Here is a 114,344-nt window from a genome sequence, read left to right on the forward strand (position 1 = left end):
GCACTCGACCCACTGATCCGCCAGGGTTTGCAGGACGAACTTCTGGAGCTGCAACGCAAGCTGAGCAAAACCATCGTATTCGTGAGCCACGACCTTGATGAAGCCCTGAAGCTTGGTAGCCGCATTGCGATCATGAAAGACGGCCGGATCATCCAGTACAGCAAGCCGGAAGAAATCGTACTCAACCCGGCGGACGACTATGTGCGGACTTTCGTCGCCCATACCAACCCGCTGAACGTGCTGTGCGGTCGCAGCCTGATGCGCACCCTGGACAACTGCAAACGCATCAACGGTTCGGTGTGCCTCGATCCGGGTGGCGATTCGTGGCTGGACCTGGCGGAAGGCAACACCATCAAAGGTGCTCGTCAGAACGGCTCTGCGCTGGACTTGCAGAACTGGGTACCGGGCCAGGCCGTTGAAGGCCTGGGTCGCAAACCGACATTGGTGGATTCGAACATCGGCATGCGCGACGCGTTGCAGATTCGTTATCAGACCGGAAACAAGCTAGTGCTGCACGACAACAACCATGTGGTGGGGATTCTCGGCGACAGCGAGCTGTATCACGCGCTGCTCGGCAAGAACCTGGGGTAAAGGCAACAGACACAAAAACGCCGCGAGAGGATCGCGGCGTTTTTGTTTGAAGGTCAAAAGATCGCAGCCTTCGGCAGCTCCACAGGGGAATGCGATCAAAGTAGGAGCTGCCGAAGGCTGCGATCTTTTTAAAGGAACAACGCGGTGCTTCAGGCAGAAACACCGCGCTACTGGTTACTTAGCTATACACCCGGCCAAGGAGCTGCCGATGGCTTTCAAACTGATCGAGCACATCCCGCGTGATCTGATCCTGAGTGAAGCCCATCAGGTCGTAATCCTGGCTGCCGTTGTGCAGGTACACCTCGGCACGGTAATAGCGCTGACGCGCTTCATCGGACTGCGCAGACTCGGTTGGCGTGGCCAGATAACCGTCCAGGCTGACTTCGTAGACAAACGGGTTGCCCTCTTCCATCTCGACCCGCACGCCCATGCAACGCTTGGACTTGCCCAGCAGCGTCTGCACTTCCAGGCCTTGAGCACGCATTTGCGTCGTCGCGTCCTGCAATGCCGGGCTCACATGCTTGTCCATGAAACGCTGGACCACCGACTGGCTCGGTTGCAGGTCCAGTTGCGTCAAACGCTCACTGAAACCACGACGACCGCGCGCCGCCAACTCCGCTTGCTCCTGTTCGATCTGCACGTCCTGGCGCATGGCCTTGTGCAAGCCGAACATGAAGAACACCAGCACCACCGAGAACGGCAGGCCGGCCAGCACCACCATGGTCTGCATGGCTTCGAAGTTACCGGCGAACAGCAGGCCGATGGTCACCAGGGTAATCACCGCCGACCAGAAAATCCGCAGCCAGTGCGGAGCGTCTTCGTCGACGTTGCCGCCCTTGCAGGAAAGGTTGGCCATCATCACCGCGCCGGAATCCGCAGGAGTCAGGAACAGCACGAAACCAACGAAAATCGATACGCCGATCACAACCTTCGACGCCGGGTAATGCTCAAGCAACTGGTAGATCGCCATGGACGGCTGTTCCAGCGCCGTTTTCCCAAGCTCCACCGCTCCGTGGTTCATCACCAGGTCCAGGGCCGAGTTACCGAAGATCGACAGCCACGCCAGGGTGAAACCCAGCGGAATCAGCAGCACGCCGGCCACCAGCTCACGCACCGTACGGCCACGGGAAATACGCGCGATGAACATGCCTACGAATGGCGCCCAGGAAATCCACCAGGCCCAGTAGAACAGCGTCCACAGGCCCAACCAGCGGTCAGACTTCTCACCGTCGCCTTCGTACACATACAGATCGAAAGTCTTCAGCACCACGCCGTTCAGGTAGTCACCGACGTTCTGTACGAAGCCGTTGAGCAGGTGCAGGGTCGGACCAAACAGCAGCACGAAAATCAGCAGGCCGCTGAACAGCACGATGTTCAGGTTGGACAGACGACGAATGCCGTTTTCCACACCCGACACAGCAGCGATGGTTGCCACGGTGCTCATCACGATGATCACGATCAGCAGGTTGGTGTTGCTGTGCTCCATGCCGAACAGGTTTTCCAGGCCCGACGACACTTGCAGCGAACCAATCCCCAGGTTGGTCACCAGACCCAACAGGGTCACGAACATGCCGAAGCCGTCTACCGCATGACCGGCCGCGCCTTTGACCCAGCGCTCACCCACCAGCGGATACAGCGCCGAGCGCAACGCCAGCGGCTGGTTGTGACGGTAGGCAAAGTAAGCAACGGCCAGACCGACCAATGCGTAGATCGCCCAGCCGTGCAGGCCCCAGTGCAGGAACGTCAGCTGCACCGCCTGACGTGCCGCGAGGTTGCTGCCTGCCACGCCTTCCGGCGGATTGAAGTAGTGATCCAGCGGTTCGGAAGCACCGAAGTACAGCAACGAAATGCCGATACCCGACGAGAACAGCATCCCCGCCCAGGCGCCGTAGCTGAAGTCCGGGGTGTCGTCCTTGCTGCCCAGTTTCAGTTTGCCGTAGGACGAAAACGCCAGGCCGACCACGAAAATCAGATAGGCGGCAATCACCACCATGTAGTACCAGCCAAAGCTGCGGGACAACCAGGCCTGAGCCGTACCCAGCATTCTGCCGGCCTCTTGCGGGGCGATGATCAGAATGGCGGTCAACAACAGAATCAACGCGGTAGAGGTGTAGAACACACAACCGTTGACCGTCACCTTCTCGGGTGGGGTCTTTATTAGCGAGGCAGAACTCATGGCACAGATGCTCCGGGCAGTGCGAGAGAAGAACGCAAGACAAACGTGTTACCCGACCAATCGGTTAGTGGGCAGCCGACCAGCGGGTGATATAAAGACACCCCGAAAAAAGCCCGAAAGCCTGAAGCGCCGTGGCGCGTAGGTTTCGAGCATTTTCGGAAGTCGATTTTTTCGCCGCAACCTGTAGGAAAAATCTGTTGATAGCGACGATTTGTCGCAGATCTTATTCTTTGTTGATTGAACGTTCAATCAAAACAAAATAGACTGGCCCACAAGCCGATAGACGTTCTACGTCTGCCGGAAGGCCTAAGGAGATGTGCAAGATGCCCAAGGTCGGTATGCAACCCATCCGCCGCCAGCAATTGATCGAAGCCACTTTGCAGGCCGTCGATCAGGTCGGAATGGGGGACGCCAGCATTGCGCTGATCGCCCGTTTGGCCGGTGTCTCGAACGGCATCATCAGTCACTACTTTCAGGACAAGAACGGCCTGATTGCCGCCACCATGGGGTACTTGATGACGGTGCTGAGCGAGAACGTCACCGCGCGCCGACTGGCGCTGACAGATGACAGCCCGCGGGCGCATCTGCAGGTGATCATCGAAGGCAACTTCGACGCCAGCCAGGTCAACGGCCCGGCAATGAAAACCTGGCTGGCCTTCTGGGCCACCAGCATGCACCAGCCGTCTTTGCACAGGTTGCAGCGGATCAACGATCACCGTCTGTATTCCAACCTGTGCTGCCAGTTCCGCCGTGTGCTGCCGCTCGATGATGCGCGCAGCGCCGCCCGGGGCCTGGCAGCGTTGATTGACGGCTTGTGGTTGCGCGGCGCGCTGTCGGGAGACGCTTTCGACACCGGGCAGGCGGAACAGATCGCTTACGAATACATGGATTTCCAACTGGCCAAGCGGGTGAGTTAGAGCACACACAGAATGCTCAACCACCGGACCGTGCCAACCACTTATGCTCTTGCGAGGACTTTATGGCCCGTTTCGAATTGCAAAAACTCTACATCGATGGTGCTTACAGCGACGCCAGCAGCGACGCCACTTTCGAAGCCATCAACCCGGCTAACGGTGAAGTCCTCGCAAAAGTACAACGCGCGACCAAGGAAGACGTTGAGCGCGCCGTCGTCAGCGCCGAAAAGGGCCAGAAAATCTGGGCCGCCATGACCGCCATGGAGCGTTCGCGCATCCTGCGTCGCGCCGTGGACATCCTGCGTGAGCGCAACGACGAACTGGCCGCCCTGGAAACCCTGGACACCGGTAAATCGTTCTCCGAAACCAAGTACGTCGACATCGTTACCGGCGCTGACGTGCTGGAATACTACGCAGGCCTGGTGCCGGCCATCGAAGGCGAGCAGATTCCGCTGCGCACTACGTCGTTCGTCTACACCCGTCGCGAGCCGCTGGGCGTCGTGGCCGGTATCGGCGCGTGGAACTACCCGATCCAGATCGCCCTGTGGAAATCCGCACCTGCCCTGGCGGCCGGTAACGCGATGATCTTCAAGCCAAGTGAAGTCACCTCGCTGACCACCCTGAAACTGGCCGAGATCTACACCGAAGCCGGCCTGCCAAACGGCGTGTTCAACGTCCTGACCGGCAGCGGCCGCGAAGTCGGCACCTGGCTGACCGAGCACCCGCGCATCGAGAAGATCTCGTTCACCGGCGGCACCGACACCGGCAAGAAAGTCATGGCCAGCGCTTCGGCTTCGTCGCTCAAAGACGTGACCATGGAACTGGGCGGCAAATCTCCGCTGATCATCTGCGACGACGCCGACCTCGATCGCGCTGCCGACACCGCGATGATGGCCAACTTCTACAGCTCCGGCCAGGTCTGCACCAACGGCACTCGCGTGTTCGTACCGGCTCAACTGAAAGCCGCTTTCGAAGCCAAGATCGCTGAGCGCGTTGCGCGTATCCGCATCGGTAACCCGGAAGACGAAAACACCAACTTCGGTCCGCTGGTCAGCTTCGCGCACATGGAAAGCGTGTTGGGCTACATCGCCAAGGGCAAGGAAGAAGGTGCACGCGTTCTGTGCGGCGGCGAGCGTCTGACCGACGGCGAATTCGGCAAAGGTGCCTTCGTCGCGCCGACCGTGTTCACCGATTGCACCGACGACATGACCATCGTCCGTGAGGAAATCTTTGGCCCGGTGATGGCGATCCTGTCGTACGAAACCGAAGAAGAAGTGATCCGCCGCGCCAACGACACCGACTTCGGTCTGGCCGCCGGTATCGTCACCAAGGATCTGAACCGCGCCCACCGCGTGATTCATCAGCTGGAAGCCGGTATCTGCTGGATCAACGCCTGGGGCGAGTCCGACGCCAAGATGCCGGTCGGCGGCTACAAGCAGTCGGGTGTCGGCCGTGAGAACGGCATCAGCTCGCTGAACAACTTCACCCGCATCAAATCGGTACAGGTCGAACTGGGCGATTACGTCTCGGTGTTCTAAGACCCCAGCCATGCGCTGCCTGTGATGCCGTCATCGCGGGCAAGCCTTGCTCCTACAGGTTTTGTGTCGTGCACAAAACCTGCGGCAAACCTCGATCCTGTAGGAGCAAGGCTTGCCCGCGATCGAGTGCGCAGCACTCGCCAAGGCCTGACCTGAACCAACTTCAAAGAGGGTGCATTCAATGTCCCAAGTATTCGATTACATCATCATCGGTGCCGGCTCGGCCGGTAACACCCTGGCGACCCGTCTGACTGAAGACGCAGGCGTCACCGTCCTGCTGCTCGAAGCGGGCGGCCCCGACTACCGTTTCGACTTCCGCACGCAAATGCCTGCGGCGCTGGCGTTTCCGCTGCAAGGCCGTCGCTACAACTGGGCCTACGAAACCGATGCCGAGCCACACATGGACGGTCGTCGCATGGAGTGCGGTCGCGGCAAGGGCCTGGGTGGTTCCTCGCTGATCAACGGCATGTGCTACATCCGCGGCAACGCCATGGACTACGACGGCTGGGCGAAACTGCCAGGCCTGGAAGACTGGTCGTACCTCGATTGCCTGCCGTACTTCCGCAAAGCGGAAACCCGCGACATCGGCCCGAACGACTACCACGGTGGCGAAGGCCCGGTCAGCGTGACCACGCCGAAAGCCGGCAACAATCCGCTGTTCCACGCCATGGTTGAAGCCGGCGTGCAGGCCGGTTACCCGCGCACCGAAGACCTCAACGGTTACCAGCAGGAAGGCTTCGGCCCGATGGACCGCACCGTGACGCCGAAAGGTCGTCGTGCCTCCACCGCCCGTGGTTACCTGGACGTCGCCAAGAAGCGTTCGACCCTGACCATCGTCACCCACGCCCTGACCGACAAGATCCTGTTCGACGGCAAGCGCGCGGTCGGCGTGCGTTACCTGGTTGGCGACGCTGAAGAGCGCGTTGAAGTCAAAGCGCGCAAGGAAGTGCTGCTATGCTCCGGCGCCATCGCTTCGCCGCAGATCCTGCAACGCTCCGGCGTCGGCCCGGCCGAATTGCTGAACAAGCTCGACATTCCGGTGGTCCACGACCTGCCGGGCGTCGGTGAAAACCTGCAGGATCACCTTGAGCTGTACCTGCAATACGCTTGCACCCAACCGGTCTCGCTGTACCCGTCGCTGCTCTGGTACAACCAGCCGGCCATCGGCGCCGAGTGGCTGTTCAACGGCACCGGTATCGGCGCCAGCAACCAGTTCGAAGCCGGCGGTTTCATCCGTACGCGTCCGGAATTCGAATGGCCGAACATTCAGTACCACTTCCTGCCGGTAGCGATTAACTACAACGGCAGCAACGGTGTTAAAGAGCACGGCTTCCAGGCACACATGGGCTCCATGCGTTCGCCAAGCCGCGGTCGCATCCAGGCCAAGTCGAAAGACCCGCGCCAGCACCCGAGCATCCTGTTCAACTACATGGCCACCGAGCAGGACTGGCAGGAATTCCGCGACGGCATCCGCCTGACCCGTGAAATCATGCAGCAACCTGCACTGGACGCCTTCCGTGGTCGCGAGATCAGCCCGGGCATCGACGTGCAATCTGATGAGCAACTGGACAAGTTCATCCGCGAACACGCCGAAACCGCGTTCCATCCGTCCTGCTCGTGCAAGATGGGCACCGACGAGATGGCCGTGGTCGATGGCGAAGGTCGCGTACACGGTATGCAAGGCCTGCGCGTAGTCGATGCCTCGATCATGCCGATCATCACCACCGGCAACCTGAATGCACCGACGATCATGATGGCCGAGAAAATCGCCGACAAGATCCGTGGCCGCCAGCCGTTACCGCGCAGCAAGGCCGACTACTACGTAGCAGGCGATGCACCGGTGAAGAGCAAACCGATGCGGGAAGTGGGTCAGACGGCGTAAGGCACTACACCGCGTCGCGGCCAATCGCGAGCAAGCTCGGCTCCTACAAGTGCGAGGTTGAATCACATTTTGGTGATCAACCCAATACCGTAGGAGCCGAGCTTGCTCGCGATGAGGCCAGAACAAACAACGCACAACCCCCTGCAACGCCCCCTCCACAGATCCAAACTTGATCCTCCTCCCGCGCAGGCCTACTCTAGCGCCACGCAATCGTTTCACCCCCCTCGCAACACCGCGTCACCGTCACTCCATACCAAGGAGGTTCCCGAATGTTCGATTTCCACCCCCAGCTCAAGCAGCGCTTTGCTGCGTTGCGTACGGGCGCTGAATTCTTTTCTCTGCGTTATGTGCGCGAGTCCGGCCAGTACCTGTCGGTACGCAAGAACGTCGCCGAACCGCCAAGCCTGAGCCGGGACGAAGGGGCAATGCTGACCGTGCGGGTCAACGGCGTCGAAGCCTATGCCGCGACCAATGATCTGTCGCAACAAGGCCTGCAAACGGCGCTGGACCGAGCCGAGCAACAAGCCCGTCGACTCAAGCCGCATGCTCTGCTGGACCTGCGCGAACAAGCCGTCTCCAGTGACCGCGCCGATTATCTTTCGCCGAACCTCGACCAACCGTTCCCGTCCCTGAGCGATTGCTACCAATTGCTCAGTACGGAATCCGCCGCCGTTCCAAAGGACGAGCGCCTGGTGAACTGGCAGGTGAGCATCGGCATCACCCACGTCGAGCAGATTTACCTCAACAGCGCCGGCGCAGAGCTGCGCCAAGCCCAGCGCTTCGTCTACCCCGGCCTCGATGTCACCGCCTACGACGGCAACGACAGCCAGACCCGCACCCTCGGCCGGGAAAACTTCGGCCAACAGGGTGGCTTTGATGTCATCAGCCGCTGCGGATTGATCGGCGCCGGAGTAAAAATCGCCGATCAGGCACTGCAATTGCTGCTCGCGCCGAATACACCGCAAGGTCCGCGCGACCTGCTGCTGATGCCCGACCAGATGATGCTGCAGATCCACGAATCCATCGGCCACCCGCTGGAGCTGGACCGCATCCTTGGCGACGAACGTAATTATGCCGGCACCAGTTTCGTCAAAGCCGAAGACTTCGGCCGCCTGCAATACGGTTCGAAACTGCTCAACGTGACCTTCGATCCGGACATCCCCGAACAGCTCGCCAGTTACGGCCATGACGACGACGGCACAGCCGCCAGCAAACAATTCCTGATTCGCGAAGGCCTGTTGTTGCGGCCATTGGGCGGAGCGTTGTCGCAATTTCGCGCCGGCATGGACGGTGTCGCCAATAGCCGCGCCTGTGGCTGGAATCGTCCGCCGATCGACCGCATGGCCAACCTGAACATCGAGCCGGGCGATCAACCGCTGGAACAACTGATTGGCAATATCGAACACGGCATCCTGATGAGCACCAACCGTTCGTGGTCCATCGACGATGCGCGCAACAAGTTCCAGTTCGGTTGCGAATGGGGCCAGCTGATCGAAAACGGCGAACTCAAGGGTGTGGTGAAAAACCCGAACTACCGGGCCATTTCCGCGCAGTTCTGGAAGAGCCTCAGCGCCGTCGGCGATGCCAATACCTTCAAGGTTCTCGGCACGCCGAACTGCGGCAAAGGCGAGCCAAATCAGGTCATTCGTGTCGGCCACGCGTCGCCAGCGTGTGTGTTCAGCAACGTTGATGTATTTGGGGGAGACGCCTGATGAGCACTTCAAAATCTCAGGCCGAGTCGTTCAAGGCCTTGGTCGCCGGATTGCGTGCAGCGCTGCACGAACCGGAACAGTTCACCCTTAGTTACGCCGCCGAGTCGTCGGCCTTCGTGCGTTTCAATCACGCCAAGGTACGGCAGGCCGGGCAGGTGCAGCAGGCAAGCATCGGCCTGAAACTGATCAACGATGGTCGCCACGCCGATCTGCAGATCACCCTGGCGGGTGACCCTGAAGTCGACCTTCAGCGTCTGGCCGAGGGTCTGCAACAGCTGCGCGAAACCTTGCCGTTGCTGCCAAAGGACCCGTACCTGCTGCTCAACTACAACGGCTGGCAAAGCAAGAACGTGCAGGACCATCCGCTGCCGGACACTGAGCAAGCAGTCGCCGAAATCACCCGCGCTGCTGAAGGGCTCGACATGGTCGGCTTCTACGCCGCCGGCCCAATCAGTCGTGGATTCGCCAGTTCTGCCGGGGCATTTGGCTGGCATCAGGCCAACAGCTTCAATTTCGACTTCAGCCTGTTCCACGAAAACGGTCAGGCGGTTAAAGCCAGCTATGCCGGGCACGACTGGAGCAGCGAAGGCTTTGCCAAGCGCTTCCAACAGGCGCGTGAGCAGCTTGAATTTCTGGGGCGGCCGCTACGCACTCTGGCACCGGGACAATACCGCGCCTACCTCGCGCCGGCCGCTCTGGAAGAAATCATGGGCATGCTTTGCTGGGGCGGGTTTTCCGCGCAGTCGATTGCCAGCAAAAGCAGTCCGCTGCAGAAACTCTACGCGGGCGATCAACACTTCAGTCCGCTGGTCTCGCTGGATGAAAAAGTCAGTGGTTCGCTGAGCCCGGCATTCTCTGACGAAGGCTATCCACGCAGCGATCTGAAGTTGATTGTCGAGGGGCAGGCCGGCGCGCAACTGGTCGGGTCACGCAGCGCCGCCGAATACGGCTTGACCGCCAACGGCGCCAGCGGCGGCGAATCGCCGAGTGCCTTGAACTTGCAGGCCGGTGATTTGCCCGAAGCAGAAATCCTCAAGCAACTGGGCACCGGTTTGTACATCAGCAACCTGTGGTACCTGAATTTCTCGGATCAACCGGCAGCACGCCTGACCGGCATGACCCGCTTCGCGACGTTCTGGGTCGAGAACGGCGAGATTCAGGCACCGGTCAGCACCATGCGTTTCGATGACAGTGCGTTCAGCCTGCTGGGTTCGCAGTTGGAAGCATTGACCGAGGAGCGCGAGATGTTGCTGTCGGCGAGTACCTACAGCCAGCGGGCGACGGCTTCTGCGTTGTTGCCTGGTGCATTGGTCAGCCGGCTCACTTTGACTCTGTAAACACAGTACCTGTGGGAGCGGGCTTGCCCGCGAAAGCGGCGGGTCAGTCAACATTGATGTTGAATGTTATGACCCCTTCGCGGGCAAGCCCGCTCCCACAGGGTTCGGTTACCCGACCACACCAAGAGGTCCCATGCCCAACCGCCCGCCTCTCGACCCTGTCACCGCCCGCTGGGTGCCGTGGGTCGTCGCCATCGCGTTTTTCATGCAGTCCCTCGACGGGACGATCCTCAACACCGCCCTGCCCGCCATGGCCAGCGACCTGGCCGAAGACCCACTGCGCATGCAAGGCGTGATCATCGCCTACATGCTCACCGTCGCCTTGCTGATCCCCGCCTCGGGCTGGATCGCGGACCGCTTCGGCACCAGGAAAATCTTCTTCAGCGCGATTCTGCTATTCAGCTTCGGCTCGTTGCTCTGCGCATTGTCGACCACCCTCACTCAGCTGATCGGCGCCAGGATAATCCAGGGCCTGGGGGGTGCGCTGATGTTGCCGGTCGGGCGATTGGTGGTGCTGCGTGCCTACCCCCGCTCGGAACTGGTGCGGATCATGGGCTTCATTACCATTCCCGGCCTGCTCGGCCCGCTGATCGGCCCGACCATGGGCGGCTGGATGGTGCAATACCTGACCTGGCACTGGATCTTCCTGATCAATCTGCCGGTCGGCGTGATTGGCTGTTACGCCGTGTGGAAATTCATCCCCGACCTGCGCGGTTCCGAGCGCACGCGCTTCGATAGCCTGGGTTTCGTGCTGTTTGGCGCGGCGATGATCCTGATCACCGTCGCCATGGAAGGCCTCGGCGAACTGCACTTGCCGCACCTGCGGGTGATGCTGCTGTTATTCGGAGGGATGGCGTGTCTGGCGGCGTACTGGTTGCGCGCCGGGCACATCGACAATCCGCTGTTCGCGCCGTCACTGTTCAAGACCCGGACTTTTGCCGTGGGCATTCTCGGCAACCTGTTCGCCCGCCTCGGCAGCGGCGCCCTGCCGTTTTTGGTGCCATTGCTGCTGCAAGTGGCGCTGGGGTATTCGCCGTCGCAAGCGGGGATGAGCATGCTGCCGCTTGCTGCGGCGGCGATGATCGCCAAGTGGGTGGCGCGGCCGCTGATCGAACGTTTGGGCTACCGCATCGTGTTGACCGGCAATACCCTGGCGCTGGGGATCATGCTGGCGAGCATGGGCCTGGTCAGTGAGCAGACGCCGTACTGGCTGCTGTTGTGCCTGCTGGCGATCCTCGGCGCGATCAACTCCTTGCAGTTCACCGCGATGAACACCGTGACCCTGATCGACCTCGACGATGCCAGCGCCAGCAGCGGCAACAGCCTGCTGTCGGTGGTCGCGCAATTGTCGTTGAGCCTTGGCGTTGCGTGCGCCGGTGCACTGCTGGGCGGGTTCACGGCGGAGATTGGAAATGACGGTGTAGACACGGTTCTGGGTGCCTTCCAGCTGACCTTCGTGACGGTAGGCATCATGGCCATGCTGGCCGCGACGATCTTCTCGCAACTCTCCCCCAAAGACGGACGACGAGTGGTCAGCCGCGAGCACGATATCGAACACTGACCCGTAGCAGCTGCCGAGGCACGAGGCTGCGTTGGGCGGCGAAGCAGCCCCCGATGGCGGTCCTGCGGACACGCAACGCAGCCTCGTACCTCGGCAGCTGCTACAACTCGTCCAGAATTTGCAGGTTGTGGCAGCGGGACTGGTACACTGCGCGACATTTTGTTTTGCAGGCCAGTCCCGTGACCACCATCGCCACCGAATTTAATACTTTGCCGCTGTCCGCCGCCATGCTGGCTAACCTCGACTCCCTCGGTTATGCCCAGATGACGCCGATCCAGGCGCAAAGCTTGCCGGTGATCCTCAAGGGGATGGACCTGATCGCCCAGGCCAAGACCGGCAGCGGCAAGACCGCCGCGTTCGGTATCGGCCTGTTGAACCCGATCAATCCGCGCTACTTCGGTTGCCAGGCCCTGATCCTCTGCCCGACCCGTGAGCTGGCCGATCAGGTCGCCAAGGAAATCCGTCGTCTGGCCCGCGCCGAAGACAACATCAAGGTCCTGACCCTGTGCGGCGGCGTGTCCCTCGGCCCGCAGATCGCTTCGCTGGAACACGGTGCGCACATCATCGTCGGCACGCCGGGGCGCATTCAGCAGCACTTGCGCAAGGGCTCGCTGGTCCTTCACGGCCTGAACACGCTGATCCTCGACGAAGCCGACCGCATGCTCGACATGGGTTTCTACGATTCCATCGAAGAAATCATCATGCAGTCCCCGGAGCGTCGCCAGACATTGCTGTTCTCGGCCACGTACCCGGTGGGCATCAAGCAACTGGCTTCGAAGTTCATGCGCAACCCGCAGCAAGTGAAGGCAGAAGCGTTCCACGACGACACGCAGATCGAGCAGCGCTTCTACGAGATTTCCCCGGAAGAGCGCATGAGCGCCGTGACCAAGGTCCTCGGCCACTTCCGCCCGGCGTCCTGCGTGGCGTTCTGCTACACCAAGCAACAGGTTCAGGAAACCGTCGATCACCTGACCGCCAAAGGCATCTCCGCCGTTGGCCTGCACGGCGATCTGGAACAGCGTGACCGCGATCAGGTGTTGGCGATGTTCGCCAACCGCAGCACCTCGGTACTGGTCGCCACCGACGTCGCCGCCCGTGGTCTGGACATCGATTCGCTGGACATGGTGATCAACGTCGAGCTGGCCCGTGACTCGGAAATCCACATCCACCGCGTCGGCCGTACCGGTCGTGCCGGCGAGAAAGGCCTGGCGATCAGCCTGGTTGCGCCGTCCGAAGCGCAGCGCGCACAAGCCATCGAACAATTGCAGAAGTCGCCATTGACCTGGGATCAGGTGGACAACCTCGTCTCACAGGGTGGCGGTCCGCTGCTGCCGCAGATGAGCACCCTGTGCATCGGCGCCGGCCGTAAAGACAAGGTTCGTCCGGGCGACATCCTTGGCGCTCTGACCGGTGACGCCGGCATTCCGGGCGCGCAGGTCGGCAAGATCGCGATTTTCGACTTCCAGGCTTACGTGGCTGTGGATCGCGGGGTTGCCAAGCAGGCCCTGCAGCGCTTGAACGACGGCAAGATCAAGGGCCGTTCGTTGCGCGTGCGTATTCTGTAAAACCGCCACACATCTCCCTGTAGGAGCTGCCGAAGGCTGCGATCTTTTGACTTTGCTTTTAAGAATCAAAATCAAAAGATCGCAGCCTTCGGCAGCTCCTACGGGTTTTCTATTCTGAGGACACCGTTTTGCGCTCTACCGAAGTCGTGATCATTGGCGCTGGCGCCGCAGGGTTGATGTGTGCGCTGACCGCCGCCGGGCGCGGGCGCAAGGTGCTGTTGCTCGACCATGCCAACAAGGCCGGCAAGAAAATCCTGATGTCGGGCGGTGGCCGCTGCAATTTCACCAACATGTACACCGAGCCAAGCAATTTCCTCTCGCAGAATGCGCACTTCTGCAAATCGGCCTTGGCCCGCTACACCCAGTGGGATTTCATCGGCATGGTCGCCAAGCACGGCGTGCCCTACCACGAGAAAAAACTCGGCCAGTTGTTCTGCGATAACAAATCCAGCGACATCCTCGAAATGCTGTTGAACGAGTGCGATCAGGTCGGCGTCAGCCTGCACCTGGACACGTCGATCCAGACCATCGAGAAGCTTGAGAAAGGTTATTTGCTCGACACGACGCTCGGGCAGGTGACGTGCGAATCGCTGGTGATTGCCACCGGCGGCCTGTCGATCCCGACCCTCGGCGCCACCGGTTTCGGCTATCAGGTGGCCAAGCAATTCGGCCACGACCTGCTGCCGACCCGCGCTGGTCTGGTGCCGTTCACCATCACCGATCAGCTCAAGGAATTGTGCACTGAGCTGTCCGGCACTTCGGTGGATTGCCTGGTGAGCTGCAACGACCAAAGTTTCCGCGAGAACATCCTGTTTACTCACCGCGGCCTCAGCGGCCCGGCGATTTTGCAGATTTCTTCGTTCTGGGAATCCGGTGACACCGTCGAAATCAACCTGATGCCGGATCATGACGTACCGAGCTGGCTGCAACAGCAACAGGCCGAGCGTCCCAACAGCGAACTGAAAACCCTGCTTGGGGAAATCTTCACCAAGAAGTTGGCCAATCTGCTGGCGGACAACTGGTTTGTCTCCAAGCCGATGAAGCAGTACACCCACGCCGAAATTGCAGACATCGCCGAAAAACTGGCGAGCTGGAAAGTCGTGCCGGCGGGCACTGAAGGCTACCGGACTGCGGAAGTGACACTGGGCGGCGTGGACACCAACGAGGTGTCATCCAAGACCATGGAATCGCTGAAAAGCCCGGGGCTGTACTTCATCGGTGAAGTGCTGGACGTGACCGGGCATCTGGGTGGCTTCAACTTCCAGTGGGCATGGGCTTCGGGTTACGCGGCCGCACAATACGTCTGATCACACCACTCCTGTAGGAGCTGCCGAGTGAAACGAGGCTGCGATCTTTTGATCTTGAAAAGCAAAGTCAAAAGATCGCAGCCTGCGGCAGCTCCTACAAGGATCGTGTTTCAGTCAGGGAAGGAACAAATTTTGCTGCCCAATGTGATCGGCGCCATTGCGTCGGCGTCATTAGTGGCTCAATTTAGCGTCATCGCCTCGGAAGGCCTTCGCATTTCATGTCATCGACTTCGTTCCGTCAGTCTCTGCGTCGCCTTTGGGCGCTGGATAAGTTCAGTTACAGCGTGCGGGTGTTCATCGCCCTGACCGGCACCATGGCGCTGTGTTGGTATCAGGATGAGATGGGGCTGCTGATCCCGTTGTTCCTCGGGATTATCGCCAGTGCCCTGGCCGAGACCGACGACAGTTGGCAGGGCCGCCTCAATGCGCTTGCAGTGACGCTGGTGTGTTTCGCCGTCGCTGCCCTGTCCGTCGAACTGCTGTTCCCCTATCCCATTCTTTTCATCATTGCCTTCGCCCTCGCCGCGTTCTGCCTGACCATGCTCGGCGCCCTTGGCGAACGTTATGGCGCGATTGCCTCGGCGACGCTGATCCTGTCGGTCTACACCATGATCGGCGTGGACCAGCGCGGCGGTGCGGTCACCGATTTCTGGCACGAACCGGTGCTGCTAGTAGCCGGCGCGGCCTGGTACGGCTTGCTCTCGGTGTTGTGGCAGGCGCTGTTTTCCAATCAACCGGTGCAGCAAAGCCTGGCGCGGTTGTTTCGGGAACTTGGGTTTTACCTGAAATTGAAATCGTCGCTGTTCGAGCCGATCCGGCAGATGGACGTGGAAGCACGGCGCCTGGAACTGGCGCAACAGAACGGTCGCGTGGTCGCGGCACTGAACGCCGCCAAGGAAATCATCCTGCACCGGGTCGGCAACGGTCGGCCGGGTTCTAAAGTCAGCCGTTACCTGAAACTGTACTTCCTCGCTCAGGACATCCACGAGCGCGCCAGCTCTTCGCACTACCCTTACAACGCACTGGCCGATGCGTTCTTCCACAGCGACGTGCTGTTCCGCTGTCAGCGCCTGCTGCGCCAGCAAGGCAAGGCCTGCCGGGCGCTAGCCGAGTCGATCCAGATGCGTCAGCCGTTTATCTATGACGCCAGCTTCGCCGAAGCCCTGGGCGACCTGCACGCTTCCCTCGAACACCTGCGCATCCAGAGCAATCCGGCCTGGCGCGGTTTGCTGCGTTCGTTGCGGGCGCTGGCGGCCAACCTTGGCACCCTCGACCGTTTGCTTAGCGACGCCAGCAACCCCGACGCCCTCGCCGACGCCACCGACAGCAGTCTGCTCGACCGTTCGCCGCGCAACCTCAAGGACGTCTGGATACGCTTGCGTACGCAGCTGACGCCAACATCGCTGCTGTTCCGTCATGCCCTGCGTTTGCCCCTGGCCTTGAGCATCGGTTACGCGATGGTTCACTTGATCCACCCGTCCCAAGGTTACTGGATCATCCTCACCACGCTGTTTGTCTGCCAACCGAACTACGGCGCCACCCGGCGCAAGCTCGGTCAGCGGATCATCGGCACCGCCATCGGCCTCACCCTGGCGTGGGCGCTGTTCGACCTGTTCCCCAATCCGCTGATTCAGTCGTGTTTCGCCATCGCCGCCGGCATTGTGTTCTTTACCAACCGCACCACCCGCTACACGCTGGCGACGGCGGCAATCACCTTGATGATTTTGTTCTGCTTCAACCAGGTCGGTGACGGCTACGGGCTGTTCCTGCCGCGGTTGTTCGATACCTTGCTCGGCAGCCTGATTGCCGGGCTGGCGGTATTCCTGTTCCTGCCGGACTGGCAGGGTCGGCGCCTGAACAAAGTGCTGGCCAACACCCTGACCTGCAACAGCATTTACCTGCGCCAGATCATGCAGCAATACGCCGCCGGCAAAAGCGACGACCTGGCCTATCGCCTGGCCCGCCGCAACGCACACAACGCCGACGCGGCGCTGTCGACCACTTTGGCCAACATGCTGATGGAGCCGGGGCATTTCCGTAAGGAAGCGGATGTAGGTTTCCGTTTTCTGGTGCTGTCGCACACCTTGCTCAGTTACTTGTCAGGCCTCGGCGCGCATCGGGAAACCCAGTTGCCGCAGGATGTGCGCGAACACTTGATCGAAGGCGCCGGTGTGAAACTGGCCAGCAGCATCGACGAAATCGCCCAGGGGCTGGCGAGCAAATCCGCGATTGCCATTCAGAGTGATGAAGAGGAAACGCTGGCCAATATGCTGGAGCAGATGCCTGACGAAATCGATGAAGGCCAACGATTGGTGCAGACGCAACTGGCCTTGATCTGCCGGCAGTTGGGACCGCTGCGCACACTGGCGACGCATTTGATCAAGGATACGAGTGAGGATTGAGGACTGCGGTGTTATGGCGGACGCCATCGCTGGCAAGCCAGCTCCCACAGGGAATTGTGTTAGATCCAAATCCTATGTAAATCACCGAACACTGTGGGAGCTGGCTTGCCAACGATGAGGCCTGCCGCTCCACCTACATCCCATGCTGTTTGAGCAGCCGCGCATAACTCCCATCCGCCTTCATCGCCGCAATCTCGCGGTCGAAACCGGCGACGATCTGCTCATGCTGAGGGTTCTTCAGGCTGACCAGAATGTGCAGGCTGTTCTCGCTCAATGGCTTGGGCAGGAACTCCACGGCATTGCGTACCTTGGCAGGCTCGCGGGCCAGGTAATAACGCGCGACGTATTCGTCTTCCAGCGTCAGCTTGACCCTGTCGGCGGCCACCATTCGCACCGCCATCGCAAAACTGTGCACCGGGATTTTCTGCAGTGATTCGTCCTCGTCAAAGGCCGGTGAATACGCGTAACCGCGCACCACGGCAATCGGGTACGTATGCAATTGCTGCAGATTGTTGAATTCGATCGGTGCGTCTTTGCGCTTGAGAAAGCGCACGCGGTTGACCAGGTATTCACCGGAAAACTGCCCGAGCTTGGTGCGTTCATCGGTGTACCAGGCATTCACCAATACGTCGTAGCGACCCTCGCCCACTCCCAGCAAGGCCCGCGCCCAAGGCACCTGTTCAAAATCACTGGCAAAGCCGGCCCGCGCCAGCGCGGTGCTGACAATATCCGTGGCCAACCCGCCATTGACCAGCGTGGCGTCGGTAAAAGGCGGCCAGGCATCAGCCACCAGACGCAGCTTTTCTGCTGCAGCGTGTTGAGTCAGCAACAGCAATCCAATCAAAGCAAAGGCTTGAAGCAATCGCGGCATGCTAGAAAATCCTTAGCGGGCGGGCTGCCCGACGTGTTTTTCAGCCAAAACTCCAAGACCCCGTACCGGCACACCCAGGCACTAAACGTTAGCTCATTGAAGCCACTGCACATCGCTTGATTCCAGATTACACAAAGAAGGCAGCGGCGCGCGAAATGAATGATGGCATTTTGGTCTTTATCACAGATTTCTCCGCCATAAAGACATCCAGCGTCAGGACGCTTAGTATCGGAGGGACGTTTTCAGGGAATCAAAACATGACAATCGAATGGGTCTGCAAACACCACAGCGATCTGGGCAAAGAACAGCTGTACGCCATTTTGCAGTTGCGTGACGAGGTATTCGTCGTCGAGCAGAAGTGCATTTATCAGGATATCGATGGCCAGGACCTGGAAGGCGATACCTGCCATTTGATGGGTTGGGACGGGGATCGACTGGTAGCGTACCTGCGCTTGCTCGACCCCGAGCTACAAGGGGGCGATGTGGTCATCGGCCGGGTTGTGACCGCGCCGCTGGGCCGGGGCAAAGGGTTGGGCCACGTAATGATGGAGAAGGCGCTGGTACAGGCCGAAAAGCGCTGGCCTGAGACGCCGATCTATCTCTCGGCCCAGGCGCATTTGCAGGGGTACTACGGGCGATACGGATTTGTGGTGGCGGGCGAGGAGTTTGTCGAGGATGGCATTCCGCATATCGGGATGCGTCGTTCCTGAGGCCCCCATCGCGGGCCCGCTCCCACAGGTTTTATGGCTTACTCAAAATCTGTATTCACTGGAGATCCTTGTGGGAGCGAGCTTGCTCGCGATGACGTCAGCAGCCGCGCCACCAATCTCAGGGATACTCCAGCACAGCTTTGACCTGCCGCAGATTACGCTCGATCCACCCTCGATCAATCGCCCCCCACTCGCGAATCCGATAGCGTCCGGCATGGTTACGTGCGCCTTCTTCCTGCTCGAACTCGCAGATGATATCCAGATCCGCAAGCGCAGCGATGGTGTCCTGGGCGGTGCGGCGCGGCATGCCGGTGACTTCGGTCAGCGCCGGGACGCTGCTGGCCAGACCGCTGTCGATCAGATACGCCACGTACAGGCGGCGGTAGAAGCTGCTCTTGGTCTTGCTTACGTCCGTCACGTTCGCTCCTTTCTGGAAGATCAAATCGCAGTCTGCAAATCCCGCCACGTCAGGTACACCCGCACATCGAACTCCACCTGGTGATAGCCCGGCTGCATGTGTTCGCACAGCTTGTAGAACGCCTTGTTGTGATCCGACTCTTTGAAATGCGCCAGTTCATGCACCACGATCATTTTCAGAAACTCCGACGGCGCCTCCTTGAACAGCGACGCAACGCGGATTTCTTTCTTGGCCTTGAGTTTTCCGCCCTGCACCCGAGAGATCGTGGTGTGCAGGCCGAGGGCGCGGTGGGTCAGGTCGAGGCGGTTATCGAACAGCACTTTGTCGATGGTCGGAGCGTTACGCAAATACGCCTGCTTGAGGTCCAACGCGTAGGTGTACAGCGCCTTGTCGCTCTGCACGCTGTGCTGTTCGGGGTAACGCTTGCTCAAGTATTCGCCCAGCCGACCGTCGGCGATCAACTGGCGCACCTGATCCTGCAACGAAGCGGGATAAGCCTGGAGGTATTTCAACGCGGTCATCGCAGCAGCAACACAAATGACGAAAAGGTCGCCAGTGTAGCGAATTCAACGGGTCAGCGCGCTCCAGTCGAAGGGCTGCACAAAGTGCCCGGTGTCTTCGGCCATCATCGGCCGCGCCACCAGAAAACCCTGCACATACTCGCAACCATTGGCTTGCAACCACTCGTATTGCGCCACGGTTTCCACCCCTTCGGCGATCACCAGCATGTCGTACTGTTTGCACAGCTCGATCACATTGCGCACCAGCGCTGCGTCCCGTGACGACTCGGGCAGCCGCGCAATCAAATGGCGGTCGAGCTTGAGCGTGTCCAGTTCCAGGTCGCGTAAATGAGCCAGCGAGCATGGCCCAGTACCGAAATCATCCAGCGCCACCCTGACGCCCAAACCGCGCAGCAGACGCAGCTGTTTGCGGGTTTCTTCCGGGTTGTGCATCAAGGCGTCTTCCGTCACCTCGACTTCCAAGTGACGGGGCTGCAAGCCATTACGCTCCAGCACCTGACGCAACTCGGTAACCAGATTCGGCATGGCGAACTGACTGCCGCTCAAACTGACGCCCAGCACCAGGTCCTCGGCAAACAGCGCTTCCCAGGCTTTGCGTTGCCCGGCGCCGCGCTGGTAAATCCAGCTGCCCAGGCGACTGATCAACCGCGCTTCTTCCAGCAACGGTAAAAACAGCCCAGGCGGAACGTCGCCGACGCTCGGATGCTGCCAACGCAGCAAGGCTTCAAACCCGCGAATCTGCCCGCCGACAATGGCTACCTGCGGCTGATAAACGAGGTTGAAGTCACGGTTCTCGATAGCGTCGCGTACGCTTTCTTCGAGCATCAGCCGCGAGCGGGCCCGGCCGTTCATTTCGTGATCGTAGAAGCGATATTGCTGGCGACCGGCACGTTTGGCTTCGTACATCGCGATGTCTGAAGCCCGCAGCAAACCGTCCAGATTGGCCCCGCAATCGGGGAACGTGGCAATGCCGATGCTCGCGCCCAAGGCGATGTCCAGACCGTCGATTTGCTGACAGATCGACACGCGCTCAATCAGTTTCTCGGCAATCTTCGCCGCTTGTTCGGGGAACTCCAGGTCCAGCAATGCGGTGAACTCGTCACCACCCATGCGCGCCAGAATGTCGAAGGGCCGCAGACAAGCCTTCAACTGCTCGGACACCCAGCGCAGCACCCGATCGCCGGCATCGTGACCGAGAGAATCATTGACCCGTTTGAAGCCATCGAGGTCCAGGTACATCAGGACCCAGGTGCTGTCGGTGCGTTCGCCGCGCAGCAGCAGGTTTTCCACGGTCTGGTAAAAACCTCGGCGGTTGAGCAGTCCGGTCAGCGGATCAGTGACGGCCTGGAATTCGAGTTGCTTGTGCAGGTGGCGCACCACCGACATGTCCAGCACCGTCACCACCATGGCGTGCTGCTCGGCGGGTAACGGCGCACACGACAGCGCCACCGGCACCTGCTGGCCGGGCGCGGTACGCAGCAACGCATCGTGCAAACGAAACGTCTCGCCGCGCCTGTACCCGGCCAGCAGGTCGGATTCGGCCCACACCGGGATATGCGGCTTTTGCAGAAAATCCAGAAACTCTTTGCCTTGCAGCTCTTGCACCGTGGCATTGAGCAAGCGCGACATCGCCGGATTGGCGAAGCGGATCAGACCGTCCTCGCTTACCACCAGAATGCCTTCGGCGGCGTTCTCCAGCACCGAGGCATTGAAGGCGCGAGCGACCTCCAGGTCATGGCTCAGGCGCTGCAAGGCCCGACGATTGCGCTGGTGCTCCAGCAGCGCCTGGACCTTGGGCTTGAGAATCTGTGGATCGAACGGTTTGAACAGGTAATCCACCGCACCACTGGCATAGCCTTTGATCACGGCGTCCTGGGACTGTTCGTTGGCGGTCAGGAAAATGATCGGCGTAAGGCGCGTCCGCTGGCTGCCGCGCATCAGGCGCGCCACTTCGAAACCGTCCATGCCCGGCATCTGCACGTCCAGCAGCACCAGGTCGACATCGTGTTCAAGCAACAGACTGAGGGCCTCGAAACCCGAGGCAGCCGTAATGACCTGCCAGTCCTGGCGCTGCAACAACGCGCGCATGCTGATCAGATTCTCAGGGTAATCATCGACTATTAATAACGTTGAGTTGCCGTCAGTTGGCCGGGGCTGCGCGCATTCCATGCTGCTTCTCTATGTTCGGGGCAGGCCGGCTTCTCGTGAAAACCGGACAAATACTAACCACCACTCTAGACCTGGATCCAGAAAAGCAGAAGCTGTCAGTACGCCACCATCTAACTAAAGGGTTAATTCGCCGACTAACGGTCGTCCCTGCAGCCCGCTAAAACCGGGAAAGATGGCCTTTTAACAGGATTTTGACGTCATCCATCTGTCAGCCCGACGTTAACAAAAAGGCTGCCTACGCTTATAAAGACCGCCCTCCGAGGCGCGTGCTAGAGCTTCTGGCACGTGCGTGCAGCACAATTCGTGGAAGCTATTTTATGATCGACCTCGCAACCTGGAACCTCAGTGTTCCCGTCGGCAGCCCGCCGTACACCGTTGAAACCTCAAAATTGGTGGACGGCTTCAAGGATCAATACTTCCACTCCGACACTGGCACGCTGTTTTTCTGGTCCCCGGTGACCGGTTCAAAGACCGAGAACGCAATCTACCCACGTACCGAACTGCGCGAAACCTACAGCAACGGCACATTGCGCAACTGGTACTACCCGGATGCCGACAACCTGCTGCATGCCACGCTGGCGGTGAATCAGGTGCCGAGCTCGGGCAAGATCGTCATCGGGCAGATCCATGCCTATAACAGCCAGAAGCCGATGGTGAAAGTCGAATACCAGTACAAGACCAAAACCGAGACCGGCAACATCGTCGCCAAGGTGCGCATGCGCCCCGATGATGACGAAGGCCGGGTCATCACCATCGCTACCGGCGTGAAACTTGACCGCGAGTTTTCCTACCTTATTCACCTCAGCCCTGGCGGTGCGCTGGGCATCAGCGCAGCGGGCTATCAGTGGGACACCAACATCAGTGCGACCTGGCGCGACAAACCGCTGTATTTCAAGGCTGGGGTGTATGTGCAAGACAACACGGGGTACACCAGTGAGGGCGGGAAAGTGACATTCAGCAAGCTGGATATTGATCACGATAAATAGCCGAAATACACCCACAAAAAACCCGCCTCTCGGCGGGTTTTTAATGCGACTTAAACGCGACGGGTCTTAGTTGACCTTGGCGTTCAACTCACCTTTCAGGTAACGCTGATACATCGCTTCCAGGGAGATCGGCTTGATCTTCGAAGCGTTGCCGGCAGTGCCGAAGGCTTCGTAACGGGCGATGCACACGTCGCGCATGGCAGTTACGGTGGCGCCGAAGAATTTACGCGGGTCGAACTCGCTGGGGTTGGTGGCCATCAGGCGACGCATTGCGCCGGTGGACGCCAGGCGCAGGTCGGTGTCGATGTTGACCTTACGCACGCCGTGCTTGATGCCTTCGACGATTTCTTCAACCGGTACGCCGTAGGTTTCTTTGATGTCGCCGCCGTACTGGTTGATGATCGCCAGCCACTCTTGCGGAACCGAAGACGAACCGTGCATTACCAGGTGAGTGTTCGGGATGCGCTTGTGGATCTCTTTGATGCGGTCGATCGCCAGCACGTCGCCGGTAGGTGGCTTGGTGAACTTGTAAGCGCCGTGGCTGGTGCCGATGGCGATGGCCAAGGCATCGACCTGAGTGCGTTTGACGAAGTCAGCGGCTTCTTCCGGGTCGGTCAGCATCTGGCTGTGATCCAGAACGCCTTCGGCGCCGATGCCGTCTTCTTCACCGGCCATACCGGTTTCCAGCGAACCCAGGCAACCCAGCTCGCCTTCTACCGAAACGCCGCAGGCGTGAGCCATGGCTACGGTTTGTTGGGTAACGCGGACGTTGTAGTCGTAGTCGGTCGGGGTCTTGCCGTCTTCGCCCAGGGAACCGTCCATCATCACCGAGCTGAAGCCCAGTTGGATGGAGCGCTGGCAGACGTCAGGGCTGGTGCCGTGGTCCTGGTGCATGCACACCGGGATGTGCGGGAATTCTTCGATGGCCGCCAGGATCAGGTGACGCAGGAACGGCGCGCCGGCGTATTTGCGAGCACCGGCCGAAGCCTGGACGATCACCGGGGAGTCAGTCTTGTCAGCGGCTTCCATGATGGCGCGCATCTGCTCAAGGTTGTTGACGTTGAAAGCTGGAACGCCGTAGCCGAACTCGGCTGCGTGGTCCAGCATCTGGCGCATGCTGATAAGTGCCATTGTGTATGTCTCTCCCGGTTGAGGGTCGTTAATCGTGCCAGCCTGCCGGAGCGGCGGCGGCTATTCAAGTTATTGCAGATCGGGGGTTAGGCCCGGGCTGCGAATTCGGTGTTGCAAAAGTCCTGAGAAACATCGATTTCCTGTAGGAGCCGAGCTTGCTCGCGATGGCGGTCTGACTGCTAGCACATACGTTGAATGTGCTGACGCTATCGCGAGCAAGCTCGGCTCCTACAGGGTTTCGCGTCGTCCCGTATTACTCAGCCTTACAGCCACGGCCAATCAAATCATTCGTGGCGACCCAGTAAACCAGGCCTTCCTCACCTTTCATGTGAAACGCCAGCATGTTGTCGCTGTACAGCGAACCCGAGGCGCCCGGCTCTTCCTTCAGGCGATAGACCTGATCGGCGCCGCCCAGGCGTACGTCGACTTGCTTGCGGCTGTCGTCGGTGTAGCGCCACAGCACCTTGGCCTGACTGTCGCAGGTCCAGGTGGTCCAGTTGTCAGCCGGAGCGGACGACTGGAACGGGTTCAAATTGGCGCACCCTGCCAGCAATGCCAGCGCCGTAATGGCGATAAAACCTTTCATCCGTGTTCCTCGACTGACGGCGCACGCCACCAGCCCTGAGTAAAGAGTCAGACCCGTCAAGGACAACCATGTTCCTTGGCGGGTGCCTGGGTCTCGTATTTGTCCAGGCCTTCAGGCCCGGAACGCTTGTTGAGCACCGGATTGGTTTCCGCCTGCCAGTCGGCCTGGTAGCAACCTTTTTCCGGCGCCGATGGCGCAGGTTCCGGGGTGGCTTTCGGGTTACTCCCGCAAGCCACCAGCGAACCGGCGACGATCAACAGCGCTAACGTCTTGACCATTTCAACACTCCCTCGCCTGGTCAAACGGGCAACCCTCAGGCCTTGGCCCGGCTTTCCAGGACTTCAACGGCAGGCAGCACTTTGCCTTCGACGAATTCGAGGAATGCGCCGCCGCCGGTAGAAATGTAGGAGATTTGGTCGGCAACGCCATATTTGTCGATGGCCGCCAGCGTATCGCCACCGCCCGCGATCGAGAACGCCGAGCTTTCAGCGATGGCCTGGGCCAGCACTTTGGTGCCGTTACCGAACTGGTCGAATTCAAACACGCCGACCGGACCGTTCCACAGGATGGTTTTCGACGATTTCAGCAGCTCGGCGAAGTTGGCCGCAGTCTGCGGGCCGATGTCGAGGATCATGTCGTCGGCAGCAACGTCAGCGATCAGCTTGACGGTGGCCGCAGCGCTTTCGGCGAATTCCTTGGCTACCACAACATCAACCGGCAACGGCACGCTGACTTTGGCGGCGATGGCACGGGCGGTGTCCAGCAGGTCCGGCTCGTACAGCGACTTGCCGACCGGGTGACCGGCAGCGGCCAGGAAAGTGTTGGCGATGCCGCCGCCGACGATCAGTTGATCGCAGATCTGGCTCAGGCTGTTCAGTACGTCGAGTTTGGTCGACACCTTGGAGCCGGCAACAATCGCCGCCATTGGCTGTGCCGGAGCGCCCAGGGCTTTGCCCAGTGCATCCAGTTCTGCGGCCAGCAACGGACCGGCAGCAGCGACTTTGGCGAACTTGGCCACGCCGTGGGTCGACCCCTCGGCACGGTGAGCGGTGCCGAAAGCGTCCATCACGAACACGTCGCACAGGGCGGCGTATTGCTGGGCCAGCTCGTCAGCGTTCTTTTTCTCGCCCTTGTTGAAGCGCACGTTTTCGAACAGCACGATGTCGCCCGCTTTCACGTCGACGCCGCCCAGGTAATCAGCCACCAGCGGCACTTCGCGGCCCAGGGCCTTGCTCAGGTAGTCAGCGACTGGCTTGAGGCTGTTCTCGGCCGAGAACTCACCTTCGGTCGGACGGCCAAGGTGCGAGCAAACCATTACGGCCGCGCCTTTTTCCAGGGCCAGCTTGATGGTCGGCAGCGAAGCCAGGATTCGCGCATCGCTGGTGACAACACCGTCCTTGACTGGGACGTTGAGGTCTTCGCGGATCAGTACGCGCTTACCTTGCAGATCGAGGTCGGACATCTTCAACACGGTCATGGGTCGCAGTTCCTGAGTTACTGTTTTGATGATGGAGAGGCTGTTTGCAGATAGTGTTCTGCAACGTCCAGCATTCGGTTGGCAAAACCCCATTCGTTGTCGAACCAGGCCAGGATGTTCACCAGCCGTGGGCCGGAAACGCGGGTCTGACTGGCATCGACGATCGCCGAATGTGGGTCATGGTTGAAATCACAGCTGGCGTGAGGCAACTCGGTGTAGGCCAGAAGGCCTTTGAGCGGGCCGCTGGTGGCAGCCTCGCGCAGGATCCGGTTGACCTCGGTGGCGTCGGTGTCGCTCACCGTTTGCATCGTAATGTCGAGGCAAGACACGTTCACCGTCGGCACACGTACGGCTTTGGCCTGAATTCGTCCGGCAAGTTCCGGCAACAGGCGCTCGATGCCGCGCGCCAGACCAGTGGACACCGGGATCACCGACTGGAACGCCGAACGGGTGCGGCGCAGGTCTTCGTGGTGATAGGCATCGATCACCGGCTGATCGTTCATCGCCGAGTGAATCGTGGTGATCGACACGTACTCCAGGCCAATGGCTTGGTCCAGCAGACGCAACAGCGGCACGCCGCAATTGGTGGTGCAGGAGGCGTTGGATACCAGCAGCTCGTCACCGGTCAGACAATCCTGGTTCACACCGTAGACGATGGTGGCGTCGACGTCCGCCTCGCTGGCCATCGGCTGGGAAAACAGCACACGCGGCGCGCCGGCATCGAGGAAACGCTGGCCGTCTTCGCGGGTGTGGTAAGCGCCGGAGCACTCCAGCACCAGATCGACGCCCAACGACGCCCAATCGACGCCTTCAGGGGTGGCACTGCGCAAGACCTTCACGCAGTCGCCATTAATATGCAGACAATCGCCGTCGACCTTCACTTCACCGGGAAAACGTCCGTGAGTGGAGTCGAAGCGTGTCAGGTATTCGATGCTGGCCATGTCGGCCAGATCGTTGATCGCGACAATTTCAAACCCAGCCGTCGAGCCTCGCTCGAACAACGCACGCAAGACGCAACGACCAATCCGGCCGTAGCCGTTGAGTGCAACTTTGTAGGGACGCGGTTGAGGCATGGGGTTCTCGATAGTAGTCGCTAACAACACAATCCCGTGTAGGAGCTGTCGAGTGAAACGAGGCTGCGATCTTTTGATCTTGGTTTTGAAGATCAAGATCAAAAGATCGCAGCCTGCGGCAGCTCCTACAGGGAGCGGCGGTGGTCGTGAGACCACCGCACAGTGCTTAGTCTTCCAGCAGCTCTTCAGCCTGACCCAGGATGTTTTCCAGGGTGAAGCCGAACTCTTCGAACAAGGCAGGCGCGGGCGCCGACTCGCCGTAGGTGGTCATGCCGATCACGCGGCCTTCCAGGCCCACGTACTTGTACCAGTAGTCCGCGTGAGCAGCTTCGATGGCGATACGCGCGCTGACCTGCAACGGCAGAACCGATTGCTTGTAGCCGGCGTCCTGGGCATCGAACACGCTGGTGCAAGGCATGGAAACCACACGCACCTTGCGACCCTGCTCGGTCAGTTTGTCGTAGGCCTGAACGGCCAGACCCACTTCCGAACCGGTAGCGATCAGGATCAGCTCCGGCTCGCCTGCGCAGTCTTTCAGCACATAACCACCACGGCTGATGTCGGCGATCTGGCCGTCATCACGGGTTTGATGCTGCAGGTTCTGACGCGAGAAGATCAGGGCCGAAGGACCGTCCTTGCGCTCCAGAGCGTTTTTCCAGGCTACCGCCGATTCAACGGCATCGGCCGGACGCCAGGTGTCAAGGTTCGGCGTGCAGCGCAGGCTGGCCAGCTGCTCGATTGGCTGGTGAGTCGGGCCGTCTTCGCCCAGACCGATGGAGTCGTGGGTGTAGACGTGGATCACACGCTGCTTCATCAGGGCCGACATGCGCACTGCGTTGCGGGCGTATTCCATGAACATCAGGAAGGTCGCGCCGTAAGGCACCAGGCCACCGTGCAGGGCAACGCCGTTCATGATCGCGGTCATGCCGAATTCGCGCACGCCGTAGTACATGTAGTTGCCGCTGGCGTCTTCGGCGGTAACGCCTTTGCAACCTTTCCACAGAGTCAGGTTGGAACCGGCCAGGTCAGCCGAGCCGCCGAGGAACTCAGGCAGCAGCGGGCCGAACGCGTTCAGGGCGTTCTGGCTGGCTTTACGGCTGGCGATGGTTTCGCCTTTGGCAGCCACTTCGGCGATGTAGGCTTCGGCCTTCTCGGAGAAGTCGGCTGGCAGCTCGCCGCTCAGGCGACGCACCAGTTCGTTGGCTTCGGTCGGGAACGCAGCGGAGTAAGCAGCGAAACGCTGATCCCACTCGGCTTCAACTGCGCGGCCGGCTTCCTTGGCATCCCACTCGGCATAGATGTCGGCCGGGATTTCGAACGGGCCGTGGTTCCACTTCAGCGCCGCGCGGGTCAGGGCGATTTCCGCGTCACCCAATGGGGCGCCGTGGCAATCTTCCTTGCCTTGCTTGTTCGGCGAACCGAAGCCGATGGTGGTCTTGCAGCAGATCAGGGTCGGCTGGGCGCTTTTGCGTGCAGTCTCGATCGCGGTCTTGATCTCTTCCGGGTCGTGACCGTCGACATTGCGGATCACTTGCCAGTTGTAGGCTTCGAAACGCTTTGGCGTGTCATCGGTGAACCAGCCTTCGACTTCGCCATCGATGGAGATGCCGTTGTCATCGTAGAAGGCGATCAGCTTGCCCAGGCCCAAGGTGCCGGCCAGCGAAGCGACTTCGTGGGAAATGCCTTCCATCATGCAGCCATCACCCAGGAACACATAGGTGTGGTGGTCGACGATGTTGTGGCCAGGACGGTTGAACTGCGCCGCCAGGACTTTTTCAGCCAGGGCAAAACCCACGGCGTTGGCCAGACCCTGGCCCAGTGGACCGGTGGTGGTCTCGACGCCCGGGGTGTAGCCGAGTTCCGGGTGGCCCGGGGTGCGGCTGTGCAGTTGACGGAACTGCTTGAGGTCTTCGATCGACAGGTCGTAGCCGGTCAGGTGCAGCAGCGAGTAGATCAACATCGAGCCGTGGCCGTTGGACAGCACGAAGCGGTCACGGTCGGCGAACGATGGATTGCTCGGGTTGTGCTTGAGGTAGTCGCGCCAAAGCACTTCGGCGATATCTGCCATACCCATAGGGGCACCGGGATGGCCGCTGTTGGCTTTTTGCACGGCATCCATGCTGAGGGCACGAATGGCGTTGGCACGCTCACGACGGCTAGGCATCGCTGATCTCCTGGGGTTCTGTAACAAGGGTGAATAATCGAAACGGAAAAAAGGCGAGCATTTTCCCTCACCCAGACGCCTCGGGGCAATGACAGATAGTCATCTGGAGGCGTTTTTCCAATGGATAACGACGGTTTGGGCTGGTGAAACCTTTCCGCCATTCGTTTGTTGACTGAAGCTAACGTTAAGAAGTGCCATCTATCGAGCAATATCAAAACTTTTTGATATTGCTCTTGCGATGCTATCGGTGCGTGACTAGACTGCCGGCCTTATGAATTTACGCGTGCCTTCCATTCGCCATGACGATTGCGATGAGCTGGCGGCCCTGTGCAAGGCCGGCGGCGATCCTCTGCGGTTGAATGTTTTGCGCGCACTGGCCAACGACTCGTTCGGCGTACTGGAACTGGCGCAGATCTTCGGCATTGGCCAGTCCGGCATGAGCCATCACCTCAAGGTATTGGCCCAGGCCGACCTGGTGGCGACCCGCCGTGAAGGCAATGCGATTTTCTACCGTCGCGCCCTGCCCCACACCGATCTGTTGGGTGGCAAGCTGCACGCGGCCCTGCTCGAAGAAGTGGACAACCTGACCTTGCCTGCGGATGTGCAGTCGCGGATCACTCAGGTCCATGCACAACGGGCGGCGGCCAGTCAGGACTTTTTCTCACGGGTCGCGGAGAAGTTTCGCGCCCAGCAAGACTTGATCGCCGGCCTGCCGCAGTACCGCGAGAGCGTGGTGGCCTTGCTCGACAAGCTGAGTTTCAGCGCAGACGCTACGGCCATTGAAGTCGGTCCCGGAGACGGTGCTTTTCTGCCGGAACTGGCGCGCCGCTTCACGCAGGTCACGGCGCTGGACAACAGCCAGGCGATGCTAGAACTGGCGCGCCAGGTGTGCGAACGGCAAATGCTGACCAACGTCAGCCTGCAACTGGCCGATGCCTTGAACGGCGTGAGCCTCAAGGCCGATTGCGTTGTACTGAACATGGTACTGCATCATTTCGCCGCGCCGGCCGATGCACTCAAGCACATGGCAAATTTGCTGCAACCAGGCGGTAGCCTGTTAGTGACAGAGTTATGTAGCCACAACCAGAGTTGGGCCAGGGAAGCCTGCGGTGATCTCTGGTTGGGGTTTGAACAGGACGATCTGGCCCGTTGGGCCACCGCTGCGGGACTCGTTCCCGGGGAAAGCCTCTATGTAGGCTTACGTAATGGTTTCCAGATTCAGGTCCGCCACTTTCAGCGGCCGACTGGCGACACTCACCATCGGTAATTTCAGGAAAACATCGAGATGAGCGAATACTCCCTTTTCACCTCCGAGTCCGTGTCTGAAGGGCATCCGGACAAAATCGCCGACCAGATTTCTGATGCGGTGCTGGACGCAATCATTGCTGAAGACAAGTTCGCCCGTGTGGCGTGCGAGACTCTGGTGAAAACGGGCGTGGCGATCATCGCCGGCGAAGTCACCACTTCCGCCTGGGTTGACCTGGAGCAGATCGTTCGTGACGTGATCACCGACATCGGCTACACCAGCTCCAACGTCGGCTTCGACGGTGCGACCTGCGGCGTGATGAACATCATCGGCAAGCAGTCCCCTGACATCAACCAGGGCGTCGACCGTGCCAAGCCTGAAGATCAGGGTGCCGGTGACCAGGGCCTGATGTTCGGCTACGCCAGCAACGAAACCGAGGTGCTGATGCCTGCACCGATCACCTTCTCGCACCAGCTGGTGCAGCGCCAGGCCGAAGCCCGTAAATCCGGCCTGCTGCCTTGGCTGCGCCCGGACGCCAAATCGCAAGTGACCTGCCGTTACGAAAACGGCAAGGTTGTCGGTATCGACGCGGTTGTCCTGTCGACCCAGCACAACCCGGAAGTGTCCTACAACGACCTGCGCGAAGGCGTGATGGAGCTGATCGTCAAGCACGTGCTGCCTGCCGAACTGCTGACCAAGGACACCCAGTTCCACATCAACCCGACCGGCCAGTTCATCATCGGCGGCCCGGTAGGTGACTGCGGTCTGACCGGTCGCAAAATCATCGTCGACAGCTACGGCGGCATGGCCCGTCACGGCGGCGGCGCGTTCTCCGGCAAGGATCCATCGAAGGTTGACCGTTCCGCTGCCTACGCCGGTCGTTACGTGGCGAAGAACATCGTCGCTGCCGGCCTGGCCGAGCGTTGCGAGATCCAGGTTTCCTACGCCATTGGCGTCGCTCAACCGACTTCGATCTCTTTGAACACCTTTGGCACCGGCAAGATCAGCGATGACAAGATCGTCAAACTGGTCCGCGAAGTGTTCGACCTGCGTCCGTACGCGATCACCAAAATGCTCGACCTGCTGCACCCGATGTACCAGGAAACCGCAGCGTACGGCCACTTCGGTCGCACCCCGGCGACCAAGACTGTCGGTGACGATACTTTCACCACGTTCACCTGGGAAAAAACCGACCGCGCCGACGCCCTGCGTTCCGCTGCCGGCCTGTAAGACTTCCCAGGCTGTACCAAAAGCCCCGCACGGTTCGCCGTGCGGGGCTTTTTGTTGTCTTGCGTGCAGCCGCTTCGCCACCAGTAATACCCGGCAAAACACCTTCTCTACTAACCACGAAATCCTGACTAGCCTTCAAGAGCCCTCAACGAGCAAGGAAGCTCACAATGCCCGTGCTGATCGCTTTTCTTCTGACATTCCTCTGTCTGGCAACCAACGCCGCCGAATGCCCCGACTGGCCACTCGAACGCGCCTCGAACGAAATCACCGCACTGCAAAATCAAATCGATCTCTGGGACGACAACTATCACCGCCAGGGCCGCTCACTGGTCGCCGACGAACTCTACGATCAGTCCCGCACGCGCCTGAGCGAATGGCGCCATTGCTTCAACCTGAGCATGTCCGCAGAGCCATTACGCACTGCACGCGGCACGCTCGCGCACCCCGTCGCCCATACCGGCCTGGACAAATTGCGCGATGGGCAAGCGGTCGAAAACTGGCTGCGTGACCGTACAGATATCTGGGTCCAACCCAAGGTCGACGGCGTTGCCGTGACCCTGATTTATCGTCAAGGCTCGTTCATTCAAGCCATCAGTCGCGGTGACGGTACGCACGGCCAGGACTGGACAGTTTCGGCCCGCCAGATCGCCGCCATTCCCCAGCGACTGTCACAGCCGCTGGACCTGCTGGTGCAAGGCGAACTCTACTGGCGCCTGACCGATCACATTCAGGCCCAGGCCGGCAGTCTGAATGCCCGCTCCACGGTTGCAGGTTTAATGGCCCGCAAGAATTTGAGCGCCGAGCAGGCGACCGGGATTGGCCTGTTTATCTGGGACTGGCCCGAAGGTCCGGCTAGTGTGTCGGAGCGCATCGAAAGGCTGGAGGAACTGGGTTTTCCGCCAACCACGCCGTACAGCCACTCCATCAATAAATTTGCCGATGCCGAGCAGTGGCGCGATCACTGGTATCGCTCGCCCCTGCCATTCGCCAGCGACGGTATCGTTCTGCGGCAAAATCAGCGCCCACCCGCCGAACGCTGGCAAGCCAAACCGCCATTCTGGAGCGTTGCCTGGAAGTACCCCTTTGCCCAGGCACTGGCCGAAGTGCGCAAGGTCCAGTTCAAGATCGGCAGGACCGGGCGGATCACCCCAGTGCTGGACCTGACGCCTGTGATGCTCGACGACCGACTAATCAAACGCGTCAGTGTGAGTTCCCTGCAACGCTGGCAAGCGCTCGACATCCGACCGGGCGACCAGGTCGCCATCAGCCTGGCCGGCCTGACCATTCCCAGACTGGACTCAGTGGTGGTGCGCAGCATAGAGCGCGCGGAATTGAGTGTGCCGCTGGCGACGGATTTTCATGCGCTGAGTTGTTGGCAGCCGACAACGGGATGTGAAGGTCAGTTTCTCGCCCGCCTGACCTGGCTCAGTGGCAAGCAGGGCCTGGCCTTGCCCCACGTCGGCCCCGGCACTTGGGAAAAACTTTTTGTAACAGGCCGTCTGAACAGCCTGCTGGATTGGTTGACCCTCGATGCTCAAGAGCTTGCTACCATTGATGGTTTCGGCGAGCGCAGTGCTGCGCGTCTTTTGAGCAGCTTCGAGAGTGCCCGGCAACGCCCCTTCGCCCGCTGGCTCAAAGCGCTGGGCATGCCGCCGACCGGCCAGGCACGCCTCGCGGATTCCTGGCAGACGCTCGCACAACGAAGTACTGAACACTGGCGGGCCGAACCTGGTATCGGCCCCGGACGCGCGACGCAACTGAGCGCATTTTTCCGCGACCCACAGGTCCTGGCCTTGAGTGAAACATTACGTGAGGCAGGGATTGGCGGCTTTTAGTCACCGGCAATGCCTTCCCACCCGGGAACCCAATAGTACTGATGGGCTCAAACAAGCCATCGCCGCTTCGACCCGATTGCCTTTTCACATGGAGCTTTTATGAAATTTCTTTCACCGCTGGCCCTGTTGACCCTTTGCAGCGTAATGGCCGCTCCATTGATGGCCGCCGAAGACGCCCCGGGCCTGACCGGCTGCGCCGCCAAGAAGCAAGGCATCATCAACCAGATCGAACTGGCCAAATCCCATGGCAATGCCGACCAGCAGGCAGGCCTGGAAAAAGCCTTGAGCGAAGTCACCTCCAATTGCACCGACGCTTCGCTGAAGAAAGAACGGGAAAACAAGGTGCTCGACGCCAAGCACGAAGTCAGCAAGCGTCAGGCTGATCTCGACAAGGCCATGAAAAAAGGCGACCCCGAGAAGATCAACAAGCGCAAAGACAAACTCGCCGAGTCCCGCAAGGAGTTGCAGGAAGCTGTCGACGAATTGGATAAATAAATCAAAAGATCGCAGCCTTCGGCAGCTCCTACAGGAGTTCGTATTTCATTGTAGGAGTTGTCGAAGGCTGCGATCTTTTCAGCGATCAATGATCCCGAAACTGTTTATGGCACGCACTGCAGGCGTCTTCGACCTTCTGCACCGCCGGCCCCAGGTTGCTGGCCTTGTAGGGTTGGACCTGGCTGGCGATCACCAACTCACCGGTGGCGGCTTCAAGGGTGCGGGCCATTTCCTGGAAACGTGCCTGTTTGTCCCAGACATCGCTTGTGGCGCTGGTGTGGTCTTCTTCACGCACCTGAGGAAAATGCTTCCATGGTTCATGGGACAGCGCGTCGAGTTTCACCGCGCCGTCAGCGAATTTCGGGCCGTCGAACGGAATACGCCCACGCAACATGCCGCCAAGGTCTTCGCCGGTCTTGAGCATTTGCTTGAAAATGGCCTTGCGCTGACCGAGCGGAGAATTGGGATCGACACCACCGCAAGCGGACAACGTCAAACAGGCCAGCAATACAACAGAAAGTCTTTTGAGAGTCATGGTGGCTTCAGGTCACGGGAAACGGCGGCCAGTATCCTCGTGTCATCGGCAAACACCAATAGCCCTATTATCAATACGGGTTGCCTGAGCGCATGGAGCACCCAGGCAACCGGCAAAGGAATTACTCCATGAACAGCTGTTTCAAGGCGTGGCGTCACAGCCTGGCCTGGACCCTGCCGATGGTAGCCCTGCTCGCAGGCTGTACCGGTGGCGACAAGCAACAACCGAAAACCCATGCCCTGGCCACTTACTCCAGTGCTACATGGGAAGCGCTGCCGGCAGTGTCGGACACCGACCTCGTCGCCGGTTTCGGCTCATGGCGCAGCGCCTGCACCCGACTCAAGGCCGACCCGGTCTGGGGCGGTACGTGCGCAGCCGCCGCCAATGTGCCGCAAACGGCCAGCGACATTCGAGGCTTTCTCAAGCAGAACCTCGACGTCTACGGCCTGCGCGCCGCCAACGACAACCCCAACGGCTTGATCACCGGCTACTACGAACCGGTCTATCCCGGCAGCCTGACCCAGACCAGCGTGGCCAACATCCCGGTGTACGGCGTTCCCGAAGACATGATCATCGTCGCGCTCGACAGCATTTATCCGGAACTCAAAGGCAAACGCCTGCGCGGTCGGCTAGAAGGTCGCGTGCTCAAGCCTTACGACGATGCCGCGACCATCGAGACCAACGGAGTCAAGGCGCCGGTAGTCGCTTGGCTGACCGATCCGATGAATCTGCAGTTCCTGCAAATCCAGGGGTCGGGTCGTATCCAGCTCGACAGTGGTCGCCAGCTGCGCATTGCCTATGCCGACCAGAATGGCCACCCGTATCGGCCAATCGGTCGCTGGCTGGTGGAGCAAGGCGAGCTGAAAAAAGAAGACGTAACCATGGGCGCGATCAGTAATTGGGCCAAGGCCAATCCGTCGCGCATTCCGGAGCTGCTCGGCAGCAACCCGAGCTATGTGTTCTTCACTCGCAACCCGGACAGCAACGAAGGGCCGCGCGGCTCACTCAATGTGCCGCTGACGGCGGGATACAGCGCAGCGGTAGATCGCAAGGTGATTCCGCTGGGCAGCCTGCTTTGGTTATCCACAACCAAACCGGATGGCACAGCATTGGTTCGGCCGGTCGCGGCGCAGGACACCGGTGGCGCGATTGCCGGTGAAGTGCGTGCTGACTTGTTCTGGGGCACCGGCGATGCGGCCGGGCAACTGGCCGGAGACATGAAGCAGCAGGGGCAAATCTGGATGCTCTGGCCCAAAGGTGCAGCGCTGCCGCAAGTGCCTCAAGTGGCCGATAAGCTTTAAAAACAAAAGATCGCAGGCTGCACGTTCGATGTAGGAGCTGGCGCAGCCTGCGATCTTTTGATCCTTCTTTTAAGCCGACACCACAAAGAAACTCACGATCAGCCCCATCCCCACAAACCACATCAACGACCGCAGCGTCGCCAGGTCCGTCAGATAGAAAATGATGTAGAGCAGACGACTGGTGATGAACAACACCGACAGCACATTGATCGTCACCAATTCGGCATTGCCCGCCAGATGCGCCACGATCACTGCAGCCGCAAACGCTGGCGTCACTTCAAAGCTGTTCAGCTGCGCCGCATTCGCCCGCTTGCCCAGACCTTCCAGGGAATCAAGAAACCCCCGAGGGTCATGATTGTGTCTCAAACCGTATCCGCCGCTGATCTTGGCCACGCCCGTGCACACATACGGCAGGAAGATCGCGATCAAAATGCACCACAGAGCAACCGTCATAAAGCAGTCCCTTCTTCACGTTTCAGAGCAGTCAGAATTTCATCACCAGCATGCCGATCAGCACCAGCCCGCAGGCCAGAAGCCGGGGTCGGCCGAAAGGTTCTTTCAGGTAGCGCATGCCGAACAGCACCACCAGAATCACGCTGATTTCACGCAGGGCCGCCGCTTCTGCAATCGAGCCCAGCTGCATGGCCCACAGCACCAGAGCGTAGCTGAACAACACGCAGAAACCGACCGCCAAACCCAACCGCCACTGTTCACGCCAGAACAACTTGAAGGCCGGCCGCTTGCGCACCCACGCCAGCAACGGGAACGGCCAGGCACTGAGCAGCGTGACCCAGACCAGATAATCCAGCGGATGCGACCAGCGCCGCAGCGCCTGACCGTCGATGAAGGTGTAGCAACCGATGCACAGGCCGATCAGCGCCACCACCGGCAACATCGACCACGGCAGGCGTGCCCCACCTCCGCCCTGCCAGAGCAGACACAACATGCCGAGCGGAATCAGCAGGATCCCGAAGATCTGCTGGTTCGTCAGCACCTCGCCGGCAAAAATCAGCGTCAGCGCCAATACCACCAGCGGCGACAACCCACGCATCAGCGGATAGACCAGCCCCAGATCGCCGACCCGATACGCCTGGATGAGCAGATAGCGGTAGAGCAACTCGAAGGCCGCCGAAGCCAGAATCCACGGCCATAGTTCCAGCGGCGGCAAGGACACGAATGGCAACATCATGGCGACAAACAGCAACGCCACGCTGTCCATGCAGGCCACGACCAGCAACCGTTCCGCACTGAATTTGATCAGGGTATTCCACGCCGCATGCAACAGCGCCGCCACCAACACCAACGCCGTCGCAAGCACGGCACACTCCTTATTGTTGCCCCAATTTCCACCTGTAGGAGCTGCCGAAGGCTGCGATCTTTTGATCGTGCTTTTTAAAAATCAAAAGATCGCAGCCTTCGGCAGCTCCTACATAAAGCGGATGGAGATTTGATTCGCCATATGTCAGCGGCTGTTTATACTGCAAACGACCACGCCGCACTCAGTTGCACACAGACTAATTCCAATAAAAATCTGCCCTTGCCCGCTCTCTGTCGAGAACGGTCTTCGGCATGCGTATGCCTGATCAGAGCGTCAAGACTACCGACAGAGACCTTGCGCATGCCACTCGCTTTGCTTGCCCTCGCTGTTGCCGCGTTCGGCATCGGCACCACTGAATTCGTCATCATGGGCCTGCTGCCCGATGTCGCCCGCGATCTCGCGGTGAGCATTCCCCATGCCGGATTGTTGATCACCGGTTACGCCTTGGGCGTGGTGTTCGGCGCGCCGATCCTCGCGGTCGGCACCGCCAACATGCCACGTAAAGCCACGTTGCTGGGCATGACGCTGATGTTCATCCTCGGCAACATGCTCTGCGCTTTGGCGCCGAACTACGCCACGTTGATGGCTGCGCGAGTGGTCACGGCGCTGTGTCATGGCGCGTTTTTCGGGATCGGCTCAGTGGTTGCAGCCGGGTTGGTCGCGCCGAACAAACGGGCCCAGGCGATTGCCATGATGTTTACCGGGCTGACCCTGGCCAACGTCCTCGGCGTGCCGTTGGGCACCGCGCTCGGACAGTACGCCGGCTGGCGTTCGACGTTCTGGGCCGTTTCGGTGATCGGCGTGATTGCCGCCATTGCGCAGTGGGTCTGGTTGCCGAAAGACATCGTCATGGACAAGGCCAACCTGGCCAGCGAGTTCAAAGTGCTGGGCAAAATCAATGTGCTGTTGGCCCTGGGCATGAGCGTATTGGCCTCGACCAGTCTGTTCAGCGTATTCACCTACATCGCGCCGATCCTGCAGGACATCACCGGCGTCAGCCCCCACGGCGTGACGATCATGCTGTTGTTGTTTGGCGTCGGTCTGACCGCGGGCAGCATGCTCGGCGGCCGTCTCGCCGACAGCCGATTGCTGCCTTCACTGGTCGGCATGGCGCTGGCCGTGGTGCTGGTATTGGCCGCATTCAGCCAGACCAGCCACTCGGTCATCCCGGCAGCGATTACGCTCGTGCTGTGGGGCATCTTCGCCTTCGCGTTGTGCCCGATCCTGCAACTGCTGATCATCGATCAGGCTCACGAAGCCCCGAACCTCGGTTCAACCCTGAACCAGAGCGCATTCAACCTCGGCAACGCGGCGGGCGCCTGGATCGGCGGGCTGGTTGTTGCCAGCGGCGCCGACCTGGCGGACTTGCCGTGGACGGGCGCACTGGTCAGCGGCTTGACGGTGCTCACTGCTCTTTATTTTATTTATCTCCAACGACGGCGTGCCGCTGCCGTCAATGCGCCGGGCTGATCAACCTTTCTCATCCAGCTCCGCATAGACGCGCGGGCAGTGCGATAAACCGCGCAATAGATCCAGTAGATGCCGCATCGCCATCGGGCGGCGTGGCGTCGATCTGTGCATCACTACCAGATCGCGCGAAAAACGCTGCCCACCACCGACCGGCAAGACACATAATCCTTCCAGCGACATTCCAGCCCACTGCGGTACGAGCGAAACCCCCATGCCCCGGGCGACCAGCATTACGATGGTTTCCAGCGCGTCGAGTTCGCACAGTATCTGCGGTTCGAACAACTGTTCATCAAGATAACGCTGAGCAATCTGTCCTCCCCATGAACGGGCGTCGTAGCGGATAAACGGATGCTCGCGTAACAGTATTTCAAGGGGCATTGCCCCAAGTTTGGCCGGAGCAACCAAAATCAGCGGCTCGGCTTTGAGCTGCACCACTGCCAATGTCTTTGGCGGCTGAAACGGCGGTTTTACAAGAATGGCCGCATCCAGGTCACCGGCCAGAAGCTTCTCGTAGAGGCTTCGTGAATCGCCTGGCGTAATCTTCAGCTTAATGCCTGGCGCCGATAACGACAGTCGTTCGATCACTCCCGGCAATACCCCCGTCAAGGCCGTCGAAATCGCGCCGATCTTCACCTCACCCGCCAGCCCATCGTGCGTCAGATAGTCCTGCAGCTCCCGAGCCTGCTCTATGATCGCCTGGATTTTCGGTAGTAAGAGCAAGCACTGATCTGAAGGGTTCGCGGTATGTGCCGTACGCAACAGCAAAGTGCAACCCAGTGTTCGTTCGAGTGCCTGGACGCGCTGACTGATTGCCGCAGCGGTGCGGTTTTCACGACGCGCGGCAGCGGCAATGGAGCCGGTTTCAATCACCGCAACCAGGCTTTTCAGGAAACGGACATCCATAAGTTTTCCTTTCGCTCAGAGCAAGGCAAAGCCGTTTTACCCTGCTACACACCCTGTTTAACCTGAGTATTCCTCCACTCGGGAACACACCATGAACAGACCCTTTCACGCTGCATACCATGTTTGCGACCTAGAGCAGGCGCGTACTTTTTATCGAGATGTTTTGGGCTGCACTGAAGGCCGCAGCACCGAGACCTGGGTCGATTTCGACTTTTTCGGCAATCAGCTCTCATTGCACCTGGGAATCCCCTTCCCTACCAACCGAACCGGTCAGGTCGGGGAGCACAAGGTATTAATGCCTCACATGGGTGTAGTGCTCCCGCTGGAAGAATGGCTGGTGTTGGCCGAGCGCCTTACGCGAATGGGCACACGCTTCGAAATTCCACCTGTGGTCCGCTTCTCCGGCGAAGCGGGCGAGCAGCGAACGATGTTCTTCCTTGACCCAAGCGGCAACCCGATTGAAGTCAAGGGTTTCAAAAACTTCAGCGGCCTTTTCGCCCATTGAATCCCCAACAAACACAACAACAAGGGGTATCCAGATGACTGCAACAAAATCAACAAGCCTTGTCACCCGCATCATGATCGGGCTTGTCGCCGGCGTGATCGTTGGCGTACTGCTCAATCAATTTCCCGAACAAAAAACGTGGTTCATCGCCAATCTTCTGCAACCGGCAGGAGACTTGTTCATCAAGTTGATGAAGATGATCGTTGTACCACTGGTGTTTGCCTGCATGACGGTCGGCATCGCCGGCGCTGGCAATACGAGGGCTCTGGGCCGGGTAGGAATAAAGACGTTTGTGTATTTCTTTACGATTACCAGCATTGCGATCGTATTTGGACTGATTGTCGGCAATGTGTTCCAGCCTGGCTCCGGAGCGGACTTCAGCAGCTCTTTACAAGCACCCGTGACCAGCCTGGCCTCCGGCCAAGGAACGCAAAACCTGGGGCAAGTCCTGGTGGCCATTGTGCCGGACAACATTGTGCTGGCCATGTCCCAAGGCAAGTTACTCTCAGTGTTGTTCTTCGCAATTCTGTTCGGCAGCGCATTGTCGATGCTGCCGGAGCAACAGAAACGCCCTCTGATCAGCGTCATGCAGAGCATTTCCGACACCATGTTCAAAGTCACTCACCTTGTCATGCACTACTCGCCGATCGGAATTTTCGGACTGATTGCGGTGACTGTCGCCAGCTTTGGTCTCGGCGCCCTGTTGCCGCTGGCCAAACTGATCGGCATCACCTATGTAGCCGTGCTGCTGTTTGCGGTATGCGTGCTGGGATCTGTGGCCAGGATGGCGGGGGTCGGTTTTTTCCATCTATTGCGCGAAATTCGTAGTGAATTGCTGCTGGCCTATAGCAGTGCAGCTTCCGCTACGGTGATGCCACAACTGATCGAGAAAATGGAGCGTTATGGCGCACCACGCCCTATTACCAGCATGGTCATTCCGCTGGGTTACTCATTCAATCTGGACGGTGCATCTCTTTTCGCAGCGCTGGGCACCCTGTTCATCGCACAAGCCTATGGAATTGACCTGAGTCTGGCTGATCAGGCGATGCTGGTCCTGATCATGGTCCTGACATCAAAGGGAGCCGCAGGAGTGCCTGGATTCATGTTCATCATCCTGACAGCAACCCTGACGGCGGCAGGCCTACCGGTGGAAGGCGTGGCGATCATCGCAGGCGTCTATCGATTGATGGACATGCCGGTCACGGCGCTTAACGTACTGGGCAATGCTCTCGCGCCTCTGGTGATCGCCCGTTGGGAGGGCCAGTTGAAGGCGCCTGATAGCGTACCCGCCGACGAACCGAACAGACCGTCAATCGAAGCCTGAGACTGGTATCCGCGAGTACACCCTCAACATTCATCACGCTTTACCGGAGGGTGGCCCGCTTTCACTGCGAATCTGCGCATGACTGATCAGCGCAAAGATGAAGCTGCCGCCGATGATGTTGCCCGCCAGCGTTGGGCCTGCGAACACCAGAAAAAAATCCTGCCAGGGCAATTCACCGGCGAATACCAGATAGGAGACCTCCAGCGAACCCACCACGATGTGGGTGAAATCCCCCAGCGCCATGAAGTAGGTGATGAGGATGATGATCCACATCTTGGCGCTCTCCATGGAAGGGATCATCCAGACCATGGTGGCGATCATCCAGCCGGAAATAATGCCCTTGGCGAACATCTGGCTGGCATGGTTTTCCATGACCTTGCGGCCGATGTCGAGGAAAGCCACGTCGGTCTTGCTGTCGAAAATCGGCAGTTCCAGCATGACGTAAGCCACCAGCAACGTGCCGCAGAGATTGCCGAACAGCACCACCGTCCACAGCCGCAGCAACCGGCCGAAATTGCCGATCGTGGGTTTGCTCATGATCGGCAGTACGGCGGTCAGGGTGTTTTCGGTAAAGAGTTGCTGACGGGAGAGGATCACTGCGAGAAAACCGGCGCAGTAGCCAAAACTCGCAATCACTTTGAAGCCTTCGCCATCGGGCAAGCGGGAATTGAGCAAACCCATCCCCATCAGCGACAGGCCCATGGTCAGGCCAGCCGCCAACGCTGACCACCACAGCGCGGCGACGCTGCGCTCAAGTTCCTTATCGCCTTGGGTACGGATGATTTCGTGCAGCACCGCCGCGCGCGGTGGCTGGTTTTTTTCGACCTCGTGCTGTTCTTTTGCCGAGAGATCGGGGGTCTTGCCGTCTTTTCGAGTGTCCATGGAACTCCTGAACCGCTGGCGTGCGATGTAGTTACGACCCGCGCGGTTCAGATTCCGTTCGTCATCCTCGAATTATTCGACGCTGCCGTCATCCTTGAACTGGTCCTTGACGTACTTGATCTCGGTCCGGCCATGGGGCGCAGGCAAGCCGTCCTCACCCAGGTTGACGAAGACCATCTTCTCCACCGTCAGGATGCTTTTGCGGGTGATCTTGTTGCGCACTTCGCAAGTCAGGGTGATCGAGGTGCGACCGAATTCGGTGGCGGTGATGCCCAGCTCGATGATGTCGCCCTGACGCGAAGCACTGACGAAGTTGATTTCAGAAATGTACTTGGTGACGACACGCTGGTTGCCTAACTGAACGATGGCGTAAATCGCCGCTTCTTCGTCGATCCAGCGCAGAAGACTGCCGCCGAACAGCGTGCCGTTGGGGTTGAGGTCTTCGGGTTTAACCCATTTGCGGGTGTGGAAATTCATATTCACTCCTGACCGTCTTGCCGATTGATGCCCGCAATCATGGCAGAGCCCGCGCCAGAGCTCTATCAAGCATCGACTATGACCTCGATTACCGTTCGGACATTGACCAACAGAAACCCTTTGGAAGATCAGCATAGCCCGCTATAATCGCCCCCGTTTCAAAACGGTAACTTCCACTTGCTACCGTTTTCCCGCCACCTGTCCGAGGGGCGCTGCAGCAGGTTCAACCTGTCAGGCTCGGATGGGGCGTTGCCTGGCCTCGGCCGGACACTAAACGCACAACGGCGCCCATTCGCATACATTACGAATGGAGGCTCTTCATGAGCGCTGTTATCACGCCTGCAGATTTTACCGATTACAAAGTCGCCGACATGTCCCTGGCTGCCTGGGGCCGTCGCGAAACCATCATCGCCGAATCCGAAATGCCAGCCCTGATGGGTCTGCGCAACAAGTATTCCGCTGAGCAACCGCTCAAGGGCGCGAAGATTCTCGGCTGCATCCACATGACCATCCAGACCGCCGTGCTGATCGAAACCCTGGTTGCCCTGGGTGCCGAAGTACGCTGGTCGTCCTGCAACATTTTCTCGACTCAGGACCAGGCTGCTGCTGCCATCGCCGCTGCCGGCATCCCGGTTTTCGCCTGGAAAGGTGAAACCGAACAAGAGTACGAGTGGTGCCTGGAGCAAACCATCCTGAAGGATGGCGCGCCTTGGGATGCCAACATGATCCTCGACGACGGCGGCGACCTGACCGAGCTGCTGCACAAGAAGTACCCACAGGTGCTGGATCGCGTCCACGGCGTGACCGAAGAAACCACCACCGGCGTACACCGCCTGCTGGACATGCTGGCCAAAGGCGAGCTGAAGATCCCGGCCATCAACGTCAACGACTCGGTGACCAAATCCAAGAACGACAACAAGTACGGCTGCCGTCACAGCCTGAACGACGCGATCAAGCGCGGCACCGACCACCTGCTGTCCGGCAAGCAAGCGCTGGTCATCGGTTACGGCGACGTGGGCAAGGGCTCCGCTCAGTCCCTGCGTCAGGAAGGCATGATCGTCAAAGTCTCCGAAGTCGACCCGATCTGCGCCATGCAAGCCTGCATGGACGGTTTCGAACTGGTTTCGCCGTTCATCGACGGTATCAATACCGGTACTGAAGCAAGCATCGACAAAGCGCTGCTGGGCAAGATCGACCTGATCGTGACCACCACCGGTAACGTCAACGTTTGCGACGCAAACATGCTCAAAGCCCTGAAGAAGCGTGCTGTTGTCTGCAACATCGGCCACTTCGACAACGAAATCGACACCGCTTTCATGCGCAAGAACTGGGCATGGGAAGAAGTGAAGCCGCAGGTTCACAAGATCCACCGTACCGGCGCTGGCGATTTCGATCCGCAGAATGATGACTACCTGATTCTGCTGGCCGAAGGCCGTCTGGTTAACCTGGGCAACGCTACTGGCCACCCAAGCCGCATCATGGACGGTTCGTTCGCCAACCAGGTTCTGGCGCAGATCTTCCTGTTCGGCCAGAAGTACGCCGACCTGTCGCCAGCCCAGAAAGCCGAGCGCCTGACCGTTGAAGTACTGCCGAAAAAACTCGACGAAGAAGTGGCCCTGGAAATGGTCCGTGGCTTCGGCGGCGTCGTGACTCAACTGACCAAGACCCAGGCCGACTACATCGGCGTGACGGTCGAAGGTCCGTTCAAGCCGCACGCTTACCGTTACTAACAGTCGCTGACTGAACGCTTCTTGTAGGAGCTGGCGTAGCCTGCGATCTTTTGATCTTCAAAGATCGCGGCCTGCGGCAGCTCCTACAAGGGGCACGCGCCCGGCTTACGTGTTTCCAAGGATATGACCATGTCCCAAGATCGTCGCTACAGTTTCGAGTTCTTCCCTACGAAGACCGATGCTGGGCATGAAAAGCTGCTCGTCACTGCTCGTCAGTTGGCTGCCTACAACCCCGATTTTTTCTCCTGCACCTATGGTGCTGGCGGTTCGACCCGTGATCGCACCCTCAACACCGTGTTGCAGCTCGAAAGCGAAGTCAAAATCCCTGCCGCACCGCATTTGTCTTGCGTGGGCGACAGCAAGGACGACTTGCGCGGCCTGCTGAGCCAGTACAAGGCCGCCGGCATCACCCGTATCGTCGCCCTGCGCGGTGACCTGCCGTCAGGCATGGGCATGGCCAGCGGTGAATTGCGCCACGCCAATGACCTGGTCGAATTCATTCGTGAAGAGACCGGCGATCATTTCCACATCGAAGTCGCCGCTTACCCGGAAATGCATCCGCAAGCGCGCAACTTCGAAGACGATATCGCCAACTTCGTGCGCAAGGCCAAGGCTGGCGCCGACAGTGCGATTACTCAGTACTTCTTCAACGCCGACAGCTATTTCTACTTCGTGGATCGCGTACGGGCGCTGGGCGTGAACATCCCGATCGTTCCGGGGATCATGCCGATCACCAACTACAGCAAACTGGCGCGCTTCTCCGATGCCTGCGGTGCGGAAATTCCGCGCTGGATCCGCAAGCAACTGGAAGCCTACGGCGATGACACTTCAAGCATTCAACGCTTTGGTGAGCAGGTCATCACCGAAATGTGTGAGCGTTTGTTGCAAGGTGGTGCACCCGGTTTGCATTTCTATACCCTGAACCAGGCAGAAGCCAGCCTGGCCGTGTGGAACAACCTGAAGCTACCGCGCTGATCGTCTCCACACAGGTACGCGGGCCCTCTTCGGAGGGCTTTTTACTTTTAAACGAACCCACGGAACGCTGTAGTTCAATGATGACCGCCCCTTCGACGTCACGCCCACAACTCGTCTACCTGGTTTTCGGCTCCGAGACTTACCATCAGGAAGCCGTGTTCAGTATCTCCAGTGCCCTGAGCTGGTTGCGTGAAACACCCGATGCGGCGCTCGACATCCAGGTCTTCAGCGACAACCCGCAGCCCTATGAACACCTGCCGGTGCGCGTGCGCGCGCTCGACGAAGAAACACGCCGACGCTGGAACGAACCCCACGGCTATCATTTCCGCGCCAAGCACGTCGCTTTGCGTACGGTGCTCGAAGAGGCCGAAACCGCGCTGCTGATCGACACCGACACGTTCTTCCACAGCTCGCCGCTCGAGCTGTTTGAACGCGTGCAACCCGGCACTCTGCTGTGCAACGACTACTACACCCACTACGGCAACAACAAAGAAAACGTGCTCTACAGCGCACTGTCGGCCACGCTCATGGAAAAAGGCCTGGCTGACGATCAAATGATGCTGCTCAACTCGGGCGTCATCGGTTTGCACCGCCAGGATATTCACGTGCTGGATCGCTCGATCGCGCTGATCGACGAGTTGTTCCCTTCCGCGCAAGGCGCCTACACCCTCGAAGAGTTCTGTCTGTCGGTGGCGGCCTATCGGACGCTGGAGGTCAAGAAGTGTCCGGACCTGATCCATCACTACTGGAGCCGCAAGCAATTGTTCAGGGCCAAGGTCAAGGCCTGGGTGGTCAAACATGCCGCGCAACCGACCAGCCAGGCAGCCCTGAACGACACCCGTCGCGTATCGGCCCGGCTTCCACGGCCACCACGATCCCAGCGGATGCTCTACAAGATCATCACCCTGGCACTGCCCGCACATCTGCGTCAGTTCATTCGTGAAATTCTCTATGGTTGCTATGAGCATCCCAACGAATTCGACAAAGCCTGCGGGCCGGTCTGGTGGGAAAAGGCCCTGCAAAACCAGCAGGAACGCCTTGGCACCCCGGTTTGCCGGCATTTGCTCGAAGATTGGTTCACCAATGGCCTGGTCAAGCTGATTCTTGGGCAGCGGCGCGAGGCAATCCACGATCACTTGCTCAATTCTCCAAGCAAATAGAGAAGTCGCACGCAATCTGCCCAACACAGCGGTTAAACATGCACGCCAGAGCTTCTCATTAGGCGATAGGCATACTAACCTCAGGCCATGCCCGCCATTGCCCAGTTGCTCACCGTTGTGCTTTTTACTTGCTTGAGCTTCACCGCTTGGGGCGAGAAGCTGCGCATTGTCACGGAACCGTGGGCGCCTTACGTCTATGAGGAGAACGGCAAAGCCCTGGGCCTGGACTACGAAACCACGGCGATCGTCTTCAAGCGCCTGGGCATCGAAGTGGAATGGCAGTTCCTGCCGTGGAAACGTTGCCTGTCGATGCTCGAAACCGGTCAGGCCGATGGCGCGCTGGACATTTTTCACAGCGATGAGCGCGATGCGACACTGCTCTACCCCAGCGAGCCGCTCTCGGAAGTCCAGTTCGTGATGTTCTACGCCAACGAGCGCCCGCACCCGTTTCGCACCCTCGACGAACTGCGCGGCCTGACCATCGGCACCTCGCCAGGCTACCTCTACAGCCAGGATTTCAGGGACTCGACACTGTTCACCCGCGAACCGGCACCGAGCCATGAAGCCAACTTCGGCAAACTGGTGCGCGGACGAATCGACCTGCTGATCACCGACCGCCGGGTCGGCCAGCATTTGCTCGACGAGCTGAAGATCCGCGACAAGATCACTGAAAACCCGACCATCATCAGCCAGCAAAGCCAGTTTCTGGCGGTACGCCGCAATGCCGGCATGGATTTGCTGGTGCAACGCTTCGGTGCGGAACTCAAGCGCTTCAAGCGCGAACCGGCCTACGCGGAGCTGAGCGCCCGCTACGGCGCAGATCCCAGCGCTACCGTGAGTCCCGCAAGCGCCACGGCTATACGTGCAAAAACCGTTGAGCAGCAGGAAAGCGGCGCGCAGTGATTGCTCTGTTATACTCCGGCCTTCCCGCCAGGCTCACGCCCGGACGCTCGGAATCGTTCAAGGCATCTCGACCCCGCTACAGCGCAGCTTTTCAGCCCGCGCGAGCGCTCCAGACGAGCCTTCGAGACCGAAGCAGGACCGGACGGGATTGCGTCCTCTTAAACGCTATTCGCGCCAGGCAAGACTCCCATTGGGCCAAGCCCTAACTAAAACAGGATTACTCATGTCCTTTGCTTCCCTCGGTCTCTCCGAGGCTTTAGTCCGCGCCATCGAGGCGGCGGGCTATACCGAGCCTACTCCGGTGCAACAGCGGGCCATTCCCGCCGTGTTGCAAGGTCGCGACCTGATGGTCGCGGCACAGACAGGTACTGGTAAAACCGGCGGTTTCGCCCTTCCGATTCTGGAGCGGTTGTTCCCTAACGGTCACCCGGACAAATCCCAGCGTCACGGCCCGCGCCAACCGCGCGTACTGGTCCTGACCCCCACTCGCGAACTCGCGGCGCAAGTGCACGAAAGCTTCAAGGTCTATGCCCGTGACCTGAAGTTCGTCAGTGCCTGCATCTTCGGCGGCGTCGGCATGAACCCGCAGGTTCAGGCCATGTCCCGTGGCGTAGACGTGCTGGTAGCCTGCCCTGGTCGCTTGCTCGATCTCGCCGGCCAAGGCAGCGTCGACCTGTCCCACGTGGAAATCCTCGTGTTGGACGAAGCCGACCGCATGCTCGACATGGGCTTCGTCCATGACGTGAAGAAGGTCCTGGCCCGTCTGCCGGCCAAACGGCAGAACCTGCTGTTCTCGGCGACGTTCTCCAAGGACATCACCGACCTCGCCGGCAAGCTGCTGCACAACCCGGAACGCATCGAAGTCACGCCGCCGAACACCACGGTCGAGCGTATCGAACAGCGCGTGTTCCGTCTGCATGCCAGCCACAAGCGTGCGCTGCTGGCGCACCTGATCACCGCTGGTGCGTGGGAACAGGTGCTGGTGTTCACCCGCACCAAGCACGGCGCCAACCGCCTGGCCGAGTACCTGGACAAACACGGCCTGAGCGCCGTCGCGATCCACGGCAACAAGAGTCAGAACGCCCGCACCAAAGCCCTGGCCGACTTCAAGGCCGGTAGCGTGCGCATCCTGGTTGCCACCGACATCGCTGCGCGCGGTCTCGATATCGACCAGTTGCCTCACGTGGTCAACTTCGAACTGCCGAACGTCGATGAAGACTACGTTCACCGTATCGGCCGTACGGGCCGTGCCGGTCGTTCGGGCGAGGCGATCTCGCTGGTGGCTCCGGACGAAGAAAAACTGCTGAAAAGCATCGAACGCATGACCAAGCAGAAAATCGCCGACGGCAACCTGATGGGCTTCGATGCCAGCACCATCGAAGCGGAAAAACCTGAAGTACGCGAGCGTCCGGACATGCGCAACCCGCGCAATCCACGTGGCCCGCGCGGCGACGGTCCGAATGGCGGTGGCGGCGGTAGCGGTCGCAAGGACAAAGGCAAGGACAAGGGCAAGGAAAAACCGGCATCGGGCGAACGCGGCGAGCGTCCAGCCCGTCAGCAGAAGCCTCGCGAAGGCACTCCGGCCCGTGAACAGCGTCAGCCAAGCCAGCCGCCACGCGCCGCTGCTGACCGTGCGCCGGACGAGTTCCTGGACGATGATGTCGATAACTTCGGTAACCGCGTCGACTACGTCCCGCAGCAGAAACCGGCCCAGGGCCGTGGCCGTCGTCCGGGTGCTTCGGCACAAGGCACGGCTGCAGGTTCGGGCGCGCCACGTGGCGGCAAGCCACAGGGTCGCCAGAGCGGTCCACGCAGCAGCGATGGCGCCACCACCGGTACGCCACCCGCCAAGCGCAGCGGCCCACGCAACGGTGCACCACGTGACGGCCAGGCCCGTCGCGAAGACTCGTCGCGCAACCGCCGCCCGGCCCGTGACGATCAGCCACGTTCGGAACCGGCCGTGCAGAACCCGCGCGGTCCTGCGCCGAAGATCATGCACAAGGAGTCGAAGGCTGACCGCTTCCCGACACCTGAGCAGCTTGATCAACTGCCAAGCCGTCCTCGCGGTGAAAAACCGGCATTGCTGACCCGCAATCGCTGATTTATCGCTGCAATAAAAAATGCCCCGATTCGTGAGAATCGGGGCATTTTTGTATGTGCTGCAAAGTGCTTTTGTAGGAGCTGCCGCAGGCTGCGATCTTTTAAAAGATCAAAAGATCGCAGCCTGCGGCAGCTCCTACAGTCTCAGCATTACTTCGCTTTAACACCTTCAAAGGTCACGTACATTTCAACTGCATCGGACGATGGGCCCAGGTCTTTCTGCTTGCCGAAATCGGAACGCTTGAGGCTGAAGTTACCCTCGAAGCCTGCACGGTAGCCGCCCCATGGATCCTTGCCTTCACCCAGGAAAGTGGCCTTGACCACGATTGGCTTGGTGACACCGAGGATAGTCAGGTCGCCAGCCACGTCAGCAGTGTCCTTGCCATCGGCGTTTTTGCCGGTAGGTTTGACGCTGGTGGAAACGAATGTGGCTTTGCTGGCGTTCAGGAAATCTTTGCTGGCGATGTGCTTGTCACGTTCGGCGTTGTTGGTGAACACACTGGCGGTGTTCACGTTGAACTCGATCTTGCTGGCTTCAGGCTTGGCAGCGTCGAAGCTGAACTTGCCGTCGATGTCCTTGAAAGTACCGGTGATGTAGCTGTAGCCCAGGTGGCTGATCTTGAAGTCAACGAAGGCGTGCTGGCCTTCTTTGTCGACCACGTAGTCAGCGGCCATTACGTTACCGGCGGACAACAGGGCGGAACCGATTGCCAGAGCGGCCAGAGTCTTTTTCAACATGCTTTGTTTTCCTTTGGAGTCGAGGTTGAACTTCAAGCTTTGCGACCCAGCATTCGCTTGAGGGTCACATCACGGTCGATAAAGTGGTGCTTCAATGCTGCCAACGCATGGAGGCCGGAAAAAATTACCAGCACCCATGCCAGGTAGAGGTGAATCACGCCAGCGGTATCTGCCTGGTCCGGTAGTCCGGACACCAGTGCAGGCACTTCAAACAAACCAAACACCGGGATACCGACACCTTCTGCGGTGGAAATCAGGTAACCGGCAATCATCACAGCGAACAGGCTGAGATACAGAAAGCCATGGCCGAACTTGGCGCCGAGGCGCGTCATGCGGCTGTAGCTGGACAAGGCCGGCGGCGGCGGACTGACAAAACGCCACAACACCCGCAGCAGCATCACACCCAGCAACACCAGGCCGATGCTCTTGTGCAGGTCCGGCGCGTCTTTACGCCAGGTGCTGTAGTAGTCGAGACCGACCATCCACAACCCCAACGCGAACAGACCGACAACCGCCAGCGCCACGCCCCAGTGCATGAAAATGCTGACCCAGCCGTAGCGGGAAGTAGAGTTTCGTAGCTGCATTGCCTAGATCCCTGTAAGTGCTGGCCCAAGACTATCGAGTTATCTATCGAATTAAAGCCGAAAATTTCGCTTTGAAATATCGAGAAAACCGATCAAGAGTCTGAAGCAAGCGAGTTAAGGAAAGATTAAAGTCGAAATTGTGAAAAAAAGTGAATACAAACCAGAGAACACCTGTATCAAAAGGTTTATTCGATGGCTATCTCCGATTTTTCTCCAGGCAAAAAAAGCGCGGCTTTTGAGCCGCGCATTTTTTGCCTGAACTTTACGGAGACATGGACTCAACGGTCTCGCCCTTCCTAGTTGTGGTACACGGGAGGGGGCTGTAAACAGTCAGGACTGTAAGGATCCATATCGCATTTAAATGCCAGTTCTTGGCGGTATCTCCGGCTGTACTCCTCGGTAAATAGCTCGGCATTTGCACAACCGGAAAGGGCTATCAATAGGATGATCAATGTCAGTTCTTTCATATGCTCTCCAGTTTCTGAAGAGCATAGAGTTCAAGATCAAACGCGACCCATCATTCCCTTCTGATTCGCTTGTGGGAAGTCTCTGATGTACCGCTGAGGCGTGTAGGACTGGCAGACAACGCCGAGATATCTCATTTTGATGACAAAAAAAGCGCGACCCTTGGGCCGCGCTTTTCTACATCTGACCGTTACTGAGCCTTGCTCTCAGTAGTCGCCGCCGGTTTGGCTGCTGGCTTCTTCGCCGGTTCAGCCTTCTTGACCGGAGCCTTGGCCGGGGCTTTTTTGGCCTCGGTTTTGGCTGCCGGTTTCGCCGGGGTCTTGGCTGGAGCTTTCTTCGCAGGCTCGGCTTTCACTGGCGTCGCAGGCTTCGGCGCTTCAACCGGCGCCGGAGCAGCGGCCGGGGCTGGCGTCGGAGCAGGTGCAGGGGCCGGTGCTACCGGCTCAGGCGTCTTGGCTGGCTCTGGCTTCTTCTCGTCATCCGAGCCGCCGAACAGGTTCGTGAAGAAGTTGCCCTTCTTCGCCGCCGCCGCGCCCGCGCCTGCCGCTGCAGCCGCCGCCACCGGGGCCACTTTTTCCGGCTCGAACGACTTGCCCGCCGCCAGATCTTCAACCTGACTGGCCGCACGCTGACCGGTACGCAATGCGCCTTCCAGAGTGCCCGGGTACAAGGTGTCAGTGTGTTCGCCGGCAAAGGCTACGCGCTGAATCGGACGTTCCCACAAGCGCCAGAACTTGCTGATCTGGCCCGGGCCGAAGGCCAGGTACGCGCCGCCCATCGATGGGTCGGTGCTATAGCGACGGATTTCATAACCGGTGAACGAACCGCGCGCCTGTGGATAAAACGCATGCAGGCGAATCAACACCTGATCGACCATCTGCTTGTCGCCGAACGCCTGCATCACGCGGGCGTTGTCGCCGGACAGGTTGATCACCACGTTGGCGCCACCCTTCAGGGCTGGCTCGATCCACAACATGCCAAGGCCGGCGTTGCTGAAGATCTCGCCGGACATGCGCGCCTTAGGCTCCCATACCGGGGTCTTGAACTTCAGCATGATCTGGTCGCGCCAACCGTAGTTGGTGCCCTTGATCGCAGCCAGGTGCTGCGCGTCCAGCGCCGGGGTCATCTGGATCTTGTTCAGGGCGCGCAATGGCACAGCCAGTACTACGTAGTCAGCCTGATAGCCGACGCTGCCGACTTTGACGGTAACGCTGTCCTTGTCCTGGATGATCGCCGAGACCGGCGAGCTGGTCTTGATGGTTTTCAGCTGTTTGACGAAGGCCTGGGCCAGCACCGGGCTGCCACCGACCAGACGCGAAGCCCGCAGGTCACGGTCGGAAACACCACGGTAGACGCGGCTCTGCTGAGCGAAGTACAGCAGCGAGATGCGCGAAGGTTCGTCATAACGGGTGCGAATCTGCTGGTTCACCAGCTGACGGGCGGTGGCGGGCAGATTCAGGCGATCCAGCCAGTTGGACACGTTGATCTGGTCCAGCGCATGCAGCGTGCTGTTGGCGGCCGGGTTCAGCGGGTCGTCAATCGAGCGCGCGAGATCGTCCAGGGTCTTTTCGTAGCGCTTGAGCGCTTCGGCAGTGGCCGGTTGCTTGGTCGTCAGGTCAGCGGCGGAAAAATACTCGCCATCGATCAGATAACTTGGGGTGCGCACGAACTCAGGGGCTGGCGTGGTGCTCAACTTGAAGGTCGATACGTACTTGTTCAGCACTGGTTGGGTCTTGTCGTTGCCGATCCACTCGCTGGTGGCCATGCCGGAGCGACCGCCCAGGCTCGGTTTGGCTTCCAGCAGCGTGACCTGCCAGCCCTTGTTCTGCAGCTCATACGCCGCCGTGAGGCCCGAGACCCCGCCGCCGATCACGATCGCGGTTTTATCCTTGGCCAGCGCAGACACGCTGAACAGCCCCAACATCACCAGCGCACAGGCGCGCAGCCAACCGACAGACATTCAGCGAACTCCGGAAATACACGAAAAAATAGCGGTTTTGCGAGCCAGACAGCTCAAGAACCGCGAAGGATACGTCAGCCTTCAAACGCCCGCCAGCAGCGTCTATCGGCCTATACAAAGTAGCTCAATCGACACAATGGGTTGTCCCCGCGCGATGCATTGCATAGGCTTGCGCGATTGTTTGTTCGCGCCTGCCGCGGACCGCCTCGAGGAGAGAGAAAATGGGCCTGAATAATCAGTGGATGCAACGCGACCTCGCGGTGCTGTGGCATCCCTGCACCCAGATGAAAGATCACGAACAACTGCCGCTGATCCCGATCAAGCGTGGTGAAGGCGTCTGGCTCGAAGATTTCGAAGGCAAACGCTACCTCGATGCGGTCAGTTCCTGGTGGGTCAACGTGTTCGGCCACGCCAACCCGCGGATCAACCAGCGCATCAAGGATCAGGTCGATCAGCTCGAGCACGTGATCCTCGCCGGTTTCAGCCATCAGCCGGTGATCGAACTGTCCGAGCGTCTGGTGAAGATGACGCCAGAAGGCCTGACCCGGTGCTTCTACGCCGATAACGGTTCGTCCTGCATCGAAGTCGCGCTGAAAATGAGCTTTCACTACTGGCTCAATCGCGGCCAGCCGAACAAAAAGCGTTTTGTCACCCTGACCAACAGCTACCACGGTGAAACCATGGCGGCGATGTCGGTGGGCGACGTGCCGCTGTTCACCGAAACCTACAAAGCGCTGTTGATGGACACCATCAAAGTGCCGAGCCCGGATTGCTACATGCGTCCCGAGGGCATGAGCTGGGAAGAACACTCGCGCAACATGTTCGCCGCAATGGAACAGGCGTTGGCCGAGAACCATGACAGTGTTGCCGCCGTCATTGTCGAGCCGCTGATCCAGGGCGCCGGCGGCATGCGCATGTATCACCCGGTGTACCTCAAGCTGCTGCGTGAAGCCTGCGACCGTTATGGCGTGCACCTGATCCACGACGAAATCGCCGTCGGCTTCGGCCGCACCGGGACGATGTTCGCCTGCGAACAGGCTGGCATCCGCCCGGACTTCCTGTGCCTGTCCAAGGCCCTGACCGGCGGCTACCTGCCGCTGGCGGCATGCATCACCACCGATGAGGTCTACAGCGCGTTCTACGACGACTATCCGACCTTGCGCGCGTTCTTGCATTCGCACAGCTACACCGGCAACCCGTTGGCCTGCGCGGCGGCGTTGGCGACGCTGGATATCTTCGAAGAAGACAACGTCATCGAGAACAACAAGGCCTTGGCCCAACGCATGGCCTCGTCGACCGCGCATCTGGTCGATCACCCGAACGTTTCCGAAGTGCGCCAGACCGGCATGGTGCTGGCCATCGAGATGGTCAAGGACAAGGCGACTAAAGAAGCGTATCCGTGGCAGGAACGCCGCGGCCTCAAGGTGTTCCAGCATGCGCTGGAACGTGGTGCTTTACTGCGTCCATTGGGCAGCGTGGTGTATTTCCTGCCGCCGTATGTGATTACGCCGGAGCAGATCGACTTCCTGGCCGAAGTGGCGAGTGAAGGCATCGACATCGCCACGCGTGATAGCGTCAGCGTGGCAGTGCCGAAGGATTTCCATCCGGGGTTCCGTGATCCGGGTTGATTGTATTTATCCATCATTTGTGGTGCCTGGACTGCCGCTTTCGCGAGCAAGCCCGCTCCCACATTGGAATGCATTTCCCAGTGGGAGCGGGCTTGCTCGCGAATGAAGTCGACACCGATTCAACTGATTCACATCTTTCCAGAGAACCAAAATGAGACTGTCCCGCTTCTTCATCGACGCCCCCCTGAGCACCGGCGAGCACGAATTGCCCGAGGCCCAGGCCCATTACATCGGTCGCGTACTGCGCATGGCCGAGGGCGATGCGTTGCAACTGTTCGACGGTTCCGGCCACGAGTTTCGCGGCACGCTGGTGGAAGTCGGCAAGAAACGCGTGGTGGTGCAGATCGATGAGCAATTCGCCGGTCAGATCGAATCGCCGTTGCCGATCCACCTCGGTCAGGGCCTGTCCCGGGGCGAGCGCATGGACTGGGCGATTCAGAAAGCCACCGAACTGGGCGTCAGCGAAATCACGCCGATTTTCAGCGAGCGCTGCGAAGTGCGATTGAAAGACGAGCGCGCCGACAAACGCCTGCTGCACTGGCGTCAGGTGGCGATCAGCGCGTGCGAGCAGTGTGGTCGTTCAAGGGTGCCGGTGATTCATCCGCCGATGCTGTTGGCTGATTGGTTGAAACAGACTGAAGCTGAATTGAAGCTGGTACTGCATCCGGTCGCCGAGCCGTTGGTGAGCCATGCCAAGCCTGCGACGCTGGCGTTCCTGATCGGCCCCGAAGGCGGGTTGTCCGACGCCGAAGTCGAACAAGCCAAGGCCAACGGTTTTCATGCCGCCCGCCTCGGTCCGCGGGTGTTGCGTACCGAGACCGCACCGGTGGTGGCATTGGCGGTGGCCCAGCAGCTTTGGGGGGATTTCTAGATTCTAAAAGATCGCAGCCTTCGGCAGCTCCTACACAGATTTCTGTAGGAGCTGCCGAAGGCTGCGATCTCTTGATCTTCACAACACATAAAAAAATATCGCCACAAAGTGCAGCAAGCTCCCGGCGATCACAAACAGATGCCAGATGCCGTGGGCATGCCGCAACCGATGATCCAGGGCAAAAAAGATAATGCCCGCTGTGTACAACACGCCGCCCGACGCCAGCCAGGCGAACCCGGCGCCCCCCAGCGCCGCCAGCAATGGCTTGACCGCCACCAGCACGATCCAGCCCATCACCGCATAAATCACGATCGACAGGATGCGCGCTTCCGAACGCGGCTTGATCTCTTGCAGAATGCCGATCAGCGCCAGCCCCCAGACAATCCCGAACAGCGTCCAGCCCCATGGTCCGCGCAAGGTCACCAGGCAAAACGGCGTGTAGCTGCCCGCGATCAACAGGTAGATAGAGAAGTGATCGACCTTCTGCATGATCGCTTTCTTGCGCCCGCGCACACTGTGGTAAACGGTCGATGCGCTGTAGAGCGACATCAAGGTAAACCCGTAGATCGCCACGCTGACGATCTTCCACGGACTGCCGTCCATGCTGGCGATCACCAGCATCCACACCACACCGACCGTCGCCGCCACCGCCCCGACCAAATGCGTCCAGGCGTTCAATCTTTCCCCGTGATACATCGGTTGCTTTCCTCGAAAATCGCTACCACAACACACAAGGCTCAGGTCTGAAGCTTAAAAGCGCAATATTTCTGTACAACGCGTCCCCTGTAGGAGCTGTCGAGTGAAACGAGGCTGCGATCTTTTGAGGTTGTTTTTCAAAGCACAGATCAAAAGATCGCAGCCTCGTTTCACTCGACAGCTCCTACAAAGCTCCTACAACAACCCGCGTGCGTGCACAATCGGGTCATTCCAAAAAGAGTTCACCCCATGCTGATCGATGAAGAGTTGACCCTGAAAAAACTCGAGGTGTTCCTGGCCTTCATGCGCACCGGCAACCTGGCCCGCGCCGCCGCCGAGTTGCAGACCAGCAACGTTAGCGTACACCGGGCGATCCACTCTCTGGAAAGCGCCTTGCGTTGCCCGCTGTTCAAGCACGAGGGCCGCAACCTGACGCCACTGGAAAGTGCTTTTGTGCTGGAAGAACGAGCGCAGAAGCTGATTCAGGACGTGGTCGAAAGCGTGCGCCTGACCCGCGAGGCTGCCGGGTTTTCCGCGGAACGCTTCAAGTTGGGCTCGCTGTATTCGCTGACTGTGAAGACCGTACCGCAATTGATCATGGGCCTGAAGATCCGTCGCAGCGAGCTCAACATCGATCTGATTCTGGGCTCCAATATCGACCTGCTCTACAAGCTCAAGAACATGGAAGTCGATGCGATCCTGGTGTCGCTGGACGACAGCGTCAACGACCCTGACTGCGAGCAGATTCCCCTGTTCTCCGATGACATTTTCCTCGCCACGCCGGCCGATTCGAAGTTCGCGCAACGATCCGAAGTGGACCTGGCGGAAGTGCGCGATGAAACCTTCATCACCCTGACCCAGGGCTTCGCCACGCACCAGGACGGCAAGCGGGTTTTCGAGCAGGCAGGGTTTGAGCCGAAGGTGGCGATGCAGGTCAACGACATCTTCACCCTGCTGAGCATGGTCAGCTCAGGCGTGGGTTATGCGTTGCTGCCGGGGAGGATTGCGGCGGTGTACGAGAACCGGGTGAAGCTGATCCCGTTGCAGGAAAAGTACCGGTTGCAGCAGCACATCGGCGTGGTGTTTCTGAAAGCCAAGGAGCGCGATCCGAACCTGCTGGCGTTGCTGGCGGAGTGTCGGATGTATGCCAATCGGCAGGCATGAAACCGAGTCGCCTGCATCGCGGGCAAGCCACGCGCCCACAGGTACTGCGCTGTCCCTGTGGGAGTGGCGGTGCGGCGATCCAACTTGCCCGCGATGGCGTCCTTAGCCCAACAACCCACGCATGATCAAAAACAGCAGCGAAGGCCCGAGCAGACAACCCAGCGCGGTATAGAACGCCGCCGTCAGGCACCCATAAGGCACCAGCTTCGGATCAGTTGCCGCCAAGCCACCGGCCACGCCACTGGAAGTGCCCATCAAGCCGCCGAAAATCACTGCACTGCGCGGGTTGTTCAGGCCGATCATCGGTGCCACGAACGGTGTCATCACCATCACCAGAATCGCCTTGATCAGTCCCGCTGCAATCGACAGTGCCATGACTTCTGAGCTGGCACCGATGGCCGCTCCGGTCACCGGGCCGACGATGTAGGTCACGGCGCCTGCGCCGATCGTGGTCAGGCTCACCGCATCGGTGTAACCGAACGCCATCGCCACCGCGACACCGGCGATGAACGAGGTACCCACGCCGACAAACAACGCCAGAACACCGACAAACCCGGCACGCTTGAGCTCATCGACACTCACGCCGAATGCCGTGGCAACGATGGCAAAATCCCGCAGCATCGCGCCGCCCAACAGACCGATCCCGGACAACAATGGAATGTCCACCACGCCCTTCTGGCCACCGGTCAACGCGCCGCCAACATAGGACAGCACCAGCCCAAGCAGAATGGCAATGGCCGAACCGTGCAGACGACCTTTGGTGAACGTGTTGGAGATCCAGTAGGACACCCACATGGTCACGCCGACCACCAAAAAACCACTGATCAGGCCGTAGCCGGTAATCACCTTCATCATCGATTCGTACATGGCGATTACCCCACTGTCTTCGCAGGATTGATCGAAGTCGGCTGTTTGTTGCCGATACGCACCAGCACCGGCACCAGGGCAAAGGCAATCACCACCGCCACGGTCCCCGCCAGGATCGCCATCGGCCCGCCCTTGAGTGCGCCGTATACGTTTTGCTGGGCCGCCATCGCCACGACAATCGGAATGTAGACCGCGCTCCAGAACTCCACGCCCTGCTCGGTCTTGCCTTTGAACCAACCGTTTTTGTTGAGGTAGCTGCCCAGGCCGATCAGCAGCAGCATGGCAATGCCGACGCCGCCGACGTTGGCCGGAACGCCGATCAACTTGCCGAGCAGTTCACCGATGAATATGCCTACCAGGGTACAGAAGGCGAGAAACGCCACACCGTAGATAATCATTGTTGTTGTCCTCAAAGTGCATCGTCGAATGTTGTTTTTGTTGTTCGAAGCCTGAGTCGGTGATTTAGGAGTGGCGGGTTCCCTCCTCACGCATCAGCGCCTGCAGGGTATCGAGTCGCGCACCGTCAAAGGCAATCACGGTGCCTTGCTCGAACACCCGGCGCGCCAGCCCGGTCAGTACCGCACCGGGCGGCAGTTCGATCTGTAGGCGTACGCCACGCTCATAAGCGCTTTGCACGGTGCCGCGCCAATCCACCACGCGGCACATGTTGAAGGCGAGGTCGTCGCGCAGCGCATCGACCTTGATCACCGGCCGCGCGCGACTGCCGCTCAGATAACCGATCTTCGGCGTTTGCAGTGACACCTTGGCGAAGGCTTCGGCGAGGGCTTTCGCAGGCGTTTCCAGCAACGGACAGTGCGACGGCACGCTCACTGCCAGACGCTTGGCCAGCCCTGCCCCACGACTTCTCGCCAGCTCGGCCACTGCCTTCATCGCAACGTCACTACCGGCGATCACCACCTGGTTATCGGCGTTGATGTTGGCCAGATAAACCGGTGTGTCGACGTTGTGAACCTGCGCCAGCAAGCCTTCTACCGTCGCCAGATCGAGACCGATGATCGCGGTCATGCCGTAGCCCTGCGGATACGCCCGTTGCATCAGTTCACCGCGCAGGCTGACCAGATGCAGCGCATCGCTGAAACCCAAGGCACCGGCCACCACCGCTGCCGGATAGGCGCCGATGGAAAGCCCCGCGACGTAATCCGGCGACATCGACAACTGCCGTGAAGCCGCGACACCGGCGATCAGCAAGCAAAGCTGAACCGCCCTTGTCGACCGCAATGCCTCGGCGGAATCCAGTAGCAAAACGTCTTCACTGAGGACATCGCTCGCCTCACTCAGGATTTCCCGAGGCAAACGCTGGAGCATGCCCGGCTGCTGCGCGCCTTGGCCAGGGAACACCAGCAAGCTGCTCACGCTGCTTGCTCCTGCGGGTTCCACGCATCAGTCACCAGACAGGCTTCGATGGCGTTTTTCAGCAACACGCGATTCGACGCACCCGCCCATTCGCGCAAGGCAACGGCGCCAAACGGCGTCTGCAATTGCATGTCCACCACACACGACGCCGTATCGAGCAGCGCCACCAACTCCCGAGCCCGGTCACGCGCCAGAGGTTGTGGCGTGCGCAAAATCAGATCCAGATCACTGCCCTGATGAAGGGCTGCAAACCCGCTGGCCAATTCAAACCCGGCGCTGCCGCTGACACCCCAGACCCAACCGCAGGCATCGAGTGCAGGACGCAATTGCGCCAAGGCTTCGAGGGCCGGCAAGTCGCGGTCAATGTCGACGTGGCAAAGTTGTTCTGGCGTCACTCGACGGCTAATCGAAGCCATCGCCATCGACGTCGCAAAACGCTGCTCACGCAAACGCCCACGCACGCCGACCGCAATCCGATCCGACGCCGACACCGCGCGACGCACCACCACTGGTTGCCCGGCGTTGAGCGATTCGATCGCCCACGCAGGCGCCTCCGCAGGCAACTGCGCCGGGGTCATGCCCCAGAGCAGGTCGTGGGCCAGAAACGTGTTCACCACTGCTCTCTCAGCAATTGGCGGACCTTGCTCGATGCCGCGCGGTTGGTTGCGCCGAGGCGACCGCTGAGATCAGCGCCCTTCTCCGCGACATCGCCCATCGCTTGTGTCAGGCAGTCAGTCACACGCGCCAGATCCACCGAAGTCGGCTGCTCGATCTGCTCCACCGACAAGGTTTCCCAAAGCAAACCAAGGCTGGCATAGCTGTCGATGTCATAGGCCATCGGCGGCACGCTGGCGGCCAGGGTTTCCAGTTCTTCGACACTGCGCAAAGTCACCCGCGCCGCCGATGCCTTGCCCATGGCGTGCACCATCACGCCCGGATCACGCAGGGCGATCAGGCGGTTGGCCTGATAACCGTGAGCGAGAAACGCCCCGGACATTACCTTGCCCACCAGCAGACCGATCACGGCATGCCCGGCCAGACGTGCGCGGGCATAACTGTCCGCCGCGCCGGCCAGCGCCTGATGAATGCCAAGGGCTTCTTCACGACGACCGTAGGCCTGGCTCGGCACGTCTACGATGGCGATCAAGGCGCGTTTCTGCGGTTTGTCTTGATCGGCTGTGATCACTTCATCCACAGCCTTGGCCAGACCCCAACCTTCGAGCAAACCGACTTCGCCATTGCGGGCTCGGACGAAACGGTTGTCAGGATCAGCCACCACGGCGATAAACCGCACAGGCTGCCCGGCCAGGAATCCATCGGCGACTTTCAACGAGGCCGGCAAACCGTCGACCGGTTTGGCATCGGCACTCAAGGCGTTGAACCAGTTCAAGCCTCTGAGGGAATACGAGCTCATGAGCGCTCTCCTTGATACAGGTCGCGAACCACCGACGGTTCAATTTGCGGTTCGGCGTCCAGACGCGCCAGCCGTTGCAGGTACAGGTCAGCCTGACGGCTGCGTTGCTGGGCCGGCAAACCTTGCTTGAGCAACTCACCGACCTGCTGGCGAATTTGCGCAACGTCGTCTTCCGCGTAGCGATCCGCCAGCCCCGTGGCGAAACGCTGCTCGCCACCGGTCAGGCTCCAGATGAACGGACGGTCGCGGGAGTCGTATTCCTCCAACCCGGCTTCCTGCTCGATCACCTGCGGACCGTTCAAGCCAAGGCGCGCTTCCTGGGTTACCACGAGGTAACTGCACAACCCGGCCGCAATCGACATGCCGCCGAAGCAACCAACGCTGCCCGCGACTACGCCAACCACCGGTTGGTACTGGCGCAGGTCGACAATCGCCGCATGGATATCGGCAATCGCCGCCAAACCCAGGTTGGCTTCCTGCAAACGCACGCCACCGGTTTCCAGCAGCAACACGGCGCGGGTCGGAATGCCTTTGCGGTTGTCTTCAGCGGCCAGTTCCAGCGCGCCGGAAATTTTCGCCCCGCCGACTTCACCGAGGCTGCCGCCCTGGAAAGCGCCTTCGATGGCGGCGATTACCACCGGCAATCCGTCGATGCTGCCCTTGGCAATCACCACGCCGTCATCGGCTTGCGGCACGACGCCCTGACGCGACAACCATGGCGACATGACTCGCTGAAACGGATCGATCAATTCACGAAAAGTACCTTCGTCGAGCAAGGCCTTCGCCCGTTGCCGCGCCCCGAGTTCGACGAAACTGTGTTTGTTGAGCAAGGCTGCACTGTCAGTCATGGCCGATCTCCTCGAAGCCTTGTTCCAGACGCAGGCGTACAACGCCGGGCGTGGCGCCGAAATCGTGGATATCGATGTCCATTGCCGCTGGCATCTGACCGTCGAACATCCGCGCAAACAAGTGCTGCCAGCGCTGTTCGCTGCCATTGACCGAGGTCTGCACGGTTATTGTCAGCTTGCCAGCCTGACCCGGCTGGATCAGCACTTCCAGATCGCCCGAGCCGACACAACCCACCAGCGTGCGTCCGCGTGGCGGCTGTCCGGCGGGGAATTCAAAGGATAAGGTTTCCATCAAAAAGCTCCCTGGATAAGGCTGTCGCCCGACTCGACACGGTCGATGAACAGGCAGGCTGCGAGCAGGTCGGCAGCACCACCGGGCGAGGCATTCAATGCGATGAGTTGTTCGTCCAGCTCATGCAGCCGACGACGACCGGCGAGGCTGGCACTGCCGCCTGCGTCGAGCACCGCTTGGGCGCCGATCTGCATGGTCTGCAAGCCTTGCTCGCCTGCGCGGTACAGCACACAGGTGTCGGCCAGATTGGTCATGATCGCCAGCAGCGCATCGAGCCGGGCGTTCTGTTCGCCCTGCCCGTTGGCGCGGCTGCGCTTGAGTTGCGGCAGAGCGCGTTGAGTCACCGCCGGGAAGCCCAGTTGCGCTTCTTCACGGGCACCGCGAGCGCCGTAGCGTTGGGCGACTTGCGCACCGTGGCTGAGCGGACGCGGCGCATAACGATCGTCGAGCAGGGCCAGCCGCGCAGCGCGCAACGTGATTGCACCGGCGCCAGTGGATTCGGGTTGCAACGCGGCAGCGGCGACCAACAGGCCCAATGCCCAAATTGCCCCGCGATGAGTATTGACGCCTTGGGTGGTCGCGAGCATCGCTTGCTCGCCTTCACGACCGATCAGGCCCACGGCTTCGCGCAGCGGCAAACCGATCTCGCCGATGTCGATAGCGGCTTCGGCCATTTCCTTGAAGGTTGGCCAAAGGGAAAGTGCAGAAGCGTGCATCAGCCCCAAGTGCAAATCGGTATGGGCGCCATTGCCGCGACGGTCGACAAGCGCCGGTTTCGGCGACAAGTCCGCTTCGTCGATCAGCGCGTCCACCGCCATATCCGCCAGCCGCTCGGCGAGGGTCAGGGTTTTCGGTTGCAGGTTGAATGCGTGCATTACCAGCTCCTGAATTTGGCGGGCGGGTTGTAGAGGCCACCGGACCACTCGACCAGATCGGCCACGCTTTTGGCGGCGAGCAGTTCGCGGGTGGCGTCGGTGCGACGGATACCGAGGTCTTCGGGCAAGGCGATCAGGCCTTCGCGGCGCATGCGTGCGGTGTCTTTCGGGTTGTGGCGCAGGCCGATAGCAGTCACGCCTGCGACGGCAGCGATCATTGCCTGACGCTCCTCCAGCGAACGCGCCTTGTACAGATAGGCAATGCCTTCTTCGGTCAGCAGGTGGGTGACGTCGTCGCCGTAGACCATGATCGGCGCCAGCGGCATGCCGCTTTTTTTCGCCACTTCGATGGCATCGAGGGTTTCGACGAAGGTCGGTTTGCCGCCCTCCTGGAAGGTCTCGACCATTTGCACCACGAGTTTCTTGCCGCGCTCGAGCATCGGTTCGGCGACGTCGGTGTGGCGCATGTCGAGCCAGGCCGGTGTGCCGTGGCGACGGCCGCGTGGGTCGTGGCCCATGTTCGGCGCCCCGCCGAAACCGGCCAGACGACCACGGGTCACGGTGGAAGAATGGCCGTCGCCATCGACTTGCAGAGTGGCGCCGATGAACAGGTCCACCGCGTATTGCCCGGCCAATTGGCTGAACATCCGGTTGGAACGCAGGGAGCCATCGCGCCCGGTAAAGAACACATCGGGGCGGGCGGCGATGTAGTTCTCCATGCCCAGTTCGGTGCCGAAGCAATGCACGCTTTCGACCCAGCCGCTTTCGATCGCCGGGATCAGGGTCGGGTGCGGATTGAGCGTCCAGTTGCGGCAGATTTTGCCTTTGAGGCCGAGGGATTCACCGTAAGTGGGCAGGATCAGTTCAATCGCGGCAGTGTTGAAACCGATGCCGTGATTGAGCGACTGCACGTTGTGTTTTTCGTAGATTCCGCGAATCGCCATCATCGCCATCAACACGTGCACTGGCTTGATGTGCCGTGGGTCGCGAGTGAACAGCGGCTCGATGTAGAACGGCTTGTCGGCCACCACAACGAAATCCACCCAGGAGGCCGGGATGTCGACGCGTGGCAAGTCGCTGACGTCGTCCACCAATTGGTTGACCTGAACGATGACGATGCCGTCGCTGAACGCCGCTGGTTCGATCAGCGCCGGGGTGTCTTCGGTGCTCGGTCCGGTGTAGATGTTGCCGGCGCGGTCGGCCATGAAACCGGCGGAGAGCACGACGTTGGGAATCAGGTCCACCACCAGCCGCGCATAGAGTTCGATGTAGGTGTGGATCGCGCCGATTTCCAGCAGGCCGTCCTCGAGCAACTGGCTGATACGCAGGCTTTGAGTACCGGCAAAAGAGAAGTCGAGCTTGCGGGCGATCCCGCGTTCGAACAGGTCCAGGTGCTCGGAGCGGCCGACACTGGGCATGATCATGTGCAGGTCGTGGAGTTTGCCCGGATCGGCTTTGGCCAGGGAGCGCGAAAGAAAATCCGCCTGCTTCTGGTTGTTGCCCTCCAGTACCACGCGGTCGCCCGGCAGGATCAACGCCTCAAGCGCCGCGACGATTTTGTCGGTGGGCAACACCACACCGTCAGCCAGACTCGCCACTTGCGCCAGACGCCGCTGCTTTTCGCTGCGCCGCCGCGTCCATCGCGAGTCGGGGGATATTGTTGTTGTCATGACCACTCCACGGGTTCGCTGTCGTGGAGCTACCTTAGGAGCGTTGGATGGGGCGCATCAATCAAGCAGAGTGGTGGATTGTTACGGTCAGAGTAATGGTTGCCTGAACTGACGCCATCGCGGGCAAGCCTTGCTCCTACAGGTCTCATGCCGTTCGCAAAATTGCGTACTCCACAAATCCGTAGGAGCAAGGCTTGCCCGCGATGGGGCCAGTAAAATCACCTCAAACTCGGGATCAAATACCCAACCCTGCGTCCACCAACAACTCCTCCAGCGCCAACAAATCCGGCACCTTCGCCACCTGATCTGCCACCTGCACCGCCGCTGTTTCCAGCGAACACAACGGCACATCGACATAACTCAACTGACTGTCGAGCTTGTACGAACGTGGAATCCCTTGTACCAGCATGGCAATGAACTTCAGTTCAGGCCGACCGCCGAGCGCATTGAGAATGACGATCCGCGCGCGTTCGCCGATGACGATTTTCTGCCCGCACGCCGACTCGAAACTGAGCAGCGGAATCTGCCGGTTGCGCCAGCTGACCCGACCTAGATACCACGGTGGCGTATCCAGATCGAACGCCGCAGGCTGGTAATCGATCAGCTCGGCGATCGCCACGTTGGGCAGGATCAGGTTGCGGTCGGCCAGGGGCAGCACCAGGCCGGTGAGGTTGATGCTGCGCTGATTGATGCGCCGCTCAAGCATGGGTTTTGCTCCACAGGGCGATGCTTTCGAGCAGTACCGATTCCTGGTACGGCTTGCCGAGGTAATCGTTGACGCCGATGGCCATGGCCCGGTCGCGGTGTTTCTGGCCGGTGCGGGAGGTGATCATGATGATCGGCAGGTGCTGCAAGCGCTCATCGTTGCGCACTTGCGTCGCCACTTCGAAGCCGTCCATGCGCGGCATTTCGATGTCCAGCAGCATCACGTCCGGCAGGTGTTCTTCGAGCAGCAGCATGGCGTCGACCCCATCCTTGGCAGTCAGTACGTTCATGCCGTGGCGTTCGAGCAAACGACTGGTGACCTTGCGCACCGTGACCGAGTCGTCGACCACCATCACCAGCAATGGCCGTTGCGGTTCGGCCTCGGTTTCGTGACTCACCGGGCGTTGCGGCACATGGGCCTGCATTGCGCGGATCGGCGCCAGCAAATCGAGAATCAGCACCACCCGGCCATCCCCCAGAATCGTCGCCCCGGACACGCCCTGCACTGCCGCAAATTGCGGGCCGAGGCTCTTGACCACGATCTCTCGGGTGCCGGCCATGGCATCGACTTGCACCGCGATGTGACGCTCGTTGCATTGCACCAGCAGCACTGGCAACGGCAGGCTCTGGCCCAACAGTTTTGGCCGGGGGCTGGTCTTCAGCAACTCGCCCAGGTAGCACAGTTCGTAGCGCTGCCCGGCGTATTCGTAGGTCGGCGGATCGAGGCGGAAATGCCCTTCGAGTTCGTTGGGCAACACGCGAACGATGCCTTCGATGGTGTTCAGCGGAATCGCATACTGATCCTCAAAGCATTGCACCATCAGCGCCCGATTGACCGACACGGTGAACGGCAGACGAATGCGGAAGTGCACGCCCTGCCCCGGCACCGAGTCGATGCTCATGCTGCCACCCAGTTGCCGCACCTCTTCGTGCACCACGTCCATGCCGACGCCGCGACCGGAGATCTGGGTGATTTTCTCGGCAGTGGAAAAGCCCGGTTGCAGGATGAACTGCAACACATCGCGATCGCTGACTTCACTGTTCGGATCGAGCAAACCGCGCTTGATTGCCTTGCGCCGCACGGCGTCCAGCGGCACGCCGGCACCGTCGTCGCGGATGTCGAAAATGATGTCGCCGCCCTCGCGCAACAGGTCGAGGGTGATCCGCCCTTGCGCCGGCTTACCCGCCGCGACCCGCACCTCAGTGGACTCAAGGCCATGGTCCACAGCGTTGCGCAGCATGTGTTCCAGCGGCGCCGCCATGCGTTCGAGCACGTTGCGGTCCATCTCGCCTTCGGCGTTGCCAACGATGAATTCGACGTCCTTGCCCAACTCACCGGCGACCTGACGGACGATGCGCCTCAAGCGCGGCAACATCCGCTCGAACGGCACCATGCGCGTACGCATCAAGCCTTCCTGCAACTCGGTGTTGATGCGGCCCTGCTGTTGCAGCAGGTTTTCCGCGTCCTGATTACGCCGGTCGAGGGTTTCCTTGAGGTCGAGCAAATCGGAGGCGGATTCGAACAAGGCCCGCGACAATTGCTGCAATTGCGAGTGACGGTCCATCTCCAGCGGGTCGAACTCTTCGTAACCCAGGCGCTCGGCATCGACTTGCTGGCGGCTGAGAATCCGACCCTGGGTTTCGGTATCGAGACGGCGCAACTGGTCGCGTATCCGCTCGATGGTGGTTTCCATCTCGTTCAGCGCCACCTGGGCATCGCTGACCTGCTGTTCGATCCGGCCACGGAAGATCGACGTTTCACCGGCCAGGTTGACCAGATCGTCGAGCAGTTCCGCCGAGACCTTGACCATGTCCGCCCCGGCATCCGCTTGCAGCTGCGGCGCCTCGGGTTTTGCCGCTGCGGGCAGTGCCGCCGGTGGCGGTGCTTCGGGTACGGCCGGGTGACTGAAATTCTTGATCGTGTCGATCAATCGATCCGCAGGCGGCAACGGCTCACCGGCGCGGGCCGCGTCGAGCATTTGCGCCAACCGGTCATGGCTGCGTTGCAGCAGTTCAAACAACGCGTCTGTGGGTTTCAGTACACCGGCCGACAAGCCTTCGTAGAGAAATTCCAGCTCATGGGCCAGATCGCCGATGGGCGCAATTTCCACCATCCGTGCACCGCCCTTGAGGGTGTGCAGGTCGCGCAGCAGGGTTTCCACTTCCTGGCGGCTCGAAGGCTCGGCCTGCCAGCGCACCAGCGCCGCACCGGAGCTCTCGATGATGTCGAAACCTTCCTCGAGGAAGATGTCCAGCAGCTCGCTGTCGTGATGCGCCGAATCATTGCTGGCCGCCGGCTCGATCACATCGGCGTGGCCCGCGTGGCCCTGACGGAACGCGCGAATCGCCTCGATCAGCTCGCTCGGGTCGCCCAGCGGCTGGTGGTTCTGCAACTGCTCAAGTAATTGCGCCAACCGGTCATGGCTGTGTTGCAGCAACTGCACGAGCACTTCGCTGTGGCTGTAGCGGCGATCCACCAAACCTTCGTAGAGGCTTTCCAGCTCATGGGCCAAATCACCGACCGGCTCGACCTCGGCCATCCGCGCGCCGCCCTTGAGGGTGTGCAGGTCACGTTGCAAAGACGACAGCGGCGCACCGTTTTGCGGTTCGTTCAACCAGCGCTGCAAGGCCTGGCCGGCGCTTTCGAGGATGTCCACCGCTTCTTCGAGGAAGATCGAGACGATCTCGTCGTCCAGCTCCACGTCGGTCGCGGTCTGTGCCAATTCGGCGGTGGCATCGGACAGTTCACGAATGCTCAGGGTGCGGCTGCCGTCGCTGCGAATCAGGCCCATGGCCGACGGGTCAAGGCTCTGATCGAGCAATCCGTGCAAGGCCTGAATCCGCTCCGGGCGCGGCGTGACTTCCTGGCCGGCGGCCAGTTCGTCGAGCATGTTGACCAGCGCTTCGTGGGCACCTTGCGCCTCGTGGAAAAACGCCTCGCTGACGGCCAGACTGCTTTCTTCCACGGCACCGTAGAGGTCGAGCAAGGCTTCGCAAAGCTCATCCACCGGATGCAGATCGGCCAGGTGCGCGCCTTCGCCGAGGGTGGTCAATTCGTCGAGCAGCGCACTGAGTTCCTGACGCTCGCCGGGGTGTTGCTGCCAACGCTGCAGCAGACTTTCGGCGTCGAGCAGGATGTCCATGCCTTCAGCCAGGAAGTTGTTGATCAGCTGCGGATCACGCTTGATGCGCAAGCCGCTGCTCGGCGTATCCAGAAGGTTTTGCAGACGCTCGGCCAGCATCGCCCGAGCCCGCTCGATCAACGATTGAGCGTGGGGAATTTCCGCCAGCGGATCGGTCCTGAGCTGACGCAAACCGAGCCGGAACAAACCTTCGGCCTCCAGCAGCACTTCGACTTCATCCAGGTCCAGGGCGATCTGGTGGGCCTTGTATTCCCGAGCCAGTTGATCCAGCGGCGTGGCCAGTTCGACAATCGGCAAAACCCCGGCCATCGACGCACTACCCTTGAGGGTGTGCAAGGCACGCAGCAACTCATCACTGGCCTGCAACGGCACATGTTCGGCGGCCTGTTCGAGGAAGCGATTGAGACTGCCCAAATGGGTTTCGGCTTCTTTGCGGAAGATCTCCAGCAACAGCGGATCGAGCGCCGCGACGTCTTGCGTGTCCTCGTCGCAGATCGGCTCTTCACCCTTGGCCAGGGCATGGGCGCGAGCCGCCAATTGGTCGACATCATTGCGCTGGCGCTGGGTATTGGCGGCGTATTCAGCCACCAGTTCCGGCAGCAGGTTCAATACATCGCCGAGCAGTTGCTGCACCGTAGCGCCCGGTTCCACGCTGTTTTCCAGTACGCGGTTGAGCAGGTTCTCCATGGCCCAGGCCAGTTCGCCCAGCACCAGCGCGCGGACCATGCGGCCACTGCCCTTGAGGGTATGGAAGGCACGACGCAATTCACTCAAGGCCGAGCGGTTGTCGGGATTGACCGACCAGCGCGGCAAATACTCGCGAAGAATCTCCAGGACTTCGTCGGTTTCTTCGAGGAACACTTCGCGCAATTCATCGTCCACCGGTTCCTCGCCAACAGGCGGCGGCAACAGGCTGCCCGGTGTATTCAGGGCGGGCGGGTTCAGGGCCGAGACCGGGCTGGCAAGCACATCGGCCAGGGTCTGGACGATGGCGGGAGCGTCCAGTTCCTGGCGTTGCTGCATGATTTGCGCTTCGCTGGGGCTCAACACATCGTCAAGCACCGGCACATGCTGTTCGCTGGGTTTTTCATTAGGGAAGAAGCCGAGCGCGGCCAGGCTTTTTTCCGCCACGTCGAGTAGTTGTTCGCCGGGCGCCTCGGGGTCGTCGCTGAGGCGCTCAAGGTAATACTCGAGGCTGGTGATGACGTCGGCCAGACTGTCGAGTTCCTGCCAGTCGGGCTGGCCGGGGTCGAGCAACAGATGTTCGCGGATGAAGTGATTGCAGGTTTCGATCAGGCTCGCGGCACGGCTCAACGGAATCATCGCCAGCGCGCCACGCACCTGAGTCAGCAAGGCCGGCAGTGCCTGCAAATGCTGACGGTCCCAGTCGGCGTCGATGTAGTCGACGATCATGTCCTTGGCCTGTTGCAGGCAGATGCGTGCTTCCTTGATCACGATCTGATGGATCTGCGTCAGGTCGGTGGTCGGCAGGCGACTGTCTTCCTGGCTCTCGGGCTCGACCGTACCGACCATGCCGGCCAGCGTGGCTTCGACGTAGAGCAAGGCCCCGGCGACATCCATGAGGATCGCGTCATCCGGCGCGCGCTGGCCTTGGGCGAGGCTCAGCACCACCGCCAGTTGATCGATGATGACCTTGCGCGGCTGGCCGAAACCCAGCACCGCCAGGGTGTCGGCGATTTGCCGCAGCGGCGCCAGCAGGCTGTCGAGATCGGAGGTGTGTTGCCGGTCGCTGCGCACGAACAGGTCCAGTCGCTCCTTGACCCGCACCAGCTCTTCGCACAACGCGGCCAACACCGAGCGCATGGCATCGCGGTCAGGACCGGCCAGCCGTGCGCGTTCTTCGTCGACCATCGCGCTGTTGGGCAGCGCATCGTCCAGTCCGTAGCGATCTTTCATGGTCAGCATCTGCCCGGTGGGGTGTTCGGCCTTGGCAATGTAAAACAGCAAACTCTTGAGCAGCTCCGGCGGCGCCGGTTGATTGATGGCGTCCATGCCCTGTTCGAGCAGGCGCTTGAGTTCCTTGTCGGCGTCCTTGAACAGGCTGCGCAAGGCCGGACTGTTGGCGATCGCGCCGCCGCGCATGCCTTCGACCAGCGCCGAAGCGACCTGCCACAACGGGCTCAGCGGCGCGTTGCCGCACAGTCCTTCGAGACGGGTGAAAACCTTGGCCAGATAACCGAGGTGGGTATCGTCATCCTGTTCGCGCAACAAACCAACCAACGCCATCTGCAACATCTGTCGCAACTTGCGCAGCACATTCGGCAGCTCCGCCGGTTCCAGCAACGCGAGGGATTCTGCGTCCAACGGCGGCAGGTCCGGCAATTGCGGGCTGAACAGGCTGGTTTCCGACAACAGGCTTTCACCACGGGCGCTGCGCAGGTCGTTGATCAGCGGCAGCACCACCAGCGGCAAGTCGCGGCGGGCACTTTGTACCCGGTCGAGGTAGATCGGCAGTTGCCCGAGGGCTTGCAGCATCAGGTGCAACGCTTCGTCACGATGGCTGACGCGCCCCTGTTGCAAGGCGCTGACCAGATGTTCCATTTCTTCGGCGAGCAGGGCTGCGCCGTAGAATTCGACCATCTGCAAACTGCCGTGAACCTGATGGATGCACGCCAGGCATTCGCTCAGGGCGTGCGTCGCCTGCGGGTCATCAAGCTGGGTTTCGATCGCGTGATGAGCCTGCTTCAGCGTTTCGGCAATCTCGCCTTTGACCCATTCGAGGGCCACATAGTCGTGCCGATCACCCATAACCACTCCAGTTCCCACTTCAGTCAATGTGCCTACGCCCGTGGGCGGTTCAAGCTTTGTCCGTCACTTGCGCCTTGCTGGCCGGCAAGGTGAAACCGGACACCGAGCGGCGCAGCTGACTGGCCATTTTCGCCAGGTTGCCGATGCTCTCGGCGGTGGCGGTAGAACCGGACGAGGTCTGCGTGGTGATCTGCTGGATCACGTTCATCGTCAGGGAAATCTGACCGGCAGACGACGTCTGTTGCTGTGCAGCGTTGGAAATGCTCTGGATCAGCGCCGCGAGGGTTTTGGACACCCCTTCGATTTCTTCCAGGGCCACGCCGGCATCCTGCGCCAGACGGGCGCCGCGCACCACTTCGGTGGTGGTCTGTTCCATGGAGATGACCGCTTCGTTGGTGTCGGTCTGGATCGCCCGCACCAGCGTTTCAATCTGTCGCGTGGCCGCTGAAGAGCGCTCGGCCAAGCGTTGAACTTCGTCGGCTACCACCGCGAATCCGCGCCCGGCATCACCGGCCATCGATGCCTGGATCGCTGCGTTGAGCGCGAGGATGTTGGTCTGATCGGCAATGTCATCGATCAGGCTGACGATGTCGCCGATTTCCTGGGAAGACTCGCCGAGGCGCTTGATGCGTTTGGCGGTGTCCTGGATCTGCTCGCGAATGTTGTCCATGCCGTGGATGGTGTTGTGCACCACCTCGTTGCCCTTGTTGGCGATTTCCACCGAGCGCTCGGCCACCGCCGAGGATTCGGCGGCGTTGGCCGACACCTGATCGATGGACTCGGCCATGTCGTTGATCGCGGTGGAGGCTTCGGAAATCTGCTGCGCCTGATGCTCCGAGGCCTGCGCCAGGTGCATGGCGGTGGCCTGGGTTTCCTGCACGGCAGCGGCGACCTGCCCGGCGGTCAGGTTGATCGTGGCCACGAGGTCGCGCAGCTGGTCCACGGAATAGTTGATCGAGTCGGCGATGGTGCCGGTGAAGTCTTCAGTCACCGAGGCGGTCACGGTCAGGTCACCGTCGGCCAGGTCCTCGATTTCATCGAGCAGGCGCATGATCGCGTTCTGGTTGCGCTCGTTCTTCTCGGCGGTTTCGCGCAACTGGCGATTGGTTTCGCGGACCATCACCAGTCCGATGAGGATGATCGACATCAGCGCCGCCAGACCCAGTACATAACCACCGATGGTGTCGGTATTACGCCCGCCGGCAAGGTTTTCGAAACCACCGGCAAGGTGCGAGGCTTCGTCGAGCAGGGTTTGCGACAGAGTGAAGATATTGGTCGCCGACTCACGCACCTTGAACAGTTCCGGCGAGGTTTCGAGGATTTCATCCACCGAGCCGGAAACGAATTCGAACAGCTCGGAAATTTCACTCAACCGCGCCCGCGCATCCTGATCCTCGACCTGACTGATTTTCAGCGCCGCATTGCCCTGGAGCATGCCGTTGAGCACCTGACCGAATCGCGCCGCATCGCGACCGAACGCGTCGGCGGCCTGTTGCGAACTTTCGTCGCCGGACAACACCGTATTCACCGCGCCCAGAATGCGTTCGGCCAGCAGCGATTGACGCTGGGCCACCGCGACCTGAGCGGCCGGGGCGCCGCGTTGCAAGAGGATTTCCACGACCTTCTCGTACTCGACCTGCAACTGCGGCACGGTTTCGGCCAGGGTCGCGGCGACCTGATGCAGCGACAACACCGTCTGCTCACTGGAAAGAATGGCGTCGGTATTTTTCAGCAGGCGTTCCCAATCCATCTGTACGGCGCGCATTTCCGGGCGCACGGTGGCCGGTGCCGGTGGCAGGCCGGTGGAAGGGTCACCTTTTTTCAGATAGCTCCAGCGCTGGGCAAAGTCGTTGCGCGCATCGCTGAGCAACTTGAACGCCGCGGCCTTGCCGGCGGCGGCTTCGGTGGCATTCTTGGCAATGCGCTGCGACAGCACGCGCAGCTCGCCGGCGTGACCGATGTACTGTTTGTCGTACGTGGCCTGGGTGTTGAGGTACGCGAAGTTGGCGAACAACAGCATGATGAAAATGATCAGCGCGATGAACAGCGCGATGATCTGCGAACGACTGCGCGACCCTTCCATTGGCTTGCCTGTTTTTGCTTTTATCATCGGTCTTCGCCTGTCCTGCCCAATTCCCCCCGCTCTTGTAGGAGCAAGGCTTGCCCGCGATGAACGATAACGCGGTGTACCTGATGAACTTCTGCGCCTGCATCGCGAGCAAGCTCGGCTCCTACAAGAGCCTATACCGCGATGTTCATGAACCCCTGCGACCGCGCCAGCGCGAACGGGCTGAACACCCGCCAGGTCTGTTCGCGCTGAAAGCAGCCTTCGACGAACGCCGCCATCGGCACCTGCACGTCATTTATCGGCACGGCTTCCAGACTGTCCTGGGCAAAGTGTTGAAGGCCGAACACTTCATCGACCATCAGCCCGGCGAACACCTCTTGATGCTCCACCACCAGCACTCGCCGTTGTCGACGCGCCACCGACAGTTCGTGCCCGAAGAACGCCCCCAGATCCATGATCGGCAGCAAGCGCCCACGCAGGTTGGCCACGCCCTTGACCCAGGATTTGACGCCCGGCACCTGGGTAAAACGCGGTTCGTGCAGCACTTCGCTGACTTCGCTCATGGGCGCGACGTACCAGTGTTCGCCCAAGCGGAAGCCGATACCGCTCCAGCTGTCCTGTCGGGTCGGCTGCGACGGCAAGTCCGCCGCCAGCAGGCGACAGCGCTGGTCGATCTGCAGCAGCAGCTCAAAAGCCGTCAGCGACTCGGTCATGGCCGGATGATCAACCGGCCAGCACGTTGTTCAGGGTTTTCAGCAGGGTTTCTTCATCGACCGGTTTGGTCAGGTAATCCTTGGCGCCCTGGCGCGTGCCCCAGACCTTGTCGGTTTCCTGATCCTTGGTGGTGATGATGATCACCGGGATGTGCCCGGTTTCCGGGTCTTTGGTCAGCTGGCGGGTCGCCTGGAAGCCGTTGAGGCCGGGCATGACGATGTCCATCAGCACCGCATCGGGTTTTTCCAGGCGGGCCAGGGCCACGCCGTCGGCGCCGTTTTCGGCTTTCAAGACTTCATGACCGTGCTTTTCCAGCATGCCGGTCAGTTTGTACATTTCAGTCGGCGAATCATCGACGATCAGAATACGTGCCATGGTCTTCCCCATTCTTGTCGACGCAAGGCCCGCTGGCCGAGCGTCACTGTGCGTGTCTTACTGCGGCAAAACGGCGGCGAAGCCCGGAACATGGGCCTGGATCGCGTTCAGCAGTTCTTCCTTGCTGAAAGGCTTGGTCAAAAACTGGTCGGAGCCGACGATGCGCCCCTTGGCCTTGTCGAACAGCCCGTCCTTGGACGACAGCATAATCACCGGCGTGGACTTGAATGCACTGTTGTTCTTGATTAAAGCGCAGGTCTGATAGCCATCCAGACGCGGCATCATGATGTCGACAAAGATGATGCCGGGGTGATTGTCGGCAATCTTGGCCAGGGCATCGAAACCGTCGATGGCCGTGATGACCTCACAACCCACGTTCTTGAGCAGCGTTTCGGCGGTGCGGCGAATCGTCTTCGAATCGTCGATCACCATGACCTTCAAGGCGCTGGGGTGCTGTTCCATAAATGCTCTACCGTCGCCTTTGTGAATCAATTTGTCCGTTTGGCGGCTCGAAACCCTTGATACTCAAGGGCCACCACAACATGGCAGTCTTTTTAGCACAGTCTCAATAACCAATCTATCGGCCGACCGGCGCGGTGGTTTTTCCTTGACCGGGAACACACTCAGCGCCACTCTGACGCCACTTTTTTCGTACCGATCCGGTAGCCAATTTTCGAGGAAAACCCAATGAGCGTTCGCGTCGGGATTGTCATGGACCCAATCGCCAGCATTTCCTATAAAAAGGATAGCTCGCTGGCCATGCTGCTGGCCGCGCAGAAGCGTGGCTGGGAACTGTTCTATATGGAACAGCGCGACCTGTACCAGGCCGAAGGCCAGGCGCGGGCGCGGATGCGTCCACTGAAAGTGTTCGCCAACCCGGAAAAGTGGTTCGAACTCGAAGCCGAGCAAGATGCGCTGCTGAGCGATCTGGACGTGATCCTGATGCGCAAGGATCCGCCGTTCGACATGGAGTTCGTCTACTCCACTTATTTGCTGGAACAGGCCGAAAGCGCCGGCGTGCTGGTGGTCAACAAACCGCAGAGCCTGCGCGACTGCAACGAAAAACTGTTCGCCACACTGTTCCCGCAGTGCACGCCGCCGACCATCGTCAGCCGTCGTCCGGATGTACTGCGCGAATTCGCTGATCATCACGGCGACGTGATCCTCAAGCCGCTGGACGGCATGGGCGGCTCGTCGATCTTCCGCCACACCGCCGGGCATCCGAACCTGTCAGTGATTCTCGAAACCCTGACCTTGCATGGTCAGCAACAGATCATGATCCAGGGCTACCTGCCGGCCATCGTCGATGGCGACAAACGCATCCTGATGATCGACGGCGAACCTGTGGATTATTGCCTGGCGCGCATTCCAGCCGCCGGTGAAACCCGTGGCAACCTCGCCGCCGGTGGCCGTGGCGAAGCGCGTCCGCTGACCGAAAAGGATCGCTGGATCGCCGCACAAGTCGGCCCGACCCTGCGCGAGAAAGGCCTGCTGTTCGTCGGCCTCGACGTGATCGGCGAGCACCTCACGGAAATCAACGTCACCAGCCCGACCTGCATCCGCGAGATCGACAACGCGTTCGGCACTGATATCGGCGGCATGCTGATGGATGCCATCGAGAAGCAGCTGCAAGCCGCAAGCTCCAAGCCACAAGCTTGATGCGCGCACGCCCTGCTTCTTCCTTGCAGCTCGAGATTTGAAGCTGCTCCTCTACAGCTTGTCGCTTGAAGCTTGGAGCTTGAAGCTAAAAACCAACATTGCGTTATCATGCCGAGCCCATAAAAACGCGATGTTGGTTTTTCTGTCATGACCCTCCCGTCCGATCTGCCCGCCGAACTCGCCCACCGTGGCGTGCGCCCGGCCGATCGCCTCGGTTTTACCCTGTTTCTGGCGGCGCTGATTCACCTGGCCTTGCTGCTGGGCGTCGGGTTCGCGGTGGTCGAGCCCAAGCAGATCAGCCGGACCCTGGAAATCACCCTCGCCACGTTCAAGAGCGAAAAGAAGCCGGAAAAGGCCGATTTCCTCGCCCAGGAAAACCAGCAAGGCAGCGGCACCCTGGACAAAAAGGCGATCCCCAAGACCACCGAGATCGCGCCGTTCCAGGACAACAAGGTGCAAAAAGTCACGCCACCGCCAGCGGCCAAGCCTGAACAACAGGAAGCCCCGCCCAAGGCCGCCGTGACCACCGTCGCCCCGAAACCGAAGAAAGCCGCCACCAAAACCGAAGAACCCAAGCCTGTCACCAAGCCTGCGGTAGCCGCGCCGACATTCGACACTGAACAACTGTCCAGCGACATCGCCAGCCTGGAAGCCGAACTGGCCAACGAACAACAGCTGTACGCCAAGCGCCCGCGCATCCACCGCCTGAGCGCCGCCTCGACCATGCGCGACAAGGGCGCCTGGTACAAAGACGAATGGCGCAAGAAGGTCGAGCGCATCGGCAACCTCAACTACCCCGACGAAGCGCGGCGCAAACAGATTTATGGCAACTTGCGCCTGATGGTGTCGATCAACCGCGACGGCTCGCTGTACGAAGTGCTGGTACTGGAGTCTTCCGGGCAACCGCTGCTGGATCAGGCGGCGCAGCGCATCGTGCGGCTGGCAGCACCGTTTGCGCCGTTTACCGGGGATTTGTCGGATATTGACCGGTTGGAAATTATCCGGACGTGGAAGTTTGCGCGGGGCGATCGGTTGTCCAGCAATTAAAAGATCGCAGCCTTCGGCAGCTCCTACAGATGTACTCATTCCCCTGTAGGAGCTGCCGAAGGCTGCGATCTTTTGCCTTGTTCAAGCTTGTCAGTTCGCCCCTCGAACGCCACACTAGCGGTCATGAAAAACGTCAGCCCCAGCTACCTCAAGCATCAATTCCTGATCGCCATGCCACACATGGCCGACCCGAACTTTGCGCACACCTTGACCTACATCGTCGAGCACACGGCCAATGGCGCCATGGGGCTGGTGGTCAACCGCCCGCAAGAGCTGAACCTGGCCGATATCCTTGAGCAATTGCGCCCGGATATCGAGCCGCCAGCGCTCTGCCAGCATGTGCCGATCTTCATCGGCGGCCCGGTGCAGACCGATCGCGGCTTCGTCCTTCACCCCAAAGGGCAGAGCTTTCAGGCAACCGTTGATCTGGAAGACGAGTTGTCCCTGTCGACCTCCCAGGACGTGCTGTTCTCCATCGCCGACGGCTTCGGCCCGCCCAAGAGCCTGATCGCCCTCGGCTACGCCGGCTGGGAAGCTGGGCAACTGGAAGCCGAACTGGCGCAGAACGCCTGGCTGACTTGCCCGTTCGACGCCGACATCCTGTTCAACACCAGCAGCGAGCTGCGCCTGGAAGCGGCGGCCAAGCACCTGGGCGTCAACCTCAGCCTGCTCACCAGCCAGGCGGGGCACGCCTGATGGCCCTGCGGTTGATTCTGGGTTTTGACTACGGCACCAAACAGATCGGCGTTGCGGTCGGCCAGGTGATTACCGGCCAGGCCCGCGAGCTGTGCACGTTGAAAGCACAGAATGGCATTCCCGACTGGGATCAGGTTGAAGCCCTGATCAAAGAATGGAAGCCCGATGCCGTTGTGGTCGGGCTGCCATTGAACATGGACGGTACGCCAAGCGACATGTGCCTGCGCGCCGAAAAATTTGCCCGCCGCCTCAATGGCCGCTTCAACCTGCCCTTCTACACCCACGATGAACGCCTGACGACCTTTGAAGCCAAAGGCGAGCGACGTGATCGCGGCGGACAAAAGGGCAGCTACCGAGACAACCCGGTCGACGCCATCGCCGCCGCCCTGCTGCTGCAAGGCTGGCTCGACGAAAACGGCCCACTGTTCGAATCCTGAAGAGCCGCTACGCGCCTCTATATAGCTACAACCCGAGCCACCCGCTACACGACCCGGCTCGGGCCCAAGAAGGAGCAACCATGAGCCTGCCCAATCCCGCCGAACTGATCAGCCAGATGGCCACTCGCCTGAAGGCCCACCTGGAACACCGCGGCATCAGCGACCCGCGCTTCATCGGCATTCGTACCGGCGGCGTCTGGGTCGCCCAGGCCTTGCTCGAGGAACTGGGCAGCGACGAGCCGCTCGGCACCCTGGACGTGTCCTTCTACCGCGATGACTTCAGCCAGAACGGCCTGCACCCGCAAGTGCGTCCGTCTGCGCTGCCGTTCGAAATCGAAGGCCAGCACCTGGTGCTGATCGATGACGTGCTGATGAGCGGCCGCACCATCCGCGCCGCCATGAACGAACTGTTCGACTACGGCCGCCCGGCCAGCGTGACGCTGGTATGCCTGCTGGACCTGGACGCCGGCGAGCTGCCGATCCGCCCGAACGTGGTCGGCGCAACCCTGTCGCTCGCCGCTCACGAGCGCGTGAAGCTGTCCGGCCCGGAGCTTGCGCTTGAACTGCAAGACCTCGCCCTTTAATCCGCCCTATTGAGAGTCCCCCTCGCGATGACGCCTCTAGATACCAAGCGCCCGCTGCAGCTCAATGATCAGGGCCAGCTGCGCCACTTCCTCTCGCTCGACGGTTTGCGCCGCGAGTTGCTGACGGAAATCCTCGACACTGCCGACTCCTTCCTCGAAGTCGGCGCCCGGGCGGTGAAGAAAGTCCCGTTGCTGCGCGGCAAGACCGTGTGCAACGTGTTTTTCGAGAACTCCACCCGCACCCGCACCACCTTCGAACTGGCGGCCCAGCGTTTGTCGGCGGACGTGATCACCCTGAACGTGTCGACTTCGTCGGCGAGCAAGGGCGAAACCCTGCTCGACACGCTGCGCAATCTGGAAGCCATGGCCGCCGACATGTTCGTCGTGCGCCATGGTGATTCCGGCGCCGCGCATTTCATCGCTGAACATGTCTGCCCGCAAGTGGCGATCATCAACGGTGGCGACGGCCGTCACGCGCACCCGACCCAGGGCATGCTCGACATGCTCACCATCCGCCGGCACAAGGGCGGCTTCGAAAATCTCTCGGTGGCCATCGTCGGCGACATCCTGCACTCGCGGGTAGCGCGCTCGAACATGCTGGCCCTGAAAACCCTCGGTTGCCCGGACATCCGCGTGATTGCGCCGAAAACCCTGCTGCCAATCGGCATCGAGCAATACGGCGTGAAGGTCTACACCGACATGACCGAAGGCCTAAAAGACGTCGACGTGGTGATCATGCTGCGCCTGCAACGAGAGCGCATGACCGGTGGCCTGCTGCCGAGCGAAGGCGAGTTCTATCGCCTGTTCGGCCTGACCACTGCGCGCCTGGCCGGCGCCAAACCCGACTGCATCGTCATGCACCCGGGGCCGATCAACCGCGGCGTGGAGATTGAGTCGGCGGTGGCCGACGGTCCGCACTCGGTGATCCTCAACCAGGTGACCTACGGCATCGCAATTCGTATGGCCGTGCTGTCCATGGCCATGAGCGGGCAAACAGCCCAGCGCCAATTCGAGCAGGAGAACGTTCAGTGAAGCTCAGCATTCTCGGCGCCCGCGTCATCGATCCGGCCAGCGGCCTGGATCAAGTCACCGATATTCACATCGAAGCCTGCAAGATCGTCGCCCTGGGCGCCGCACCGGCCGGTTTTTCCGCTGTCGACACCATCGACGCCAAAGGCCTGGTAGCCGCGCCTGGCTTGGTCGACCTCAACGTCGCCCTGCGAGAGCCGGGCTACAGCCGCAAAGGCTCGATCGTCAGCGAAACCCGTGCCGCAGCGGCCGGCGGTGTCACCAGCCTGTGCTGCCCGCCGAAGACCAAACCGGTGCTGGACACTTCGGCAGTGGCTGAACTGATCCTCGACCGCGCCCGCGAGGCCGGCAACACCAAAGTCTTTCCGATCGGCGCCCTGAGCAAGGGTCTGGACGGCGAACAGCTGGCCGAACTGGTTGCCTTGCGCGACGCCGGTTGCGTGGCTTTCGGCAACGGCCTGGAGAGCTTCCGCAATACCCGCACCCTGTGCCGGGCGCTGGACTACGCGGCAACCTTCGACCTGACGGTGATTTTCAACTCTCAGGATCACGACCTTGCCGAAGGTGGCCTGGCCCACGAAGGCCCGACCGCGAGCTTCCTCGGCTTGCCGGGCATTCCGGAAACCGCTGAGACCGTGGCTCTGGCCCGGGATCTGCTGTTGGTCGAGCAAACCGGCGTGCGTGCGCACTTCAGCCAGCTCACCAGCGCTCGCGGTGTAGCCCTGATCGCCCAGGCTCAGGCCCGTGGCTTGAAGGTCACCGCCGATGTCGCGTTGTATCAACTGATCCTGACCGACGAAGCGCTGATCGACTTCAGCAGCCTGTATCACGTACAGCCGCCGCTGCGCACCCGCGCCGACCGCGACGGCCTGCGTGAGGCAGTGAAATCCGGCGTGATCTCGGCCATTTCCAGCCATCACCAACCACACGAGCGGGACGCCAAACTGGCGCCGTTCGGCGCCACGGAGCCGGGCATCAGCAGCGTAGAGCTGTTGCTGCCGCTGGCGATGACACTGGTGGAAGACGGTTTGCTGGACTTGCCGACCCTGCTGGCGCGCCTGAGCGCTGGCCCGGCCGAGGCCTTGCGCCTGCCGGCGGGCAAACTGGCGGTGGGTGGTGCGGCGGACATCGTGCTGTTCGACCCTGCGGCTTCGACCGTGGCCGGTGAGACCTGGCTGTCCAAGGGCGAGAACTGCCCGTTCATTGGGCACAGCTTGCCGGGTGTTGTGCGTTACACACTGGTGGATGGCCGGATCAGCCACCAGGCATAAAAATCAAAAAGATCGCAGTCTGCGGCAGCTCCTACAGGGAAACACATATCCCGATGTAGGAGCTGCCGCAGGCTGCGATCTTTTGATCTTGCTTAACGGCGCTGGGCGTTACGTACGGAAACCTGGTCATTCAGCGTCCAGAAGTCATACAAAACCCCCAGAAAGAACAACCCGCCCGTCACCAGGTACAGCAACCCGCTGATCCACTTCCCCTGATACATCCGGTGCACGCCGAGCACGCCGAGAAACGTCAGCAGAATCCACGCCACGTTGTACTCGATGGGACCTGCGGTAAACCGCAAATCCGCTTCACGGTCCATGGCCGGGATCAGGAACAGGTCGATCAACCAGCCAATCCCCAATAATCCGAAGGTGAAGAACCAGATTGTCCCGGTCACCGGCTTGCCGTAATAGAAGCGGTGAGCACCGGTAAACCCGAAAATCCACAGCAGGTAACCGATCACTTTACTGTGCGTATCTTGATGCGGAACGGGCGATTGATAGGTGTTCATGGATGACCTCGATTCACACGATAGATAAATATTCTTTAAATCTTTGTGACTTTTTTACGAGCAGCCGACGTATGGCAAATGCTACCGTCACGTCCTTCAAAGCCTTGTAGCACTTGAGTTCTGTCCGACAATTGCGTCCTTTTTCCGCTTGTTTGGTTCCGTTAGAACCAAGTGGAATCGACAAACGGCCTCGGAATGCGAAAAAAAGCTGTTATAAAGTTTCGCGCTAACCCATACGAGCCTTGCCTAATGCGTCCATTTTTCAAGACATGGCTAACCATTTGCCTATTATTGCCACTGGCCGCCCACGCCACCAATCGTGAGCAACGTCTTCCGAACGTTAATGGTTACACCCCAAAATCCCATGCTTCTGCTCCTTCGAGCAAAAGCAAGAAATCGCTCAAACAAGCGCCACAGCTCTCCAGCAAAAGCAGCCTGGTGCCACCTATGGCAACCAAGGAAAGCAGCAATGTGCTGAGCCGCGCGGTGAACGTCCTCGGTACGCCGTACCGTTGGGGCGGCAGCAGCCCGAGCAAAGGCTTCGATTGCAGCGGCCTGGTGAAATACGCGTTCAACGACGCCACGTTCGACCTGCCACGTACGTCCAACGCCATGGCCAGCGGTCACGGCGAGAAAGTCGATCGCAACGATTTGAAACCGGGCGACCTGATTTTCTTCAATATCAAGAGCCGTCGAGTCAACCACGTTGCCATCTACCTGGGCAACGACCGCTTCATCCACGCGCCTCGCCGTGGCAAGTCGGTGACCATCGACACCTTGAAGAAACCGTACTGGGAACAGCATTACGTGGTTGCCAAGCGGGTTCTGCCGAAAGAACAGAATGCGTTGCGGGTTGTTCAGCGCTGATCTGACACAAGATCAAAAGATCGCAGCCTTCGGCAGCTCCTACACAGGGATTCGCATTTCTCTGTAGGAGCTGCCGAAGGCTGCGATCTTTTGCTTTTACAGATCTCAAAAATTATCCGGTGAACGCGCCTTCTCCCGCGCCTGCTCCCGACTGACCAACCCTCTGGTCACCAAGTCCCTCAAGCCCATATCCAGCGTCTGCATCCCCAGCGACCCGCCCGACTGGATCGATGAGTACATCTGCGCCACCTTGTCTTCTCGAATCAGATTCCGGATTGCCGATGTCCCCAGCATGATCTCGTGCGCTGCAACACGCCCGCCGCCGATTTTCTTCACCAGCGTCTGCGACACCACCGCCAACAACGACTCGGACAGCATTGAACGCACCATGGACTTCTCGTCCCCCGGAAACACGTCGACGATCCGGTCAATGGTTTTCGCCGCCGACGTGGTGTGTAGCGTGCCGAACACCAAATGACCGGTTTCCGCGGCGGTCAGCGCCAGGCGAATGGTCTCCAGGTCACGCATCTCGCCCACCAGAATCACATCCGGGTCTTCACGCAACGCCGAGCGCAGCGCCGTGGCGAAGCTGCGGGTGTCACGGTGGACTTCACGCTGATTGATCAGGCATTTGCGCGATTCGTGGACGAACTCGATGGGATCTTCGATGGTGAGAATGTGGTGATGGCGATGGTTGTTCAGGTAATCGATCATTGCCGCCAGCGTGGTGGACTTGCCGGAACCGGTCGGGCCGGTCACCAGCACCAGGCCACGGGGCGCATCGGTCATCTTGCGGAACACGTCGCCCATGCCCAGTTCTTCCATGCTCAGGACTCTGGACGGGATGGTGCGGAACACCGCGCCAGCGCCACGGCTCTGGTTGAAGGCGTTGACCCGAAAGCGCGCCACGCCGGGCACGTCGAAGGAAAAGTCGGTTTCCAGATGCTTTTCGAAATCCACCCGCTGGGTGTCGTTCATGATGTCGTAGATCAGCGCCTGCACTTGCTTGTGGTCCAGAGCCGGCAGATTGATGCGTCGTATATCGCCATCCACCCGAATCATCGGCGGCAGACCGGCCGACAGGTGCAGGTCGGATGCGCCCTGTTTGGCGCTGAAGGCCAGCAGTTCAGTGATATCCATAGCGTCTCTCAATTCCAGTAGAATGCCGCGAACCTTCAGACCGCTGGCGCCTCTTGATGTCCACCATAGCAGACAACATTCAACTGGTTAGTTCGCGCATACATGCCGCAACACTCGCTGCCAACCGCGCCGAAAATAGCGTCCAGCTGCTGGCCGTGAGCAAGACCAAACCCGCACAAGCCCTGCGCGAAGCCTATGCCGCCGGCCTGCGCGACTTTGGCGAGAACTACCTGCAAGAAGCCCTGGGCAAGCAGTTCGAATTGGCCGACCTGCCCTTGATCTGGCACTTCATCGGCCCCATTCAATCGAACAAGACTCGCGCCATCGCCGAGCACTTCGACTGGGTGCATTCCGTGGATCGCCTGAAAATTGCACAACGATTGTCCGAGCAACGCCCTGCCGATCTGCCGCCTCTGAACATCTGTATCCAGGTCAACGTCAGCGGTGAAGCCAGTAAATCCGGCTGCACTCCGGCGGACCTGCCGGCCTTGGCCAATGCCATCAGCGCCCTGCCGCGCCTGAAGTTGCGCGGATTGATGGCCATCCCCGAGCCGACTGAAGATCGCGCCGCCCAGGATGCCGCTTTCGCTGCTGTGCAAAGCCTGCAAGCCAGCCTGAACCTGCCGCTCGACACACTTTCCATGGGCATGAGCCACGACCTCGAGTCGGCCATTGCCCAGGGCGCCACGTGGGTCCGTATCGGTACGGCCCTGTTTGGTGCTCGCGGCTCTTCACAAATGCACAGCCAGCCATGAGCGATGGCTGACACACTTCTGAATAAGGACCTGACATGAGCAAGACACGTATTGCCTTTATCGGTGCCGGCAACATGGCCGCCAGCCTGATCGGCGGCCTGCGGGCCAAAGGTCTGGAAGCGGCGCAGATCCGCGCCAGCGACCCGGGCGAAGAAACCCGTGCCCGCGTGAGCGCCGAGCATGGCATCGAGGTGTTCGCCGACAACGCCCAGGCCATTGAAGGCGCCGATGTGGTGGTACTGGCGGTCAAGCCACAGGCGATGAAAGCCGTGTGCGAAGCCATTCGCCCGAACCTGAAGCCCGGGCAACTGGTGGTGTCGATTGCCGCTGGCATCACCTGCGCCAGCATGAACAACTGGCTCGGCGCCCAGCCGATCGTGCGCTGCATGCCTAACACCCCGGCGCTATTGCGTCAGGGCGTAAGCGGTTTGTTCGCCACCGCAGAAGTGACCGCCGAACAGCGTCAGCAAGCTCAAGAACTGCTGTCTGCCGTTGGCATCGCGTTGTGGCTCAGCGAAGAACAGCAGCTGGACGCGGTCACCGCCGTTTCCGGTTCGGGCCCGGCGTACTTCTTCCTGTTGATCGAAGCCATGACCGCCGCCGGCGTGAAGCTCGGCCTGCCGGCAGACATCGCCGCGCAGCTAACCTTGCAAACCGCCCTGGGCGCCGCGCACATGGCTGTGAGCAGTGATGTCGACGCCGCCGAACTGCGTCGTCGCGTCACTTCGCCCGCGGGCACTACGGAAGCGGCCATCAAGTCGTTCCAGGCCAACGGCTTCGAAGCCCTGGTCGAAAAAGCATTGGGCGCCGCCGCGCACCGCTCCGCCGAGATGGCTGAGCAACTCGGTCGCTAATCAGCTCTTAATAAGGAATCAATAATGCTCGGACTCAATGACGCTGCCATTTTTGTAATTCAAACCCTGGGCAGCCTGTACCTGCTGATCGTGCTGTTGCGCTTCATCCTGCAATTGGTGCGGGCCAACTTCTACAACCCGCTCTGCCAGTTCATCGTGAAGGCCACTCAACCGCTGCTCAAGCCACTGCGCCGGGTCATTCCGAGCATGTTCGGCCTGGACATGTCTTCGCTGGTGCTGGCGTTGCTGGTGCAAATGGCGCTGTTCGCGGTGATCCTGCTGCTCAGCGGCTACGGGGTCGACGCGCTGCTCCTGGTGCCTTGGGCGCTGATCGGCATCTTTGCGTTGTTTCTGAAGATCCTGTTCTGGGCGATGATCATCAGCGTGATCCTGTCCTGGGTCGCGCCGGGAAGCCACAACCCGGGTGCGGAACTGGTCCAGCAAATCACTGAGCCGGTGCTCGCGCCGTTCCGCCGGATCATTCCGAACCTGGGCGGTCTCGATATCTCGCCGATCTTCGCGTTCATTGCCCTGCAATTGCTGCAAAGCTGGCTGATCCCGCGCCTGGCGTACTACGCGCTGATGCCGAAGGAATTGTTCGGGCTGATCTGATGCGTTCGGCGGAATGACCGCATCATCGTTCATCGCGGGCAAGCCTTGCTCCTACAGGATCTACGCGACCTCTGTAGGAGCAAGGCTTGCCCGCGATGGGCGCACCTCGGTCTACCGGGAAAAATCAGGCCCGGCCTTTGCTTGCCGCTAACCCCAGCGGTCTTTAGACTTACGCCTCATTTCAATGAGAGCAGGGTCGATGCCAGCTGCCTTCCCCCCCGATTCTGTTGGTCTGGTGACGCCGCAAGTGGCGCACTTCAGCGAACCCCTGGCGTTGGCCTGCGGTCGTTCGCTCCCGGCCTATGACCTGACTTACGAAACCTACGGCACGCTGAACGCCGCGGCGAGCAACGCCGTGCTGATCTGCCACGCTTTGTCCGGTCACCACCACGCCGCCGGTTATCACAGCCCCGACGACCGCAAACCCGGTTGGTGGGACAGCTGCATCGGCCCCGGCAAGCCCATCGACACCAGCAAATTCTTCGTCGTCAGCCTGAACAACCTCGGCGGCTGCAACGGCTCTACCGGTCCGAGCAGCATCAACCCGGAGACCGGCAAGCCGTTCGGCGCCGATTTCCCGGTGCTGACCGTGGAGGACTGGGTGCACAGCCAGGCACGTCTGGCCGATCGCCTCGGCATCGCTCAGTTTGCAGCGGTGATCGGCGGCAGCCTCGGCGGTATGCAGGCGATGCAATGGAGCATCACTTACCCTGACCGCATCCGCCACTGCCTGGCCATCGCCTCGGCGCCCAAGCTGTCAGCACAGAACATCGCGTTCAACGAAGTGGCGCGTCAGGCGATCCTCACCGACCCCGAATTCCACGGCGGTTCGTTCCAGGAACAAGGCGTGATCCCCAAGCGCGGGCTGATGCTGGCGCGGATGGTCGGGCACATCACGTACCTGTCCGACGACTCCATGGGCGAGAAATTCGGCCGTGGCCTGAAGAGCGAGAAGCTCAACTACGACTTCCACAGCGTCGAGTTCCAGGTCGAAAGCTACCTGCGTTATCAGGGTGAAGAGTTCTCGGGGCGTTTCGACGCCAACACTTATCTGCTGATGACCAAAGCCCTGGACTACTTCGACCCGGCGGCCAATTTTGACGATGACCTGGCGAAAACTTTCGCCGGCGCCACTGCCAAATTTTGCGTGATGTCGTTCACCACCGACTGGCGCTTCTCCCCGGCCCGTTCGCGGGAACTGGTGGATGCGCTGATGGCTGCGCGCAAGGACGTCTGCTACCTGGAGATCGACGCGCCGCAAGGCCACGACGCCTTCCTGATTCCGATCCCGCGCTACTTGCAGGCGTTCGGCAATTACATGAACCGCATTACGTTGTGAGAAAGCCATGAGAGCTGATCTGGAAATCATCCAGGAATGGATCCCCGCCGGCAGCCGCGTGCTCGACCTCGGCTGCGGCGACGGCGAGCTGCTGACCTGGCTGCGCGACAACAAGCAGGTCACCGGTTACGGCCTGGAAAACGACGCGGACAACATCGCCGAGTGCGTGGCCAAGGGCATCAACGTCATCGAACAAGACTTGGACAAAGGCTTGGGCAACTTTGCCAGCAACAGTTTCGATGTCGTGGTCATGACCCAGGCGCTGCAAGCGGTGCACTACCCGGACCGGATCCTCGAGGAAATGCTGCGGGTCGGCCGCCAGTGCATCATCACGTTCCCGAATTTCGGTCACTGGCGCTGCCGCTGGTACCTGGCGAGCAAGGGCCGCATGCCGGTTTCCGAATTCCTTCCTTACACTTGGTACAACACGCCGAACATCCACTTCTGTACATTCGCGGACTTTGAAGCGTTGTGTCGCGAACGTGAAGCCAAGGTCATTGATCGGCTGGCCGTGGATCAACAACATCGGCACGGGTGGGCCAGCAAGCTTTGGCCTAATCTGTTAGGTGAGATCGGCATTTACCGCGTCAGCAGCCCGGGACTTGCAGACCACAAGGTCGCGGTCTGAATCACCCAATTTCGAGGAGAACGATCATGGGTCGTCTAGCGCTGTTTCTACTCACCGCCTGCCTGAGCGTCACGGCCATGGCCGCCGATGCGATCAAAGGTGATCGCCAGGAAAAATTTGGCGACGTGACGGTGCACTACAACACCTTCAACTCCACGTTCCTGACACCGGACATCGCCAAAGCCGCGCAGCTCAACCGCAGCAAAAACCAGGGCGTGATCAACATTTCGGTGCTCAAGGATGGCAAACCGCTGACGGCGCAGGTCACGGGCACGGTGAAAGACCTGACCAGCCAAAGCGTACCGCTGGAATTCAAACAGATTACCGAGCAGGGCGCGATCTACTACATTGCCCAATACCCGGTCCCGCAGCAGGAAACCCGCACCTTCGACATCAAGGTGCAGACCGGTGACAAAATCAACACCATCAACTTCAACCAAGAGCTCTTCCCCGGCGAATGATCAACTTCACGCAACTCGTATTGGCCAGCCACAACGCCGGCAAACTGAAAGAACTCCAGGCCATGCTCGGCGATTCGGTGCAACTGCGCTCGATCGGCGAGTTCAGCAGCATCGAGCCTGAAGAAACCGGTCTGTCGTTCGTTGAGAACGCCATCCTCAAGGCCCGCAATGCCGCGCGCATCTCCGGCCTGCCGGCGCTGGCCGACGACTCCGGGCTGGCGGTGGATTTCCTTGGCGGCGCACCGGGCATCTACTCCGCGCGCTACGCCGACGGCAAGGGCGATGCGGCGAACAACGCCAAGCTGCTCGATGTGTTGAAGGACGTGCCGGAAGCCGAGCGCGGCGCGCAGTTCGTTTGCGTACTTGCACTGGTGCGTCATGCCGACGATCCGCTGCCGATCCTCTGCGAAGGCTTGTGGCACGGGCGCATTTTGACCCAGGCCAGCGGCGAACACGGTTTTGGCTATGACCCGCTGTTCTGGGTGCCGGAGCGCGATTGCTCCAGCGCCGAGCTCAGCCCGAGCGACAAAAACCAGATCAGCCACCGCGCCCGTGCAATGGATCTGCTGCGCCAGCGTCTGGGCTTGAAATGACCCGTGAATCATCCGCGTCGCCGCTGATCTTCGGCGGCGACGCACAATCGCCTCGTGCGGCCCTGCCTGTGCTGCCGCCCTTGGCGCTGTACATCCACATCCCGTGGTGTGTACGCAAATGCCCTTATTGCGACTTCAACTCCCACACCGCCAGCCCCGAGCTGCCGGAAGAAGAGTATGTCGACGCATTGCTGGCCGATCTCGATCAGGACCTGCACGCCGTTTACGGGCGAGAACTGAGCTCGATTTTCTTTGGTGGCGGCACGCCAAGCCTGTTCAGCGCTGCAGCGTTGGGTCGCTTGCTCAAAGGCGTCGAACAGCGCATTGCGTTTGCCAGCGACATCGAAATCACCCTGGAAGCCAATCCAGGGACGTTCGAGCAGGACAAGTTCGTCGCGTACCGGAAATTGGGGATCAATCGCCTGTCGATCGGTATCCAGAGCTTTCAGCAGGAAAAACTCGAGGCCCTGGGCCGCATCCACAACGGCGACGAAGCGGTGCGAGCCGCCGGCATGGCGCGTCAGGCCGGGTTCGATAACTTCAACCTGGACTTGATGCATGGCTTGCCGAATCAGTCTCTGGACGATGCCCTGGCGGACCTGCGCACCGCCATCGCCCTTAAGCCCACGCACCTGTCGTGGTATCAGCTGACCCTGGAGCCGAACACCGTGTTCTGGAACCAGCCGCCGACGCTGCCGGAAGACGACACGCTGTGGGACATTCAGGAAGCCGGCCAGGCGCTGCTCGCCGAACACGGTTACGCACAATACGAAGTCTCGGCCTATGCCCTGCCCGGTCGCCCGGCGCGCCACAACCTCAATTACTGGAGTTTTGGCGACTTCATCGGCATCGGCGCCGGTGCCCATGGCAAGCTCAGCCACCCGGACGGGCGCATTGTCCGCACCTGGAAAACCCGCTTGCCGAAGGATTACCTGAATCCGGCGAAACGCTTTCAGGCTGGCGAGAAAGCGCTGGGCAATGATGAAATGCCGTTCGAGTTCCTGATGAACGCACTTCGCCTGACTGAAGGCGTTGAATCGCGGCTGTACCCGGAACGCACCGGCATGTCCCTGGAAAGCCTTGCCGAAGGCCGCCGTGAAGCCGAACAAAGCGGCCTGTTGCAGGTCGAACCGTCACGTCTGGTAGCCACCGAGCGCGGACAACTCTTCCTCAATGACTTGCTGCAGAAATTTCTGACATAAGGAAATCGAATGGATTTGGTACTCGACCTGCTTGCCACCGTGTCTCGCTGGAGCCGCAGCAACCTCTCGGAAATCGCCCTGGCCTTGGTAGGCTGTCTGCTGGTGCTGTTCGGTGCGGATTTCAAAGGCTGGGTCGAGCAACGCCTGGGCAGCATCGCCGGCGCCTTGCGCGTCCCGCTGATGGCCCTGCTGTGCATGATAGGCAGCGGCGCTGCGCTGATCTACGCCACGCCGTGGATCGTTCGGGGTTTGAGCCAGTTCAACAACTACAGCCTGGCGCCGGTGTTGCTGGTGGTGTTGGTGTTGATTGGCGTAGTCGCTGACCGCCGCTGATCTTCGGCCCACCCAAAACAACTGTAGGAGCCGAGCTTGCTCGCGATGGCGGTTTAACAGTCAGCATAGATGTTGAATGTTATGGCCTCATCGCGAGCAAGCTCGGCTCCTACAGTTTTTATAGCGTTACGGCTTAGGACTGCTTCTCGAACTTCAAATCCCAAACCCCATGCCCAAGACGTTCGCCGCGGCGTTCGAACTTGGTGATCGGGCGTTCGGTCGGGCGCGGTACGCACTTGCCGTCTTCGGCCAAGTTGCGATAACCCGGCGCGACGTTCATTACTTCCAGCATGTACTCAGCATACGGTTCCCAGTCGGTAGCCATGTGCAGGATGCCGCCGACCTTCAACTTGCTGCGTACCAGTTCAGCGAACGACGCCTGAACGATACGACGCTTGTGGTGACGGCTCTTGTGCCACGGGTCCGGGAAGAACAGCATCAGGCGATCAAGGCTGTTGTCAGCCACGCATCGGTTGAGCACTTCGATCGCATCGCAATCGTAGACTCGCAGGTTGGTCAGGCCTTGGGTCAGCACGCCATTGAGCAGCGCGCCGACACCCGGACGGTGCACTTCCACGCCGATGAAGTCCTGCTCCGGCGAAGCGGCGGCCATTTCCAGCAGCGAATGGCCCATGCCGAAACCGATTTCCAGCGAGCGCGGTGCCGAGCGACCGAACACCTGGTCGAAATCCACCTGCGCGTCAGCCAACGGCAGCACAAACAGCGGCGTGCCCTGATCCAGGCCTTTTTGCTGGCCTTCGGTCATGCGCCCGGCGCGCATCACGAAACTCTTGATGCGGCGGTGTTGGCGCTCGTCGCCTTCTTCCGTCTGGATAGGCGTGTCGTTCGATTCAGTCATCAATGGCTCTTACTTGATCAGACCATCCAGCGGCGAAGAGGCGCTGGCATAGAGTTTTTTCGGCATGCGGCCGGCGAGGTAAGCCAGGCGTCCGGCAACGATGGCGTGTTTCATGGCTTCGGCCATCATGACCGGTTGTTGGGCGTGGGCGATTGCCGAGTTCATCAGCACGGCATCACAGCCCAGTTCCATCGCGATAGTGGCGTCGGACGCAGTACCGACACCGGCATCCACCAACACGGGAATCTTGGCTTCTTCGAGGATGATTTGCAGGTTGTACGGGTTGCAGATTCCCAACCCCGAACCGATCAGACCGGCCAGCGGCATCACCGCGATGCAGCCGATTTCCGCCAATTGACGGGCGATGATCGGGTCATCACTGGTGTAGACCATCACGTCGAAGCCTTCCTTGACCAGCGTTTCGGCGGCCTTGAGGGTTTCGATCACGTTGGGGAACAGGGTTTTCTGATCCGCCAGCACTTCCAGCTTCACCAGGTTGTGGCCGTCGAGCAGTTCACGGGCCAGGCGACAGGTGCGCACGGCCTCGATAGCGTCGTAGCAACCGGCGGTGTTCGGCAGGAAGGTGTAGCGATCCGGCGACAGCACTTCGAGCAGGTTCGGCTCGCCCTCGATCTGCCCGAGGTTGGTGCGGCGCACAGCAAAGGTGACGATCTCGGCACCCGAAGCTTCGATGGCGGTGCGGGTTTCTTCCATGTCACGGTACTTGCCGGTACCGACCAGCAAACGCGACTGGTAAGTACGACCGGCCAGGACGAAAGGCTTGTCGCTACGAACGATGCTCATGGGAAATCCTCTGTAGGGGTGAGGTTCTTGCAGAATTGTGTCGGCCCTTGGGCCAGACGGCTAGCCGCCGCCGATGGCGTGCACCACTTCGACGTTGTCGCCGTCATTTAAAGTGGTGTCTGCATGCTGGCTGCGCGGGACGATATCCAGATTGAGTTCGACCGCCACCCGGCGTCCGGTCAGGTCCAGACGGGTGATCAGGGCCGCAACGGTTTCACCGTCGGGCAGTTCAAAGGATTCGCCGTTCAACTGAATGCGCATGCGCAAGGCCGCCATCATTTTTAGGGGCTGGCATTCTAGCCCGATCAGTCAGGCTGACCCAAGCCATTCGTCATGAAATGGACTGCACGGTCAGCTCAACCGCCAGGCGGCCAACCCCAGGCAGAACCAGCCGACCAGAAACGCCAGGCCACCGAACGGCGTGATGATGCCGAGCTTGCTGACACCGGTCAGCGTCAGCACGTACAGGCTTCCGGAAAACAACAGGATGCCGATGGCAAACGATGCGCCGGCCCAGGTGACAAGGCGACCGGGAATCTGCGTGGCCAGCAATGCGACGCCCAGCAACGCCAGGGTGTGCACCAGCTGATAGGTCACGCCGGTATGGAAAATCGCCAGGTACTCGGCACTAAGACGGTTTTTCAGGCCATGGGCGGCAAAGGCGCCAAGGCCGACACCGGTGAAGCCGAAAAAAGCGGCCAGCATCAGAAAGCCACGCAGCATGCAGAACTCCAGTCAGACTCGATCAACAGGGTCTGTATAATGGCCCGCTCAACGGGTTCGGCCAAGCCATCTCTATGCTGCGTATCTATTTCCGTCGTTTCACCAAGGCCGTGCTCTGGTTCATGGGCGGCAGCGTCCTGTTGGTGCTGATTTTCCGCGTGGTACCACCACCGGGAACGGCGCTGATGGTCGAGCGCAAGATCGAATCCTGGATCGATGGCGAGCCCATTGATCTGCAACGCACCTGGAAACCCTGGGAAGAGATCTCCGATGACCTGAAAGTCGCGGTGATTGCCGGCGAAGACCAGAAATTCCCGGAGCACTGGGGCTTCGACGTCAATGCGATCAAGGCAGCCCTGGCCCACAACGAACTCGGCGGCTCGATTCGCGGCGCCAGCACCCTCAGCCAGCAAGTATCAAAAAACCTGTTCCTGTGGTCCGGCCGCAGCTGGCTGCGCAAGGGGCTGGAAGCCTGGTTTACCGGTTTGATCGAAGTGTTCTGGCCCAAGCAACGGATTCTTGAGGTCTACCTCAACAGTGTCGAATGGGATGACGGCGTGTTTGGTGCCGAAGCGGCGGCCAGGCATCACTTTGGCGTGAGCGCCAAAGGCCTCAGTCGCCAGCAATCGAGTTTGTTGGCCGCCGTTCTGCCCAACCCGCGTGTGTGGAGTGCCAGCCATCCGACCCCGTACGTGGCGCGGCGTGCGGGCTGGATTCGGCGGCAGATGAGTCAGTTGGGTGGCGATAGCTATCTGGTGGGGCTTAATGATTCGCGTCGGGCGCCTTGGTCCCAATAACTGAAAATCAAAAGATCGCAGCCTTCGGCAGCTCCTACAAAGTTACGCGATCTAGTGTAGGAGCTGCCGAAGGCTGCGATCTTTTGAGCCAAAAACAAAAACGCCCCGATCAATGATCGGGGCGTTTTTTATTGCCTTCTCGCTAATTACGCGGCAATCGACACTTTGAGCTTGTTCATCGCGCTCTTTTCCAGCTGACGAATACGCTCGGCCGACACGTTGTACTTCTGCGCCAGGTCGTGCAGCGTGGCCTTTTCTTCTGCCAGCCAGCGCTGGTAGAGGATGTCACGGCTGCGGTCGTCCAGCACTTCCAGCGCTTCGTGCAGGTTGTGGTTGGAGTTGTCGCTCCAGTCGGCATCTTCCAGTTGACGCGCCGGGTCGTACCGGTGGTCTTCCAGATAGTTGGCCGGCGACTGGAAAGCGCTGTCGTCGTCTGCTTCGGCAGCCGGGTCGAAGGCCATGTCATGGCCGGTCAGGCGACTTTCCATCTCGCGCACTTCCCGAGGCTCTACGCCGAGGCTTTCCGCCACACGATGGACTTCCTCGTTGTTCAACCAGGCCAGACGTTTTTTCTGGCTGCGCAGGTTGAAGAACAGTTTGCGCTGGGCCTTGGTGGTCGCGACTTTCACGATGCGCCAGTTGCGCAGGATGAACTCGTGAATTTCCGCCTTGATCCAGTGCACAGCGAACGACACCAGGCGCACGCCCATTTCCGGGTTGAAGCGCTTCACGGCCTTCATCAGGCCGACGTTGCCTTCCTGGATCAGGTCAGCCTGAGCCAGACCGTAGCCGGAATAGCTACGGGCGATATGTACGACAAAACGCAGGTGGGCAAGCACCATCTGCCGAGCCGCCCCCAAATCCTGCTCATAGTAGAGACTCTCGGCCAGTTCACGCTCCTGCTCCGGCGTCAGCAATGGAATGCTGTTGACGGTGTGCACGTAGGCTTCCAGGTTCGCACCCGGAACCAACGCATACGCAGGTTGCAAAGAATTGGTCATACGAAAAAACCTCCCACTTACATACTCGTGCCTCTCGGCACTGCGAAAAATTGACCGGGAAATCAAGTACAAGTTCCCAAAAAACCGCGAGGTCAATCACGCGCAAAAAAGATTCTACTTCGGCGCCAGCTCCCTGAGATGACGTGCGACTGCAATCCATGCACCGATATAACCCAACAGCACCGCGCCAAGCAAGAGAGACAGACCGTCGGCAACCGGCACGCCGGCCAGTGCGAAATCACTGCCATACAAACCGGCTAATCCGACGACCGCGTCGTTCAGCCAGTCAAGACCGAACGCCAGCACCCCCCAGGAAAGGATCCCCGCCCCGAAACCATACAGCGCGCCCATATACAGAAAGGGCCTGCGCACATAGCTGTCAGTGCCGCCCACGAGTTTAATCACTTCTATCTCTGTGCGGCGGTTTTCAATATGAAGACGAATGGTATTGCCTATCACCAAAAGTAATGCAGAAACCAAAAGCACGGTCAGACCGAAGACAAAACGGTCACCCAACTTGAGGATGGCTGCCAGACGCTCGACCCAGACTAGATCAAGCTGCGCCTGTTGTACCTTCGGCAACTCGGAAAGTTTTTGTCTTAATGCTTCAAGGGCCGGCTTGTCGACTTCGTTCGGCGTCACCAGGACCACGCCGGGCAGCGGGTTTTCCGGCAGCTCCTTGAGCGCCTCACCCAGGCCGGACTGCTGCTGGAACTCTTCCAGCGCCTGATCCCGCCCGACATATTCGGCATCGGCCACGCCGGGCATGCCCTTGATCTGCTCGCGCAGCGATTCGCCTTCAGCCGGGCTGGCTTCAATTTGCAGATACAGGGAAATCTGCGCCGCACGCTGCCAGGAACCACCCAGACGCTCGACGTTGCTTAGCAGGAGTGACAGCCCCATGGGCAAACTCAGGGCTACCGCCATCACCATACAGGTGAAGAAGCTGCCGATCGGCTGCTTGCCAAGGCGGCGCAGGCTGTCCAGCAAGCTGGCGCGATGACTTTCGACCCAGGCGCGGAACAGCGTGGCAAAGTCCGGGCCGTCATCATCGTCGTGTTTTTTCTTCTTCGGCTGCGGATCGGCGGCTTTCGGGGCCACGCGCTCGGAAACCTTCGGACTGCGTGTTGCGCTCATTCTGCAGCCTCCCCGTCGCCGATCAATCGGCCGCGTTGCAGGGTCAGCATGCGATGGCGCATACGCGCAATCAGCGCCAGGTCGTGACTGGCGATCAGCACGCTGGTGCCCAGGCGGTTGATGTCTTCGAACACGCCCATGATTTCTGCCGCCAGACGCGGGTCGAGGTTACCGGTCGGTTCGTCCGCCAGCAGCAAGGCCGGGCGGTGAACGATGGCGCGGGCAATGCCGACGCGCTGTTGCTGACCGGTGGACAGGTCGCCAGGGTACAAATCGGTCTTGTCCGACAGCGCCACGCGCTCCAGGGCCGAATCCACGCGTTTGGCGATTTCAGCCTTGGACAGGCCAAGAATCTGCAACGGCAGCGCAACGTTGTTGAAGACGGTGCGATCGAACAGCAACTGATGGTTCTGGAACACCACGCCGATTTGCCGGCGCAGGAATGGAATCTGCGCGTTGCTGATGGTGCTCAGGTCTTGCCCGGCGAGCAGCAGCTTGCCGCTGGTCGGGCGCTCCATGGCCAGCAACAGGCGCAACAGCGTGGATTTACCCGCGCCGGAATGGCCGGTCACAAACAGAAACTCGCCCCGACGGACTCGAAAGCTCAGCTCATGCAAGCCGACGTGACCGTTCGGGTAGCGTTTACCGACCTGTTCGAAACGAATCATGAACGCTCCCGCTCGGCAAACAGTGCCTGGACAAAGGGTTCAGCTTCAAAAGTGCGCAAATCGTCGATGCCTTCGCCGACGCCGATGTAACGGATCGGCAGACCAAACTGCTTGGCCAGGGCAAAGATCACCCCGCCCTTGGCGGTGCCGTCGAGTTTGGTCAGCGCCAGGCCGGTCAGCTCGACGGTCTGGTTGAATTGCTTGGCCTGGTTGATGGCGTTCTGGCCGGTGCCGGCGTCGAGCACCAGCAGCACTTCGTGCGGCGCGTCGGCGTCGAGCTTACTGATGACCCGGCGAACCTTTTTCAGTTCTTCCATCAGGTTGTCTTTGGTGTGCAGACGACCGGCGGTGTCGGCGATCAGCACGTCGATGCCACGGGCCTTGGCGGCCTGCACGGCGTCGAAGATCACCGAAGCGGAGTCGGCGCCAGTGTGCTGGGCGATCACCGGGATCTTGTTGCGCTCACCCCAGACCTGCAATTGCTCAACGGCGGCGGCGCGGAAGGTGTCGCCGGCGGCGAGCATGACTTTCTTGCCTTCCAGTTGCAGCTTCTTCGCCAATTTGCCGATGGTGGTGGTCTTGCCGGCGCCGTTGACGCCGACCACCAGAATCACGAACGGCTTGTTCTGCGAGGTGATTTTCAGCGGTTGCTCGACAGGCTTGAGCATCGCTGCCAGCTCGGCTTGCAGGGATTTGTACAGCGCATCGGCATCGGCCAGTTCTTTGCGCGCGACTTTTTGGGTCAGGCGCTGAATGATCACCGAAGTGGCCTCGACGCCTACGTCGGCGGTCAACAGGCGGGTTTCGAGGTCATCGAGCAACTCGTCATCGATGGCTTTCTTGCCCAGGAACAGGCTGGCCATGCCTTCGCCGATGCTGGCGCTGGTCTTGGAAAGGCCTTGCTTGAGACGGGCGAAGAAACCGGCTTTGGACTCTTCGGTGCGTGCAGGTTCGACCGGGGTTTCGACTGGCGCAGCGACGACGGGCTCGATGGCAGGTGCAGGTGCAGGTGCAGGTGCAGGTGCAGGCTCGGGCATTTGAACGGCTGGTGCTGCCGGCGCAACGAATGCCGGAACGACAGGCTCGGGCGCAACCTCAACGATTGGCTCAACCACCGGAACCTGAACTGGCTCTGGCGTAAATGCAGTCGGCGCAGGAATCGGCGGTGTCACATGCGGCGCCAACTCATCTTCGACCAATGCCACCGGCTCTTCCGCCACCGGCAAGGTCAGCCATGGCTCCGCGACCGGAGCCAGCGGCAACTCGGCCGCGACATCGTTTACAGGCTCGACGACCGGTTGCAGCACCGGTTCGGCGATCGGCAACACCACCGGCGCAGGTTCAGCTTCTATTACCGGCGCCGGCGAGGTTGTTGGCTCAGGAAGTGGCTGTGGCTGTTCGACGACGGCTTCCTGCGGCTTTTTGCGCAGCCATCCGAACAGGCTTTTCTTCTCGCCAGCCGCAGCTGGGGTCTTCTTGTCGTCGTTGGAACCAAACATGGAGGACGGCTATCTCACGGTAGCGACGCGCCAATGGCGCCCCGGCAAATAAATATTCGATGCAGAACAGACTGCGATTGACCCAGCTTGTTCACGCGCAACATTTTGTCGAGGCGCTCATCGGCGCCTCAAAGAATCGATTTGTCATAGGACTAAAGCAGCAAAATCGGCGAAAAAGCAGAATTCAGTTGATAAATTCACACCTTCCGTCGCAAACCCATTCAACCTGATCGAGCATAAAGGCCTGATAGGCGTGGCCGCCGCTAAAACGGATCAGTATCCTAGCACCCTCTCGCCCGCTGACGCTAAGAACAAGCGGGCAGCCCCAAAGGTTTAAAAACGAATGAATGCTCTAGCCCGCCGCGCCGCAGGCCTGCTGCTCAGCACAGTTTGCCTGCCCCTCTCGGCCCTGGCTGCCGATCCACAACCGACCCACGAATTCACCCTCGACAACGGCTTGAAGGTCGTCGTGCGCGAAGACCATCGTGCGCCTGTGGTGGTTTCCCAGGTCTGGTACAAGGTTGGTTCCAGCTACGAGACACCGGGTCAGACCGGCCTGTCCCACGCCCTGGAACACATGATGTTCAAAGGCAGCGAGAAAGTCGGCCCCGGCGAAGCGTCGCTGATCCTGCGCGACCTCGGCGCTGAAGAGAACGCCTTCACCAGCGACGATTTCACCGCGTACTACCAGGTACTGGCCCGCGACCGCCTGGGTGTGGCCTTCGAACTGGAAGCCGACCGCATGGCCAACCTGCGCCTGCCACCGGACGAGTTCGCCCGGGAAATCGAAGTCATTAAAGAAGAGCGTCGCCTGCGTACCGACGACAAACCCATGTCCAAGGCCTACGAGCGCTTCAAGGCCATGGCGTACCCGGCCAGCGGCTATCACACGCCGACCATCGGCTGGATGGCGGACCTGGACCGCATGAAAGTCGAAGAGCTGCGCCACTGGTATGAATCCTGGTACGTCCCGAACAACGCCACGCTGGTGGTGGTCGGCGACGTGACGCCTGAGGAAGTCAAAACCCTGGCCCAGCGCTACTTCGGCCCGATCGCCAAACGTGATGTGCCGGCCGCGAAAAAACCGCTGGAACTGGCCGAGCCCGGCGAACGCCAGATCACCCTGCACGTGAAGACCCAATTGCCGAGCCTGATGCTGGCCTTCAACGTGCCGAGCATCGCCACCGCCGAAGACAAGCGCTCGGTGAATGCCTTGCGCCTGATTTCCGCGTTGCTCGACGGCGGCTACAGCGCGCGCATCCCGACCCAACTGGAACGCGGCGAAGAGCTGGTGTCCGGCGGTTCGTCGAGCTACGACGCCTACACCCGCGGCGACAGTCTGTTCACCTTGTCGGCAACACCGAACAGCCAGAAAAAGAAAACCATCGCCCAGGCTGAAGCCGGTTTGTGGAAGCTGCTTGAACAGCTGAAAACCACCGCACCGACCACTGAAGAACTGGAGCGCGTGCGCGCGCAGGTTATCGCCGGGCTCGTCTACGAGCGCGATTCGATCACCAGCCAGGCCACCGCCATCGGTCAACTGGAAACCGTCGGTCTGTCCTGGAAACTGATGGACACCGAACTCGCCGACCTGGAAAGCGTGACCCCGGAAGACATCCAGAAAGCCGCCAAGCTGTATTTCACCCGCGAACGTCTCAGCGTCGCCCATGTACTGCCGGAGGAGACGACTCATGAGTGAACATAAAAAACCACGCCTGGCCCTGCTTGGCCTGATCGCCGTCGCCCTGATCGGGTCCGCCGCGTTCTATTTCTCGAAGACCGACGAGTCCAACGCCAGCGAAGCGCTGGACAAGGCCAAGGCCAACCAGAAGCTGCAATCGCTGACCGAACTCAACGGCAAGGCACCAAGCCACCGCAAACTCGACGTACAAACCTGGAGCACCGCCGAAGGCGCCAGGGTCTTGTTCGTCGAAGCCCGTGAGCTGCCGATGTTCGACATGCGCCTGATCTTTTCCGCTGGCAGTAGCCAGGACGGTGACGCACCTGGCCTGGCCCTGCTGACCAACGCCATGCTCAATGAAGGCGTGGCTGGTAAAGACGTCAGCGCCATCGCCCAAGGCTTCGAAGGCCTGGGTGCCGATTTCGGCAACGGTGCCTACAAAGACATGGCGGTAGCGTCGCTGCGCAGCCTCAGCGCACCGGACAAACGCGAACCGGCGTTGAAGCTGTTCGCTGAAGTCGTCGGCAAACCGACCTTCCCGGCCGACTCGTTCACCCGCATCAAGAACCAGATGCTCGCCGGTTTCGAATACCAGAAACAAAACCCCGGCAAACTGGCCAGCCTCGAACTGATGAACCGCTTGTATGGCGACCATCCGTACGCGCACGCCAGCGATGGCACGGCGAAAACCGTTCCGACCGTGACCCTGGCGCAACTGCGTGCTTTCCACGAGAAAGCCTACGCGGCCGGCAACGTGGTGATCGCACTGGTTGGCGACTTGTCCCGCGCCGAAGCCGAAGCCATTGCCGCACAGGTTTCCGCCGCCCTGCCCAAAGGCCCGGCCCTGCCGAAAATCGCGCAACCGACCGAACCCAAGGCCAGCATCGGCCACATCGAGTTCCCGTCCAAGCAGACCAACCTGATGCTCGCGCAACTGGGTATCGACCGTGACGATCCGGATTACGCAGCATTGTCCATGGGCAACCAGATCCTCGGTGGTGGCGGCTTCGGTACTCGACTGATGAGCGAAGTGCGCGAGAAGCGCGGCCTGGCGTATGGCGTGTATTCGGGCTTCAGCCCGATGCAGGCGCGAGGACCATTCATGATCAACTTGCAGACCCGCGCTGAAATGAGCGAAGGCACCCTGAAATTGGTGCAAGATGTTCTGGCGGACTACCTCAAGACCGGTCCGACCGAAAAAGAACTCGACGACGCCAAGCGCGAACTGGCCGGCAGCTTCCCGCTGTCCACCGCCAGCAACGCCGATATCGTCGGTCAGTTGGGCGCCATCGGCTTCTATAATCTGCCGTTGAGCCATCTGGAAGACTTCATGCAGCAGTCCCAGAACCTAACCGTCGAGCAAGTCAAAGCGGCCATGAACAAACACCTGAGCACGGACAAAATGGTCATCGTCAGCGCTGGCCCGACCGTGCCGCAAAAGCCGTTACCGGCCCCTACTGATAAACCTGCCGAGCAACCGCTCGGGGTTCCGGAGCATTAATGGCTACTTCCCGTCCTAAAAAACCTGTTCACAACGTGCATAACGGCGTGAACCAACTGCGCATCATCGGCGGCGAATGGCGCAGCCGTAAACTGAGCTTCCCCGATGCCCCGGGCCTGCGCCCGACGCCGGACCGGGTGCGTGAAACCCTGTTCAACTGGCTTGCGCCGTATGTAGCGGGTGCCAAGGTGCTCGACCCGTTCACCGGCAGCGGCGCGCTGTTCCTCGAAGCCTTGTCCCGTGGCGCGGCCATGGGTCAGGCGCTGGATGCCAGCAGTATCGCGGTGTCCAGCCTCAAGGAGCATCTGGGAACGCTGCGCTGCACCACCGGCAAGGTGCAAACCGCCGATGCCCTGCGCTACCTGGAAACCCAGACCGCCACGGCTTACGACCTGGTGTTCCTCGACCCGCCGTTCAACCAGAACCTGCTGCCCGCCGTATGCAAGTTGCTCGAAGAGCGCCAATGGCTGGCCGAGGACGCGTGGGTGTACACCGAAAGCGAATCCGCACCGTCGACGCTCGGCCTGCCGGGCAACTGGCGCCTGCACCGCGAGCAAAAATCCGGGCGGGTCTATTATTCGTTGTGGCAACGTATGGCAGAGATCGCCGGTTAATCGACCGGCCTGAACAAGGCGCGCACCGCACACAGGCGCGCGCCGCTGCATCGAGAACAATCGTGTCCCATCCGTCTGAACGCTTCACCCCCGCCTTCGGCCTCGGCAACCCGCACTTGCAGACCTTGTGGGGGCCGCTGTGGCGAAAAACCACGCACATCGAACGCCAACGTGAACGCTTGTGGCTCGAAGATGGCGACTTCCTCGACCTAGACTGGCACGGACCGCACAGCGTTGATGCGCCGTTGGTGCTGGTGCTGCACGGGCTGACCGGCTCGTCTAACTCGCCTTACGTGGCCGGGATGCAAAAAACGCTGGGTGACCGAGGCTGGGCCAGTGTTGCGCTGAACTGGCGTGGCTGCTCCGGCGAACCCAATCTTTTGCCGCGCAGTTACCATTCCGGCGCCAGCGAGGACCTGGCCGAAACCATCAGGCATCTGCGGGCCAAGCGGCCTCTCGCACCGTTGTATGCGGTCGGTTATTCCCTGGGCGGCAATGTCCTGCTCAAACATTTGGGTGAATCCGGCAGTAACAGCGGTGTGATGGGTGCCGTAGCGGTGTCAGTGCCTTTTCGTCTGGACCAGTGCGCCGACCGGATCGGCCAAGGATTCTCAAAGGTCTATCAGGCGCATTTCATGCGCGAGATGCTGGCCTACATCAAGAACAAGCAGCGGCAGTTCCAGCATGACGGGCGCGAGGATGGCCTGGCGGCGTTAGCGGCGCTCGGCTCGCTGGAGAACATGCGCACCTTCTGGGATTTCGATGGCCGGGTCACCGCGCCGCTGAACGGTTTCGTCGATGCCGAGGATTATTATCGGCGCGCGTCGAGCCGCTACTTCCTCGGGGAAATTCGCACGCCGACCCTGATCATTCAGGCTGCCGACGATCCGTTCGTGTTTCCCCACAGCCTGCCGCACGCTGATGAATTGTCGGCCTGCACGCAACTCGAATTGCAGGCCAAGGGTGGGCATGTCGGGTTTGTCGACGGTTCGGTCAGGCAACCGGGTTACTACCTGGAGCGGCGCATCCCGCGCTGGCTGGCCAACGCAGGTCGCGGGTAAGCCGTGGACCTCGATCAGGGCGAATCGATCCGTTTCTGGCAAACGGCGCCGTTGGCCGGGGTCGAGTTGTTGTCGGCGCGCTACATCGAACACCGCTTCGCCCCACACGTGCATGACGGCTATGTGATCGGCATGATCATGGCCGGTGCCCAGCGTTATCGCTATCGCGGCGCCGAGCACCTGGCGGGCAGCGGCACGCTGGTGTTGATCAACCCTGACGAACTGCACACCGGCCACAAGGGCACGGAGGACGGCTGGCTGTACCGGGCGTTTTATCCGGACAGCGGGCAGATCCTGTCACTGTTGGCCGAACTCGAACTGCCGACCCACAACCCGCCGGCATTCGGCGCCACGCTGTATCGCGACCCGGATCTGGTGAACGGCTTCTGCCAGTTGCATCGCCTGTTGGAAAGTCCGTCGACGGCCCTGCAACAGCAAACTGCCTGGCGGGAATTGATGCTGTCGTTGTTGCAGCGTCATGCGGCGGTGGCGGAGGCAGGCAAACCCGGCAAGGAACATCGGGCGGTGAGTCTGGCCAAGGAGTTGCTGCATGCGCAGCTGGCGGCACCGCCCTCGCTGGAGGAGCTGGCGGCGGCGGTGAACCTGTCACCCTTTCACTTCGCACGGGTGTTCCGTCGCGCAACGGGCATGCCGCCGCACACCTGGTTGATGCAGCAGCGCATCGCCCGAGCGCGGGGGTTATTGCAGAGTGGGTGTTTGCCGCTGGAAGTGGCTACGCAGTTGGGATTTGCCGACCAGAGTCATCTGAGTCGGCAGTTCAAGCAGGTGTATGGCGTTGGGCCGGGGGCGTATCGAAGCGCTAGGCTTTAGAAACGAAAAGATCGCAGCCTTCGGCAGCTCCTACAGGGTTTGAATTCCAATGTAGGAGCTGCCGAAGGCTGCGATCTTTTGATCTTCACTCGCCCTTGGCGACGCCCCGCGCAGGATCATTGATCCACTCGCTCCAAGACCCGGCATACAACGCCCCCAACGGATAACCCGCCAGACACAACGCAAACAGGTTGTGGCAAGCCGTCACGCCCGAGCCGCAATACGCCACCAGATCATCCGGCGAGCGATTTCCGAGTTTCGCGGCAAAGCGCTGCTTGAGTTGATCGGCCGGCAGGAAGCGCCCGTCACCGCCCAGGTTGTCGGTAAACGCCGCGCATTGCGCACCGGGGATGTGTCCGGCAATCGGATCGATCGGCTCCACTTCACCTTTGAAACGCGGCAGTGCGCGCGCATCGAGCAAGGTCAGTTCCGGTTGTGCGAGACGCTTCTGCAGTTGTTCGGCACTGAGCAGCAACGAAGCATCAGGCGTACCGGTGAACGTGCCGCGAATGATCGACGGCGAATCAAGGCTCAGAGGCAAACCCGCCGCGTGCCACGCCTTGAGCCCGCCATCGAGAATGAACACGCCATCACGCTTGCCCAGCCAGGCCAGCAACCACCAGGCCCGCGCCGCGTAGGCACCCGGACCGTCGTCGTACAAAACCACGTCACTGTCGTTGTTGATGCCCCAGGCTTGCAGGCGCTCGATCAGCTCTGCCGGCTCGGGAAGCGGATGACGACCGGTCACACCCTTGACCACTTTGCCGCTGAGATCGCGCTCGAGATCGGCAAAACTCGACCCGGCAATGTGCCCTTCGGCGTAGCTGCGCTGACCGTAATCCGGGTCTTCGAGGGCAAAACGACAATCCAGAACCACCAACCCCGGCTGGTCCTTTTTCAGGTCCAGTGCTTGCGGGCTGATCAGTTGCGCAATGGGCATAACGGGCTCCTGTGATGGGCGATTTTCGGTCCTGCTGCATTCGTTGATTCAGATTTCTTCCAGCGCTTGGGCCAGTGGCACGTAAAACTCCTCGAACAAAGCGTTGACCGCCTCGCGCGCCTGATCCGTGACGAATCCGGCCTCCAACACCAGCACTTGATAGACGCCGCGCTTGATCGCCTGCTCGCTGAGGTGGCTGGAGTTTTCCCGCGTGGTGCACAGAAAGCGCACCCAGGAAGTGAGGATGATCCAGGCATTGAGGGTCAGGGATTCAATCTGCACCCGGTCCATTTTCAGGATGCCGGCGGCAACGAAACCTTCGTAGATGGCCATGCCCTGGATGACGCAGCGCTGGGAAAAGCGCCGGTAACGGGCGGCCAGTTCCGGATCGCTATCGAGCAGATGCTCAAGGTCACGATGCAAAAACCGGTAGCCCCACATCGCCGAGAGCAACTCCTTCAGATAGAAGCGCTTGTCTTCCACCGTCGCGGCGCGCCCCTGTGGCGGGCGCAGGAAACTGTCCACCAGGCTTTCGTACTCGCTGAACAACACGGCGATGATCGCCTGCTTGTTCGGGAAGTGGTAGTACAGGTTGCCCGGGGAAATTTCCATATGGGCAGCGATGTGGTTGGTGCTGATGCTGCGCTCACCCTGCTGATTGAACAGCTCCAGGCTGTTCTGCACGATGCGCTCGCTGGTTTTGATCCGTGGGGCCATGGCTTGAGCTTTAATTCAGAGTGCGTTGGCGGGCATCTTACGACCTATCCGCAAGCGGATGGAACATCGCCGCGCGGAGGAAGGCATTTGACTTTCTAGAGCATAGACTCTAAAAAGTGCGTCATTACAATAAATCCGGAGCCGACCATGACTGCTGATATTTCCTACCTGCAAAATCTCCAGCAGCCTCTGGAAGAGCTTCAGGCCCTGTTCGATGCGCAGCGCGCCGCTTATGCAGCCAATCCAATGCCTCCCGCGGCCCAGCGTCAGCAATGGCTCAAGGCGTTGAAGGATTTATTGAACACCGAACGTCAGGCCTTGATCGAAGCGATCAGCCAGGATTTCAGCCATCGCAGCGCCGATGAAACCCTGCTCGCCGAACTGATGCCGAGCCTGCACGGCATCCATTACGCCAGCCGCCATCTCAAGGGCTGGATGCGCGCCTCGCGGCGCAAAGTCGGCGCAGCTTTCCAGCCGGCCTCGGCCAAAGTGGTTTACCAGCCGCTGGGCGTAGTCGGGGTGATCGTCCCGTGGAACTACCCGCTGTACCTGGCCATCGGGCCTCTGGTCGGCGCGTTGTCGGCAGGCAATCGGGTCATGCTCAAACTCAGCGAATCGACCCCCGCCACCGGTTTGTTGATGAAAGAACTGCTGGCGCGCATCTTCCCCGAAGACCTGGTTTGCGTGGTGCTGGGCGAGGCCGATATCGGCGTGGCTTTTTCGCGGCTGCGTTTCGATCACTTGCTGTTCACCGGCGCCACCAGCATCGGCAAACACGTGATGCGCGCGGCGGCGGAGAACCTGACGCCGGTCACCCTGGAACTGGGCGGCAAGTCCCCGGCCATCGTGTCCCACGACGTGCCGCTCAAGGATGCCGCCGAACGCATCGCGTTCGGCAAGACGCTCAACGCCGGGCAGACCTGCGTGGCCCCTGACTACGTGCTGGTGCCGGAAGAACGCGTCGGGTCTTTTGTTGAAGCCTACCGTCAGGTGGTTCGCGGGTTTTATCCGACGCTTGCGGATAACCCGGACTACACCGCGATCATCAATGACCGACAACTGGCACGCCTTAACGGCTACGTCAGCGACGCCACCAGTAAGGGCGCGCTGCTGATTCCGCTGTTCGAGCAGGGCCAGGGCCGGCGCATGGGCCATAGCCTGCTGCTCAATGTCACTGACGACATGACGGTGATGCAGGACGAAATCTTCGGCCCATTGCTGCCGATCGTGCCGTACAAGGATCTCGATCAGGCGTTTGCCTACATCAACCAGCGCCCTCGCCCACTGGCGCTGTACTACTTCGGCTACGACAAGCGCGAACAAAACCGCGTACTGCACGAAACCCATTCCGGTGGCGTGTGCCTCAACGACACGCTGCTGCACGTCGCCCAGGACGACATGCCGTTCGGCGGCATCGGGGCTTCGGGCATGGGCCATTACCACGGCCACGAAGGCTTCCTGACCTTCAGCAAGGCGAAGGGTGTGCTGATCAAACAGCGCTTTAACGCGGCGAAGTTGATTTACCCGCCGTACGGCAAATCCATTCAGAAACTGATCCAGAAGCTGTTTATCCGCTGACGGTCGTCACACTCGGGTAATAACAAGAATGAACCCAAGCCTGTCCGATACTCCCGCGCTGTCACGGCGCGGCCTGCTCAAGTTCAGCCTCGGCGCCAGCGCCTTTCTCGCCACGGCCGGATTGGGCGCCAGTCTCAGTGGCTGTTCGTCGGGCGCTGCGCAAAGCGGATTCGCAACACTGCGCAGTGGCGACCTGCTGTTTCTGCGGGCACTGCTCCCGGTGATGCTCAGTGGTGCCGTGTCCGCCGAACGCATGCCAGACGCCGTCGACGGCACGCTCAAAAGTCTGGATTACAACCTCGATCACCTGTCGCCGGAAATGCTCAAGCTGACCCGGCAACTGTTCGATGTGTTGGGTATGGCCGTCACCCGCGGTCCGTTGACCGGGATCTGGGGCAGTTGGGAAAACGCCAGCGCCGACGAAATCCGACACTTCCTCGATCGCTGGGAAAACAGCTCGTTGAGCCTGCTGCGCATGGGTCACAGTTCATTGCTGCAACTGGTGATGATGGCCTGGTACGGGCGCAAGGAATCGTGGGCGCATTGCGGGTATCCCGGACCGCCGACCGTTTGAAACCGAGTCGCTCCCACATTTGACCGTGCCCTCCAATAATAAAAAGAGAACCCGAAGATGCCCGTACCCGATCCGTTCCGCGAAGGCATGGCCCGTGGCTGGAAAACCTACAACGGCTCGCAACTGAGCCAGGACCTGACCCTCGAAGCGGACGTGGCGATCATCGGCAGCGGTGCCGGCGGTGGAACCACGGCGGAAATCCTCAGCGCTGCCGGCTACAAAGTGCTGCTGATCGAAGAAGGCCCGCTCAAGACCAGCAGCGACTTCAAGCTGCTCGAGGATCAGGCCTACGCCAGCCTCTATCAGGAAGGCATCGGTCGCATGAGCAAGGACGGCGCGATCACCATCCTTCAGGGCCGTGCGGTGGGTGGCACCACGCTGATCAACTGGACCTCGAGTTTCCGCACCCCGGAACCGACCCTGGAACACTGGGCCAAAGAACACAACGTCAAGGGCCACAGCCCGGCGGAAATGGCGCCGTGGTTCGAAAAAATGGAACAGCGCCTGGGCGTCGCGCCGTGGATGGTGCCGCCCAACGCCAACAATGACGTGATCCGCAAAGGCTGCGAAAAACTCGGCTATAGCTGGCATGTCATCCCGCGCAATGTGCGCGGTTGCTGGAACCTCGGCTATTGCGGCATGGGCTGCCCGACCAACGCCAAGCAATCGATGATGGTCACGACCATTCCGGCGACCCTGGAAAAGGGCGGCGAGCTGATCTATCTGGCCCGCGCCGAAAAGCTCCTGATCAGCGGCGACAAGATCACCGGCCTGCAATGCTCGGCGATGGACGAACGCTGCGTCGAGCCCACCGGCCGCCAGATTACGGTCAAGGCGCGGCACTACGTGCTGGCCGGCGGCGGGATCAACACACCGGGGTTGCTGATGCGCTCGGGAGCACCCGATCCACACAAACGATTGGGCAAGCGCACGTTCCTGCATCCGGTGAACATGTCTGCCGCGTTGTTCGACGAAGTGGTCAATCCGTTCTATGGCGCTCCGCAGTCGATCTATTCCGACCATTTCCAATGGCAGGACGGCACCACCGGCCCAATGGCTTACAAACTGGAGGTTCCGCCGCTGCACCCGGCCCTGGCGGCCACGCTGCTCGGCGGCTTCGGCCGGGAAAATGCGCAGCACATGGCCAATCTACCGCACACCCACGCCATGCTGGCGCTGCTGCGCGACGGGTTTCACCCGGACAGCCAGGGCGGCAGCGTCGAATTGCGCGGCGACGACACGCCCGTGCTCGATTATCAGATGTCGCCTTATGCCTGGGACGGTTTGCGCCGGGCCTTCCACACCATGGCCGAGATCCAGTTCGCCGGTGGCGCCAAGGCCGTGATGCCGATGCACGCCGATGCGCGTTATGTGAAAACCCTCGCTGAAGCACGTACGCTGATCGACAGCCTTAGCCTGGAGTTGTACCGCACGCGGCTGGGCAGCGCACACGTGATGGGCGGCTGTGCGATGGGCGAAGACCCGCAAAACGCCGTGACCGACAGCCTCGGCCGGCATCATCAATTGGCTAATCTGTCGATTCACGACGGCTCGCTATTTCCCACCAGCATTGGCGCAAACCCGCAGCTGTCGGTCTACGGCCTGACGGCACAACTGGCGACTTCCCTGGCAGAACGTTTGAAAAACCCATGAAAATGACGAATATTCCTATCGTCTATAGTGCTTTCTTACCCAACAGGCGACTTGGCCGACCGGGAAGGCTGCGATACCATCCGACTCCCCAACGCACTCCCGCCAGGACGACGCGATGAACCGAGTGTTGTACCCAGGTACATTCGACCCTATTACCAAGGGCCATGGCGACTTGGTCGAACGCGCCGCGCGCCTGTTCGATCACGTGATCATTGCCGTCGCCGCCAGCCCGAAGAAAAACCCGTTGTTTCCTCTGGAACAACGAGTGGAGCTGGCCCGCGAGGTCACTAAACATCTGCCGAACGTTGAAGTCGTCGGCTTCTCGACTCTGTTGGCGCATTTCGCCAAAGAGAAGAACGCCAACGTGTTCCTGCGTGGTTTGCGCGCAGTGTCGGACTTCGAATACGAGTTTCAGCTGGCCAACATGAACCGTCAGCTGGCCCCGGATGTGGAAAGTCTGTTTCTTACCCCGTCCGAGCGTTATTCGTTCATTTCCTCGACGCTGGTCCGTGAAATTGCTGCCCTGGGCGGCGATATCACCAAGTTCGTCCACCCTGCGGTGGCGGATGCGCTGACCGAGCGGTTCAAGAAGTAATCACCGCTCAATCGGCGCCCGCGTGCAACGCAGGCGCCAATGCGGCACAATTACGCGCATTGATTTATTGCGCCCGGGCCTGCCGCCCCGGCTGGAGTTAGCATGTCCCTGATCATCACCGACGATTGCATCAATTGCGACGTCTGCGAACCCGAGTGCCCGAACGCCGCCATTTCCCAGGGCGAAGAGATCTACGTGATCGACCCGAACCTGTGCACCCAGTGTGTCGGCCACTATGACGAACCGCAGTGCCAACAGGTCTGCCCGGTCGATTGCATTCCGCTGGACGAAGCCCATCCGGAGACTGAAGAGCAGTTGATGGAGAAGTACCGGAAGATTACCGGTAAGGCCTGAGAACCCTGAAAGATCGCAGCCTTCGGCAGCTCCCACAGACATTGTGATCCCCTGTAGGAGCTGCCGAAGGCTGCGATCTTTTGACTCTGCGGCACTCACTCCCGCCGCTCAAACCCCTCCCCGATACACCCAAGACACCGCACGAACGCCGCTTTCGCCGGATCAACCACAAGCGCCTGCCCTGCATCGCCCACGCCGCCCCCCAACGCGGTAAACGGCAACGACACCACAAACACCCCGGCACCAATCACCGTCGCCGCGACCAGCAAAGGCCGGGCAATCAACAAGTCGCCAATCATGGCGTAAGCCGGTGGATTCTGGATGGTGTACAGCGGATCACCGCTGCCGCCGCTGGCCACGGCTGATGCACCGACGCTCAGCAGCAACGCGACGACAAGGGTTCGTAACAGGTTCATGGCGCGGTCCTTCGGCTAAACAGTCAGAACACTGACTATAGACCGTAGGCGTTTCAGCTCTGGCAGCGTGGGCAAAAGACGCTGGCGCGCTGCCCGAGTTTCACTTCCCGCAACTGCGTACCACAGACTTTGCAGTGCTCGGCGCCTCGGCCGTACACGAACAGTTCCTGCTGGAAGTAGCCGGGCTGACCGTCACCGCCGATAAAGTCCCGCAGCGTGGTGCCGCCGCGCTCAATGGCCGCGGCGAGGATGCGTTTGATCTCGATTGCCAGCTTCAGATAGCGCGCCCGGGAAATGCTCTTGGCTTCGCGGCGCGGGTCGATCCCGGCTGCGAACAGCGCTTCGGTCGCGTAGATATTGCCGACGCCGACCACCACCGCGTTATCCATGATGAACGGCTTGACCGCCATCGAACGCCCGCGAGACAACTGGAACAAACGCTCACCGTCGAACAGATCGGTCAGCGGTTCCGGCCCCAGGCGAATCAACAATTCGTGGTTGAGCGGGTCGAGGCTCCAGAGCATCGCTCCAAACCGTCGCGGGTCGGTGTAGCGCAGGGCCAGGCCCGACTCCAGTTCGATATCCACATGCTCATGTTTGGCCGCCGGCAAGCCGGCTTCCACCAGACGCAAATTCCCAGACATACCCAAGTGACTGATCAAGGTGCCGACTTCAGCGTTGATCAGCAGATACTTGGCGCGCCGTTCCACCAGCACGATGCGCTGGCCCGACAAGCGGACATCGAGGTCTTCAGGAATCGGCCAGCGAAGACGCCGGTCACGCACGATCACCCGGCTGACGCGCTGGCCTTCCAGGTGCGGCGCAATGCCACGACGGGTGGTTTCGACTTCCGGCAATTCAGGCATGGTGTTCTCGAATCAGGCTGGCAGGTGCAACTCAGCGGTGAGTGCCGAGGTCGCGAATCGTCTGCTTGAGGGTTTCGAAGTCGTAGTCCGAAAGCCCGACGTAATCGAGCACCAGATGCCCGATGCTGTTCCACTCGTGGTCTTCGGTCTGGTTGCCCAGCACCCGGTAAGACGCACAAATGTGTTCGGCCATTTTCAGGATCGCCAGCAGGTTCTTCAACGAACTGTTGCGCGACGACTCGTCGCTGAAGATCGCCAGGGCATTGTGGTGATTGGCAATGGCCGTGCTCACATGCTCCGGCAGGCGCCAGGACTTGGCCGTGTAATAACCGACCACGGCGTGGTTGGTGTTGAAGACCTGGTTTTCGGTGTCCACCACCCGGCAATCGGGGCCGGCATTGGCGTAAGCCTGTTCGAGCACGGTCATGTACTCGGGGAAACGCTGGAGCATCAACGGCACGCCACAGTCGTGGAACAGACCCAGCGCATACGCTTCATCGCCAGCCTGCGCGCCGATGCGCTTGGCCAGGGTCAGGCAGGTCATCGCTACGTCCTGCGCCGTGTCCCAAAAGCGGTTCAGGGTGACGATGGTTTCGTCGTTCATCTCGCCCTTGATCGACTGCGCGTTGATCAGGTTGATGATCGAGCGACTGCCCAGCAAATTCACCGCACGCTGAATCGAGGCGATCTTGTTGGTCAGGCCGTAATACGGCGAGTTGACGATTTTCAACAAGGCGCCGGACAGACCCGGGTCTTGGGAAATCAGCTTCGCGATCACTTCCAGATCCGGATCGGGCATGTATTGCTCCATCTGCAGATCCACCATGATCTGCGGTTGGGCAGGCACGCTGATGCCTTGCAGGGACTGTTGGATCTGTTCGGAAGTCAGCTCTTGGGACATAAGTACACACTCTGGGCCAGGCGCAGATTCTAGCTTCTAAAACCTGGATCCGACACCTTGGGTGCTCCATCGGTGGAAGTTTCATCTAATTCCGGGCTTGATCACCGCATGTCCATCCGCCGCGCCGAGGCCTTGCGCAACGCGCTATACTCCCGCTCTTTTTTCCGGAGCGACGTCATGTCCCTGCCTAGCCTGCGCCTCAAAGCCAACGCCGACCGTCGTCTGCGCAACGGTCATTTGTGGGTCTACAGCAACGAAATCGATGTAGCCGCTACACCTTTGCACGGTTTCAAGGCCGGCGACCAGGCGATCCTCGAAGCCGCCGGCGGCAAGCCGCTGGGCATCGTTGCCATGAGCCCGAACAACCTGATCTGCGCCCGCGTGCTGTCGCGTGACATCAAGTTGCCGCTGGACAAATCGCTGCTGGTGCATCGCCTGAACGTGGCGCTGTCGCTGCGCGATCGTCTGTTCGACAAGCCGTTCTATCGCCTGGTCTACGGCGACTCCGATCTGCTGCCTGGCCTGGTGGTCGACCGTTTTGGCGACATCCTGGTGGTGCAGATCGCTTCGGCGACCATGGAAGCCCACAAGGACGACGTGATCGCGGCGCTGACCCAAGTACTCAAGCCAAGCGGCATTCTGTTCAAGAACGACTCCGCGGCCCGTGACGCCGAAGGCCTCAACCGTTATGTCGAAACCGTGTTCGGCCTGGTGCCGGAGTGGGTTGCGCTGGAAGAGAACGGCGTGAAATTCGAAGCGCCGGTCATCCAGGGCCAGAAAACCGGCTGGTTCTACGACCACCGCATGAACCGCGCACGCCTGGCGCCGTATGCCAAAGGCAAGCGCGTACTGGACCTTTATAGCTACATCGGTGGCTGGGGCGTGCAAGCCGCCGCATTCGGCGCCAGTGAAGTGTTCTGCGTCGACGCATCGGCCTTCGCCCTCGACGGCGTCGAGCGCAACGCCGCGCTGAACGGCTTCGCCGAGAAAATGACTTGCATCGAAGGCGATGTGTTCGAAGCCCTCAAAGAGCTGAAAGCCAGCGAAGAGCGTTTCGACGTGATCGTGGCCGACCCGCCGGCGTTCATCAAACGCAAGAAAGACATGAAAAACGGCGAAGGCGCCTACCGTCGCCTGAACGAACAGGCCATGCGCCTGCTCACCAAGGACGGCATCCTGGTCAGCGCATCGTGCTCGATGCACCTGCCGGAAGACGACCTGCAAAACATCCTGCTGACCAGCGCCCGTCACCTGGACCGCAACATCCAGATGCTGGAACGCGGAGGCCAGGGCCCGGATCATCCGGTTCACCCTGCCATCGCTGAAACCCGCTACATCAAGAGCATTACTTGCCGGTTGCTGCCAAACAGTTGATAACGGTGGTTTGACGGGGAGCCCAAGGGCTCCCCGTTTGTTTTTGCGTGACGATATCCCGTCCGCTTCCAATGATTACTCGCTCGTTTTTTTCTTCCTACACTTGTCGTCCTACCGACGTGCAGGATGTTTCGTTACATCCTTTAAAACCTGCAACAAAACCTACAACCCCTCACAAGTTGTAAGACAATTCCGACATAACTATTGGAACATTCCTACTTTATTTTGACTTGCCAACAACCCATTACAACCTATTATTAAGTTGTCACCACGAGGTGACTTCAACAATCTATGAACAAGGAGTTCATGTTATGAAAGCAATTACTCTGGAAACCAACAAAATCGCAAATTTGGCTTTTCTGGTTGCGCCTAAAGCCCGCTAAGTAAGGCAAGGCGCTGGGGAGTGCCGGCTACCCAGCGCCTTTTCACCCCCAACCAGAGTGAGCCGTCCCACATGCAGATAAACCCTTACTTATTCATA

109 protein-coding genes and 1 riboswitch (2 of these 110 running past the window's edge) are annotated in these 114,344 nt (G+C 60.3%); of the genes, 58 read left to right on the forward strand and 51 right to left on the reverse strand.

The window, feature by feature from the left end:
* Positions 1-591, forward strand: partial view of a choline ABC transporter ATP-binding protein gene (gene choV, locus ACM110_RS09960; protein WP_416127631.1) — the 3' portion only. It extends 588 nt beyond the left edge of the window; 591 of the gene's 1,179 nt are visible here — the last part of the coding sequence; its start codon lies off the left edge, out of view; its stop codon occupies positions 589-591.
* 178 nt (positions 592-769) lie between these two features.
* On the opposite strand, the gene betT is transcribed toward choV, so the two are convergent.
* Complete coding sequence (betT, locus tag ACM110_RS09965; protein WP_416127632.1) at positions 770-2,767, reverse strand: choline BCCT transporter BetT; 1,998 nt, start codon at positions 2,765-2,767, stop codon at positions 770-772.
* 323 nt (positions 2,768-3,090) lie between these two features.
* Here betT and betI point away from each other — a divergent pair, with 323 nt between their 5' ends.
* The 9 genes from betI (at position 3,091) to yccS (ending at position 16,985) form a co-directional block, all read left to right on the forward strand.
* Positions 3,091-3,684, forward strand: coding sequence for a transcriptional regulator BetI (gene betI / locus ACM110_RS09970; protein WP_416127633.1), 594 nt, complete (start codon positions 3,091-3,093; stop codon positions 3,682-3,684).
* Between the two features lie 62 nt (positions 3,685-3,746).
* Positions 3,747-5,219, forward strand: a complete 1,473-nt coding sequence (gene betB, locus ACM110_RS09975) for a betaine-aldehyde dehydrogenase (RefSeq protein WP_416127634.1) — start codon at positions 3,747-3,749, stop codon at positions 5,217-5,219.
* Positions 5,220-5,400: 181 nt separating this feature from the next.
* The gene (gene betA, locus ACM110_RS09980) at positions 5,401-7,101 is read left to right on the forward strand and encodes a choline dehydrogenase (RefSeq protein WP_416127635.1); all 1,701 of its coding nucleotides are present in this window, start codon (positions 5,401-5,403) and stop codon (positions 7,099-7,101) included.
* A 269-nt stretch (positions 7,102-7,370) separates the two neighbouring features.
* Entirely contained in the window at positions 7,371-8,813 is a 1,443-nt protein-coding gene (locus ACM110_RS09985) for a TldD/PmbA family protein (RefSeq protein WP_416127636.1), read from the forward strand.
* On the forward strand, positions 8,813-10,150 hold the full coding sequence (locus ACM110_RS09990) for a TldD/PmbA family protein (RefSeq protein WP_416127637.1): 1,338 nt from the start codon (positions 8,813-8,815) through the stop codon (positions 10,148-10,150). The genes ACM110_RS09985 and ACM110_RS09990 overlap by 1 nt, the downstream gene beginning before the upstream one ends.
* Positions 10,151-10,283: 133 nt before the next feature.
* On the forward strand, positions 10,284-11,711 hold the full coding sequence (gene mdtD / locus ACM110_RS09995; RefSeq protein WP_416127638.1) for a multidrug transporter subunit MdtD: 1,428 nt from the start codon (positions 10,284-10,286) through the stop codon (positions 11,709-11,711).
* A 227-nt stretch (positions 11,712-11,938) separates the two neighbouring features.
* Entirely contained in the window at positions 11,939-13,276 is a 1,338-nt protein-coding gene (dbpA, locus tag ACM110_RS10000) for an ATP-dependent RNA helicase DbpA (RefSeq protein ID WP_416127739.1), read from the forward strand.
* Between the two features lie 128 nt (positions 13,277-13,404).
* Positions 13,405-14,583, forward strand: a complete 1,179-nt coding sequence (locus tag ACM110_RS10005; RefSeq protein ID WP_416127639.1) for an NAD(P)/FAD-dependent oxidoreductase — start codon at positions 13,405-13,407, stop codon at positions 14,581-14,583.
* A 218-nt stretch (positions 14,584-14,801) separates the two neighbouring features.
* The gene (gene yccS, locus ACM110_RS10010; protein ID WP_416127640.1) at positions 14,802-16,985 is read left to right on the forward strand and encodes a YccS family putative transporter; all 2,184 of its coding nucleotides are present in this window, start codon (positions 14,802-14,804) and stop codon (positions 16,983-16,985) included.
* Positions 16,986-17,118: 133 nt separating this feature from the next.
* Here the strand turns inward: yccS and ACM110_RS10015 are convergent, their stop codons facing one another.
* A complete protein-coding gene (locus ACM110_RS10015; RefSeq protein WP_416127641.1) occupies positions 17,119-17,856 on the reverse strand; it encodes a substrate-binding periplasmic protein in 738 nt (245 codons plus the stop codon).
* 257 nt (positions 17,857-18,113) lie between these two features.
* On the opposite strand from ACM110_RS10015, the gene ACM110_RS10020 reads away from it, so the two are divergent.
* Positions 18,114-18,566, forward strand: coding sequence for a GNAT family N-acetyltransferase (locus ACM110_RS10020; protein WP_416127642.1), 453 nt, complete (start codon positions 18,114-18,116; stop codon positions 18,564-18,566).
* A gap of 118 nt (positions 18,567-18,684) precedes the next feature.
* Here ACM110_RS10020 and ACM110_RS10025 read toward each other — a convergent pair whose 3' ends face one another.
* From ACM110_RS10025 to ACM110_RS10035, 3 genes are read right to left on the reverse strand one after another with little or no spacing between them, the layout of a single operon-like run.
* Positions 18,685-18,984 (reverse strand): winged helix-turn-helix domain-containing protein, encoded by a 300-nt coding sequence (locus ACM110_RS10025; RefSeq protein ID WP_338583622.1) that lies wholly within the window; start codon positions 18,982-18,984, stop codon positions 18,685-18,687.
* Positions 18,985-19,004: 20 nt separating this feature from the next.
* Entirely contained in the window at positions 19,005-19,505 is a 501-nt protein-coding gene (locus ACM110_RS10030; RefSeq protein ID WP_338583623.1) for a M48 family metallopeptidase, read from the reverse strand.
* Between the two features lie 45 nt (positions 19,506-19,550).
* Positions 19,551-21,674, reverse strand: coding sequence for a putative bifunctional diguanylate cyclase/phosphodiesterase (locus ACM110_RS10035; protein WP_416127643.1), 2,124 nt, complete (start codon positions 21,672-21,674; stop codon positions 19,551-19,553).
* Between the two features lie 317 nt (positions 21,675-21,991).
* Here ACM110_RS10035 and ACM110_RS10040 point away from each other — a divergent pair, with 317 nt between their 5' ends.
* Positions 21,992-22,660, forward strand: a complete 669-nt coding sequence (locus ACM110_RS10040) for a polysaccharide lyase family 7 protein (RefSeq protein WP_416127644.1) — start codon at positions 21,992-21,994, stop codon at positions 22,658-22,660.
* Between the two features lie 66 nt (positions 22,661-22,726).
* On the opposite strand, the gene fba is transcribed toward ACM110_RS10040, so the two are convergent.
* The 6 genes from fba to tkt form a co-directional block, all read right to left on the reverse strand.
* On the reverse strand, positions 22,727-23,791 hold the full coding sequence (gene fba, locus ACM110_RS10045; protein WP_008081027.1) for a class II fructose-bisphosphate aldolase: 1,065 nt from the start codon (positions 23,789-23,791) through the stop codon (positions 22,727-22,729).
* A gap of 253 nt (positions 23,792-24,044) precedes the next feature.
* Complete coding sequence (locus ACM110_RS10050) at positions 24,045-24,377, reverse strand: MliC family protein (protein WP_338583626.1); 333 nt, start codon at positions 24,375-24,377, stop codon at positions 24,045-24,047.
* A gap of 56 nt (positions 24,378-24,433) precedes the next feature.
* A complete protein-coding gene (locus ACM110_RS10055; RefSeq protein ID WP_416127645.1) occupies positions 24,434-24,655 on the reverse strand; it encodes a hypothetical protein in 222 nt (73 codons plus the stop codon).
* Positions 24,656-24,690: 35 nt separating this feature from the next.
* On the reverse strand, positions 24,691-25,854 hold the full coding sequence (locus ACM110_RS10060) for a phosphoglycerate kinase (protein ID WP_416127646.1): 1,164 nt from the start codon (positions 25,852-25,854) through the stop codon (positions 24,691-24,693).
* A 17-nt stretch (positions 25,855-25,871) separates the two neighbouring features.
* Positions 25,872-26,927, reverse strand: a complete 1,056-nt coding sequence (epd, locus tag ACM110_RS10065) for an erythrose-4-phosphate dehydrogenase (protein ID WP_416127647.1) — start codon at positions 26,925-26,927, stop codon at positions 25,872-25,874.
* Between the two features lie 166 nt (positions 26,928-27,093).
* A complete protein-coding gene (gene tkt, locus ACM110_RS10070) occupies positions 27,094-29,091 on the reverse strand; it encodes a transketolase (RefSeq protein ID WP_416127648.1) in 1,998 nt (665 codons plus the stop codon).
* Positions 29,092-29,362: 271 nt separating this feature from the next.
* On the opposite strand from tkt, the gene ACM110_RS10075 reads away from it, so the two are divergent.
* From ACM110_RS10075 to ACM110_RS10090, 4 genes are all read left to right on the forward strand, one after another.
* Positions 29,363-30,358 (forward strand): ArsR/SmtB family transcription factor, encoded by a 996-nt coding sequence (locus ACM110_RS10075; RefSeq protein WP_416127649.1) that lies wholly within the window; start codon positions 29,363-29,365, stop codon positions 30,356-30,358.
* Positions 30,359-30,376: 18 nt separating this feature from the next.
* Positions 30,377-31,567 (forward strand): methionine adenosyltransferase, encoded by a 1,191-nt coding sequence (gene metK / locus ACM110_RS10080; protein ID WP_416127650.1) that lies wholly within the window; start codon positions 30,377-30,379, stop codon positions 31,565-31,567.
* A gap of 167 nt (positions 31,568-31,734) precedes the next feature.
* Entirely contained in the window at positions 31,735-33,402 is a 1,668-nt protein-coding gene (gene ligB, locus ACM110_RS10085; protein WP_416127651.1) for an NAD-dependent DNA ligase LigB, read from the forward strand.
* Between the two features lie 99 nt (positions 33,403-33,501).
* Complete coding sequence (locus tag ACM110_RS10090; protein WP_416127652.1) at positions 33,502-33,897, forward strand: DUF1090 domain-containing protein; 396 nt, start codon at positions 33,502-33,504, stop codon at positions 33,895-33,897.
* A gap of 85 nt (positions 33,898-33,982) precedes the next feature.
* Here the strand turns inward: ACM110_RS10090 and ACM110_RS10095 are convergent, their stop codons facing one another.
* A complete protein-coding gene (locus ACM110_RS10095; RefSeq protein WP_416127653.1) occupies positions 33,983-34,432 on the reverse strand; it encodes a c-type cytochrome in 450 nt (149 codons plus the stop codon).
* 128 nt (positions 34,433-34,560) lie between these two features.
* On the opposite strand from ACM110_RS10095, the gene ACM110_RS10100 reads away from it, so the two are divergent.
* Complete coding sequence (locus tag ACM110_RS10100) at positions 34,561-35,733, forward strand: murein transglycosylase A (RefSeq protein WP_416127654.1); 1,173 nt, start codon at positions 34,561-34,563, stop codon at positions 35,731-35,733.
* A gap of 69 nt (positions 35,734-35,802) precedes the next feature.
* Here the strand turns inward: ACM110_RS10100 and ACM110_RS10105 are convergent, their stop codons facing one another.
* Positions 35,803-36,186, reverse strand: coding sequence for an MAPEG family protein (locus ACM110_RS10105; protein WP_338583637.1), 384 nt, complete (start codon positions 36,184-36,186; stop codon positions 35,803-35,805).
* Positions 36,187-36,217: 31 nt separating this feature from the next.
* Complete coding sequence (locus ACM110_RS10110; protein ID WP_416127655.1) at positions 36,218-37,051, reverse strand: EamA family transporter; 834 nt, start codon at positions 37,049-37,051, stop codon at positions 36,218-36,220.
* Positions 37,052-37,351: 300 nt separating this feature from the next.
* Here ACM110_RS10110 and ACM110_RS10115 point away from each other — a divergent pair, with 300 nt between their 5' ends.
* Positions 37,352-38,521, forward strand: coding sequence for an MFS transporter (locus tag ACM110_RS10115; protein ID WP_416127656.1), 1,170 nt, complete (start codon positions 37,352-37,354; stop codon positions 38,519-38,521).
* Here the strand turns inward: ACM110_RS10115 and ACM110_RS10120 are convergent, their stop codons facing one another.
* Positions 38,522-39,424, reverse strand: coding sequence for a LysR family transcriptional regulator (locus ACM110_RS10120; protein ID WP_416127657.1), 903 nt, complete (start codon positions 39,422-39,424; stop codon positions 38,522-38,524).
* Positions 39,425-39,515: 91 nt separating this feature from the next.
* Between ACM110_RS10120 and ACM110_RS10125 the strand changes: the two genes are divergently transcribed.
* Positions 39,516-39,929, forward strand: coding sequence for a VOC family protein (locus tag ACM110_RS10125; RefSeq protein ID WP_416127658.1), 414 nt, complete (start codon positions 39,516-39,518; stop codon positions 39,927-39,929).
* 34 nt (positions 39,930-39,963) lie between these two features.
* Positions 39,964-41,253 (forward strand): cation:dicarboxylate symporter family transporter, encoded by a 1,290-nt coding sequence (locus tag ACM110_RS10130; protein WP_416127659.1) that lies wholly within the window; start codon positions 39,964-39,966, stop codon positions 41,251-41,253.
* Positions 41,254-41,286: 33 nt separating this feature from the next.
* On the opposite strand, the gene ACM110_RS10135 is transcribed toward ACM110_RS10130, so the two are convergent.
* Positions 41,287-42,135, reverse strand: coding sequence for a formate/nitrite transporter family protein (locus tag ACM110_RS10135; protein WP_416127660.1), 849 nt, complete (start codon positions 42,133-42,135; stop codon positions 41,287-41,289).
* 72 nt (positions 42,136-42,207) lie between these two features.
* Positions 42,208-42,612 (reverse strand): acyl-CoA thioesterase, encoded by a 405-nt coding sequence (locus ACM110_RS10140; protein ID WP_338583642.1) that lies wholly within the window; start codon positions 42,610-42,612, stop codon positions 42,208-42,210.
* A 198-nt stretch (positions 42,613-42,810) separates the two neighbouring features.
* Positions 42,811-42,909, forward strand: a riboswitch (S-adenosyl-L-homocysteine riboswitch).
* Positions 42,910-42,932: 23 nt separating this feature from the next.
* Here ACM110_RS10140 and ahcY point away from each other — a divergent pair.
* From ahcY to ACM110_RS10165, 5 genes are all read left to right on the forward strand, one after another.
* Complete coding sequence (gene ahcY, locus ACM110_RS10145; protein ID WP_416127661.1) at positions 42,933-44,342, forward strand: adenosylhomocysteinase; 1,410 nt, start codon at positions 42,933-42,935, stop codon at positions 44,340-44,342.
* 129 nt (positions 44,343-44,471) lie between these two features.
* Entirely contained in the window at positions 44,472-45,317 is an 846-nt protein-coding gene (gene metF / locus ACM110_RS10150) for a methylenetetrahydrofolate reductase [NAD(P)H] (protein WP_416127662.1), read from the forward strand.
* A gap of 77 nt (positions 45,318-45,394) precedes the next feature.
* On the forward strand, positions 45,395-46,477 hold the full coding sequence (locus ACM110_RS10155) for a hypothetical protein (protein WP_416127663.1): 1,083 nt from the start codon (positions 45,395-45,397) through the stop codon (positions 46,475-46,477).
* An 87-nt stretch (positions 46,478-46,564) separates the two neighbouring features.
* Positions 46,565-47,380 carry a substrate-binding periplasmic protein gene (locus tag ACM110_RS10160; protein WP_416127664.1) on the forward strand — a complete coding sequence of 272 codons (816 nt, stop codon included), beginning with the start codon at positions 46,565-46,567 and terminating at the stop codon, positions 47,378-47,380.
* A 223-nt stretch (positions 47,381-47,603) separates the two neighbouring features.
* Positions 47,604-49,481, forward strand: coding sequence for a DEAD/DEAH box helicase (locus ACM110_RS10165; RefSeq protein WP_416127665.1), 1,878 nt, complete (start codon positions 47,604-47,606; stop codon positions 49,479-49,481).
* A 149-nt stretch (positions 49,482-49,630) separates the two neighbouring features.
* On the opposite strand, the gene ACM110_RS10170 is transcribed toward ACM110_RS10165, so the two are convergent.
* From ACM110_RS10170 to ACM110_RS10180, 3 genes are all read right to left on the reverse strand, one after another.
* Positions 49,631-50,218 carry a YceI family protein gene (locus tag ACM110_RS10170; RefSeq protein WP_416127666.1) on the reverse strand — a complete coding sequence of 196 codons (588 nt, stop codon included), beginning with the start codon at positions 50,216-50,218 and terminating at the stop codon, positions 49,631-49,633.
* 32 nt (positions 50,219-50,250) lie between these two features.
* Complete coding sequence (locus ACM110_RS10175; protein WP_416127667.1) at positions 50,251-50,802, reverse strand: cytochrome b; 552 nt, start codon at positions 50,800-50,802, stop codon at positions 50,251-50,253.
* 655 nt (positions 50,803-51,457) lie between these two features.
* Complete coding sequence (locus ACM110_RS10180; RefSeq protein WP_416127668.1) at positions 51,458-53,227, reverse strand: FAD-dependent oxidoreductase; 1,770 nt, start codon at positions 53,225-53,227, stop codon at positions 51,458-51,460.
* Between the two features lie 221 nt (positions 53,228-53,448).
* Between ACM110_RS10180 and ACM110_RS10185 the strand changes: the two genes are divergently transcribed.
* Positions 53,449-54,855: an adenosylmethionine--8-amino-7-oxononanoate transaminase gene (locus ACM110_RS10185; RefSeq protein ID WP_338583654.1), complete on the forward strand. Its 1,407-nt coding sequence runs from the start codon at positions 53,449-53,451 to the stop codon at positions 54,853-54,855.
* Positions 54,856-55,006: 151 nt separating this feature from the next.
* Entirely contained in the window at positions 55,007-55,726 is a 720-nt protein-coding gene (locus ACM110_RS10190) for a 16S rRNA (uracil(1498)-N(3))-methyltransferase (protein ID WP_416127669.1), read from the forward strand.
* A 78-nt stretch (positions 55,727-55,804) separates the two neighbouring features.
* On the opposite strand, the gene trhA is transcribed toward ACM110_RS10190, so the two are convergent.
* Entirely contained in the window at positions 55,805-56,422 is a 618-nt protein-coding gene (gene trhA / locus ACM110_RS10195; RefSeq protein WP_416127670.1) for a PAQR family membrane homeostasis protein TrhA, read from the reverse strand.
* 249 nt (positions 56,423-56,671) lie between these two features.
* Here trhA and ACM110_RS10200 point away from each other — a divergent pair, with 249 nt between their 5' ends.
* Positions 56,672-57,586, forward strand: a complete 915-nt coding sequence (locus ACM110_RS10200) for a LysR substrate-binding domain-containing protein (RefSeq protein ID WP_416127671.1) — start codon at positions 56,672-56,674, stop codon at positions 57,584-57,586.
* 102 nt (positions 57,587-57,688) lie between these two features.
* Here ACM110_RS10200 and madM read toward each other — a convergent pair whose 3' ends face one another.
* The 15 genes from madM to pilG form a co-directional block, all read right to left on the reverse strand.
* Complete coding sequence (gene madM, locus ACM110_RS10205; RefSeq protein WP_416127672.1) at positions 57,689-58,453, reverse strand: malonate transporter subunit MadM; 765 nt, start codon at positions 58,451-58,453, stop codon at positions 57,689-57,691.
* 5 nt (positions 58,454-58,458) lie between these two features.
* Positions 58,459-58,851, reverse strand: a complete 393-nt coding sequence (madL, locus tag ACM110_RS10210) for a malonate transporter subunit MadL (protein ID WP_338583659.1) — start codon at positions 58,849-58,851, stop codon at positions 58,459-58,461.
* Positions 58,852-58,915: 64 nt separating this feature from the next.
* A complete protein-coding gene (mdcH, locus tag ACM110_RS10215) occupies positions 58,916-59,827 on the reverse strand; it encodes a malonate decarboxylase subunit epsilon (protein WP_416127673.1) in 912 nt (303 codons plus the stop codon).
* Positions 59,824-60,444 (reverse strand): malonate decarboxylase holo-ACP synthase, encoded by a 621-nt coding sequence (locus ACM110_RS10220; RefSeq protein ID WP_416127674.1) that lies wholly within the window; start codon positions 60,442-60,444, stop codon positions 59,824-59,826. The genes mdcH and ACM110_RS10220 overlap by 4 nt, the downstream gene beginning before the upstream one ends.
* Positions 60,438-61,241 (reverse strand): biotin-independent malonate decarboxylase subunit gamma, encoded by an 804-nt coding sequence (gene mdcE, locus ACM110_RS10225; protein WP_416127675.1) that lies wholly within the window; start codon positions 61,239-61,241, stop codon positions 60,438-60,440. Before mdcE ends, ACM110_RS10220 begins: the two co-directional genes overlap by 7 nt.
* On the reverse strand, positions 61,238-62,089 hold the full coding sequence (locus ACM110_RS10230; protein ID WP_416127676.1) for a biotin-independent malonate decarboxylase subunit beta: 852 nt from the start codon (positions 62,087-62,089) through the stop codon (positions 61,238-61,240). The genes mdcE and ACM110_RS10230 overlap by 4 nt, the downstream gene beginning before the upstream one ends.
* Entirely contained in the window at positions 62,082-62,381 is a 300-nt protein-coding gene (locus ACM110_RS10235) for a malonate decarboxylase subunit delta (protein ID WP_416127677.1), read from the reverse strand. The genes ACM110_RS10230 and ACM110_RS10235 overlap by 8 nt, the downstream gene beginning before the upstream one ends.
* Positions 62,381-63,256: a triphosphoribosyl-dephospho-CoA synthase gene (locus tag ACM110_RS10240; RefSeq protein ID WP_416127678.1), complete on the reverse strand. Its 876-nt coding sequence runs from the start codon at positions 63,254-63,256 to the stop codon at positions 62,381-62,383. Before ACM110_RS10240 ends, ACM110_RS10235 begins: the two co-directional genes overlap by 1 nt.
* Positions 63,256-64,926, reverse strand: a complete 1,671-nt coding sequence (mdcA, locus tag ACM110_RS10245; protein WP_416127679.1) for a malonate decarboxylase subunit alpha — start codon at positions 64,924-64,926, stop codon at positions 63,256-63,258. Before mdcA ends, ACM110_RS10240 begins: the two co-directional genes overlap by 1 nt.
* A 235-nt stretch (positions 64,927-65,161) precedes the next feature.
* A complete protein-coding gene (locus ACM110_RS10250; RefSeq protein ID WP_416127680.1) occupies positions 65,162-65,632 on the reverse strand; it encodes a chemotaxis protein CheW in 471 nt (156 codons plus the stop codon).
* Positions 65,625-71,543 (reverse strand): Hpt domain-containing protein, encoded by a 5,919-nt coding sequence (locus ACM110_RS10255; RefSeq protein WP_416127681.1) that lies wholly within the window; start codon positions 71,541-71,543, stop codon positions 65,625-65,627. The genes ACM110_RS10250 and ACM110_RS10255 overlap by 8 nt, the downstream gene beginning before the upstream one ends.
* A gap of 49 nt (positions 71,544-71,592) precedes the next feature.
* A complete protein-coding gene (locus ACM110_RS10260) occupies positions 71,593-73,653 on the reverse strand; it encodes a methyl-accepting chemotaxis protein (RefSeq protein WP_416127682.1) in 2,061 nt (686 codons plus the stop codon).
* Positions 73,654-73,784: 131 nt separating this feature from the next.
* A complete protein-coding gene (locus tag ACM110_RS10265) occupies positions 73,785-74,324 on the reverse strand; it encodes a chemotaxis protein CheW (RefSeq protein ID WP_416127683.1) in 540 nt (179 codons plus the stop codon).
* Between the two features lie 10 nt (positions 74,325-74,334).
* Positions 74,335-74,700, reverse strand: coding sequence for a twitching motility response regulator PilH (pilH, locus tag ACM110_RS10270; protein WP_338583670.1), 366 nt, complete (start codon positions 74,698-74,700; stop codon positions 74,335-74,337).
* A gap of 57 nt (positions 74,701-74,757) precedes the next feature.
* Entirely contained in the window at positions 74,758-75,162 is a 405-nt protein-coding gene (gene pilG, locus ACM110_RS10275) for a twitching motility response regulator PilG (protein ID WP_056854372.1), read from the reverse strand.
* A gap of 225 nt (positions 75,163-75,387) precedes the next feature.
* Between pilG and gshB the strand changes: the two genes are divergently transcribed.
* The 7 genes from gshB to ACM110_RS10310 all read left to right on the forward strand — a co-directional run bounded on the left by gshB (position 75,388) and on the right by ACM110_RS10310 (position 81,423).
* Positions 75,388-76,359: a glutathione synthase gene (gene gshB / locus ACM110_RS10280; RefSeq protein WP_416127684.1), complete on the forward strand. Its 972-nt coding sequence runs from the start codon at positions 75,388-75,390 to the stop codon at positions 76,357-76,359.
* 147 nt (positions 76,360-76,506) lie between these two features.
* Positions 76,507-77,406, forward strand: a complete 900-nt coding sequence (locus ACM110_RS10285) for an energy transducer TonB (protein WP_338583672.1) — start codon at positions 76,507-76,509, stop codon at positions 77,404-77,406.
* Between the two features lie 123 nt (positions 77,407-77,529).
* Positions 77,530-78,102, forward strand: a complete 573-nt coding sequence (locus ACM110_RS10290) for a YqgE/AlgH family protein (RefSeq protein WP_416127685.1) — start codon at positions 77,530-77,532, stop codon at positions 78,100-78,102.
* Positions 78,102-78,539 (forward strand): Holliday junction resolvase RuvX, encoded by a 438-nt coding sequence (ruvX, locus tag ACM110_RS10295; RefSeq protein ID WP_416127686.1) that lies wholly within the window; start codon positions 78,102-78,104, stop codon positions 78,537-78,539. Before ACM110_RS10290 ends, ruvX begins: the two co-directional genes overlap by 1 nt.
* 80 nt (positions 78,540-78,619) lie before the next feature.
* Positions 78,620-79,123: a bifunctional pyr operon transcriptional regulator/uracil phosphoribosyltransferase PyrR gene (gene pyrR, locus ACM110_RS10300; RefSeq protein WP_416127687.1), complete on the forward strand. Its 504-nt coding sequence runs from the start codon at positions 78,620-78,622 to the stop codon at positions 79,121-79,123.
* 27 nt (positions 79,124-79,150) lie between these two features.
* Entirely contained in the window at positions 79,151-80,155 is a 1,005-nt protein-coding gene (locus tag ACM110_RS10305) for an aspartate carbamoyltransferase catalytic subunit (protein WP_338583676.1), read from the forward strand.
* The gene (locus ACM110_RS10310) at positions 80,152-81,423 is read left to right on the forward strand and encodes a dihydroorotase (protein ID WP_416127688.1); all 1,272 of its coding nucleotides are present in this window, start codon (positions 80,152-80,154) and stop codon (positions 81,421-81,423) included. The genes ACM110_RS10305 and ACM110_RS10310 overlap by 4 nt, the downstream gene beginning before the upstream one ends.
* 92 nt (positions 81,424-81,515) lie before the next feature.
* Here ACM110_RS10310 and ACM110_RS10315 read toward each other — a convergent pair whose 3' ends face one another.
* Positions 81,516-81,935, reverse strand: coding sequence for an NINE protein (locus ACM110_RS10315; protein ID WP_416127689.1), 420 nt, complete (start codon positions 81,933-81,935; stop codon positions 81,516-81,518).
* A gap of 249 nt (positions 81,936-82,184) precedes the next feature.
* Between ACM110_RS10315 and ACM110_RS10320 the strand changes: the two genes are divergently transcribed.
* Entirely contained in the window at positions 82,185-82,802 is a 618-nt protein-coding gene (locus ACM110_RS10320) for a C40 family peptidase (RefSeq protein ID WP_416127690.1), read from the forward strand.
* Positions 82,803-82,907: 105 nt separating this feature from the next.
* On the opposite strand, the gene ACM110_RS10325 is transcribed toward ACM110_RS10320, so the two are convergent.
* A complete protein-coding gene (locus ACM110_RS10325; protein ID WP_416127691.1) occupies positions 82,908-83,942 on the reverse strand; it encodes a type IV pilus twitching motility protein PilT in 1,035 nt (344 codons plus the stop codon).
* Between the two features lie 56 nt (positions 83,943-83,998).
* On the opposite strand from ACM110_RS10325, the gene ACM110_RS10330 reads away from it, so the two are divergent.
* The 9 genes from ACM110_RS10330 (at position 83,999) to ACM110_RS10370 (ending at position 90,719) form a co-directional block, all read left to right on the forward strand.
* Positions 83,999-84,697, forward strand: coding sequence for a YggS family pyridoxal phosphate-dependent enzyme (locus ACM110_RS10330; RefSeq protein WP_416127692.1), 699 nt, complete (start codon positions 83,999-84,001; stop codon positions 84,695-84,697).
* A gap of 35 nt (positions 84,698-84,732) precedes the next feature.
* Positions 84,733-85,551 (forward strand): pyrroline-5-carboxylate reductase, encoded by an 819-nt coding sequence (gene proC / locus ACM110_RS10335; RefSeq protein ID WP_416127693.1) that lies wholly within the window; start codon positions 84,733-84,735, stop codon positions 85,549-85,551.
* Between the two features lie 24 nt (positions 85,552-85,575).
* Positions 85,576-86,163, forward strand: a complete 588-nt coding sequence (locus ACM110_RS10340; RefSeq protein WP_416127694.1) for a YggT family protein — start codon at positions 85,576-85,578, stop codon at positions 86,161-86,163.
* A 199-nt stretch (positions 86,164-86,362) separates the two neighbouring features.
* Complete coding sequence (metX, locus tag ACM110_RS10345; protein ID WP_416127695.1) at positions 86,363-87,502, forward strand: homoserine O-succinyltransferase MetX; 1,140 nt, start codon at positions 86,363-86,365, stop codon at positions 87,500-87,502.
* Between the two features lie 7 nt (positions 87,503-87,509).
* A complete protein-coding gene (gene metW / locus ACM110_RS10350; protein ID WP_338583685.1) occupies positions 87,510-88,130 on the forward strand; it encodes a methionine biosynthesis protein MetW in 621 nt (206 codons plus the stop codon).
* 26 nt (positions 88,131-88,156) lie between these two features.
* Positions 88,157-88,591, forward strand: coding sequence for a DUF4426 domain-containing protein (locus ACM110_RS10355; protein ID WP_416127696.1), 435 nt, complete (start codon positions 88,157-88,159; stop codon positions 88,589-88,591).
* Positions 88,588-89,184, forward strand: a complete 597-nt coding sequence (gene rdgB, locus ACM110_RS10360) for an RdgB/HAM1 family non-canonical purine NTP pyrophosphatase (RefSeq protein WP_416127697.1) — start codon at positions 88,588-88,590, stop codon at positions 89,182-89,184. Before ACM110_RS10355 ends, rdgB begins: the two co-directional genes overlap by 4 nt.
* Complete coding sequence (gene hemW, locus ACM110_RS10365) at positions 89,181-90,386, forward strand: radical SAM family heme chaperone HemW (RefSeq protein WP_416127698.1); 1,206 nt, start codon at positions 89,181-89,183, stop codon at positions 90,384-90,386. Before rdgB ends, hemW begins: the two co-directional genes overlap by 4 nt.
* Positions 90,387-90,395: 9 nt before the next feature.
* Complete coding sequence (locus ACM110_RS10370) at positions 90,396-90,719, forward strand: DUF3392 domain-containing protein (RefSeq protein ID WP_175387412.1); 324 nt, start codon at positions 90,396-90,398, stop codon at positions 90,717-90,719.
* A 133-nt stretch (positions 90,720-90,852) separates the two neighbouring features.
* Here the strand turns inward: ACM110_RS10370 and trmB are convergent, their stop codons facing one another.
* The 4 genes from trmB to ACM110_RS10390 all read right to left on the reverse strand — a co-directional run bounded on the left by trmB (position 90,853) and on the right by ACM110_RS10390 (position 93,105).
* Positions 90,853-91,578 (reverse strand): tRNA (guanosine(46)-N7)-methyltransferase TrmB, encoded by a 726-nt coding sequence (gene trmB / locus ACM110_RS10375; protein WP_416127699.1) that lies wholly within the window; start codon positions 91,576-91,578, stop codon positions 90,853-90,855.
* Between the two features lie 9 nt (positions 91,579-91,587).
* Complete coding sequence (locus ACM110_RS10380) at positions 91,588-92,382, reverse strand: thiazole synthase (protein ID WP_150701761.1); 795 nt, start codon at positions 92,380-92,382, stop codon at positions 91,588-91,590.
* Positions 92,383-92,442: 60 nt separating this feature from the next.
* The gene (gene thiS / locus ACM110_RS10385) at positions 92,443-92,643 is read right to left on the reverse strand and encodes a sulfur carrier protein ThiS (RefSeq protein ID WP_160386128.1); all 201 of its coding nucleotides are present in this window, start codon (positions 92,641-92,643) and stop codon (positions 92,443-92,445) included.
* A 90-nt stretch (positions 92,644-92,733) separates the two neighbouring features.
* Positions 92,734-93,105: a DUF423 domain-containing protein gene (locus ACM110_RS10390; RefSeq protein ID WP_056853989.1), complete on the reverse strand. Its 372-nt coding sequence runs from the start codon at positions 93,103-93,105 to the stop codon at positions 92,734-92,736.
* Positions 93,106-93,179: 74 nt separating this feature from the next.
* On the opposite strand from ACM110_RS10390, the gene mtgA reads away from it, so the two are divergent.
* Positions 93,180-93,902: a monofunctional biosynthetic peptidoglycan transglycosylase gene (mtgA, locus tag ACM110_RS10395; RefSeq protein WP_338583691.1), complete on the forward strand. Its 723-nt coding sequence runs from the start codon at positions 93,180-93,182 to the stop codon at positions 93,900-93,902.
* A 146-nt stretch (positions 93,903-94,048) separates the two neighbouring features.
* Here mtgA and rpoH read toward each other — a convergent pair whose 3' ends face one another.
* From rpoH to ftsY, 4 genes are all read right to left on the reverse strand, one after another.
* The gene (rpoH, locus tag ACM110_RS10400) at positions 94,049-94,903 is read right to left on the reverse strand and encodes an RNA polymerase sigma factor RpoH (RefSeq protein ID WP_150746650.1); all 855 of its coding nucleotides are present in this window, start codon (positions 94,901-94,903) and stop codon (positions 94,049-94,051) included.
* 114 nt (positions 94,904-95,017) lie between these two features.
* A complete protein-coding gene (gene ftsX / locus ACM110_RS10405) occupies positions 95,018-96,040 on the reverse strand; it encodes a permease-like cell division protein FtsX (protein WP_416127700.1) in 1,023 nt (340 codons plus the stop codon).
* The gene (gene ftsE / locus ACM110_RS10410; RefSeq protein ID WP_095057385.1) at positions 96,037-96,708 is read right to left on the reverse strand and encodes a cell division ATP-binding protein FtsE; all 672 of its coding nucleotides are present in this window, start codon (positions 96,706-96,708) and stop codon (positions 96,037-96,039) included. The genes ftsX and ftsE overlap by 4 nt, the downstream gene beginning before the upstream one ends.
* Complete coding sequence (gene ftsY / locus ACM110_RS10415) at positions 96,705-98,207, reverse strand: signal recognition particle-docking protein FtsY (RefSeq protein WP_416127701.1); 1,503 nt, start codon at positions 98,205-98,207, stop codon at positions 96,705-96,707. The genes ftsE and ftsY overlap by 4 nt, the downstream gene beginning before the upstream one ends.
* 343 nt (positions 98,208-98,550) lie before the next feature.
* Here ftsY and ACM110_RS10420 point away from each other — a divergent pair, with 343 nt between their 5' ends.
* The 5 genes from ACM110_RS10420 to ACM110_RS10440 all read left to right on the forward strand — a co-directional run bounded on the left by ACM110_RS10420 (position 98,551) and on the right by ACM110_RS10440 (position 103,895).
* Positions 98,551-99,906, forward strand: coding sequence for a M16 family metallopeptidase (locus ACM110_RS10420; RefSeq protein WP_416127702.1), 1,356 nt, complete (start codon positions 98,551-98,553; stop codon positions 99,904-99,906).
* On the forward strand, positions 99,899-101,389 hold the full coding sequence (locus ACM110_RS10425; protein ID WP_416127703.1) for a M16 family metallopeptidase: 1,491 nt from the start codon (positions 99,899-99,901) through the stop codon (positions 101,387-101,389). Before ACM110_RS10420 ends, ACM110_RS10425 begins: the two co-directional genes overlap by 8 nt.
* Positions 101,389-102,003 carry a 16S rRNA (guanine(966)-N(2))-methyltransferase RsmD gene (gene rsmD, locus ACM110_RS10430; RefSeq protein ID WP_416127704.1) on the forward strand — a complete coding sequence of 205 codons (615 nt, stop codon included), beginning with the start codon at positions 101,389-101,391 and terminating at the stop codon, positions 102,001-102,003. Before ACM110_RS10425 ends, rsmD begins: the two co-directional genes overlap by 1 nt.
* Before the next feature lie 62 nt (positions 102,004-102,065).
* Entirely contained in the window at positions 102,066-103,064 is a 999-nt protein-coding gene (locus ACM110_RS10435) for a hydrolase (RefSeq protein ID WP_416127705.1), read from the forward strand.
* A 3-nt stretch (positions 103,065-103,067) separates the two neighbouring features.
* Positions 103,068-103,895 carry an AraC family ligand binding domain-containing protein gene (locus ACM110_RS10440; protein WP_416127706.1) on the forward strand — a complete coding sequence of 276 codons (828 nt, stop codon included), beginning with the start codon at positions 103,068-103,070 and terminating at the stop codon, positions 103,893-103,895.
* Between the two features lie 85 nt (positions 103,896-103,980).
* Here ACM110_RS10440 and ACM110_RS10445 read toward each other — a convergent pair whose 3' ends face one another.
* On the reverse strand, positions 103,981-104,835 hold the full coding sequence (locus ACM110_RS10445; protein ID WP_416127707.1) for a sulfurtransferase: 855 nt from the start codon (positions 104,833-104,835) through the stop codon (positions 103,981-103,983).
* A gap of 48 nt (positions 104,836-104,883) precedes the next feature.
* Positions 104,884-105,552 carry a TetR/AcrR family transcriptional regulator gene (locus tag ACM110_RS10450; protein WP_338583704.1) on the reverse strand — a complete coding sequence of 223 codons (669 nt, stop codon included), beginning with the start codon at positions 105,550-105,552 and terminating at the stop codon, positions 104,884-104,886.
* A gap of 147 nt (positions 105,553-105,699) precedes the next feature.
* Between ACM110_RS10450 and ACM110_RS10455 the strand changes: the two genes are divergently transcribed.
* The 5 genes from ACM110_RS10455 (at position 105,700) to ACM110_RS10475 (ending at position 110,306) form a co-directional block, all read left to right on the forward strand.
* On the forward strand, positions 105,700-107,130 hold the full coding sequence (locus ACM110_RS10455) for a coniferyl aldehyde dehydrogenase (RefSeq protein WP_416127708.1): 1,431 nt from the start codon (positions 105,700-105,702) through the stop codon (positions 107,128-107,130).
* 28 nt (positions 107,131-107,158) lie between these two features.
* Positions 107,159-107,704 (forward strand): twin-arginine translocation pathway signal protein, encoded by a 546-nt coding sequence (locus tag ACM110_RS10460; protein ID WP_416127709.1) that lies wholly within the window; start codon positions 107,159-107,161, stop codon positions 107,702-107,704.
* 57 nt (positions 107,705-107,761) lie between these two features.
* A complete protein-coding gene (locus ACM110_RS10465) occupies positions 107,762-109,357 on the forward strand; it encodes a GMC family oxidoreductase N-terminal domain-containing protein (protein ID WP_416127710.1) in 1,596 nt (531 codons plus the stop codon).
* Between the two features lie 115 nt (positions 109,358-109,472).
* Positions 109,473-109,952, forward strand: a complete 480-nt coding sequence (gene coaD / locus ACM110_RS10470; protein WP_007945531.1) for a pantetheine-phosphate adenylyltransferase — start codon at positions 109,473-109,475, stop codon at positions 109,950-109,952.
* 102 nt (positions 109,953-110,054) lie between these two features.
* Positions 110,055-110,306 carry a YfhL family 4Fe-4S dicluster ferredoxin gene (locus ACM110_RS10475; RefSeq protein WP_003195146.1) on the forward strand — a complete coding sequence of 84 codons (252 nt, stop codon included), beginning with the start codon at positions 110,055-110,057 and terminating at the stop codon, positions 110,304-110,306.
* Between the two features lie 95 nt (positions 110,307-110,401).
* Here ACM110_RS10475 and ACM110_RS10480 read toward each other — a convergent pair whose 3' ends face one another.
* The 3 genes from ACM110_RS10480 to ACM110_RS10490 are packed head-to-tail and all read right to left on the reverse strand — an operon-like array spanning position 110,402 to position 112,435.
* Positions 110,402-110,722, reverse strand: a complete 321-nt coding sequence (locus ACM110_RS10480; RefSeq protein ID WP_416127711.1) for a multidrug transporter — start codon at positions 110,720-110,722, stop codon at positions 110,402-110,404.
* Positions 110,723-110,775: 53 nt separating this feature from the next.
* Positions 110,776-111,588, reverse strand: coding sequence for a bifunctional DNA-formamidopyrimidine glycosylase/DNA-(apurinic or apyrimidinic site) lyase (gene mutM / locus ACM110_RS10485; RefSeq protein ID WP_338583709.1), 813 nt, complete (start codon positions 111,586-111,588; stop codon positions 110,776-110,778).
* Positions 111,589-111,619: 31 nt separating this feature from the next.
* On the reverse strand, positions 111,620-112,435 hold the full coding sequence (locus ACM110_RS10490; RefSeq protein ID WP_416127740.1) for an HDOD domain-containing protein: 816 nt from the start codon (positions 112,433-112,435) through the stop codon (positions 111,620-111,622).
* A gap of 231 nt (positions 112,436-112,666) precedes the next feature.
* Between ACM110_RS10490 and ACM110_RS10495 the strand changes: the two genes are divergently transcribed.
* A complete protein-coding gene (locus ACM110_RS10495; protein ID WP_007995488.1) occupies positions 112,667-113,863 on the forward strand; it encodes a class I SAM-dependent rRNA methyltransferase in 1,197 nt (398 codons plus the stop codon).
* 454 nt (positions 113,864-114,317) lie between these two features.
* A protein-coding gene (locus tag ACM110_RS10500) for a SagB family peptide dehydrogenase (RefSeq protein WP_416127712.1) crosses the window boundary here: on the forward strand, positions 114,318-114,344 show its 5' portion. 1,044 nt of this gene lie beyond the right edge of the window; only the first 27 of its 1,071 coding nucleotides appear in the window; its start codon is at positions 114,318-114,320; its stop codon lies off the right edge, out of view.

Origin of the sequence: Pseudomonas sp. NFX98 (genome assembly GCF_047784845.1) — a bacterium.
In the GTDB taxonomy this organism is placed as follows: domain Bacteria; phylum Pseudomonadota; class Gammaproteobacteria; order Pseudomonadales; family Pseudomonadaceae; genus Aquipseudomonas.

Excerpts from the sequence above, each read along its gene's own strand:
- betT (WP_416127632.1), bottom strand. The coding sequence starts at position 2,767 with ATGAGTTCTGCCTCGCTAATAAAGACCCCACCCGAGAAGGTGACGGTC.
- betI (WP_416127633.1), top strand. The coding sequence starts at position 3,091 with ATGCCCAAGGTCGGTATGCAACCCATCCGCCGCCAGCAATTGATCGAA.
- betB (WP_416127634.1), top strand. The coding sequence starts at position 3,747 with ATGGCCCGTTTCGAATTGCAAAAACTCTACATCGATGGTGCTTACAGC.
- betA (WP_416127635.1), top strand. The coding sequence starts at position 5,401 with ATGTCCCAAGTATTCGATTACATCATCATCGGTGCCGGCTCGGCCGGT.
- ACM110_RS09985 (WP_416127636.1), top strand. The coding sequence starts at position 7,371 with ATGTTCGATTTCCACCCCCAGCTCAAGCAGCGCTTTGCTGCGTTGCGT.
- ACM110_RS09990 (WP_416127637.1), top strand. The coding sequence starts at position 8,813 with ATGAGCACTTCAAAATCTCAGGCCGAGTCGTTCAAGGCCTTGGTCGCC.
- mdtD (WP_416127638.1), top strand. The coding sequence starts at position 10,284 with ATGCCCAACCGCCCGCCTCTCGACCCTGTCACCGCCCGCTGGGTGCCG.
- dbpA (WP_416127739.1), top strand. The coding sequence starts at position 11,939 with ATGCTGGCTAACCTCGACTCCCTCGGTTATGCCCAGATGACGCCGATC.
- yccS (WP_416127640.1), top strand. The coding sequence starts at position 14,802 with ATGTCATCGACTTCGTTCCGTCAGTCTCTGCGTCGCCTTTGGGCGCTG.
- ACM110_RS10015 (WP_416127641.1), bottom strand. The coding sequence starts at position 17,856 with ATGCCGCGATTGCTTCAAGCCTTTGCTTTGATTGGATTGCTGTTGCTG.
- ACM110_RS10020 (WP_416127642.1), top strand. The coding sequence starts at position 18,114 with ATGACAATCGAATGGGTCTGCAAACACCACAGCGATCTGGGCAAAGAA.
- ACM110_RS10030 (WP_338583623.1), bottom strand. The coding sequence starts at position 19,505 with ATGACCGCGTTGAAATACCTCCAGGCTTATCCCGCTTCGTTGCAGGAT.
- ACM110_RS10035 (WP_416127643.1), bottom strand. The coding sequence starts at position 21,674 with ATGGAATGCGCGCAGCCCCGGCCAACTGACGGCAACTCAACGTTATTA.
- ACM110_RS10040 (WP_416127644.1), top strand. The coding sequence starts at position 21,992 with ATGATCGACCTCGCAACCTGGAACCTCAGTGTTCCCGTCGGCAGCCCG.
- fba (WP_008081027.1), bottom strand. The coding sequence starts at position 23,791 with ATGGCACTTATCAGCATGCGCCAGATGCTGGACCACGCAGCCGAGTTC.
- ACM110_RS10050 (WP_338583626.1), bottom strand. The coding sequence starts at position 24,377 with ATGAAAGGTTTTATCGCCATTACGGCGCTGGCATTGCTGGCAGGGTGC.
- ACM110_RS10055 (WP_416127645.1), bottom strand. The coding sequence starts at position 24,655 with ATGGTCAAGACGTTAGCGCTGTTGATCGTCGCCGGTTCGCTGGTGGCT.
- ACM110_RS10060 (WP_416127646.1), bottom strand. The coding sequence starts at position 25,854 with ATGACCGTGTTGAAGATGTCCGACCTCGATCTGCAAGGTAAGCGCGTA.
- epd (WP_416127647.1), bottom strand. The coding sequence starts at position 26,927 with ATGCCTCAACCGCGTCCCTACAAAGTTGCACTCAACGGCTACGGCCGG.
- tkt (WP_416127648.1), bottom strand. The coding sequence starts at position 29,091 with ATGCCTAGCCGTCGTGAGCGTGCCAACGCCATTCGTGCCCTCAGCATG.
- ACM110_RS10075 (WP_416127649.1), top strand. The coding sequence starts at position 29,363 with ATGAATTTACGCGTGCCTTCCATTCGCCATGACGATTGCGATGAGCTG.
- metK (WP_416127650.1), top strand. The coding sequence starts at position 30,377 with ATGAGCGAATACTCCCTTTTCACCTCCGAGTCCGTGTCTGAAGGGCAT.
- ligB (WP_416127651.1), top strand. The coding sequence starts at position 31,735 with ATGCCCGTGCTGATCGCTTTTCTTCTGACATTCCTCTGTCTGGCAACC.
- ACM110_RS10090 (WP_416127652.1), top strand. The coding sequence starts at position 33,502 with ATGAAATTTCTTTCACCGCTGGCCCTGTTGACCCTTTGCAGCGTAATG.
- ACM110_RS10095 (WP_416127653.1), bottom strand. The coding sequence starts at position 34,432 with ATGACTCTCAAAAGACTTTCTGTTGTATTGCTGGCCTGTTTGACGTTG.
- ACM110_RS10100 (WP_416127654.1), top strand. The coding sequence starts at position 34,561 with ATGAACAGCTGTTTCAAGGCGTGGCGTCACAGCCTGGCCTGGACCCTG.
- ACM110_RS10105 (WP_338583637.1), bottom strand. The coding sequence starts at position 36,186 with ATGACGGTTGCTCTGTGGTGCATTTTGATCGCGATCTTCCTGCCGTAT.
- ACM110_RS10115 (WP_416127656.1), top strand. The coding sequence starts at position 37,352 with ATGCCACTCGCTTTGCTTGCCCTCGCTGTTGCCGCGTTCGGCATCGGC.
- ACM110_RS10120 (WP_416127657.1), bottom strand. The coding sequence starts at position 39,424 with ATGGATGTCCGTTTCCTGAAAAGCCTGGTTGCGGTGATTGAAACCGGC.
- ACM110_RS10125 (WP_416127658.1), top strand. The coding sequence starts at position 39,516 with ATGAACAGACCCTTTCACGCTGCATACCATGTTTGCGACCTAGAGCAG.
- ACM110_RS10130 (WP_416127659.1), top strand. The coding sequence starts at position 39,964 with ATGACTGCAACAAAATCAACAAGCCTTGTCACCCGCATCATGATCGGG.
- ACM110_RS10135 (WP_416127660.1), bottom strand. The coding sequence starts at position 42,135 with ATGGACACTCGAAAAGACGGCAAGACCCCCGATCTCTCGGCAAAAGAA.
- ACM110_RS10140 (WP_338583642.1), bottom strand. The coding sequence starts at position 42,612 with ATGAATTTCCACACCCGCAAATGGGTTAAACCCGAAGACCTCAACCCC.
- ahcY (WP_416127661.1), top strand. The coding sequence starts at position 42,933 with ATGAGCGCTGTTATCACGCCTGCAGATTTTACCGATTACAAAGTCGCC.
- metF (WP_416127662.1), top strand. The coding sequence starts at position 44,472 with ATGTCCCAAGATCGTCGCTACAGTTTCGAGTTCTTCCCTACGAAGACC.
- ACM110_RS10155 (WP_416127663.1), top strand. The coding sequence starts at position 45,395 with ATGATGACCGCCCCTTCGACGTCACGCCCACAACTCGTCTACCTGGTT.
- ACM110_RS10160 (WP_416127664.1), top strand. The coding sequence starts at position 46,565 with ATGCCCGCCATTGCCCAGTTGCTCACCGTTGTGCTTTTTACTTGCTTG.
- ACM110_RS10165 (WP_416127665.1), top strand. The coding sequence starts at position 47,604 with ATGTCCTTTGCTTCCCTCGGTCTCTCCGAGGCTTTAGTCCGCGCCATC.
- ACM110_RS10170 (WP_416127666.1), bottom strand. The coding sequence starts at position 50,218 with ATGTTGAAAAAGACTCTGGCCGCTCTGGCAATCGGTTCCGCCCTGTTG.
- ACM110_RS10175 (WP_416127667.1), bottom strand. The coding sequence starts at position 50,802 with ATGCAGCTACGAAACTCTACTTCCCGCTACGGCTGGGTCAGCATTTTC.
- ACM110_RS10180 (WP_416127668.1), bottom strand. The coding sequence starts at position 53,227 with ATGTCTGTCGGTTGGCTGCGCGCCTGTGCGCTGGTGATGTTGGGGCTG.
- ACM110_RS10185 (WP_338583654.1), top strand. The coding sequence starts at position 53,449 with ATGGGCCTGAATAATCAGTGGATGCAACGCGACCTCGCGGTGCTGTGG.
- ACM110_RS10190 (WP_416127669.1), top strand. The coding sequence starts at position 55,007 with ATGAGACTGTCCCGCTTCTTCATCGACGCCCCCCTGAGCACCGGCGAG.
- trhA (WP_416127670.1), bottom strand. The coding sequence starts at position 56,422 with ATGTATCACGGGGAAAGATTGAACGCCTGGACGCATTTGGTCGGGGCG.
- ACM110_RS10200 (WP_416127671.1), top strand. The coding sequence starts at position 56,672 with ATGCTGATCGATGAAGAGTTGACCCTGAAAAAACTCGAGGTGTTCCTG.
- madM (WP_416127672.1), bottom strand. The coding sequence starts at position 58,453 with ATGTACGAATCGATGATGAAGGTGATTACCGGCTACGGCCTGATCAGT.
- madL (WP_338583659.1), bottom strand. The coding sequence starts at position 58,851 with ATGATTATCTACGGTGTGGCGTTTCTCGCCTTCTGTACCCTGGTAGGC.
- mdcE (WP_416127675.1), bottom strand. The coding sequence starts at position 61,241 with ATGAGCTCGTATTCCCTCAGAGGCTTGAACTGGTTCAACGCCTTGAGT.
- ACM110_RS10230 (WP_416127676.1), bottom strand. The coding sequence starts at position 62,089 with ATGACTGACAGTGCAGCCTTGCTCAACAAACACAGTTTCGTCGAACTC.
- ACM110_RS10235 (WP_416127677.1), bottom strand. The coding sequence starts at position 62,381 with ATGGAAACCTTATCCTTTGAATTCCCCGCCGGACAGCCGCCACGCGGA.
- ACM110_RS10240 (WP_416127678.1), bottom strand. The coding sequence starts at position 63,256 with ATGCACGCATTCAACCTGCAACCGAAAACCCTGACCCTCGCCGAGCGG.
- mdcA (WP_416127679.1), bottom strand. The coding sequence starts at position 64,926 with ATGACAACAACAATATCCCCCGACTCGCGATGGACGCGGCGGCGCAGC.
- ACM110_RS10250 (WP_416127680.1), bottom strand. The coding sequence starts at position 65,632 with ATGCTTGAGCGGCGCATCAATCAGCGCAGCATCAACCTCACCGGCCTG.
- ACM110_RS10255 (WP_416127681.1), bottom strand. The coding sequence starts at position 71,543 with ATGGGTGATCGGCACGACTATGTGGCCCTCGAATGGGTCAAAGGCGAG.
- ACM110_RS10260 (WP_416127682.1), bottom strand. The coding sequence starts at position 73,653 with ATGATAAAAGCAAAAACAGGCAAGCCAATGGAAGGGTCGCGCAGTCGT.
- ACM110_RS10265 (WP_416127683.1), bottom strand. The coding sequence starts at position 74,324 with ATGACCGAGTCGCTGACGGCTTTTGAGCTGCTGCTGCAGATCGACCAG.
- pilH (WP_338583670.1), bottom strand. The coding sequence starts at position 74,700 with ATGGCACGTATTCTGATCGTCGATGATTCGCCGACTGAAATGTACAAA.
- pilG (WP_056854372.1), bottom strand. The coding sequence starts at position 75,162 with ATGGAACAGCACCCCAGCGCCTTGAAGGTCATGGTGATCGACGATTCG.
- gshB (WP_416127684.1), top strand. The coding sequence starts at position 75,388 with ATGAGCGTTCGCGTCGGGATTGTCATGGACCCAATCGCCAGCATTTCC.
- ACM110_RS10285 (WP_338583672.1), top strand. The coding sequence starts at position 76,507 with ATGACCCTCCCGTCCGATCTGCCCGCCGAACTCGCCCACCGTGGCGTG.
- ACM110_RS10290 (WP_416127685.1), top strand. The coding sequence starts at position 77,530 with ATGAAAAACGTCAGCCCCAGCTACCTCAAGCATCAATTCCTGATCGCC.
- ruvX (WP_416127686.1), top strand. The coding sequence starts at position 78,102 with ATGGCCCTGCGGTTGATTCTGGGTTTTGACTACGGCACCAAACAGATC.
- pyrR (WP_416127687.1), top strand. The coding sequence starts at position 78,620 with ATGAGCCTGCCCAATCCCGCCGAACTGATCAGCCAGATGGCCACTCGC.
- ACM110_RS10305 (WP_338583676.1), top strand. The coding sequence starts at position 79,151 with ATGACGCCTCTAGATACCAAGCGCCCGCTGCAGCTCAATGATCAGGGC.
- ACM110_RS10315 (WP_416127689.1), bottom strand. The coding sequence starts at position 81,935 with ATGAACACCTATCAATCGCCCGTTCCGCATCAAGATACGCACAGTAAA.
- ACM110_RS10320 (WP_416127690.1), top strand. The coding sequence starts at position 82,185 with ATGCGTCCATTTTTCAAGACATGGCTAACCATTTGCCTATTATTGCCA.
- ACM110_RS10325 (WP_416127691.1), bottom strand. The coding sequence starts at position 83,942 with ATGGATATCACTGAACTGCTGGCCTTCAGCGCCAAACAGGGCGCATCC.
- ACM110_RS10330 (WP_416127692.1), top strand. The coding sequence starts at position 83,999 with ATGTCCACCATAGCAGACAACATTCAACTGGTTAGTTCGCGCATACAT.
- proC (WP_416127693.1), top strand. The coding sequence starts at position 84,733 with ATGAGCAAGACACGTATTGCCTTTATCGGTGCCGGCAACATGGCCGCC.
- ACM110_RS10340 (WP_416127694.1), top strand. The coding sequence starts at position 85,576 with ATGCTCGGACTCAATGACGCTGCCATTTTTGTAATTCAAACCCTGGGC.
- metX (WP_416127695.1), top strand. The coding sequence starts at position 86,363 with ATGCCAGCTGCCTTCCCCCCCGATTCTGTTGGTCTGGTGACGCCGCAA.
- metW (WP_338583685.1), top strand. The coding sequence starts at position 87,510 with ATGAGAGCTGATCTGGAAATCATCCAGGAATGGATCCCCGCCGGCAGC.
- ACM110_RS10355 (WP_416127696.1), top strand. The coding sequence starts at position 88,157 with ATGGGTCGTCTAGCGCTGTTTCTACTCACCGCCTGCCTGAGCGTCACG.
- rdgB (WP_416127697.1), top strand. The coding sequence starts at position 88,588 with ATGATCAACTTCACGCAACTCGTATTGGCCAGCCACAACGCCGGCAAA.
- hemW (WP_416127698.1), top strand. The coding sequence starts at position 89,181 with ATGACCCGTGAATCATCCGCGTCGCCGCTGATCTTCGGCGGCGACGCA.
- ACM110_RS10370 (WP_175387412.1), top strand. The coding sequence starts at position 90,396 with ATGGATTTGGTACTCGACCTGCTTGCCACCGTGTCTCGCTGGAGCCGC.
- trmB (WP_416127699.1), bottom strand. The coding sequence starts at position 91,578 with ATGACTGAATCGAACGACACGCCTATCCAGACGGAAGAAGGCGACGAG.
- ACM110_RS10380 (WP_150701761.1), bottom strand. The coding sequence starts at position 92,382 with ATGAGCATCGTTCGTAGCGACAAGCCTTTCGTCCTGGCCGGTCGTACT.
- thiS (WP_160386128.1), bottom strand. The coding sequence starts at position 92,643 with ATGCGCATTCAGTTGAACGGCGAATCCTTTGAACTGCCCGACGGTGAA.
- ACM110_RS10390 (WP_056853989.1), bottom strand. The coding sequence starts at position 93,105 with ATGCTGCGTGGCTTTCTGATGCTGGCCGCTTTTTTCGGCTTCACCGGT.
- mtgA (WP_338583691.1), top strand. The coding sequence starts at position 93,180 with ATGCTGCGTATCTATTTCCGTCGTTTCACCAAGGCCGTGCTCTGGTTC.
- rpoH (WP_150746650.1), bottom strand. The coding sequence starts at position 94,903 with ATGACCAATTCTTTGCAACCTGCGTATGCGTTGGTTCCGGGTGCGAAC.
- ftsX (WP_416127700.1), bottom strand. The coding sequence starts at position 96,040 with ATGAGCGCAACACGCAGTCCGAAGGTTTCCGAGCGCGTGGCCCCGAAA.
- ftsE (WP_095057385.1), bottom strand. The coding sequence starts at position 96,708 with ATGATTCGTTTCGAACAGGTCGGTAAACGCTACCCGAACGGTCACGTC.
- ftsY (WP_416127701.1), bottom strand. The coding sequence starts at position 98,207 with ATGTTTGGTTCCAACGACGACAAGAAGACCCCAGCTGCGGCTGGCGAG.
- ACM110_RS10420 (WP_416127702.1), top strand. The coding sequence starts at position 98,551 with ATGAATGCTCTAGCCCGCCGCGCCGCAGGCCTGCTGCTCAGCACAGTT.
- ACM110_RS10425 (WP_416127703.1), top strand. The coding sequence starts at position 99,899 with ATGAGTGAACATAAAAAACCACGCCTGGCCCTGCTTGGCCTGATCGCC.
- rsmD (WP_416127704.1), top strand. The coding sequence starts at position 101,389 with ATGGCTACTTCCCGTCCTAAAAAACCTGTTCACAACGTGCATAACGGC.
- ACM110_RS10445 (WP_416127707.1), bottom strand. The coding sequence starts at position 104,835 with ATGCCCATTGCGCAACTGATCAGCCCGCAAGCACTGGACCTGAAAAAG.
- ACM110_RS10450 (WP_338583704.1), bottom strand. The coding sequence starts at position 105,552 with ATGGCCCCACGGATCAAAACCAGCGAGCGCATCGTGCAGAACAGCCTG.
- ACM110_RS10455 (WP_416127708.1), top strand. The coding sequence starts at position 105,700 with ATGACTGCTGATATTTCCTACCTGCAAAATCTCCAGCAGCCTCTGGAA.
- ACM110_RS10460 (WP_416127709.1), top strand. The coding sequence starts at position 107,159 with ATGAACCCAAGCCTGTCCGATACTCCCGCGCTGTCACGGCGCGGCCTG.
- ACM110_RS10465 (WP_416127710.1), top strand. The coding sequence starts at position 107,762 with ATGCCCGTACCCGATCCGTTCCGCGAAGGCATGGCCCGTGGCTGGAAA.
- coaD (WP_007945531.1), top strand. The coding sequence starts at position 109,473 with ATGAACCGAGTGTTGTACCCAGGTACATTCGACCCTATTACCAAGGGC.
- ACM110_RS10475 (WP_003195146.1), top strand. The coding sequence starts at position 110,055 with ATGTCCCTGATCATCACCGACGATTGCATCAATTGCGACGTCTGCGAA.
- ACM110_RS10480 (WP_416127711.1), bottom strand. The coding sequence starts at position 110,722 with ATGAACCTGTTACGAACCCTTGTCGTCGCGTTGCTGCTGAGCGTCGGT.
- mutM (WP_338583709.1), bottom strand. The coding sequence starts at position 111,588 with ATGCCTGAATTGCCGGAAGTCGAAACCACCCGTCGTGGCATTGCGCCG.
- ACM110_RS10495 (WP_007995488.1), top strand. The coding sequence starts at position 112,667 with ATGTCCCTGCCTAGCCTGCGCCTCAAAGCCAACGCCGACCGTCGTCTG.